Genomic DNA, 115,343 nt, shown 5'->3' on the forward strand with positions numbered 1-115,343 from the left:
CGAAGCCATGGGCTACCAGGTCACCCTCGCTCGCGCCAGCTAACGAGATCACCAACCAACTAAATCTTCGCGTCAGAGGAAGAAATCCGGCACGAGCCGATCCTCGGGCGCGCCGAGGCTGTAGTGCGCGAAATCGGTCACCCCGACGCGTCGGAGGGCGTCCTCGTCGACGAAGAACTGGCCCGTCGTGGTGCGCGGATCGCTCGTCAGGATCGCGTGCGCGGCGTCGGCCATGATCTCGGGGCTGCGAGTCGACCGTGCCATCTCATCGCCGCCCACGACGTTCCGGATCGCCGCCGTATCGATCGCGGTGCGCGGCCACAGCGAGTTGACGCCGATCCCGTCGGGGCGCAGCTCTTCGGCGAGGCCGAGCGTCACGAGGCTCATGCCGTACTTCGCCATCGTGTACGCGAGGTGCGCGCCCGCCCAGCGCGGATCGAGGTTGAGCGGCGGCGAGAGCGTGAGGATGTGGGCGCCTCGGCCGGCGCCCGCGGACTCGCGCAGGGCCGGGAGCGCGAGCTTGGAGAGGAGGAAGGTCCCGCGCGCGTTGATGTCCTGCATGAGGTCGTAGCGCTTCATGTCGATCGCATCCGTCGTGGAGAGGTCGATCGCCGAGGCGTTGTTGACGACGATGTCGATGCCTCCGAAGCGTTCGACGGCGGCACTCACCGCGCGCGCGACGTCGTCGTCGCTCCGGACGTCCCCCACGACGGGAAGCGCGTGGCCGCCGGCCGCCTCGATCTCGTCGGCCGCGTCGTAGATCGTGCCGGGGAGCTTGGGGTGGGGCTGGGCCGTCTTGGCAAGGAGGACGATGTTCGCGCCGTCGGCCGCCGCGCGCTTCGCGATCGCGAGGCCGATTCCGCGGCTCCCTCCGCTCATCACGAGGGTTCGGCCCGAGAGGCTGCGCGCCCCGGCATCATAGGAGGGCACGCCGTTGCCGGGAGTGATCGTCGTCATAGACTCAGTGTAGTCATTGTTACTCGTCAGTAACAAGAGTGCGCCGACGCCGGCTCGCAGGCAGAACGCGCCGAGAAATTGTAGGGTTCCTACACACGGAGCCCACGCATCGCTTACTAGACTGTGGAGACGGCTCCGCTCATTGTGCGGAACCTACATGTGGAAGAACCTACATGTGACCATATCGCCGATCGAGAGTTGGAGCACGTGACCCACGACCTGACCACGACCGCGGGCAAGATCGCGGACTTCCGCGATCGCCGGGCCGCCTCACTGCTCCCCTCAGGTCCGGAGGCGGTCGAGAAGCAGCACGCCCGCGGGAAGAACACGGCCCGGGAACGCATCGAGATGCTCCTCGACGAGGATTCGTTCGTCGAGTTCGACGCGCTTGCCGTGCACCGCTCCACCGCCTTCGGGATGGAGAAGAAGAAGCCGCTCGGCGACGGCGTCGCCTCGGGCTACGGCACGGTCGACGGTCGGCTCGTCGCCGTCTACAGCCAGGACTTCTCGGTCTACGGCGGCTCGCTCAGCCAGGTCAACGGCGAGAAGATCGTCAAGGTCCAGGAGTTCGCGCTCCGCAACGGCTGCCCGGTGGTGGGCATCAACGATGGCGGCGGCGCGCGCATCCAGGAGGGCGTCGCCTCGCTCGCGATGTTCGCGGACATCTTCCGCAACAACGTCGCCGCGTCCGGCGTCGTCCCCCAGATCTCGCTCATCATGGGCCCGTGCGCGGGCGGGGCCGCCTACTCCCCCGCGCTCACCGACTACGTCGTGATGGTGGACAAGACGAGCCACATGTTCATCACCGGCCCGGACGTCATCAAGACGGTCACGGGCGAGGAAGTGGACATGGAGACGCTCGGCGGGGCCCGCCAGCACAACGCGACCACAGGAACGGCGACGTACCTCGCGGCGGACGAGAAGGACGCGATCGAGTTCGTCCGCGAGCTCCTCGACTACCTCCCGTCCAACAACCTCGTCGAGGCGCCCGTGCTCGACGCGGACCCCGAACTCGAGGAGACCCCCGAGGACTTCGCGCTCGATGCCCTCGTCCCCGACTCGCCGACTCACGGCTACGACATGCGCCGCGTCATCGAGGCGATCGTAGACGAAGGCGCCTTCCTCGAGATGCAGTCGCTTTACGCGCCGAACGTCATCATCGGCTACGGCCGCATGGAGGGCCACACCGTCGGCATCGTCGCGAACCAGCCCATCCAGTTCGCGGGCACGCTCGACATCGCGGCGTCGGAGAAGGCCGCCCGCTTCGTGCGTCACTGCGACGCGTTCAACATCCCGATCATCACCCTCGTGGACGTCCCGGGCTTCCTGCCCGGCAAGGACCAGGAGTTCCAGGGCATCATCCGCCGCGGCGCGAAGCTCCTCTACGCGTACGCCGAGGCCACCGTGCCGAAGCTCACCGTCATCTGCCGCAAGGCCTACGGCGGCGCGTACATCGTCATGGGTTCGAAGAAGCTCGGCGCCGACCTCAACTTCGCGTGGCCCACGGCGCAGATCGGCGTCATGGGCGCGCAGGGCGCCGTGAACATCCTGTACCGCCGCGAGCTCGCGGGCGTCCAGGCGGACGGCGGCGACGTCGAGGCGAAGCGCGCCGAGCTCATCCGCCACTACGAGGAGGAGCTCCTCAACCCGTATCAGGCCGCGGAGCTCGGCTACATCGACGCCGTCATCGCGCCGTCCGAGACGCGCGTCCAGCTGCTCCGCGGGCTGCGCGCCCTGCGCGACAAGCACGCGTCGATGCCCGCCAAGAAGCACGGGAACATCCCGCTGTGAGTGACGCGACGCCTGCCGCCCCCGGGGCGGCGAACGACGACGGCGAGGTCCCCGCCGTCGAGCCCTCGCCGCTGTTCGCCGTCACCAAAGGAAACCCGACCCCCGAGGAACTCGCCGCGGTCACAGCCGTGCTCGCCGCCGTCGGTTCTTCTGAGGAGGCCGAGGAGGCCCCCGCGGCGCTGACCCGCCGCGAACGCATCCGCCGCGCCGCCCTGCGCCCGCGGAACATGATGAGCCAGCGGCGCGGCCGCTTCTAGGGCGCCTTCGCCTCCGGATGCCGGAGCTTCCCCGCGAACCTCCCCAGCTTTCACGCCAACCTCCCCAGCTTCCGACCGCGGACGACGGCGCGTGCCCCGCGATTCCGCGGTTCTCCGCGGCGTGACGGCTTTGAAGTTGGGGACGTCGGCGGAGGAGTTGGGGAGTTAGGGCGGATGACTGGAAAAGCCGGCTTGGCCGAAGTGTGCACGGGTTCTTTCACATGTCGGAGGGCCAAGCTAGGCTCTGGAACGTGACTCAGAACACCCAAGAGACCCAAACCACCGTGCGCCGAGCGCCCACCGCCGTCGACGCCGTCGCCGAAGCCTTCACGGACCGGCTCCTCGAACTCGACCCGTCGCTCGCGACCGAGCTCGGCTTCGCGGGCCACGAGACGGAGTACCCCGACTACACGCCCGCGGGCCGCGACGCGCGCCTCGCCCTCGCGCGTGCGACCCTCGCCGAGCTCGACGGCGTCGAGCCCGCCGACGAGATCGACGACGTCACGCTCGACGCGATGCGCGAGCGCCTCGGCCTCGAGGTCGAGGAGCACGAGAGCGGCTGGTCACTCGGGGAGCTCAACAACATCGACTCCCCCGCGCAGCACATCCGAGCCGTCTTCGACCTCATGCCGACGGACACGGCCGAGCACTGGGCGCACATCGCGGGCCGCGCTGCGAACGTGCCGGCCGCGATCGACGGCTATCTCACCTCACTGCGCGCCGCCGCCGCGGAGGGCCGAGTCGCCGCCGCACGGCAGGTGCGCGCCGTCGTCGGCCAGGCCCGCGGCTACGGGGCGGAGGGTACGGGCTTCTTCGCCCAGCTCGCCGCGAACGCGACGCTCGACGGCGGCGCTCCCCTGCCTGCCGACGTCGCCCGTTTCCTCGCGGACGGGTGCGCCGCGGCGTCGGGGGCCTACGCAAAGCTCGCCGGCTTCCTCGAGGACGAGCTTCTCCCGCAGGCGCCCGAGAAGGACGCCGTGGGGCGCGAGCGGTACGCGCTCGCCTCGCGCCGCTTCTTGGGCGCGGCCGTCGACCTCGAAGAGACGTACGCGTGGGGCGTCGGGGAACTCGACCGCATCATCACCGAGCAGGAGGCGGTCGCCGAGCAGATCAAGCCCGGCGCAACCATCGAGGAGGCCAAGAAGGCGCTCGACGCGGACCCGGCCCGTCAGCTCAAGGGCACCGACGCCCTCCGCGCGTGGATGCAGGGACTTTCGGACAAGGCGGTCGCGGACCTCGCCGGGACCCACTTCGAGATCGCCGAGCCCATGCTCAAGCTCGAGTGCATGATCGCCCCGACGCAGGACGGCGGGATCTACTACACGGCGCCGTCGGACGACTTCTCGCGGCCCGGCCGCATGTGGTGGTCCGTCCCGGCGGGCGAGGATTCCTTCACGACGTGGTCGGAGACGACGACCGTGTACCACGAGGGCGTCCCGGGCCACCACCTGCAATGCGCGACGGCGGTCTACCGCCGCGAGCTGCTCAACCGCTGGCGGCGCCTCATCTGCTGGGTCTCGGGGCACGGCGAGGGCTGGGCCCTCTACGCCGAGCGGCTCATGGACGAGCTCGGCTACCTCTCTGATCCGGGCGACCGCATGGGCATGCTCGACGCGCAGCGCATGCGCGCGGCACGCGTCGTGTTCGACATCGGCGTGCACCTCGAGCTCGAGGTCCCCGAACGCTGGGGCTCCGGAACGTGGACGCCGGAGAAGGGGTTCGACTTCCTCCGGAAGAACCTCGCGATCTCCGATGGCCAGCTCGACTTCGAGTTCCACCGCTACCTCGGCTGGCCGGGCCAGGCGCCGTCGTACAAGGTGGGGCAGCGGCTCTGGGAGCAGACCCGCGCCGAGCTTGCGGCGCGCGCCGAGGCCGAGGGGCGCGAGTTCGACCTCAAGGAATTCCACACGCGGGCCCTCAATCTTGGATCCGTGGGTCTGGACACGCTCCGGCGCGCCCTGCTCGCGTGAGAGAAGGCTCACTCCCCGTCGGGGAATAGCGGGGCACTTCCGCGGTCTGGCGCGGCATTCTCGAGGTTCGGGGGTGCCGCGCCCGGATCACGGACGAAGTGTGCCGTCATCCGACGAAACACTAGCTAGATGAGCCATGCCACGCGGATCTACGTTTCTCCGGTGAGCACATCAACCAGCACCCGCGCGCGTCGGCTTCCGGCGTGGGCCACGTCGTTCGGCACGCAGATCATCGCGGCGCTCGTCGTCGGCCTCATCCTCGGCCTCGTGGCCAAGTACACCGGCAGCACCTCCGCCAAGCCCAACGGCCTCGGCGCGACGCTCTCGACGATCGGCAGCAGCTATGTCGCCCTGCTGCAGACCGCCGTCGTCCCCCTCATCTTCACCGCGGTCGTGAGCTCGATCGCGAACCTCCGCCAGGTCTCCAACGCGGCCAAGCTCGCCTGGAACACGCTCCTGTGGTTCGCGATCACGGCGTTCATCGCTGTGCTGATCGGGATCGGACTCGGCGTGGGCTTCCAGCCAGGCGCCAACACCGGCATCACGCAGCAGGCCAAGTACACGGGCAAGACCGGCGACTGGTGGGCCTTCCTCACGGGCCTCTTCCCGCACAACTTCCTCGGACTGAGCGCGAGCTCGACCGTGGCCGACGGCGGTGCCGTCACCACGAGCGTGAGCTTCAACGTCCTCCAGATCCTCGTCCTCGCGATCGCCGTGGGCGTCGCGGTGCTCAAGGTGGGCGCCAAGGCCGACCCGTTCCTCACGTTCACGCGCTCGGCCCTCGAGGTCATCCAGAAGGTCCTGTGGTGGATCATCCGCGTGGCCCCGATCGGCAGCATCGGCCTCATCGGCAACGCGGTGGCCGTCTACGGGTGGGACACGATCGGCGCGCTCGGCAAGTTCGCGATCGCGATCTACGTGGGCCTCATCCTCGTGCTGTTCGTCGTGTACCCGATCCTCGTCAAGAGCCACGGCCTCTCGGTAAAGCAGTACTTCTCGGGCGTGTGGCCTGCCGTGCAGCTCGGCTTCGTCTCGCGCTCGTCGATCGGCACGCTGCCGCTCACGCAGCGCGTCGCCGAGCGCAACCTGGGGATCCCGCGAGGCTATGCGTCGTTCGCCGTGCCGCTCGGCGCGACGACGAAGATGGACGGCTGCGCGGCCATCTACCCTGCCGTTGCGGCGATCTTCGTGGCCCAGTTCTTCGGCATCAACCTGGACTTCAGCCAGTACCTGCTCATCGTGATCGTGTCCGTGCTCGGCTCCGCCGCGACCGCGGGGACCACGGGCGCCGTCGTCATGCTCACGCTCACGCTCTCGACCCTTGGCCTCCCGCTCGCCGGCGTCGGCCTCCTGCTTGCGATCGACCCGATCCTCGACATGGGCCGCACCGCCGTGAACGTCGCTGGACAGGCACTCGTTCCGACGATCGTCGCGAAGCGCCAGGGCATCCTCGACCTCGGGCTGTACAACGCGTCGCGGACCGGAAACGCGTTCGCCGACGAGGCCACAGCCACCGACGGCGAACTGGCCGCTGCCCACTGACAACCGGCGGCCACCTCTCACCCACGCGTGGCCACCTCCACCCAAGGCGTGGCCACCTCCACCCAACGCGTGGCCACCTCCCACCAACCCGTGGCCACATCCCACCAACCCGTGGCCACCTCCCACCAACCCGTGGCCTCCCGCATCGCGCGGCCCTTCGGGCCGTCCCTGCCACAAGCAGGAGACGGCCCGATTCGCTTTTCTCGACAACGCATCTGGCCGCGCGTACGGCGAGACATGGCCACGCGTTGGTGGGAGGTGGCCGGGTGTGAGGCGCGAGGTGGCCGGGGTCCGGAGGTGGGAGTCCCCCTCTCAAGTTTGCACACAGTGCAAACTTGCACTTAGTGTAAGAGCGTGATCTCACCTCTCGACGCACCGTCCCGACGCGAGCTCAACAAGGCCGCGACGCGACAGTCGATCATCCTCGCCGCCGTCGACCTCGCACGCGAACGAGGGCTCGGCAACTTCACGGCCGAGGACCTCGCCGAGGCGGCGGGCGTGTCCCGCCGGACCTTCTTCAACTACTTCTCCAGCGCAGACGAGGCCATCGCAGCCCCGACGTTCGGCTTCCTCGACGCCGCCCTCGACCGCTTCCGCGAGCGCCCCCCAGGCGAACCGCTCCTCGAATCCGCCATCAACGCCCTCGTCGGCCTCGCGGACCACGAGCTCATGGCTCCCATGGCCCAATCGTTCATCGTTGCCCACGGCCACGACCCCGTGACGCGGTTCCAGCTCCAGGCCTTCGACGAGTGCAGCGAGAAGATCGTCGCGGCCATCCGCAAGCGCGAAGGCGACTCCCTCGACGAGCTCTACGTCCAGGCCCTCGCCGGAAGCGTCATGGCCTGCGGGAAAGCCTCCCTCCAGGTCTGGTTCGCCGAACGCGGCGGCGACCTCTCGCCGTCGTCCATCGATCGCCTCCGCGAACTGCTCATGGCCTCCATCGCGCACCTCAAGTGCGGCTTCGCGGTGCCCTGACCGGCCCCGCGACGGCCCCTCCGCCGCTTCGTCCCTGTCCCCTTCCTCCCCCCTTCCTTCCCCGCCCCTTCCTCACCCACACCCCTACCTTGCCCACCCGCCCACCCATAGAAGGCACGCATGGCTACCCTCCTCTACCGCCTCGGCCGGTTTGCCTACGACCGACGCTGGCTCGTCCTGTCCCTGTGGATCGTCGCCCTCCTCGCAGTGGGCGGTTCCGCGGCCGCGTTCCACGGGACGCTCTCCAACACGTTCCAGATCCCCGGCACCGAGACGCAGCGCATGCTCGACAAGCTCAAAGCGGACCTCCCCTCCTCGGCGGGCGGCAGCGCGAGCCTCGTGTTCGAGTCACCCGACGCGGCGTTCACCGCGGCCCAGAAGCAGGGCATCAGCGACTCCCTCGCCCAGATCAAGGGCCTCGACGGGGTTCAGAACGTCACCGACCCGTTCACGACCCAGTCCCAGCTGGACGGCGCGGCGGCCCAGCTCGCGGACGGCCAGCAGCAGATCGCGGCCGCGGAAGCCCAGCTCGCCACGGGGCAGCAGCAGCTCGCGGCGTCGGCGCAGCAGCTCTCCGCGTCGAAATCCCAGCTCGACGCAGGCCAGGCGCAGCTCGATGCCCAGAAGCAGGCACTCGCGGCGCAGGGAATGCCCGAGGCCACCATTGCCCAGGCCACCGCGAGCGCCCAGGCCAAGCTCGACGCAGGGCGCGCCCAGCTAACCGCGGGGCAGGCGCAGTACGACGCCGGCAAGAAGAAGGCCGACGACGGCGCCGCGCAGCTCGCGCTGAAGAAGGCGGACCTTGCGCTCGCGGGGCGTCAGGCGCAGGCCTCGCAGGGGCTCCGCTTCGTCTCGACCGACGGCAAGGCCGCGATCGCGACGATCCAGTTCACGAAGTCCACGGACGCACTCCCGGCCGACCTCCGCCAGAAGGTCCAGGACCTCGCGGCCCACGTCCCGGGCGTCCAGTCGCACGCGAGCAAGGAACTCACGCAGGACATCTCGCAGCTCTTCGGCGCCTCCGAGGCCATCGGCGTGATCGTGGCGGCGATCGTGCTGCTCGTCATGCTCGGCACGTTCGTCGCGGCGGGCCTTCCGCTCCTCATGGCCCTTGCGGGCGTCGCGATCGGCGTGGGCGGCACGTTCGCCCTCACGGGCGCGATCCAGATGAGCTCGACGACGCCCATGCTCGGCCTCATGCTCGGCCTCGCCGTCGGCATCGACTACTCGCTCTTCATCGTCAACCGGCACCGGACCCAGCTGCTGCACGGGATGGATCCGCGGGAATCGGTCGCGCTCGCGATCGGCACGTCCGGGAACGCCGTTCTGTTCGCGGGGCTCACAGTCATCATCGCGCTCGCGGCGCTCGTGGTCCCGGGCCTGCCGTTCCTCGCGGTCATGGGACTCGCGGCGGCAGCCACGGTCGCGGTCTCCGTCCTCGTCGCGGTCACGCTCCTGCCCGCCATCCTCGGCTTCACGGGCCGGCGCATCATCTCGAGGCGCCGCTGGGCGAAGGCCGAGGCGCAGAACGCCCTCGCCGACCGCGGCGGGGAAAAGGCTCAGGACGAGGCGCGCGAGGACGTCGAAAAGGCCCAGCACGGCTGGGGCGGCTGGGTCACGCGGCATCCCGTCGTCGCGCTCGTCGCGTCGGTGGTCGTGCTCGGCGCTCTCGCCCTCCCGGCCGCACAGCTCCGGCTTGCGCTTCCCGACGGCGGGTCCGAGCCGGTCGAGTCGAGCGCATTCAAGGCCTACGACGCCACGGGGAAGTACTTCGGCCAGGGCATGACCGGCCCGATCGTTGCCGTCGGAGAGCTCCCGTCGGGCCTCGGCGCGAACGCCGCGAAGGCCAAGCAGTTCGACGTCGCGGACGAACTCCGCTCGGTCCCCGGAGTCACGGCCGCGGTGCCGGTCGCGCTCAGCGACGACCGCCGCACGGCCGTGTTCCAGATCATCCCGAAGGACGGCCCAGCGAGCGCGAGCACCGTCCAGGTGGTCCATGACCTCCGCTCCAAGGGCGCCCAGATCCAGAGCGACACGGGCGTGACAATCGGCCTCACGGGCCAGACGGCCGCGAACGTCGACGTCTCGTCGAAGCTCGCCGACGCCCTCCCGCCCTACCTCGCGATCGTCGTCGGCCTCTCGCTCGTGCTCCTGCTCCTCGTGTTCCGCTCCCTCCTCGTGCCGCTCCTGGCCACGGGCGGGTTCCTGCTCTCGCTCGGCGCGGCGTTCGGCTCGGTCGTCGCGGTGTACCAGTGGGGCTGGCTCGGCCCCGTCTTCGACGTCACGCACCCCGGCGCCGTGCTGAGCTTCCTGCCGATCCTGCTCATCGGGATCCTGTTCGGCCTCGCGATGGACTATCAGGTGTTCATCACGTCCGGCATTCGCGAGGCCTACGTCCACGGGCAAGAGGCGCACCTCGCGGTCAAGACCGGCTTCCGGCACGCGGCCCGCGTGGTCACGGCCGCAGCGATCATCATGGTGAGCGTGTTCGCGGGCTTCATCTTCAGCCACGTCACGATGATCCGGCCGCTCGGCTTCGCCCTCGCCCTCGGCGTGCTGCTCGACGCGTTCGTGGTCCGCATGACGCTCGTCCCCGCCGTGATGCGCCTCATCGGCAACGGCGCATGGTGGCTCCCGCGCTGGCTTTCGCGCGTGCTGCCGGACCTTGACATCGAGGGCGCGAAGCTCGAGCGGACGACGGCGGAAGCCGCCCGAGTGCCCGAGCCCGCCGCGGGCTAGCGGTCGGATCGAGCCATCGGGAACGAAGCCGTCACTTCCGGGCTCGGTTCGAAGCCGAGGCGCCAGGCCTGGAACCAGACGGCTTCGGACCCGCCGGGCACGCTGCCGGACCGTAGCGGCTCGGTGTAGAGGTGCCACCGGCGCCCGTCGTCGGCCGGAATCCCGGCAATCTTCTCGAAAGGCGTCCGTTCCCGGGGCTCGGTGGGCGGGTCCACGGTCCAAACCAGTGAGGATCCCACGGTCGGGCAGCTCGCGGTGAGCCCGTCGAGGGCTGCGATGACATGGGGCGGGGCTGTGGCGTGGGCACGACCGCCAGGGCGCCACCCCTCATTCAAGGCGTCCTCGTCCATGAGGCCAAGGTCCCCATACCGGCTCTGCCATGACTCGAGCGCGCCGCGGAGCCGGGCGAGTGCGGCGGCATGCGCAGGATCCCCCGCGAGGTTATGCGTCTCGTGCGGGTCAGCCTCGACGTCGTAGAGCTCCTCCGCGGGCTTGTTCGGCGCGAGCAAGGTGCGCTGGAGTGGGGTGAGGAGGCTTTTCGGCTCTCCGCGGCCAAGCTGCTCGGCCTCGCGGAACGCGAAGGTCCGCAGTTCCTCCCACGTCGTTAGCTGGTCCGGATAGTGATTGTGCTGCATCGCGGGGCGGTCGTGATGGAAATGACGGATATACCGATACCGGGCATCCCGGACCGTGCGCGACGTGTCCTCCGCCTCGCCTTGCCGGTCCCGGCCGCCGAACACGAACTCGTTCGGGCGTGCGGCCACGGAGCCGTCCGCCCGGAGGAAGGGCTCTCCGTGCATATGGGACGGCACGGGCAGTCCAACCGCGGCGAGCATGGTCGGGGCCAGGTCCATGGTGTGGACGAGGTCCCCGACGACGGTGCCCGGGGCGATGTGCCCGGGCCAGCGGACCACGAGGGGCTCCCGGAGCCCGGCCTCGTTCGCCCACCGTTTGGCCCGCGGCATCCCCCGCCCGTGATCGGACCAGAACACCACGATCGTGTCCCTGGCGAGGCCGTCGTCCTCCAGCTGGGCAAGGATCCCTCCGACCCAGTGGTCCATCTCCGTGACGAGGTCCGCGTACCGGGCGATCGCCCGCCGGAACACGGGAGTGTCGGGGTAATAGGGAGGCACGGGCGCAGCGGCCGGGTCGTGCCGCGCGTCCTCGGGCACGTGGGCGGTCGCCGCCGCGAACGCTTCGGCCTCAAGGTAGATTTGGGACTCGTGCGTGGCCATGCCATGGAACGCGATGAAGAACGGCTGGTCCGGGTCCGGACGGTTGCGCCAGTGCGCCGTGGGGCTGCACTCGTCGAAGACAGTGCGTGGCACCTCGACCTGGAAGTCGGTGAAGACGTTATTCGCCGTCCAATACCCCGCCGCCCGGAAATACTCCGGGAGCAGCCGAACCTCCGGCGGCGGCACGGCCTTCGTGCGCATGTGCATGGTCCCGATCGCCGTCGGGAAGCAGCCCGTCATGATCGCCGACCTCGCGGGAGCGCAGATGGGCGCCGCCGCGAAGGCCTTGTCGAACCGGGCGCCCTCCGCGGCGAGTCGATCGAGGTTCGGGGTCACGGCGTATTCCGCGCCCGGCCACACCCCCGCGTAGCACCCGAGATCCGGGTTGATGTCATGCGTGGAGATCCACAGGATATTCGGCTGCTTCACGGTTCCCTTCCTGCCTGACTTCGTCCGGATCTCTGGCTGGCTAACGCTGTCCGAGGGCTTCGCGGCGGCGGAGTTCGAGCGTCTCGGTCACCCGAGTCACGTCCCGCGGATAGACCTTGTACAGCCCCGTGAGCACGGCCGCGTTGACGAGCATGAGGACCACCATGACCCAGAGGAACACGGTCTGGATGCCCAGGCTCGTGGCGAGCGAGCCGGCACCGAGGGAGAAGAGCGCCCAGCCGATGGTCTCGAAGATGGTCAGGAAGATCGCAAATGCCTGGCCGCGAAGCTCAGGCAGGACGACGGCGGCCACGATCGAGCGGTTCACCGACGGGTTGAGGCCCTGCCCGAAGCCCATGAGGCCCCAGAAGATCGCGTAGATGCCGATGCCCTCGTAATGGAACTGCGTCCCGAAGAACGCCACGACGGCGAAGAACACCTGGGCGCCCTGGATGTAGGCAACGCGACCGCGGTGCGGGATCACGCGGTCGAGAAGGGTGAGGAACCACCCTCCGCCGACGGTCCCGGCGAAGTACGAGAGCCCGAAGGGGACGAGCACCGTGGCCGCGACAGCGTTCGTGAAATGACGCTCGGTCACGAGGAACTGGATGCCGAAGATCGAGATGAGCAGATGGCCCGAGAGGAGGCGGGACACCATCATGAGGGAGAACGAGGGCACCTTCATGATCGAGAGCACAGAGGAGAGCGTCACGCGGGAGAGGCTGCGCTTGGACTCAGACAGGTCGGCGAGCTGCTTCTCGGCCGCCCCGACGCCGGGATCCTTGTAGAGCGCGGCGACGACGAGGCCCGCCACGACGCAGATGCCGCCGATGGTCCACATGCCGTACCGCCAGCCGTCCGTGAGTCCCGTGAACAGGGCGATGAGCGGCCCCACGAACGAGCTGATGAGGCTGATGAAGCCGTAGAAGTAGCCGACCGCCTTGCCGCGGTTCGCGTCGTCGAACGAGTCCGTGAGGATCGCGTTCGAGATCGGCACGCCGCCGACCATGGCGGCGGACATGAGCGCATTGAAGATCAGGAGCTGAGTGAAGTCGTGGGCAAAGCCCGCGAGCGCGCCGAAGACACCGCCTACGAGTGTGATGAGGACGAGCGTGTTGCGTCGTCCGATGCGCCCGGCGAGCCACGTCCAGGCGGGTCCGGCGGGCACGGCGACGATCTTGCCGAGGGCCGCGAGCAGGCCGAGGTGCCCGCTGTTGAGCTTCAAAGCTTGTGCGATCGAGGGGAAGATCGTCGAGGTGAGGCCCGCCTCGGTGTTGTCGACGACGCTCACCCCCGTGAGGACTACAAGGTTCCTCCAGCGATGCGGCACACGGCTCGCTTGGACTTCTCCCTCGACGGGAGCGGACTTGGTCATCTGGGCTTCCATGGTCTTTTTCCTGACTGCTCTGACAGGTGGATGTGGGCGGCGGGGCGGGTGAGGAGAGTGAGGTGATCAGGCCAGGACTGGCGCGAGTTCCTCGGCGAGCTGGCGCAGGGTTTCCCGGGAGACCGGGAAGACCTTGGCCAGCTGGTAGATGGTGAACTGAGGCGAGATGGCGACCAGTTCGGTCGCGACGAGGTGCGGCAGGCGCCTTTCGAGAACGCTCCGGCACCGGGGATCCTGGAGGAGCTCGAGGATCGGAGTCCCGAGGGCGAGGCCATCGGCGTAGAAAGAGGCGAGAGGAGGCAGCGGTTCGAGGGCGGCGGCCGCCCGCTCTGCTTGGCGGCGCACGAGGAGATGGTCCTCGGCGGGCGGCGCATCGAAGGGGATCCCGAGCCGCTCGAACTGGCTCCGGGGCGCGTCCGAGGCGTGCATGAGCTCAGCGAGGAGCCGGAGCATGCGCAGCTCGACGACGTCGTCCGCGATGGGATGCTCTTGGCCCGAATCGGTCTCAAGGTCGAAGAGCAGCGTCCCATGCGCCCAAGGGTTCATGAGGGACTTCGTCTCCACCCTCATGGTGCGCAGGCCTTTCGTGAACGAGAACGGCTCGGCGGGTTCCCAGGCCGCGAGTTCCCCGACGGAGAACAGCGAGCGCATGTGCGTCGGCATGAGGGTGAAGTCCTCGAGCGGGGCGTTCGCGGCGTCCGCGGCGGCGCGCATGTAGACGTAGCGCCCGTCGGTGACGTTGACGTGCCCGCCGTGGATGCCGAAGAGCGCGGCATCGCGGACCTTGGTGTCGTCTTCGAGGACGACGGCGAGGTCTCGCCCTTGCATGTCCGGCGTCGGTTCGAGTCCGAAGTACCGCAGCATCGTCGGGGCGATGTCGATGGTCTGGGCGAGGGCCCCGCGGCGGGTGTCGCGGCCTGCAGTGCGGGGGTCCCACAGGAACATCGGCAGGTGGACGAGCTCGTTGAACCACGGCTGTACTGATTTGGCCCACCAGCCGTGCTCGCCGAGGAGGAAGCCGTGGTCGGTGTTGACGAGCAACAGCGTGTCGTCCCACAGCTCGTACTTGTCCATGGCGTCGAGGACTCGGCCGAGCGACTTGTCGCACATCGAGACGAGCGCCGCGTACTCGTAGCGCGCGTGCTCGACCTGGTCCTCGGGTTCGGTGACCTTCTGGTAGCCGGGCCAGTCAAACTCGGGCCCGTCGTAGCCGTGCGGGTACATGGCCTTGTACGCGTCGTGCGTGAAGAACGGCTCGTGCGGGTCGAAGAGCTCGATCTGGAGCATCCATTGGTCCGCGGCGTGGTTGGTATCGATGAATTGGATCCCGGCGTCGACAGTGCGCGTTTGGGAGTGCTCGGCCTCGGTGGGCATGTAGCTGCGGTTGATGAGGTCTTGGCGCTTCATGCCGGCGCGCCAATCGCCGCCGGCCGCACCGCCGTCGTCGTTATTTCTGGGGGCGACGACACCCTTCCACGGATCGCCTTCCTGCCCCCGGAAGAATTCCCACGTGGTGTACCGCGGGTGGTAGGTCGCCCCGCCGTCCTCCCAGTAGTGCGGGTGGTCGGAGGCGAGATGCGTGTGGACGCCGGCGCGCTTGAGCAGCTCGGGCATCGAGTCGTCGAACGGCTCGAGCGGGCCCCACGAACGGTGGAGGAAGTTGTAGCGGCCCGTGTGCATCTCGCGCCGGGCCGGCATGCACGGCATCGAGCCCGCATAGAAGTTCTCGAACGTGACGGCCCGCGACGCGAGGCGGGCGAAGTTGGGCGCGTCGACGATCGTGTTCGCGTAGGGGGCGAGCATGTGCCTGTTGAGGCTGTCGAACATGAGGATGATGGCCCTCATCGTGGTCCTTTCAGGGCGGGTCAGCGATCCTCGTCGGCGGAGACGAGATGCTGGGGCATAGCGGTCAGCGAGCGGGACGAGAGCTTCCCGTCGAGGATGTCCTTGCGGAGCTCGATCATCGCGGCGACATGGGCGTCGATCGCGGAGGCGCCCATGAAGTGGAGCCGGTCGCCGATGGATTCGGCGAGCTCCGGATCGAACGGGATGGTCGGCGACCAGTTCTCGCGCCGGTCCCGGTGCCGGTAGCGGGCGATCTCTTCCTGCCGGGTCTGGATCTCCACGTCGAGGAGGTGCAGCACCTGCTCGGCACTCATGAAGCCGGCGAAGCTCAGCCTCGCCCCGAGCTCGGGATCCTGAAAGCGCGACGGCGGCTGGTACGGTCCCGTGAGCCAGTCGATCAGGACGGTTGCGCCTTCCCCAGTGACGCGGTAGGTCTTCGCGTCTTGGGCACCGGGCCGGGGGTCGACGGTGTGGGCGACCCAACCCTGCTTCTCCATGGCGGTGAGGGATCGGTAGACCTGGCTCATCTGGGTGTTGGAGCGGAGGAAGCGGCCGTGCGTGTCGAGGTACTTCTTGAGGTCGTAGCCGGTGCTGGGGTGTGAGGCCAGCACGCCGAGGAGGATGTGTTCCAGCTTCATTGCCCCAAAGTCTCCTTCGTGAGGTACGTCACATTGAGCATGTCACAAGTAGAATGCTTCGTCAATGACACAAATGGAATGGTGGATCGGCGGACCCGGTGATAGATTCGAGAGGAGTGCGATGACGCTTGAAAGAGAACCATGGATCCCACCACAGATTCCGGCCACACCGCGAACTGCTGCACGCCCTCCCAGGACGCGTCGCCGTCGACGTCATGGGGACTTCCGCTCGTATCGAAGGCGACTGGTGCTGCGCACCTCGGACCCGTGCATGAGGACGTCGCCGTCCCCGCTGGCGCGTTCCGAATGGGGGACGCGTGCGGCGAGGGCTACCCGTCGGACGGGGAGACCCCGGTGCACGAGGTGCGCCTCGGCGGGTTTCGGATCGATGCCACCGCCGTGACCAACCGCATGTTCGCCGCGTTCATCGAAGCCACGGGATACCGTACCGAGGCCGAGGCCTACGGGACCTCGGCCGTGTTCCACCTGCTCGTCGAGGCGCCGGATGAGGACATTCTGGGGCGCGCCGCCGGCGTGCCGTGGTGGCTCAACGTCCGCGGTGCGGACTGGGCGCACCCGCGCGGGCCGCACTCGTCATGGAGCGACGTTCCGGACGATCCTGCCGTGCATGTGTCCTGGAACGACGCCCAAGCCTACTGCGGCTGGGCCGGACGCCGTCTGCCCACCGAGGCCGAATGGGAGTATGCCGCACGGGGTGGCCTAGAAGGCCGGCGCTACGCATGGGGCGACGAGCTCGTCCCCGACGGCGAGCACCGGGCCAACATCTGGCAGGGCACGTTCCCGGCCGTGAACACGCAGGACGACGGTTTCCTCGGAACCGCCCCCGTCAAGAGCTTCCCCGCAAACGGTTACGGGCTCTACGAGGTCGCCGGGAACGTGTGGGAATGGTGCTCGGACTGGTTCCTCCCGAAGTACTACCGCAACTCGCCCGCCGAGAACCCCCAGGGTCCCACGATCGGGCCCGGCCGGGTCATGCGCGGCGGCTCCTACTTGTGCCACGAGTCCTACTGCAATCGCTACCGCGTCGCGGCACGCTCGTCCAACACCCCCGATTCGTCGAGCGGCAACTGCGGGTTCCGTACGGTAGCGATCGAGGCTGGGACAGCTCTCCAGCGCGTGACCTAGCAGCGATAGGCTGGGCGGCGTGACCTCCACGCCGTCCAGCCTTCCGCCGTCGGGCCCCCTCGCCCCGCTGATCCTCGCCTCGAAGTCGCCCGCGCGCACCAAGATCCTCACGGAGGCCGGAATTCCGCATCGGATCCTCGTCTCCGCCGTGGACGAGGACGCCGTCGTCGAGCAGCACCCAGATGCGGGCCCCGCCGAGACCGCGCTCCTCCTGGCGCGTGCGAAGGCCGAGGCCGTGGCTTCCCTCCCCGAGGCCGACGGCGCGCTCGTGCTCGGCTGCGACTCCGTGTTCGAGTTCGGCGGCGAGGCGCTCGGGAAGCCGTACACGCCCGAGGTCGCGGCCGAGCGCCTCCGGGCCATGAGCGGCCGGGCCGGGATCCTGCACACGGGCCACTGGCTCGTCGACTGCCGCGACGGCGTCCTCTCGAGCTCGGGCGAGCTCGCCTCCGCGGGCGTCGAGTTCACCGAGATGTCCGACGGCGAAATCGCCGCCTACGTCGCGACCGGCGAACCGCTCCACTGCGCGGGCTCGTTCACGATCGACGGCCTCGGCGGAGCCTTCCTCGCCCGCGTCGACGGGGACCCGCACACCGTGGTCGGCCTCTCGGTCTCGACGCTGCGCACACTGTTGACTCGCACCGGCGTGCGATTCACTGATTTCTGGGCCGCCGCCGTCGTTCGCTGAGCAGGCGCGCGGAGCGGCCCGGCGCACGGGGGAACCGAGGCCTTTTGTAGGACCCCGACAAAGGATCCACCACTCCCCCGCCGAATCCGCCATCAATATGGGCGATTCCACCAAAGGGGCGCTAGGCTCTCCGCAGTACAGAACGGAGAAGCCTTGTCCCCCATCGCTGGAAGCAAGCCCCTGACGAAGGTCCTCATCGCCAACCGCGGCGAGATCGCAGTGCGCGTCATCCGCGCCGCCCGCGACGAGGGCATCGCGTCCGTTGCCGTCTACGCGGACCCGGACCGGGACGCACTGCACGTGCGCCTCGCCGATGAGGCGTTTGCGCTGGGCGGGACGACGGCGGCCGAGTCCTACCTCGTGATGGACAAGATCCTCGACGCCGCCCGCGCCGCGGGCGCCAACGCGATCCACCCCGGCTATGGCTTCCTCTCCGAGAATGCCGAGTTCGCGCAGCGCGTCATCGACGCGGGCCTGACATGGATCGGCCCGTCCCCCGAGTCGATCGCGGCGCTCGGCGACAAGGTCCGCGCACGCCACATCGCCGAGAAGGTCGGCGCCCCGCTCGTTCCCGGCACGAAGGATCCGGTCGGCTCCGCTGACGAGGTGCTCGCATTCGCGCGCGAGTTCGGCCTCCCGGTCGCGATCAAGGCCGCGTACGGAGGCGGCGGGCGCGGCATCAAGGTCGCGCGCACGCTCGACGAGATCCCCGAGCTCTACGAATCGGCGGTGCGCGAGGCGACTGCGGCGTTCGGCCGCGGCGAGTGCTTCATCGAGCGCTTCCTCGACTCCCCCCGCCACGTCGAGACGCAGTGCCTCGCGGACGCGCACGGCAACGTCGTCGTCGTCTCGACCCGCGACTGCTCGCTCCAGCGCCGCAACCAGAAGCTCGTCGAGGAGGCCCCGGCCCCGTTCCTCACGGACGAGCAGAACAAGCGCCTCTACGAGTCCTCCAAAGCCATCCTCAAGGAGGCCCACTACCTCGGCGCCGGCACGTGCGAGTTCCTCGTCGGCCAGGACGGGACCATCAGCTTCCTCGAGGTCAACACGCGCCTCCAGGTCGAGCACTGCGTCTCCGAGGAGGTCACGGGGATCGACCTCGTGCGCGAGCAGTTCCGCCTCGCGCGCGGCGAGGCGCTCGGCTACGAGGATCCCGAGGTGCACGGCCACTCGTTCGAGTTCCGCATCAACGGCGAGGATCCGGGCCGCAACTTCATGCCGGCCCCGGGAACGGTCGAGACGCTCAAGTACCCGACCGGTCCCGGCATCCGCGTCGATTCGGGCATCGAGGCCGGCGAGGTCATCAGCGGCAACTTCGACTCGATGCTCGCGAAGCTCATCGTGACCGGCGCGACGCGCCAACAGGCGCTCGAGCGCGCCCGCCGCGCCCTCGACGAGCTCGAGATCACGGGCATGCCGACAGTTGTCCCCTTCCACGCGACCGTCGTGCGAGACGCCGCGTTCGCGCCCGCGTCGGGGCCGTTCGAGGTGCACACCCGCTGGATCGAGACCGAGTTCGAGAACGACATCCCGGCATGGTCCGGGGTCGCCGGGGCAGCGGCCGACGACGCCGGCGAGCGGCAGAGCGTCGTCGTCGAGGTGGGCGGCAAGCGGCTTGAGGTGACGATCCCCGCGGGGCTCGGCGGCATCGCGAAGGCCGGCAAGTCGAAGGCGAAGAAGGCGCGCTCGGCCCGCGGCGGCGCGGCGGCGGCCACGGTGGGCGGCGACGCCCTCACGGCGCCCATGCAGGGCACCATCGTCAAGGTCGCCGTCGCGAACGGCGAGCAGGTCGAGGAAGGCGATCTCGTCGTCGTCCTCGAGGCCATGAAGATGGAGCAGCCGATCACGGCCCACCGCTCCGGCACCGTCCACGGGCTCACGGCAGAGCCCGGCCAGACGGTCACCGCGGGCGCCGTGATCGCGACGATCGAGGACTGACAACCCCGGCGCCTGGCGAGACCTGGCCACCCGTCACACGAGAGCTGGCCACCCGTTGGAGACGGGTGGCCAGCTCTCGTCCAATCTGCGGCCAGCTCTTGCCCCTCGGGCTAGGCCGCGATGTTGTCCTCGAACTCCCCGTCACGCGTCTCCCGCGTGAGGAGCAGTGCGACGAGTGTGAGCGCCGCCGCGACGGCGAGGTACACGCCGACCCACACGGTGCTGCCGCCCCCGGCCTTCCAGAGCGCCGTCGCGACGAAGGACGCCGGCGCGGCACCGATCACCGAGGAAAGGTTGTACGCAACCGCGGAGCCCGTATAGCGCACGTTGGCGGGGAACAGCTCGGGGAGGACGGCGGCCATCGGCCCGAACGTCGAGCCCATGAGCGTGAAGCCGAGGATGAGCCCCACCATGGCGGCCGCCTTGCCAGGGCCGAACATGAGGCCCCACGCGAGGCCCGCGACGAGGATCCCGGCCGTCACCCAGATGAGGAACCGGCGGCGCCCGAACTTCTCCGCGAGCGGGCCGGAGACGACCGTGAACACGGCGAAGAACACGACGCCGATGATCTGCATCCAGAGGAACTCCGGCTGCGGGATGCCGAGGCCGGGCGCGAAGTCGGCCGCGTTGAACGCCTTGCCCGCCTTCGCCGCGGCAGCCTTGGCCGCCTCGACGGTGGCCGGGGCGATGCCGTAGCTGAGCGTGAACGTGGTCGTCAGGTAGAAGAGGACGTAGGTCGCGAGCATGATGAACGTCCCGGCGACGACGGCGCGCCAGTGGTGCTTGAACGTCGCCGCGATCGGCACCTTGGCGATCTTCTCGGCCTTCACGACCTTCTGGAATGACGTGCTCTCCACGAGCTTGAGCCGCACGTAGAGCCCCACCGCGACCATGACGATGCTCGCGAGGAACGGGATGCGCCAGCCGAACTCGGCGAACTGCTGGGCCGTGAGGGACGCCTGGAGGACCACGAACAGGACATTCGCGAGGATGAACCCGATCGGCGCCCCGAGCTGCGGGAACGTGCCCCACACCGCGCGCCTGCCGGCGGGGGCGTTCTCGGTCGCGAGGAGCGCGGCGCCGGACCACTCTCCCCCGAGGGCGATGCCCTGCGCGAAGCGGAGGACGACGAGGAAGAGCGGGGCGAGGACGATCCACCCCGAGGTCGTGGCCGGCGGAAGGACGCCGACGAGGAACGTCGAGAGGCCCATCGTGAGCAGCGATGCGACGAGGGTGCCCTTGCGGCCGAGCTTGTCGCCGAAGTGGCCGAACAGGATCGATCCGATGGGCCGGGCGACGAACGCGACGCCGAAGACCGCGAACGAGCTCAGGAGCGCGTTGAGGTCGCTCGCGTTGGGGAAGAAGAGCTTCGGGAAGACGAGCACGGACGCCGTCGCGTAGGCGTAGAAGTCGAAGAACTCGATCGTCGTGCCGATGAGGCTCGAGAAGATCACTCGCCCGCGGGTGTTCGCCGTGGTCTGGGTTCCGGCCGACGGTGCGACCGCTGGTGTGGCCATTGCTGGACGTGCCTTTCGCGTGCTGGACACCCCGCTTGCGCGGGGTTCACGGGGTGGTTACCGCGCAATCCTAGGTGCGCCGTCCATTCTTTGGACACTCGGTCCACATTCCGAGACCGACCTCACGGCTCACCCGCGGCAGCCGTGAGAAGAGAGGTCGATGTCACGGCCTGTTTACAACCGACGACGCTGACCGAAACGAGCCGTTCTTAGCGTAGAAGGCAGATCCAATCCCCTCAGTTCCCCCAGCACCCGAGGAGAACCCATATGAGCACCGAACCCGAGATCGTCGCCTCCGCCACAGGGCAGACGACGGCGGCCCCCGCCTCACACCTGAGCCTCGACTTCCGCGCTGGCCGCTGGATCGAGCACTGGAACCCCGAAGACACGACCCAGTGGGAGCGCGAGGGCCGCGCGATCGCGCGCCGCAATCTCGCGTGGTCGATCTTCGCCGAGTTCCTCGGCTTCGTCGTGTGGCAGCTGTGGTCGATCGTCGTCGTCTCGCTCCCCGGCGCCGGCTTCAAGTTCGACACATCCCAGATCTTCTGGCTCATCTCGATGCCGAGCCTCGTCGGCGCGACCCTCCGCATCCCCTACACGTTCATGGTCTCCCGCTTCGGCGGCCGCAACTGGACCATCGTCTCCGCTCTTCTGCTCCTCATCCCGACGCTCGGCCTCGCGGCCTGCGTCGCGAACCCGTCCGCGCCGTTCTGGGTCATGCTCCTCGTGGCCGGCCTCTCCGGCTTCGGCGGCGGCAACTTCGCGAGCTCGATGGCCAACATCACGTTCTTCTACCCGGCCAAGGAAAAGGGCTGGGCGCTCGGCCTCAACGCCGCCGGCGGCAACCTCGGCGCGGCGGTCTCGCAGCTCGCGGTGCCGATCGCAGTGAGCCTCACGGCCGTCCTGCTGACCGGCGGCCACGGTGGGACGCTCGCCATGGCCGGCCTCATGTGGGTTCCGCTCATCCTCGTCGCGGCGTACGGCGCCTGGCGGAACATGCACAACCTCTCGAATGCGAAGGGCGATGTCGCGGGCTCCCTCGCGGCCCTCAAGGAACCGCACCTGTGGATCGTCGCATTCCTCTACATCGGCACGTTCGGCTCGTTCATCGGCTTCGGCGGCGTGTTCCCCAAGCTCATCAAGGACCTGTTCCCGGCCTACTCGACGTTCGCCGTCGGCGCCGCCGCCCTCTCGCTCGCCTTCCTCGGCCCGCTCGTCGGCTCGCTTGCCCGCCCGTACGGCGGCAAGCTCGCGGACCGCTTCGGCGGCGCCCGGATCACGGTCGCGTCGTTCGCGGTCATGGCGGTCGTGACGCTCGCCCTCATCGCGACGCTTCCGCTCAAGAACTTCTGGCTCTTCCTCTCTCTCTTCCTCGTGCTCTTCGCAGCGAGCGGCATCGGCAACGGCTCGACGTACCGCATGATCCCGGTGATCTTCGCCCGGGCGAGCCGTGCCGCAAAGGCCGGCGCGGCGCCGTCGTACACGGGCCGGCTCGCCTCGGCGGCGCTCGGCCTCATCTCGGCGATCGGCGCGTACGGAGGCTTCGCGATCCCCCAGCTCCTCGGCGCGTCGAGCACCGCGACGGGCTCGTACGTCCCCGCGTTCTACGGCTTCGTGGGAGCGTATGTCGTCATGCTGGTCGTCTCGTGGGTGTGCTACCTGCGCCGCGGGAGCGCTGTCGCCCAGACGGGAGCCTGACATGACGAACCCGGCGGAGGCCCAGCTGCGTCCTCCCGCCCAGCCCACAGCGACCCACTGCCCCTACTGCGCACTCCAGTGCGCGATGGACCTCACCCCAGCTGAGCCCACGGCGGACGCCCTGCCCGTCGAGGTCTCCGGCCGCGACTTCCCGACCAACCGCGGCGGACTGTGCCGCAAGGGCTGGACGGCGGCCGAGCTCCTGCGGCACCCCGAGCGGCTCGCCGAGCCGCTCGTGCGGGACGGCGAGGGCGCGCTGCGCCCCGCGAGCTGGGACGAGGCGCTGGGACGGGTTGCGGCGGAGATCCGCCGGGTTCAGGCCGAGCACGGGAAGGACGCCGTCGGGATCTTCGGCGGCGGCGGCCTCACGAACGAGAAGGCGTACCTGCTCGGCAAGTTCGCCCGCGTCGCCCTCGGAACGTCCCGTATCGACTACAACGGCCGGTTCTGTATGTCCTCGGCCGCCGCGGCGGGCAACCGGGCCTTCGGCATCGACCGAGGCCTCCCGTTCCCGCTCGCCGACCTCGACACGGCGGACACGATCCTCATGCTCGGCTCCAACGTCGCCGAGACGATGCCGCCCTTCGTCCAGCACCTCGCGGGGGCTCGGGCGGCGGGCGGCCTCGTCGTCGTCGACCCGCGCCGCTCGGCGACCGCCCAGCTCACGGACGACGGCGCCGGAACGCACCTTGCGCCGGCCCCGCACACGGACCTCGTCCTGCTCCTGGGCCTCGCGCACGTTGTGATCAACGATGGCCTCCTCGCCTCGAAGTACCTCTCCGAGCGGACCGAAGGCCTCGAAAGCGTCATCCGCTCGGTGGCGCCGTGGTGGCCCGAGCGCGTCCAGGCGACGACGGGTGTGCCGGCCGGCCTCATCCGTTCGACGGCGCGGCGCCTCGCCGATTCGGCCCGCACGGGCTCGTGCTACATCCTGACGGGCCGCGGCATCGAGCAGCACGCGGACGGCACCGACACCGTGACGGCTGCGATCAACCTCGCGCTCCTCCTCGGCCTGCCCGGCTCGCCGCGCGGCGGCTACGGCACGCTCACAGGCCAGGGCAACGGGCAGGGCGGGCGCGAGCACGGCCAGAAGGCCGATCAGCTCCCCGGCTACCGCAAGATCACCGACCCCGAGGCGCGCGCGCACATGGCCCGCGTGTGGGGCGTCGACGAGGCGAGCATCCCCGGCCCGGGGCTGCCCGCCGTCGAGCTTCTGCGCACCCTGGGAACGGACGACGGCGTGCGCGCGCTTCTCGTGCACGGCGCCAACGTCGTGGTGTCCGCGCCTGACGTCTCGGCGGTCCGCGACGGGCTGCGCCGCCTCGACCTCCTCGTCGTGTGCGACTTCTTCCTCTCCGAGACGGCCCGCGAGGCGGACGTCGTACTCCCGGTCCTCCAATGGGCCGAGGAGGAGGGCACGATGACGAACCTCGAGGGCCGCGTGCTGCGCCGCCGTCGTGCGCTCGAGGCTCCTGCGGGCGCGCGCTCCGAGCTGTGGATCATGAACCGCCTCGCGGAGCTGCTCGGCGCGCCCTCGTCCTTCCCGACCGAGCCCGAGGTGGTCTTCGAGGAGCTGCGGAGGGCATCGAAGGGCGGCCTTGCGGACTACTCGGGCGTCTCCTACGAACTGCTCGACGCGGGCGCCGAGGTGTACTGGCCGTACCCCGCGGGCTCGAAGGGGACGCCGCGCCTGTTCGCCAAGCGCTTCGCACACGACGACGGGCGGGCTCGGCTCGTGGGCGTGCGCGCCGCCACCCCCGCGTGGTCGCCGTCGCACCCTGCCCCCGAGGAGTTCCACCTCGCGACTGGCCGGCTCCTCGAGCACTATCAGTCGGGCGCGCAGACCCGCCGGGTCGCCGCCCTGAGCGCTGCCCAGCCCGAGCCGCGGCTCCAGCTCCACCCCGCCGCGGCCGCCCGCCTGCGGGTCGCCGAGAACGCGTGGGTGCGCGTCATGCGCCTCGGCGAAGGCTCGGCGCAGGGCGCGGCGCCGTCGTCCGGATCGCGCTCTGCCGCCCGCAGGCCCGAAGTCCTGTGCCGGGTCGAGCTCACGCTCGACATCCGCCCCGACACCGTGTTCCTCCCGTTCCACTTCCCGGGGCTCGCGGCCGCGAACCAGGTCACCGAGTCGCGCACCGACCCGATCTCGGGCATGCCCGAGTTCAAGACCACCCGCGTCCTCGTCCAGCCGGCGGAGTTCCCGCCCGCCGACGGGGCGAACGCCGATCTCGTCCACGCCGGCCCGTCCGAGGAGCGCCCTTGACCTTCGTCCATGACCCCGCGAGCCTCGTCTCGGGCAGCGCGCCCGAGCGCGTCGTCGTCGTCGGCTTCGGGCCCGTCGCCGCGCGCTTCGTCGACGAGCTGCGGCCCGCCGTCGTCGCGGGCGCCGTCCAGCTCACTGTCGTCGGCGAGGAGGAGCATGCCGCCTACAACCGCGTGCTCGTCGCGGACCTCGGCGTGGGGCGCACCTCGCTCGCGTCGATGCAGCTCGCGGACGCGGACGAGCTCGCGGCCGACGGCGTGCGCGCGATCCTCGGGGCCCACGTCCAGCGGATCGACCGGAGCAGGCGGAACGTCCACCTCGCGGACGGCACGGCGCTCCCCTACGACCGCCTCGTGATCGCGACCGGCGCCCGCGCGGCGATCCCCAACCTCACGGGGCTCAACCCAGACCCGCTGCACCCCGTGCTGCCCGCGGGTGTGACCGCCCTGCGCGATCTCGCCGACGCCGAGCGGCTCGCCGAGGCCGTGCGCGGCCGGAAGCGCGTCGTCGTGCTCGGCGGCGGCGTGCTCGGGCTGGAGGCCGCGCTCGCCGCCTCCGAGGAGGGGGCGAACGTCACGGTCGTGCACCACGGCGACAAGCCGCTCGGCCGGCAGATCGACGCGGCGGGAGGCGGGACGCTCTCGATGATCCTGCGGCAGCAGGGGCTGCGCCTCGTCCGCAACGCCCGTGCGACCGGCATCGCGACCGATTCCGACGGCGCCTTCCGCGCCCTGGTCCTCGACGACGGAACCGCGATCGAGGGCGACCTCCTCGTCCTCGCGTGCGGCGCCCGGCCCCGCAAGGAGCTCGCGGAGGGCGCCGGGCTCGCGGTCGGCAGCGGCGTCCTCGTGGACCACCGGCTCGGCGCGCTGCACACCGAGCACGTCTTCGCGATCGGCGACTGCGCCGAGGTGCGGTGCGCCGACCACTCGTGCGCCGCGTGCGAGCGCAGCTCGGGCCCAACCGGGCTCATCGCACCGGGCTGGCGGCAGGCCGACTGGCTCGCGGCGTCGTTCCGCGCACGCCTCCTCGGCGAGCCGGCTCCCGGGCCCCTGCCCGAGGAACGCCCCGGTGTCATCCTGCTCAAGGCCCGCGGCGTGAACCTCGCCCTCGCGGGAGGCGTGCAGGCCGATCCGTGGGACACGACGGCCTGGGAGGACGACGCCGCGGCCGGTCGCTCCCCGCTCGAGGTCTCGCTGTGGGCCGACGCCGCCCACGGTCGCTACGTCAAGATGTGCACGAGCGACGGCGTGCTCGAGGGCTTCGTCGCGCTCGGGATGCCGCGCGCGGCGGCCGAGCTCACGCTCCTGTTCGGGAGCGGAGCGGAGCTCCCCGCGGACCGCTCGGTGCTCCTGCGGCTCGACGGCCCCGAGGGCTCGCTCGGCGCTCCCGGCTCGGCACCGGGCCCGGAGTCGACGCTGTGCCGGTGCGCGGGCGTGAGCCGGGGCACCGTCCAGGAGTCGGTGGCGAGCGGCTGCTCGACCGTCGAGGAGGTCTCGAAGGCCACGCGCGCAGGAACCGGCTGCGGGGGATGCAAGGACAGCGTGCGCGAGCTCATCGAACAGCACTTCGCCGTCGTCGCCGCGTAGGGGCAGGGCGGCGGCGGCGAGGCCGGGTGCTCGAAAATACGTGCCTCGCTCGCGTAACTTTTCGGGCAGTGTGAGCGATGACATACAGGGAAGCCGGAACGGAACTGTCCACCGTGCCGGCTTTGCTCTGTCCCAGCAGCTGGGCCGGGCTGGAACCTTCCCCCAGTATGTTCCAGCCCGGCCAGGTCCCCTGCATCAGCTGCGACGCCAGATCGCAGTGCCCTCCTCGCAAGGAAGTCCGCTTGAGGAGAACTTCAGGGCGAGAAGGGGACTGCGCTCTGCCGCCTAACCCTCGGCCACGTCTTCGAGGGTCCCCACGGCCTCCGCGAGGCTCAAGCCCGGACTAGCTGCGATGAAGGGCAGGAGCAGCCGCTCCTCCTTCCCCGTGTGCATCGCGAGGACGCGGGCGATCACGAGGGCGAGCGCCGCGGCACGGACCCCGCCGTCGGCCCGGCGCAGCTCGTCGACCAGGCCCACAAGGGCCTGATGGTCCTGGAGAAGCCCCTCGACCAGCAGCCCGCCCTCGGCCGTGGCGTGGGCACCGCCGTAGAGCGGCCCCTCCTCGGCGACCAGATGCGGGATGAGCTCGTCCTCGCACCACGAGACCAGATTGCCCTTCTCGTCGTGGGCGGTGACGGTGTCGCCGGATTCGACGGCACCGAGAAGGGCCCCCGAAAGGGCCCGTACGCGTTCCAGCAGGCGGTCGTGACGGTGGCTGATGGCCGCCGCTGCCTCCCCGACCGTCGGGTGCGGACTTTTCATGGCGCCATCATGCGCCGGGGCCCGCGGCCCCTCAAGGCCTCGACGCGTGGAGACGCCTTCCGGCCGATGAGACGGCCTGAGTGCGCCTCACGAGCCACACACCGTCTTCTGCACGTCACATGTGGACGTGCAGCCGGCGTGCAGCCTCCGAGATCGAGCCCGAGAGCGAGGGGTACACGGCGTACGTCGCGGCGACGTCGTCGACGTGCAGGCTCTGCTCCACCGCGATGGCGAGGCCGAAGATGAGCTCCGACGCGTTCGAGCCCATGACGACGGCGCCGATCACCGTGCCCGTGCCCTTGCGCGCGATGATCTTGACGAAGCCGTCCGTCGTGTTGCGCATCTTGGCGCGCGCGTTGCTCTTGAGCCGCAGCGTGACGATGTCCCCCGCGACCTTGCCGCTCGTGACGTCCGACTCCGAGACGCCCACGGACGCGATCTCCGGGGACGTGAAGATGTTCGAGGCCACGTGGTTGAGGTTGAGCGGGAGAACGCGGTCGCCGAGGAAGTGGGCGACGGCGATCCGACCCTGCATCGCGGCGACCGACGCGAGCGCAAGGACGCCCGTGCAATCCCCCGCGGCGTAGACGTTGATCGCGGTCGTGCGGGAGACGCCGTCGACCTTGATGTGCCCGCTCTCGGACAGCGCGATGCCGGCCTCTTCGAGCCCGATGCCCTCGGTGTTCGGGATCGAGCCGACGCACACGAGGCAGTGCGAGCCCGTCACCTTGGTGCCGTCTCCGAGGACGACGGCGACGCCGTCGCCCGTGCGCTCGACGGCGGCCGCGCGGGAGCGGGAGAGGACATTGACGCCGCGGCGCGCGAAGACCTTCTCGAGCAGCTCGGCGCCGTCCTCGTCGGACCCGGGAAGGACGCGGTCGCGTGAGGACACGAGCGTGACCTTCGCGCCGAGCCCGTTGTAAGCAGACGCGAACTCGGCGCCCGTAACACCCGAGCCGACGACGATAAGGTGCTCGGGCAGCTCGTCGAGCGAGTAGATCTGGGTCCAGTTGAGGATGCGCTCGCCGTCGAACTTGGCGGTCGGGAGCTCGCGGGGGTGGGCGCCCACGGCGAGGATGACGGCGTCGGCCTCGATGGTCTCGACGCCCGAATCGGTCGTTGCCTCGATCGTGTGGCGGGCCGCGAGCCGCCCGGTGCCGTCGACGATGCGCACCCCGAGCTGCTCGAGGCCCGCGCGGATGTCCTGCGACTGCTGGCGCGCGAGGCCGAGGAGGCGCTCGTTGATCGAGCGGAGGTCCGCGTGCTTGATGAGCGCGCCGTCGGTGTGGCCCAGGTGGATGCCGAGTGCGGCCGCCTCTTCGACGCGCGTCATGAGGTCCGAGGAAGCGATGAGGGTCTTGGAGGGCACCACATCGGTGAGGACGGCCGAGCCACCGAGCCCGGCCCGCTCGACGATCGTCACGCGCGCCCCGAGGGATGCCGCGACGGACGCGGCCTCGTAGCCGCCCGGCCCGCCGCCGAGGATCGCGATATGGGGCACGCTGAAATCGGGGTTCATCGTCACGGACACCCATTCTGCCCCGGCGGGTGCCCACGCCACCACTGCGTGCACCACAGGCCCCGGTGATCTGCGGCACGGACGGGTGCGAGGTGTGCCACCTCGGGGTCCCGATTGATAGGTTCTACCTTGTGACGACTTCCGAGGTGACGACTTCCGATCCCTTCGTGCTCGCCCAAGCGGCCGCCGACTACATCGCGCAGGCCACGGGCGTGGCGTCGCACGATATCGCCCTTGTCCTCGGCTCGGGCTGGGGTGCCGCGGCGGATCTCATCGGCGAGGTCACGGCAACGCTATCCGCGAACGAGGTGCCCGGCTTCTCCTCCCCCGCGGTCGAGGGGCACGTCGGCACGATCCGCTCGGTCCTCACGCGCGAGGGCAAGCGTGCGCTCGTGCTCGGGGCGCGGACGCATTATTACGAGGGGAAGGGCGTGCGTGCAGTCGTGCACGGCGTCCGCACGGCCGCGGCGGCGGGCTGCCGCGTCCTCGTGCTAACGAACGGCTGCGGGGGCCTCAACCCGGCGTGGGCGCCGGGCACGCCCGTGCTCATCAGCGACCACATCAACCTGACGGCCACGTCCCCCCTCGAGGGCCCGACGTTCGTGGACCTCACGGACCTCTACTCGAGCCGCCTGCGCGGCCTGGCCCGCGAGGTCGATCCGACGCTCGACGAGGGCGTGTACGCCCAGTTCACGGGCCCGCACTACGAGACGCCCGCCGAGGTGCAGTACGCGAAGCGGATCGGCGCGGACCTTGTCGGCATGTCGACCGCGCTCGAGGCCATCGCGGCGCGCCACGCCGGGCTCGAGGTGTTCGGCATCTCGCTTGTGACGAACCTCGCCGCGGGGATCAGCCCCACGCCGCTGAGCCACGAAGAGGTCATCGAGGCCGGCCGCGCGGCGGGCCCGCGCATCTCGCGCCTCCTCGCCGACGTCATCGCGAAGATCTGAGGTCCGGGCACACCATGAGCTCACTTCCAGAAGGCTTCGAGGGCCTCAGCGCGACCGCACGGGCCTGGGCGGATGCCGATCCGGATCCGGAGACGGCCGAGCAGCTCCGCAGCCTCCTCGCCCAGGCGGGCGAGGGCCATGCCGCGGCCCTCCAGGAACTCGCCGACGCGTTCGGCGGAACCCTCCAGTTCGGCACCGCGGGGCTGCGTGCCGCGCTGGGCCCGGGGCCGAACCGCATGAACCGCGTCGTCGTGCGCCGCGCGGCAGCGGGGCTCGCGGCCTTCCTCGCGCAGCGCGTCGGCGTGCCCGCGCAGGGCGCAGGCAAGCCCGACGACGGCGCCCCTGCGCACGCTCGCGGGCCCCGCGCCGTCGTCGGCTTCGATGCGCGCAAGAACTCGGACGTCTTCGCGCTAGAGACGGCCGCGATCTTCACGGCAGCGGGCATCGAGACCTTCCTCATGCCGGCTCCGCTCCCGACGCCGGTGCTCGCCTACGCGCTGAGGGCGCTCGGCTGCGATGCGGGCGTCATGGTGACGGCAAGCCACAACCCGCCGCAGGACAACGGCTACAAGGTGTACCTCGGCGGTCGGGCGGTCGACGACGACGGTCGGGGCGCGCAGATCGTCTCGCCGGTCGACGGCGAGATCGCCGCGCTCATCGACGCCGTCGGACCCATTGCGGGCGTCCCGCTCGCCGAGTCTGGGTGGACCGTGCTCTCGCCGAGCGTCGCCGCGGACTACCGCTCCGCCGTCGTCGGCCTCGCGCGCCCTGACCTCTTCCCTGCCCGCGACCTCCGAATCGTGCTGACGCCGCTGCACGGGGTGGGCGGGTCGACGGCCCTCGACGTCCTCCGCGAGGCGGGCTTCGGGAATGTCACGCTCGTGACCGCGCAGGCGGAGCCCGACCCCGAGTTCCCGACCGTTGCGTTCCCGAACCCCGAGGAGCCCGGCGCGCTCGACCTCGCGCTCGAGGCCGCCCGGGACATCGGAGCGGACGTCGTCCTCGCGAACGACCCCGACGCGGACCGCTGCGCCGTCGCCGCCCCCGATCCCGAGACCGGCGAGTGGCGGATGCTGCGCGGCGACGAGGTCGGCGCGCTGCTCGGCGCGCACATCGTGCGGCGGCTCGAGGAAACCGCCTCCGGTGACAGCCGCGGCGTCTTCGCGAACTCGATCGTCTCGTCGAGGCTCCTCGGGGAGATCGCGCAGGCCGCGGGGATCGGCCACCGCGAGACGCTCACGGGGTTCAAGTGGATCTCGCGCGTGCCCGGCCTCGTGTACGGCTACGAGGAGGCGCTCGGCTACTGCGTCGCGCCGAACCTCGTCAAGGACAAGGACGGCATCTCGGCCGGCCTCCTCGTCGCCGAGCTCGCTGCGGATGCGAAGGCGCACGGGGAGAGCCTCTTCGACCGCCTCGACGCGCTGCACGTCCGTCATGGCGTGCACCTCACGGACCAGCTGAGCGTGCGGGTCGCGGACCTCGGGCTGCTCGACGCGATGATGGTGCGCCTCCGGCAGGATCCGCCTGCGGGCTTCGCCGACTCCCCCGTCGAAACCGCCGTGGACCTCTCACTCGGATCGGACGACCTTCCGCCCACCGAGGGCCTCCTATGGATCACGCGGGACGAGACGCGCGTCATCGTCCGCCCGAGCGGCACCGAGCCGAAGCTCAAGTGCTACCTCGAGGTGATCCGGCCGGTGGACTCGTCCGCCGAGCTCGCCGCGGAACGGCAGGCGGCGCGCCAGACGATGGACGCCGCCCTTGAGGACGTGCGCGAGGCGCTCGGCTTGTAGGGGCCTCCCTTGGAGGCGCTGGGTCCCTACGAGCGGTGTGCCTGGGCGTCGAGCCTGCCCATGATGCGCGTGAGGTCGGCGAGGTCGCGGGCGCTCAGCACGTCGCCGAACGTCCCCTGCAGGAAATCGTGGTGGCTCTGCCGCGCCTCGCGGACGAGGGTTCGGCCGCGGGCGGTGATGCTCGCGAACGCCGAGCGGGCGTCGTCGGGATCGGGCTGGCGTTCGATGAGGCCCGAGGCCTCCATGCGGTCGAGCAGCTTCGAGAGTCCCGAGGGCGAGAGGAAGACGGCACCGGCGAGGTCTGTGAGGCCGAGCCGACCTCCGGCGAGGTCGAGATGCATGAGCACGTCGTAGCGCGCCATCGTAAGGCCGCTGTCGCGGCGCATCTCCGTCTCGACCCGATCCCACAGGCGCGAATGGGTGCGCACGAGCGCAAGCCAGGCCGGCATCCAACGGCCAGTTTCTTCGAGAGGCATAGACCCATTCTAGATCCATATACTTGACATGCCAAATATATGCGATCTACTATTTGACATACCAAATAAATCCCCTCTCACCCAGGAGGCCACAATGCTCACAGCCAGCATGGTCGTCGCCACGATCCCGGTCACTGATCTGGACGCCGCGAAGCGCTTCTACGGGGAGACGCTCGGCCTGGCCCAGCTCTGGGAGAACCCCGCCTCAGTCCGCTTCCGCTGCGGCGAGCACAGCGAACTCTCCGTCTTCAAGCGGCCTGGCACCGAGACCATCCACACGCTCGCGCATTTCGAGGTCAGCGACATCGAGAGCACCGTCGCGGACCTCGAGGCCAAGGGCGTCGCCTTCCTCGACTACACCGAGGGCCCGCTCACCACGACGGGCCACATCGCACAGCTCGGCCCCGCGAGGGGTGCCTGGTTCACCGATCCCGACGGCAACACGCTCGGCCTCCGTCAGGGCTGATCGATCCGCGAAATCCGCAGCCCGGCAGACTCCGCCGAGACACGCAGCTGACTAGGCCGGATAGAGCCGCGTGCGGAGCCCCGCCCGATCGACCCCGAGGCGCGCGAGCAGCGCGGCGGCGGGATCCGCGGCTGGGGCCTCGGCGAGCGCCAGGAGGACATGCCGCGACGTGATCGTCCGGCTTCGCTCCGCGGCGGCGAGCCGCACGGTCCGCGTCAGGACGGCTTTGGCCCCCGACGTGAGCGGGAGGCGGCCCGGTCGCGAACGCGGCGAGACGAGCGGCTCCGGCCCCGGGTCCACCCCGACCGCCGCGAGGGCCTCGCGATCGAGGGTCTCCTCCGCCCGGCGCGCCGCCGCGAGGTCGACGCCGACGATGGCGGCACTCGCCGGATCGTGCAGGATCCCCAGGAGCAGGTGATCGGTCCCGACGCGGCGGTCTCCCCGCAGGGCCGCCTCCTTGACGCCTTCCGTGACGGTGTTTCGCGCCGCTTCGCTGAATCGCTCGAACATGTCAGCCGCCCTTCCCCGGATTTCCGTACTTGGCATGGACGGACTGCCGCGACACCCCGAGGGCGTCTCCGATCTGCTCCCACGTCCAGCCGCGCTCGCGCGCGAGCGCAACGTAGCGGGCCTCGGTGAGCTCGGCCTGCCGGTGCAGCGCACCCACGGCCCGCAGCCCAAGGGCGGGATCGTCGGAGCGGAGGCCTGCCGAGACGTCGTGTCCATCCATGCTGTCAGTTTAGATTGACGCCTGAATGGCGTCAACCCAGATTGACAACACGGCCGATCGGCTGGAGGGAAAGCCGTTTCTCCGTGCGAAAGCCGCTCCTCCGTGCGATATATCCCACGGAGAAGCGGCTAAGGGCAGCACATGCGAAGCTTGGAGCGGCTCAGGCCGCGATCTGGACGATCCCGTCCACGACGCGGGCCGGGTACGCGGCAAGCGGGGTGCCCTCGCCGTCGAGCCGCTCCCCGGTGCGCAGGTCGTAGACCTGCTTGTGGAGCGGCGAGGCGATGGTCGGGCGGTCGCCGCGCGAACCGACGATTCCGCGGGCCATGACGTGAGCCTCGGTCGCGGGGTCGCGCTGGTCCACGGCGTAGACCTCGCCGGAGGGAAGCCGGAAGAGCGCGATCTGGTGGCCGTCGAGAAGGGCCGCCTCGCCCCAGTTGGGCTCGAGGTCGCTCAGGTTGCACACGCTGCGCCACGTCGGCAGGACTCTCTCCGCCGATGCTTCGAGGGCGTCGAGGTCATTCAGCGCGGAGAATCCGACTGGTGAGGGAGCTGTGATCGTCATGTGTCAACGCTACGGAGGGGCGCGTTTCGCACGGGTTGTAGCCGTGTCACGCGAAAGTAAAACCGGCCTCACGGAGCACGAAACACTCCCGTGACTGCGAAGTTAATCGGTCGTTACACCCGGGCAACTGAGGTGAAATCGCAGATTCCTAGGCTGGAATAAATCCCCGCCGCCACGCTCGGCGTCCCTTCGACGGAAGGCCTCACCCCGTGAGCACCCCCAGCACCAGCGAGCCTCGCCCAGCGCACGGCACCCGGCGCGTCGTCGTCGTCGGCGGCGGCCCGGCCGCGCACCGCTTCGTCGACGCGATGGCAGCGCGCGGCCTCGACGGCACCGAAGTCCTTGTCCTCTCGGAGGAGGCGCATCTCCCCTACGACCGCGTCTCGCTCGGCAAGGCCCTCACGGGCGACGCCGACCTCACCCTCGGCGACGAGGCGTTCTGGGGAACCGCCGGCGTGACCCTGCTGAGCGGTGCGAAGGCCGTGCGCCTCGACCCGCGCGAGCGCGTCGTCTACACGGAGGACGGCGGGTCGCACGCCTACGACGAGCTCGTCCTCGCGACGGGCTCGGACGCCGCGCAGCTCCCCTTCCCCGGAGCCGGGGCGGCCCACGTCTACCGCACGCTCGACGACGTGTGGCTCCTCCGCCACGAGATCGCGCGCCTCGCGGACGAGCTGGGCCGCCGGCCCAAGGTCGTCGTGATCGGCGGCGGCCTCCTCGGGATCGAGGCCGCGGCGGGCGCACAGGAGCTCGGCGGGGACGCCGCCGTCGTCAACCGCAGCCGCTGGCTGATGAACGCGCAGCTCGACGAGGGTGCGGGCCAGGCGCTCGGCCGCCTCATCGCGGCGAAGGGCTTCGAGGTGCACACGGGGGTTGCCCCGGCCGAGGTACTCACCGGGGTCGGGGGGACCGTCACCGGGGTGCGCATGGCCGACGAGCGCGTACTGCCCGCGGACCTTGTGGTCGCCGCGGTCGGCATCACGCCACGCGACGAGCTGCTCCGCCTCGCGAACGACGACGCCGCAGCCGCCGGGCTCGAGGCGCCGTTCGCGCTGGGCCGCCGCGGCGGCGTCGTCATCGACGCGGGCTGCGCGACGGGCGTCGACGGCGTGTGGGCGATCGGCGAGGTTGCGAACTTCGACGGCGAGTGCGTGGGCCTCGTGGCCCCGGCGAACACCATGGCCGAGATCGTCGCGGACCGGCTCCACGGCGGCGAGGCCACGTTCCCGGGCTTCGACACGGCGACGAAGCTCAAGCTCTCGGGCGTCGACGTCGCGAGCTTCGGCGACGCGTTCGCGCAGGAGCCGGGCGCGCTCGAGATCGTGTACGCGGACCCGGCCCGGGGCGTCTACCAGAAGATCGTCACGACCGACGACGCGCGGACCCTCCTCGGCGGCATCTTCGTGGGCGACGCCGCGCCGTACCAGAGCCTGCGCCCGCTCCTCGGCCGCGAGCTCCCGGCCGAGCCGGGCGCATTCCTCTCCGCCGCGGGCGGAGGCGAGGCCCCGGAGACCGAGCTCCCGGACGACGCGATCCTATGCTCGTGCAACAACGTCTCGGCGGGCGGGATCCGCGATGCGATCGGCGGCTGCGGGACGTGCGAAGGTTCCGAGCCCGTGCGCGAGCTCCCGGCCCTCAAGGCGTGCACGCGCGCCGGAACGCAGTGCGGCTCGTGCGTGCCGATGCTCAAGAAGCTCCTCGAGAAGGAGCTCACGAAGGCGGGCGTGACCGTCTCGAAGGCCCTGTGCGAGCACATCGAGCTCTCCCGCCAGGAGCTCTTCGACGCGATCCGGGTCCTCCAGCTGACCTCCTTCGAGGACATCATGGCCCGCTACGGCAAGGGCGCGGGCTGCGACATCTGCAAGCCCACGATCGCTTCGATCCTCGCGTCCCAGCACAACGCGTACGTGCTCGACGCCGGCCGCGGCGCGCTCCAGGACACGAACGACCGCGCGCTCGCGAACATGCAGAAGGACGGCACGTACTCGGTCGTCCCGCGCATCCCGGGCGGGGAGATCACGCCGCACAAGCTCGCGGTCATCGCCGCGGTCGCGAAGAAGTACGGGCTGTACACGAAGATCACGGGCGGCCAGCGCATCGACCTGTTCGGCGCGCGGCTCGAGCAGCTCCCCGAGATCTGGGGCGAGCTCATCGAGGCTGGCATGGAGTCCGGCCAGGCGTACGGCAAGAGCCTCCGGACGGTGAAGAGCTGCGTCGGGTCCACCTGGTGCCGCTACGGCGTGCTCGACTCCGTGGGCATGGCCATCAAGCTCGAGCTGCGCTATCGCGGCCTGCGCAGCCCGCACAAGCTCAAGCTCGGCGTCTCGGGCTGCGCTCGCGAGTGCGCGGAGGCCCGCGGCAAGGACGTCGGCGTCATCGCGACCTCGGACGGCTGGAACCTCTACGTGGGCGGCAACGGCGGCGCGAACCCCGCGCACGCACAGCTCCTCGCGGGCGGGCTGGACGACGAGACGCTCGTGAAGTACATCGACCGCTACTTCATGTACTACATCCGCACGGCGGACCGCCTCCAGCGCACGGCGCACTGGCAGGCGGACCTCGACGGCGGCCTCGAGCACGTGCGCCAGGTTGTCGTCGACGACTCGCTCGGCATCGCCGCGGAGCTCGAGGCGGCCATGGACCGGCACGTCGAGTCCTACGAAGACGAGTGGGCCGCGACGCTCAAGGACCCCGAGCGCCTGCGCCGCTTCCGCTCGTTCGTGAACGCGCCCGACGCCGTCGACGACTCGATCGTCCACGTCGCCGAGCGCGAGCAGATCCGCCCCGCCACCGCCTCCGAAAGAGTCTCTCTCGGCACCACCATCCCCCTCCGCGGCGCGCTCCCCACTCATTCAGAGGAGGCCTGACATGCAGCTCGAGATCAGCCTCGAGGGAACCCCCGTCGTCCTGCTCGGCGAGGCGGACGCCTCCCGCCAGGCGGTCCTGCGCTACCGCCGCGCGGGGGCCACCCTCGCCCACTTCGACTCCCCCGCCGCGTTCATGGCCGCCGTCGCGCTGCCCGCGCGCCCCGGGCTCGTCGCCGTCGTCGGCTCGCCGCAGTCCCCTGGGAAGGCTGCGCACGACGGCGAGTGGGCACCTGTGCTCGACCACTACCGCAGCGCCGGGGTGCCGGTCGTGCGAGAGCCCGCAGCCGGGCCGCGCGGGCACGTCACCCTCGTCGGTGGCGGGCCCGGCTCGCGCGGGCTCCTCACCGTCGACGCGGTCGAGGCGCTGCGCGACGCCGATGTCGTCCTGTTCGACCGGCTCGCGCCGTGGCGCGAGCTCGAGCAGCTCACGACGGCGCAGCTCGTCGACGTCGGCAAGCTCCCCGGGCACCACAAGGTTCCGCAGGACAAGATCAACGCGCTGCTCGTGGAATACGCCAAGGGCGGGCAGGGCGGCGGGGGCGGGAAGGGCGGCGGGGGCGGGCTTAATAACGGCGCTAACGTCGTTCGACTCAAGGGCGGCGACCCGTTCGTGTTCGGCCGCGGGGGCGAGGAGGCGCTCGCGTGCGCCGAAGCCGGCATCCCTGTGCGCATCGTCTCGGGCATCTCGAGCTCGATCTCCGTCCCCGCAGCCGCGGGCATCCCGGTGACCCACCGCGAGGTGAGCCACTGCTTCACCGTGATCTCGGGCCACGCGCCGCTCTCGGCGGCCGAGCACGAGCACCTCGCAGGGCTCGGCGCCGCTGGTGGAACGCTCGTCGTGCTCATGGGCGTGGCGAACCTCCCCCATCTCGCGTCGGGCCTGCGCCGCGCCGGCCTCCCGCTCGAGACGCCGCTCGCCGTCGTCGAACGCGGCTACCAGGCGGGCCAGCGCACCACCGTGACCGAGCTCGGCCGCGCAGAGGCGGACACTGCGACGTGCGGCAACCCGGCCGTGATCGTGATCGGCGACGTCGTCCGGCTCGCCGGGCTCGCGAGCGGCGCGGCGGGGCGCAGCGAGCTACGGGACCTCGCCGCCTCGTTGCTCGATGCGTGACGGCGGCCGGAAGGACAACGAAGGAAGTGAGGCTCTCATGAACGGAGCAGCGGCGGTCATGGACACCCGTGAAGCTCCCACACCCGGGGAGCTCGAGACGGTCCTCAAGGGGTTCCGGGTCGGCGTCACGTCGCACCGGCGCGCCGAGGATCTCATCGAGGCCCTCGAACGTCGCGGGGCCGAGGTGCTGCACGCGCCCGTGCTCACGATCGCGCCCGTGGGGCAGGATCTGGGCGTCATCGAGGACACGCAGCGCACGATCACGGCACGTCCGGACATCTGCATCGTCACGACGGCGTATGGGATGCGCCGGTGGCTCGAAGTGGCAGACGCGGCCGGCCTCGGGGAAGACCTCGTCGACGTCCTCGGCGCCGCCGCCCTGTATGTGCGCGGGCCCAAGGCCCGAGGTGCCGTGCGGGCGGCCGGGCTCGCCGACGTCGGCATCTCGAACGACGAGACGACGGCGACCCTCGTCGACCTCGTGCTGCGCGACGCGGGTGGGCGGCTCGACGGGAAGCGCGTGGTCATCCAACTCCACGGCTACACGGACGCGTCGCAGCTCGAGCGGCTGCGCGCCGCCGGCGCGGAGCTCATCACGGTCACGCCGTACCGCTGGGTGCGCCCCGACGGCGAGGACCGTCTCGAGGCGCTCATCGCCGCAGTGTGCGCGGGAGACCTCGACGTCGTGACGTTCACGAGTGCCCCCGCCGTGGACGCCCTGTTCAGCGCGGCCCACGAACTCGGCATGCACGCCCAGCTCGTCGCAGCCTTCCGGCAGCGTGTCGCGACCGCCGCCGTCGGGCCCGTCACGGCCGCCCCGCTGGAGGCCGCGGGACTGCGGCCCTGGGTTCCCGACCGGTTCCGCATGGGAGCGCTCATCAAGCTTGTGACGGACAACCTCTCGCGCCGCCAGACGCGGCGGCTTGAGACCCCCGCGGGGCCGGTCGAGCTGCGCGGCCGCACGATGACCGTCGCAGGAGAGGAGCTCACGCTCGCGCCGGCGGCCATGCTCCTCTTCCGTGCGCTCTTCGACGCGGGAGGTGCTGTGGTGCCCCGCGACGCGCTCGCGCGGCTGCTCTCGCAGACCGGATCGAGCCATGCGCTCGACATGGCGGTGAACCGGCTGCGCAGCGGGCTTCCTGCCCCGGACCTGATTCAGACCGTCGTGAAGCGCGGATACCGCCTGCGGGTCGAGCGCAGCAGGGTCTGAAGCAGAGTCTCCTAGCGCGCCGCCGGGTCGCGGCATCATCGCATGAGTGGCATGGCGGCACGGCGGAGTGTGCCACGATGGGGTCAACCGATCGAAAGGACCCCGCCGTGTCTCCCGAGTCTGCGTCTTCTGGGCCTGCGTCTTCTGGGCCTGCGGCCCTTAGCCCCGCCGACATCGCCGGCTTCATCGACCACACGCTGCTCAAGCCCACGGCGAGCGAGGCGGAGATCCTCACGCTGTGCAGCGAGGCCGTCGAATACGGCTTCAAATCGGTGTGCGTCAATCCGCGCTGGGTCAAGACGGCCGCGAAGGCACTGCGCGGCAGCAAGGTCCTCACGTGCTCGGTCGCCGCGTTCCCGCTCGGCGCGACGCCGACCGACGTCAAGGTCTACGAGGCGCGCGGGGCCACGCTCGACGGCGCGGACGAGGTCGACATGGTCATCGACATCGCGGCGGCCCAGGCCCTCGACCGCGGCGCCCTCGTCGACGACATCCAGGCCGTCGCAGAGGCCGTCCACGGGAGCTCCTCGATCCTCAAGGTCATCATCGAGGCTGCGCTCCTCACCGACGAGCAGAAGGTGCTCGCGTGCGAGGCGGCCGCCGAGGCGGGCGCGGATTTCGTCAAGACGTCGACGGGCTTCAACGGCGGCGGGGCCACCGCCGAGGACGTCGCGCTCATGCGCCGCACCGTGGGGCCGCACATCGGCGTCAAGGCGTCCGGCGGGGTGCGCACCCTCGAAGACGCGCGGGCTATGATTGCTGCGGGTGCCAACCGGATCGGCGCAAGCTCCGGCGTGGCCATTGTCACCGGCGGCTCCGGCTCCGGAACGTACTAGCACGGCAAGGGAGACAGCATGGCCGAGAACGCCACCAACCAGCCGGTCGAGAGGGAGAACCCGCTCGCCGGCAGCATCATCATCTTCGTGGTCCTGATGGCGCTGTTCATCGTGGGCCTCGTGCTCGTCTCTTTCCTCGACCTCACGACGACGTGGCCCATGGCCGCTCTCATCGTGGGCTTCGCCGCGGCGTTCTTCATCCCGATGACGTTCCTCGGGCGCTCGGACTCGGGCAGCGAGCACCGCAACTAGTCCTCTCACGCAGCACAGCGCACCTTCCGGGGCGCGATCGGAGCACCTCCGCATCGCCCTTCCGAAGGTGCGCTGTTGCGTTAACAACCGTCTCGTGAGCCTCAGCTCTAGCGCGGAGCCTCCGCGGACCGGATTATTAAGCCACCGCCCGTATTGAGTAAATCCAAACGCTGGACAATTGTGTCCCGCGATGCGACCATGTCGTTGTCATCGCGCGGGCACGCCGGCCTGAACGGCCCGCTGCGTCAATCATGGTCGAGAGGAACGCCATGGTCGGGCTGGCACCTTCATCACTCCGTTCAAGCCGGCACGAGACCGTGGACGCGGTCGTCGTCGGATCGGGATTCGGGGCCTCCGTGGCGGCCCTTCGCCTTGCGGAAGCCGGCCACTCGGTGGTCCTCATGGAGCGGGGCCGCCGCTACGGCCCGGGGGACTTCGCGCGCTCCCCCGCACAGATGGGGCTCAACTTCTGGGACCCCGACCGGCAGCTCTACGGACTCTTCGACGCGTGGACCTTCCGCGGGCTCGAAGGCCTCGTCTCGGCGGGCCTCGGCGGCGGCTCCCTCATCTACGCGAATGTCCTCCTCCGCAAGGACGAGAAATGGTTCGTCCGGGAGTCCCCCGTGCCGGGCGGTGGCTACGAGAACTGGCCGTTCACGCGGGCCGAGCTCGACCCCTACTACGACCGGGCCGAGCAGATGCTCGCGCCGGTCCGCTACCCGTACCAGAACACCCCCAAGACCGCGGCGATGGAGGCCTGCGCGACAACGCTCGGTCTCGACATCCAGCGGCCGCCGATCGCCGTCACGTTCTCGCCAACCCCGGGCGGCGCACCGCGCACCAACGCCCCGCTCCCGCCCGCGCCGTACGGGAGCGTTCACGGCCCCGACGCCGTCCGCACCACGTGCACCCTGTGCGGCGAATGCGACCTCGGCTGCAACGCGGGCGCCAAGAACACCCTCGACCACACGTACCTCTCGGCGGCCCAGCATGCGGGGGCCGATCTGCGGACCCTCCACGACGTCCGCGGCATCCGCCCCGTCGCGGGAGGCTACGAGGTGCGGTACGTCGTGCACGATCCCGAGGGCGCCGGCGGGCTCCTCCTCGAACGGATCATCCGCTGCCGCCGCCTCGTGCTCGGCGCCGGGACGTTCGGCACGAACTTCCTCCTGCTCCGCAACCGCGGCTCGCTCCCCGGGCTCAGCCCGATGCTCGGCACGCGCTTCAGCGGCAACGGCGACCTCCTCACTTTCGTCCTCGACGCGAAGACCCCGGGCAGCGACGGCGAGAAGCCGCACGTCCGCACGCTGTTGGGGAGCAGCGGACCCGTGATCACCACGGCGATCCGCGTCCCGGACACGGTCGACGGCGGGACCGGCCGCGGCTACTACGTCGAGGACGCGGGCTACCCCGCCTTCATCAACTGGCTCATCGAGACGGCACAGTTCAGCAGTGCCGCCGAGCGGACCGCGAAGGTCGCGTTCCAGCTCCTCAAGGACCGCCTCTTCGAGGCCCGCCGCTCCAACATCTCCTACGACCTCGCCGCCGCCCTCGGCGACGGACACCTCTCGGCCAGTTCGCTTCCGCTGCTCGGCATGGGGCGGGACGTGCCCGACGGCGTCATGGGCCTTGCCGACGGGAAGCTCGCCGTGGACTGGACCGTCGCGACGTCCGAGCAGTACTTCGCGCGCGTCCGCGGAACGATGGAGGACATCGCGGGGCAGCTCGACGGACGCTTCGTCGACAACCCCCTGTGGTGGGCCAAGCGCGTCATCACGGTCCACCCCATCGGCGGCGCCCCGGCCGGGGAGAACGCCTCGTCCGGCGTGTGCGATTCCTACGGCGAGGTCTTCGGCTACCCGGGCCTCTACGTCATGGACGCGGCCGCGATGCCGGGGCCCGTCGGGGCGAATCCGTCGCTCACGATCGCGGCCTTCGCCGAGCGGGCGTGCGAGCGCCTGCTTACGTCGGCGTCGTCGTCTGCTTCGCCGTCTGCCCACGCGGGTGCCGGCGCAGACGCGGCCCAGGCGCCGTCGTCGTCCGCCTCGCCGCCTGCCCGCCCGGGCGCCGCGGGAGGCACGGACGGCGCGGCCGCCTCGGGCCAGCCGGCCCCGCTCGGGCCGAGGTCCCTCGCGCCGGACGCGACGAAGGGCCTCGGCGCCCGCCGCGAGCGCCCTGGAACACCCCTCGACGGCGCCGCGCACGAACGGCGCGAGCCCGCCGGTGCGGCAGCGCCCGCGGGGGCGACGTCCGTGGCCTTCACCGAGCAGATGCACGGCTGGTTCAGCCCCGAGGCCAAGGACCCGGACGCGGGCAGGAGCCTCGGGCGGGAGCAGGGCCGAACGGTCATGTTCGAGCTCACGATCACCGCGCCAGACATCGAGAGGTTCGTCGCGGACCCGGCCCACCCGGCCGTCGCGACGGGGTACGTCGTGGCGGACCAGTATGGCGGGCGCCTCCCCGTCGAGCGCGGCTGGTTCAACCTGTTCGTCGACGACGGCTCGTTCGGCGGGCGGCCCGCGCGGCGGATGCTGTACCGGCTGTGGATCCGCGACCCGGGCGGGACGAAGCTCACGTTCACGGGCCACAAGCTCGTCCGCGACGACGGCGCGCTCAACCTGTGGCGGGACACGAGCGTCCTGTACGCGACGTTCCTCCGAGGGCACGTGCCCCCTCCCGCGGACACCGCGCCCGGCGCGGAGGCAGCTCCCGGCGAGACGCACGACGTCGTCGGCGCGGGCATCCTGCACATCAGGCCCGCGGACTTCGCGAAGCAGCTCACGACGTTCCGCACGACCGGCCCTGCGGGAGCCGAAGCGCTCGCGACGTTCGGCCGCTTCTTCCTCGGCCAGCTCTGGACCGTGTACGGCCCGGGGGCCCGCCGCTCCCCGTCGGCGCCCGCCTGATCCGGCCGCCCGAGCCAGCTCCCCCCGAAAGGCAGACCCATGAAACTCAAGGAGCTCGCGGCGCATTCCGCCGAGCTCGGCTTCACCCCCCAGCAGGCGGTGCGCTGGCTCGCCCCCGTCTCGCTCAGCAGGACGGCGCTCAAGGTCGCCGCCGCGACGCTCTTCGCCGCGTTCGGCGACAAGCGCGAACTCGAAGGCGCCCTCCCCGGCCCACCCCTCCTGCTCGACCGGCTCCCCCTCCCGGGCAGGCCGGCCCAGCCGATCGACGGCGAGCCCGGCGTCGGGCTTCCTCAGACGGAAGACGAGACTGCCCCGGCCCCACGGATCGTGCGGCGCGAGGGCGAGGACCTGTGGCTCGACTTCGCCGCGGACCTCGGCGACGGATTCGACGCGACGTATTCGATCGCGCTCCTCCTCGCCCAGGACGCACTCGACGTCGACGGCACGCAGCTGCCGCGCGGCGCCGTCCTCGTCCTCGGGGGCGACGAGGTCTACCCCGTCGCGTCGGCCAAGGGGTACGAGGACCGGACAGTCGGACCCTACAGCGCGGCGTTCCCCTTCTCCCCGCACCGCGTGCTCGCGGACTCGTGCCCACCCGCGTCGGTCATGATCGCCCTCCCGGGAAACCACGACTGGTACGACGGCCTCACGTCGTTCCTGCGCGTCTTCACGCGCCAGCACAGCATCGGCGGGTGGCGGACCATCCAGTCGCGCAGCTACTTCGGGCTCCGCCTCACGGGCGGCCGCGGGCACCCCGGCTGGTGGCTCGTGGGCCTCGACAGCCAGCTCGGCCAATACATCGATGAGCCCCAGCTCGAGTACTTCTACAACAACGTCACGACGAAGCTTCAGCCCGGGGACGCGATCATCCTGTGCCTCGCGTCCCCCTATTGGGTCCATGCGACGACGCCTACCGCGGACGAGTTCCGGCAGATCGACTTCTTCGAGCAGGACTACCTGCGGCGGCGCTTCAACCCCGAGACCGGCCTGTTCGAGGAGACCGGGGCGTCCGTGCGCCTCTGGCTGAGCGGCGACCACCACCACTATTCGCGCTTCGAGTCCGCCGGTTCTGCGGAAGCCGGCCATGGCGGGCCCGAACCTGGCGAGCCCGAGCAGCTCGTGACGTGCGGGCTCGGCGGCGCCTACCTCGCCGAGACGACGTGGGTGCCGCGAGAGCTCGCCCTGCCCGCGCCGATCACGGCCCCCGTCTCGGCATCGGTGCTGCCCTCGGGCGGGCGCGGGGCCCGCGACGGGGACACGCGACGCTTCGTCCGCACCTCCGCGCTGTACCCGGACGACGACGAGTGCCCCAGGCTCGTGCGCCGGCTCGCCAATCCGTTCTCGCGCTTCTGGCTTCCCATCCGGAATCCGGGGTTCGGGCCCCTGCTCGGGCTGTGGCACGCGGTCGCGTTCCTCATCCTGTGGGCCGTCGCGAGCGGGCTGCGGGGCGAATCGCTCCTCGGGAACCTCGAGGGTATGGCGCACGACGGCGTACCCGCCACCGCGATCGTGGGCGTCGGCATCCCGCTCGCGGCGCTCGGAATCCTCGCGATCGTCACGGGCGCGCTCGATCGCGGCCGCGGAGCCGTCCTGACCTGTGCGCGCTGCGTCCTCTTCCAGATCGCGGCCCTCGGCCTGAGCGCGACGATCGTCCTGCTCGTCACGGGCCTCGCGGGGCTCCCCGGCCCCGTCGCGGGGCCGCTCGCGCTCGTCATCGTGTTCCTCGGCGGCTGGACGTTCGGGAGCGAGGGATTCGCGCTCTTCATCATCGGGACAAAGGGCCCGAGCGGCGTCGCGTCGTGGGCGATGTCCGGCCAGGCGGTCGAAGACCACAAGGGATTCCTCCGCATCCGGCTCGCGCCCGACGGCACGGCCACCGTCTACCCGCTCGTCGCCGACACCGTGTGCCACGAATGGGACCTCGAGCCCGACGGCGCGGGGGCACGTCCCGTGCCGAGCGGCGGGCTCCCCCGCCTCCGCCTCCTCGAGGACCCCATCACCGTTGCCCGCGAAGCTACACAGGAACCCCGAGCCGCGAGGGAAGGAGCGAAGCCATGGGCATCACCCGCGCAGACCACGAGACGAGCGTCATCCCGTTCCGATCACGAGACGACCGCCCCCTCAGCCTCGTCCATGTGACGTCCCCGGCCACACCGTCGAAAGGGCCGGTCCTGCTCGTCCACGGCGCTGGCGTCCGTGCCGAGCTGTTCCGGCCGCCGGTCGCGACGACCCTCGTCGACGTGCTCCTCGAGGACGGCTGGGACGTGTGGATGCTCAACTGGCGGGCGTCCATCGATCTCGCACCAGTGGCCTGGACGCTCGCCGATGCCGCCGTGTATGACCACCCGGCCGCCGTCGACCGCGTCCTCGCCGAAACCGGCGCCGAGACGCTCAAGGCGGTCATCCACTGCCAGGGGTCCACGTCGTTCGCGATGTCGGCCGCGGCGGGCCTGCTCCCGCGCGTCGACACGATCGTTTCGAACGCCGTCTCGCTCCACCCCGTCGTGCCCGCATTCTCGCGATTCAAGATCGAGCGGCTCGCGCCGCTCGTGCAGCGCTTCAGCCCATTCCTCTCGCCAGCATGGGGAAATCGCTCCGAAGGGTATTTCAGCCGGGCCGTGCGCGCGATCGTCAAGGCGAGCCACCACGAATGCGACAACACCGTGTGCAAGCTTGTGAGCTTCACGTATGGGAGCGGGCGGCCCGCGCTCTGGCGGCACGAGAATCTCGACGAGACGACGCATTCGTGGATCAAAGGCGAATTCGCCGAGGTGCCGCTCAGCTTCTTCACCGAAATGGGCCGCTGCATCAGGGCGGGCCGCCTCGTGACCGTCGGGAACCACCCCGAACTCCCCGACGACTTCGGTGCCCAGGCGCCACGCACCGACGCGCGCTTCGCGCTCCTCGCAGGCCTCGAGAACCTGTGCTTCCTCCCCGAAAGCCAAGAACGCACGTACGAATTCCTCTCGCGGCATCGCCCCGGCCGGGACACGCTGCACCTCATCCCCGGCTACGGGCACCTCGATGTCTTCTTCGGATCCAACGCCTGGCAGGACACCTTTCCGATCATCGTCAAGGAGTTGAACTCATGAATTCCCTCGCACGGTTCCTCGCCCCGCTCCTCAGGCTCACGCCGTCGACCCTTCCCGAACGGCAGAAGGAGCTCCGAGGCCAATACGCCTCCGGGGACGGCATCGAATTCGTCTTGCCCGTGAATTCGCATCACTCCCCCGTCCTCATGGCCGCGTTCCCCATCAACGCGAAGGCGGCCGCGGCCCTCCTGCCCGGGAAGGAGCTCCATCCCCTCACCCTCGGGGGAAAGGGCGTCCTCATGGTCACGATCGTCAACTACGAATCCACGGACATCGGGAAATACATCGAATACTCGCTCGCGATCGCCGTCACGCACGGGCTCAAGCCGCGCCCGCCCCTCTTGCCGTTCGTCTTCCAGAAGAGCATGGGCATGGGACAGTTCGTCGTCGATCTCCCGGTGAGCACGGAGATCTCCGTCAAGGGAGGAAAAGGCATCTGGGGCATGCCCAAGCACCAGGCCAACCTCGATTTCGTGATCGATGAGAGGACCGTCTCAGCCCAATACGATCTCGACGGAAAGCTCGCCTGCTACGTCGAGATCGAGAAGCCCGAGCCCACGGGGCTCCCGCTCAAGATGGCGGCCTCCAACTATTGCGCGTTCCGCGGGATGCTGTGGAAGTCGGACATCTATTTCGAGGCCGTCGCCGATGTCGCGCTCGGACGCCAGGCCGAGGGACGGATCGTGTTCGGCGACTCGCCGCGCGTCGCCCCGTTCAAGACGCTCGGCGTCGGGAGCCGCCCGCTCTTCACAGCGTGGCTCCCCCAGACCCACGGCGTGCTCGACGACCATTTCGAGGCCTGGTTCCTCACGGCCGAAAGCCACGAGGCCCTCGCATCGCTCGACGGCGGCGAGACTCTTGAGAGCGTCGTGGGCCTCGGCAAGAGCCAGAAATGGCTCGCGCCGCCCGACCGCTCGCTGACCGCCGGAGACCGGGCCGCGGCTGAAGGGCGGGCGTCGTGAACTGGGTCCTGCTGTTCGTCGAGCTCTACTTCCTGTTCGGGGCAACGATGTACGTCGGCACCATGTGGGTGCTCAAGTGGTTCCTCTACCCCACGTGGCGCTCGCTCGACCGCAGCAACGTGGACATGCACTTCGGCGTTCCGACCAAGCGCGCCACGGCGTTCTTCACCGTCGTCGTCCCCATCATGTTCCTGGCCGGCGGCGCCATGATCTGGGCCGAATGGGGCACGACGCGCATCATTCCGGCGATCGTCTGCGAGGCGGGCATCATCGCGCTCACGATCGTGGGGCAGGGCCTCATCATCCCCATCAACATCAAGATCCGCGGCGGCGACTTCGCGGACGACAACGAGCTCCGCAGCCTCCTCATCCGGTGGATGATGCTCAACGACATCCGCTTCTACGTCTCGACGCTCACGTGGCTGTCCATGGTGTGGATCCTCGTGGCCCGGGGCCACCTCCTGGGGTCGTTCGCATGAGCACGGCGGATCTCCCGCGCACCGTGCCAGGCCGGAACGGCCGCGGACTCCTCGCGTGGGCCTCGGCTGACCCGCTGCGCGCGGTCCTCGCGGCGATCGCCGTCGTCACCATCGTCTCCGGTGCGGCGCAGATCCCGCTCGGCGACGTCGTCCTGCGTCTCCTCGGCGTCGCCCCTGGACTCGTCGAGCGGCAGCTCTTCGGGACCATCGGGATGTTCATGATCATCGTCGGCGGGCTCCTCCTGCACACGCTCGCGACGTCGACCGCCAACCGCCCCGTGCTCCTGTGGTGCGGCCTGCAGAAGGTCGGCGCGGCAGCCGCCGTCGGCATCGGCGTCGCCACCGCGGCGTTCGCCCCGCTCGCCCTCGGCGTCGCCTCCTTCGACTTCGTCACGGGGATCCTGTGCCTCGTCTACCTGAGGAAGCTCCCGCGCGCGGGGAGGCTCCCCTCATGAAGCGCTCGCTCGTGCTCGCGGGAGGCGGGATGCGGGTCGCGTGGCAGGCCGGCGTCGTCCGCGCGCTCTCCGAGGAAGGCATCGCATTCGACCACATCGACGGATCGTCCGGGGGAATCCTCGCCACGGGGATGCTCCTCTCGGGGATCTCCCCCGAGGAGATGTGCGCCCGCTGGTCGAGTCTGGACGTGAGGGATTTCAGCTCGGCGCTTCCCCTCGGCGACTATCTCAAGGGGCCCGGGGCCCTCCCCGCCCTCGGCGACGCGGACGGGATCCTGCGGAAGGTGTTCCCGGCGCTCGGGATCGACGCTGACCAAATCCGGCGCCGCGCCGCGCTCCCCGGCGCCATCGAGGGAACGTTCAACGTCGCCGAATTCACCCGCAAGGTTGCCCACGCGATCGACGCCCGGCACATCGACGCCGAGCTCATGGCAGCCGGCATGTCCCTCCCGCTCTTCGTCACGCCGCTCGAGCGAGACGGCCAGGTCTGGACCGACGCCGTCTGGATGCGCGACGCCAACGTCCGCGAGGCGCTCCGGCGCGGTGCGGACGAGGTATGGCTCGTGTGGTGCATCGGAAACTCCCCGTACTGGGGCGACGGGCCGTTCGAGCAGTACGTGCACATGATCGAGATGTGCGCGATGGGCGCCCTGCTCGCCGACTTCGACGAGGCCGCCTCGTCGGGCCGCGAGTTCGTGCTCCACGTCATCCGGCCCGAGCATCCGCTTCCCCTCGACCCCGAGTTCTACCTCGGCCGCATCGACGCGGATGCCCTCATCGGCATGGGGTATCGGGACGCGCGAGCCTACCTCGACGCGTTGCGGCCCGGCGGCGTCCCGCACGACGAGTCCTGCACCGCGATGGTCGATCGGGTTCCCGGCGTCCGATTCAACGAGTCCCTCCACGGCACTGCGGGCGGGCATGAGCTCACGGTCCGGGTCACCCTCGTGGTGCCCACGCGCGACGGCACGCAGGCGCCCGAGGTCACGGGGTACGTCGACTTCGCGCCGTTCGGCTCCCGCGTGTTCCTCGCCGACGGGGCCGTCGAGGCCGACGGCGGGCGTGTGTCCTACCGTGGGCGCGTTCGCGTGGACGGCCCGTGGGAGGAGTTCCGGCTCACGCGGACGTTCGACGACGGCGCGCTCGACGGGTGGCACGACGCGCGGCATGCGCGGCTGGAGGTCGGCGGGCGCGTCGCGGTCGACGTCTCGATGGGCCTCGGCGACGTCGCAGCGCTCCTCGGCTCGGTCGAGCCCGTCGGGGTGCACGGGATCGCAGACCGCGCGGCCGCCGTCGCGGGCTTCGCGGCGCGCGGGCTGCGCGAGCTGTTCGGCGCGGCCCCCTGACCCAACCCCTGGCCACCTCTCGGTGACGCGAGGCCACCTCTCACCGCCCCCTGGCCACGTCTCGGCGTCGTCTGGCCACCTCCCACCAACCCCTGGCCACCTCTCGGCGTCGCGAGGCCCCTTTAGCTTGCCTGTGGATAACTTCGACGGCGAATCTGAAAACCGTGCAAGCATGGCCCATGTCCATCGCACCAGATTCCGCCCATTCTCTGTTGTCACGACCCTTCACCGCCGCGGAGGCCAGCGAAGTAGGCCTGGACTATCGAGACCTACTTCGGGAAGACGTCCGGCACCTGAGCCGAGAACTCTATGGACCCGGAGGCGAGGTGCCTTCAGTGGCCGACCGGCTGCGGATTCACCTGGCCGTTGCGCCGAACGCATGGGGTTCACATAGGACCGCCGCCGCAATCCATGGGCTCTGGCTGCCAGAAGGCTCATCCGATCATTCGCGCCTGCATATCAGCAGGTCGGCAGAAGGCCAACGTGTTCGTCGAAAGGGGGTCGTTGGTCATCGCACGCGTATCTTCCCCGATGAGATTCAAGAGCTTGACGGCGGGCTGCGGGTCACCACTCCCGCCCGAACCTGGCTTGATCTCGGCCTCGAACTCGGTCCCGTCGCGCTCGTAATCCTCGGTGACCAGCTCATTCGACAACCGAGAATCGCCTTCGAAGGACGGTCTACCCCTTACGCGAGCAGAACGACCCTCACCGAGATGCTCAAAGCGCACCCAAATATGGGCGGTGTCGCGAAGTGCCGGGAAGCCCTCGCGGATATGAGAGTTGGAGCAGATTCAGTGCCCGAAACTCTCCTTCGCTTGAGCCTATTGGCGCACCACCTTCCCGAACCAGAGCTCCAAATTCGACTTAACCCATCGGATCCGTATTCGCCAAGTGGCGATCTTGGGTATCGGAATATACGAGTTGTCATTCAGTACGACGGCGCACATCACCTTACCGAAGAACAGCGACTCCGCGATGCACGCCGGGACGGTGCCTTCCGCGCGGCGGGCTGGACTGTCATCATCGTGACGGCGGCCGACGCCCGAGACGACTTTGCGAGGGTGAGATCGGAGCTGCGTGTCGCCATGGCGAAGCGTGCAGCCTGACTTCCGGGTCCGCGCCTGGATTGTCGCAGCGGCGAGAGATGGCCACGCGTGGGCGAGACGTGGCCGGGCGTGGGCGAGACGTGGCCAGGCGTGGGCGAGACGTGGCCACGGGTTGGGGTGGGTCAGTCGGTGAAGAGCGCCGTGACCACCTGATCGGACCAGTCGAGGATTTCCTTGTCCGCGAGATCGCGCCCGCCCACGGGCGCGCTCTTCGGCTTCGGGATGAGCACGGCGTTGAGCGCCGGCTTGTACTGCGCCCCCTTGTACACGCGCGTGAGCCGCATCTGCTTCGACTCCGGCAGGTCCGCGGGGGCGAACCGCACCATGTTCCCCTGGAGCGCGACGTCGGTAAGCCCCGCCGCGCGGGCCCGGACCCGGAAGCGGGCGACGGCGGCGAGGTTCTCCACGGGTGCGGGTGGCTCGCCGTAGCGGTCGGTGAGCTCGTCCATGACCTCGGCGATGGCGCCGTCGTCGTTCGCCGCCGCGAGCTTGCGGTAGGCCTCGAGCCGGAGCCGCTCCCCGGGAACGTAGTCGTGCGGGAGGTGGGCGTTGACCGGAAGTTCGATCTTCATGTCGGCGGCCTTCTCCTCGGCCTCGCCGCGGAAGTCCGCGACGGCCTCGCCGACGAGCCGGATGTAGAGGTCGAAGCCCACGCCCGCGATGTGGCCGGACTGCTCGCCGCCGAGCAGATTGCCCGCGCCGCGGATCTCGAGGTCCTTCATCGCGAGCTGGAGGCCCGCGCCGAGCTCGTTGTGCGCCGCGACGGCCTTGAGCCGCTCGAGCGCGACCTCCCCGAGGGGCTTCTCCGACGGGTACAGGAAGTATGCGTACGCGCGCTCGCGGCCACGGCCCACGCGCCCGCGAAGCTGGTGCAGCTGCGAGAGGCCGTAGGAATCCGCGCGGTCCACGATGAGCGTGTTCGCGTTCGAGATGTCGAGGCCGGTCTCGATGATCGTCGTGCACACGAGGACGTCGAAACGCTTCTCCCAGAAGTCGATGATGATCTGCTCGAGGCGGTGCTCCGACATCTGTCCGTGCGCGACCTCGACGCGGGCCTCGGGCACGAGCTCGCGGATCGACGCGGCCATCTTGTCAATCGAGGAGACGCGATTGTGCACGAAGAACACCTGCCCCTCGCGCATGAGCTCGCGGCGGATCGCGGCCGAGACCTGCTTGTCCGTGTAGGGGCCCACATACGTCAGGACGGGGTGCCGCTCCTCGGGCGGCGTCGCGAGCGTCGAGGTCTCGCGGATCCCGGTGAGGGACATCTCAAGTGTCCGCGGGATGGGCGTCGCAGACATCGCGAGGACGTCCACGTTGGTGCGCATCTTCTTGAGCGCCTCCTTGTGCTCGACGCCGAAGCGCTGCTCCTCGTCCACGATGACGAGGCCGAGGTCTTTGAACTCGACCTCCTTCGAGAGAAGCCGGTGCGTCCCGATGACCACGTCGACCGCGCCGCTCTTGAGCCCGTCCACGGCGTCCTTCGCCTCAGAGCCGGTCTGGAATCGGCTCAGGGCCTGCACTCGCACGGGGAAGCCCGAGAAGCGCTCCGAGAACGTCTCGAAATGCTGCTGCGCGAGCAACGTCGTGGGCACGAGGACCGCGACCTGCTTGCCGTCCTGGACGGCCTTGAACGCCGCCCGGACGGCGATTTCGGTCTTGCCGTAGCCGACGTCGCCCGAGACCAGCCGGTCCATGGGCACCTCACGCTCCATGTCCGCCTTGACCTCGTTGATGGTCGTGAGCTGGTCTGGCGTCTCGACATACGGGAACGCCTCCTCGAGCTCGCGCTGCCACGGCGTGTCCGGACCGAACGCGTGCCCGCGGGACGCCATGCGGGCCGAGTACAGCCGGATGAGCTCCCCCGCGATCTCCTTGACGGCCTTCTTGGCCTTCGACTTCGTCGCGGCCCAGTCCGCGCCGCCCATCTTCGAGAGCGACGGCGTGTCCCCGCCCACGTAGCGCGTCACCTGGTCGAGCTGGTCGGTGGGCACGAAGAGCCGGTCGCCCGGCGCGCCGCGCTTCGAGGACGCGTACTCGAGGACGAGGTACTCGCGCGTCGCAGCCCCCGAGCCGCTGCTTCCAGCCACTTTCCGCTGCACGAGCTCCACGAACTTCCCGATCCCATGCTGCTCGTGGACGACGAAGTCCCCTGCATGGAGCTGGAGGGGGTCGACGGCGTTGCGGCGGCGCGAGGGCATCTTCCGCATGTCGCGGGTCCCCGAGGCGCTCGCGCGGCCGAGCAGATCCGCCTCCGTGAGGAGGCCGAGCTTGAGGCCATCGAGCACAAAGCCCTTGCCCGCCGTCGCCGTCGTGATCTCGATGATGCCCGGCTCGGGAGCGCCCTCGAGGCCCTCGAGCCGCGTGCACGGGATGTCGGCGTCGTGGAACAGCTCGGCGAGGCGCTGGGCCGGGCCCGGCCCGTCCGTCGCGACGACGATGCGCCACTGGTCCGCGACCCGCGAGCCGATGAACTGCATCATCTCGGCGACGTCGCCGTGGTAGCCGCGCGGCTCGCGCGCCGCGATCGAGAGCGTGTCGATGTCGAGGACGGTCTCCTCGTCGACGCCGAGGGACGTGACCGACCACCACGAGATGGACCGGCCGAGCGCCGCCTCCCGCGTGTCCGCGAGCGACGCGAAGCTCGCATCCTCGAGGCGGCCCGCGTGCGCGGCCGCGTCGCCGCCGGACGCCCCGGCGACGCTCAGATCCAGCGGTGCGGCCCCGCCGTCGGACGCCGTCGCCCACGCGGCGGCCAGGAATTCGTCGTTCGTCGCGGCGAGGTCGTGGGCGCGGGTGCGCACCTTCTCGGGCTCCATGACGAGCGCGACCGACCCCTCGGGGAGCTCGTCCACGAACGGCACCATGGCGTCGACGAGGAGCGGCGCGAGGGACTCCATGCCCTCGACCGCAATGCCGCCCGCGATCTTCTCGAGCATGTCCTCTGCCGCGGGGAGCGAGCCCTTGAGCCGCGCGGCGCGGCTCATGACCGATGGCGTGATGAGCAGCTCGCGGCACGGCGGGGCGAAGAGCGACGACGGGTGGTGCACGTGCGGGCCAGTGAGCGAGCGCTGGTCGGCGACGGCGAACCAGCGCAGCTGCTCGACCTCGTCACCGAAGAACTCGACGCGCACGGGGTGGTCTTCCGTGGGCGGGAAGACGTCGATGATGCCGCCCCGCACCGCGAACTCGCCGCGGTGGGTCACCATGTCGACGCGCGCGTAGGCCGCCGCAGCGAGCGAGCGCACCACCTCGTCGAACGGGCGCTCTTGGCCGACGGCGAGCGAGACGGGCTCGAGGTCGCCGAGGCCCGCGACGAGCGGCTGCAGCACCGCACGGATCGGGGCGACGACGACGCGCAGCGGCTGCGCGCCGTCGTGCGCTGGAAGCTCGGGGTGCGCAAGGCGACGAAGGACGGCGAGGCGGCGCCCCACGGTGTCCGAGCGCGGCGACAGGCGCTCGTGCGGGAGGGTCTCCCAGCTCGGGAAGAGCGCCACGGAATCCGATGGGAGATACGCGCCGAGCGCCGCGACGAGGTCTTCGGCCTCGCGGCCCGTCGCCGTCACGGCGAGGACCACCGCGCCGTCGTCCGGGACGCATTCGAGGATCTCGGCGACGATGACCGGGCGCATGCCCGCCGGCGCCGCGACCTGGAGGTCCTGGCTGCGCCGTGCAGCGGGCTTGGACGCATAGTCGCGGAGCCTCGCGACGGTGGGGTCTTCGGCCACGGCACGGCGGAGCCCCTCGAGCGATGCGGGTCGTAGCACGTCGACAGACACGTGATTCCTCCAGGCCAACGCAGACGTCAGGGCAGCACAGAAACCCGGAAGCTCGTGGGAGTCCGGGGATGCACCTAGCCTATCGCGAAGGCGCCAGCGCGTCCCGGCCGGTAGCATGAGCCGAGATGAACCCGCTCGCCCCCGCTGCCCTCCGGCCCGGTGCCGTGTGGCTTGCGGGCGCGACGTACCTTGCGTTCGTCGCCGTCGTCGTCTTCTGGCCGACTCCCGTGGACCGGCCCGCCTCGGGCACCATCTCGCAGGCCTTCGCGTGGCTCCATGCCCACCACGTTCCGGCCTGGATCGGCTACGCGCTCCTCGAATGGCTCGCGAACGTCGCCTTCTTCGTCCCGGTCGGGGCCATCGGCGTCCTCCTGCTCCGGAACGCTGTCAAGCCCCTCGCGGCAGCCGTGCTCGCCGCGGCCGGGACGGGGTGCGTCCTCTCGACGGGCATCGAGCTCACACAATGGCTCGCGCTCCCGGAGCGCACGGCCTCGGCGATGGACGTGCTCGCCAATACAGCCGGGGCCCTTGCGGGCGCCGGCGGGGCGGCCGCGGTGTCGTCATGGACGGCCAAGCGCCTCCGCCGGACCTCTAGGATGGTGGGTGCCACCCTCCCCGCCAGGCCAGATTGGAAGGACTCCATGGCGCTCGAAGCAAACACCACCCTCAACTACCCCGTCGACCAGGTCGCCGCCGTCTTCGCCGACGAGGCGTTCCAGCGCCACGTGAGCGAGCTCGTGGGCGGAAAGCTCGAATCCTTCACGGTCGACGGCGATGTCGCCGGCGCATTCAGGGCCACGGTGATCCGCCAGGTCCCCACGGGCCGCCTCCCCGAGATCGCGAAGAAGTTCGTGGGCGAGTACCTCAACGTCACACAGGTCGAGACGTGGACCGCGCCCGACGCGGACGGCTCGCGTCAGGCGGACATCACGGTCAAGGTCGCGGGCGCCCCCGTGGACGTCGCGGCGGTCCAGCGGCTCGCGGCCGACGGCGGGACCACCCGCATCGAGCTCACGGGCACCGTCTCGAGCTCGGTCCCGTTCCTCGGCGGCAAGATCGCCGAGGCCGCCGAGCCCATGGTCGGCAAGGCCCTCAACCTCGAGGCCACGCAGGCGGCCGCGTGGCTCGCGGGCGAGATCGCCTGATGCAGCTTCCCGCTGGCCTCTCCTGGCTGCTCGTCGTGGCCGGGGTCTGGAGCATCGTCGTGTGGCCGCAGTTCCTGCGGCGTGTCATGAAAGACCCCCGGGCTCGAGATGACTCCGGCCGCGCGACGCGTTTCCTCATGGTGCACATCTACCTCGTGGCGATCTCGGTGACGCTCGGCGTCGCGGTCGCGGTCGTCGGGGTACGGACGCTCGTCGCGGGCTAGCTCCATCGACTGCTCTGTAACTGTCGTTCTGGACGTTCAGAACGACAGTTACGGAGCAGTCGATTTTTCGGGCACTAGAATTGATGGCGAGGTGTGCCGGGAAGCCTGGTCGGCGTCATTCGATAGACCCCCCAGACAGCAGGAGCCGCATGCCCAGCCCCGAGCACTCACCCACCCCACCTGGAAGCTCCGCCCGCCGGTTCCTGAGCCTCGCGCGCGGCAGCTACCCCGAGTACCGGCGCATCGCCGAGATCCTGCGGCGCGAGACCGTCGGCGGAGCCTTGCTCCTCGCGGCGACCGTGGTGGCGCTCGCGTGGGCTAACTCGCCGTGGTCGTCCGGGTATTTCGCGCTGCGAGAGCTGCGGCTCGGCTACGCGCCCTGGCACCTCGACCTCACGCTCGGCGCATGGGCGGCGGACGGCCTCCTCGCGATCTTCTTCTTCGTGGCTGGCCTCGAGCTCAAGCGTGAATTCGTTGCGGGCGACCTCCGGAGACCGGCGACGGCGATCGTTCCCGTCGTCGCCGCGTGCGGGGGCGTCGCGATGCCCGCGATCCTCTTCGCGCTCCTCAATCTCGGGGCGGGCGGCGCCGCGCTGCGCGGCTGGGCCGTGCCGACGGCGACGGACATCGCGTTCGCCCTCGCCGTCCTCGCGGTCATCAGCACCCACTTGCCCGCGGCCCTTCGGACGTTCCTCCTCACACTCGCGGTGGTGGACGACCTGCTCGCGATCGGAATCATCGCGATCTTCTACACCGACGGCCTCGATTTCGCGGCCCTCGGGGTCGCCGTCGTCCCGCTCGCGGCCTTCGCGTGGCTCGTCCAGCGGCGCGTCCGCGCGTGGTATTTGCTCGTGCCGCTCGCCGTCGCGACGTGGGCGCTCGTTCACGCGTCCGGGATCCACCCGACCGTGGCTGGCGTGCTGCTCGGCTTCGCTGTGCCGGTTCGGCCCCAGGCCGGTGCGAGATCCGAGGAGGCTCCCGGCCTCGCCGAACGCTTCGAGCACCGATTCAGGCCGCTGTCCGCGGGCGTCGCAGTTCCCGTCTTTGCCTTCTTCTCGGCTGGCGTCGCCGTCGGCGGGCTCGACGGGCTGGGGAGCGCGCTCGCCGACAGCGTCGCGGTCGGAATCGTTGTGGGGCTCGTGCTCGGGAAGGCGATCGGGGTCTTCGGCGCCACGTGGCTCGTGACCAAGACCCGGCACGCCGATCTCGATCCGGACGTCGCATGGATCGACGTGTTCGGCCTCGCGCTGCTTGGGGGCGTCGGCTTCACGGTCTCGCTCCTCGTTGCGGAGCTCGGCTTCGGGGCCGGGTCGCCCCACGACGAGCACGCAACCGTCGCCGTCCTCGCGGGCTCCCTGACCGCGGCGGTGCTCGCCGCCGTCGTCCTTCGCGCTCGGAATCGGCACTATCGGCGCGTCGACGCGGCAGAGAATGTCGACCAGGACGGCGACGGCGTGCCGGACGCGTTCACGCCCTGAGCGCAGGGACCTCGATGCCCGGGCGTGCCGCCGCCCCGGCCGAGGCAGGGGCGGCAGTCTCCCAGATCAGTTGTCGCTAGACGTGGCGCCCGCGACGTCGGTTCCGGATGCCCGGGCCGAACGCGCCGAGGAGGAGCAGGGCGCCGGAGGCGAAGAAGAGGTTCGAGACGGTGAAGTCCGGAGCCTGGACGCCCGCGGCCGTCTGGGCGCGGAGGCTGACAAGGCCCTCGCCGCCCGCGGCTTGCTGGACCTGCACCTGCTGGGCCGCGGTCGTCGATGCGGCCGCGGCGCCGGCAGCGGACGACGGCGCCGGATCCGCGGCGCTCGGGGAATCCGTCGACGACGGGGCACCTGCGCCGGGCAGTACCGCAGGTGCCGCCGCCGTCGGGGACTTCCCGGGGTCCGACGACGGGGACGACGGATCGGGAAGTTGGGCGGCCTCGGTGGGCGCCGCAGAGCTGGCCGCAGGGCTCGACGGCGGGTCGGATGGCGCGTTGGACGGGGGGGCCGGATCACTCGGGACCGGCACGCTGGCAGGGTCGCTCGGCGCGGGAGCCGACGACGGCGGCGCACTCGGCGCAGGGTCGCTCGGCGCCGAGTCACTGGGAGCGGGCACGCTGGCCGGCGCACTCGACGTCGGGTTCGTGACGGGAGTCGCGGTCGGGCTCGGCGATGGGCTCCCCTGCGGCGCAGCGCAGCCGTTCGCATAGAGCGCCTGACCCGCGGCGTCCCAGTTCTGGCCCGGCACGTCGATGACGGTGCCGTTCTTCTCGGTGTACGTGAAGGGAGGGTAGACGTCGTTCGAGTACAGCGTGCGCGAGCTCGCGACAGATTCCTTCGAGGGCGTGATGAGCACGTAGGTGTGGGCGGCGGAGCCCGTGAGGTGGCAGACCGGGATGGAGTTGGCATCGGCGGCGCCCGGGGCGGCAAACGCAGGGCTGGTCGCGATTCCGGCGCCCATGAGGGCCACGGCACCGGCCACAAACAGGCCGCTCGCATATTTCGTGGAGAGCAGGGACATCGGCTTCATGCTGCTCGCCTCCTTTCAGACTCGGGTACCGGAGCCAAAGCCCCCGGCAAAGCAAAATGTCACGTGCACTGACCGCAACGGAAAGTCAGCAGAACAATCTGGGCGTCCGGATTCCCGTAATTGCACGAGAAGGCGACGACGAGGCAGGGGTCATTCGGGAAGGCGAATTCCTGTGTTTTGTCGACGACCTTCCGGCTGTCGAGCGAGCAGGAAATCACGCGCCCGTTGGCGTCGGCGAGAGACGCTGGCTGGCCGATGGCCCAGCCCGGATAGCTGAGGCGGTTGAACGGGAACGTCGCGTCGGTGCACAGCCTCACGCCGGCGTGGCACGTGTGGGCCGCCAGCACAACGGGGCGGACAGCCCCGCCCTGGCCGGTCCCCTTGAGCCAGTGCGCCACCGGATCGAAGTTGTTCGCGTCGAGGACGGGATCGACGAGCTGGCCTGCGCTCCAGTCCGCGGGAACGACGTCGACCGAGAGTCCCGCGGCTGGCCAGGAGAACTTCGTGGGTGGCATCGCGGCAGCAAGCGTCGGCGAAGACGTCGGCGTGCGCGACGGCTCGGGCGTCGACGACGAGCGTCCGCCGAAGGCGGTCGAAGCCGAGGGCCCAGACGCCGTCGTCGGAACGGGCGTGGAGGTAGGGGATGCCGAGGGCTCCGGGACCGAGACGGCCAGCTGCTGTGCCACCTCGGCCCGGAGCTGCTCGTGCGCATCCAACCCCAGCTGATGCGCGACGGCAGTCGCCGCGAGCGCGGCAGCGAAGCCGAAGGTCAGCATTCTGATTGCCGTCCGACTCCTCCGCTGCTCGGCTGCCCGCTGCATGATGCACCCCGACTCCCATTCCCGAGACGCCGCGGGCGAATTTCCCGCCCGCGGACATTTCCGGGCCCGAGAATTCCCAGCAATCCCCGTGGCCCGGACAATTCGGCTGAATACCGAACTTCACATATCCAGTACAGCCGCCGGCAAGACGCAGGTCATCAGTAGTCGGTACTTGGCTTATGCGGCGCCTGCCGAACGCCACCTCTGGGGAGTACGCGGAATCGACGGAGCGAATACGCGGGTGGACTACTTGTGGCCTTGCGGAGCGCCCCAGCAGTACGTGGGTGGCTCGGGTACGCAGACACCCGCCGAGGGGCTCAGTTGACTACTTGCACGCGCCGCGGAGCCGTACTCGGGCGTCATCAGGGCCAACGACTGCCATCACCCGAATCCCCGTGGCGGAGGACCCGTTTCGGATGGCTCTCCTTGTCCACCGCGACGGCAGATCCGACCGTAGGAGCAGGGGCAACCGCGTCGTCTACGGCGCCGGGGATGGAGGGGTGCGTGCGATGAAGCTTCTGTACATTACGGAGGACATGCCCAATCGCGATCCCGTGTTCGGCGACGGGAGCTCGATGATTCCCTTCGAGATCCTGCGAAACCTGCCGGACGATGTGGCAGTCACCCTCCTCACCTATGCCGGGCCTGTGGGACTTCCGGACGAATTGCGAGACCGCTGCGAGGCGGTCCACGTCGTGGCGCCGCGCCCACGCAGCCGGGCGATGGCGAGGTCGGTCTTGGGCCTCAACGGGCTGGGGATGCACGAGCGCGACACCGCAGAGGCGGTCTCCGCCTCCGCGGAACTGTCCGCGCAGAACGATGCCACCCTCATCCACGGTCCCCACGTGCTGTTCCTCGCCCGCCACCTTTCCGGTCCGCTGGTACTGCAGACCGTGGACCCATGGTCGATCAGGACAGGGATGGACAGAGCCCTGGCCCCGAGGATCTTGAGGGCGGCCTACCGTCTTCGGGAATTCCAAGCGCTACGCGCCGAAGGCCGCCTTCCCGCCCGCGCGCGCCTCCTCACCGTGGGGGCGCAGGACGCGCTTGATTGGTCCGAGCGCCTGGGGCGCCGTGTGAGGAGCATCCCCAATGGGGCGGAGCACGCCGTCCGCCCGGCCTCGAGGCCGGGGCCGCCCGTGGTCTGCTTTGTCGGCAGCCTCAACTACGGTCCGAACATTGACAGCGTCAAAGTCTTGATCGGCAAGATCGCCCCGATGGTCTGGGAACAGGTTCCCGAAGCGAAGTTCGTCGTCGCCGGCCGTCAACCCGATTCCGGAATACTCGACCTGTCAGGACCCCTTGTGGAGGTCTTGGCGAACGTTCCCTCTGTCGTGGAGGTATTCCACGGCGCCGACGTGGCGGTGTTCCCGGACGAACATGGAGTGGGGATCAGGAACTCTGTGCGCGAGGCGCTCGCCGCGGGCACCCCGGTGGTGGCGACGCCGGTGGCCGCCCGCGAGCAGGAACCGCACCCGATGCTGTTCGTCGCTGAAGACCCGGATGAGCTCGTTGCCCTCGTCGTGGATCGGCTGACGGCATCACGGACGGAATCAGGGAGGAACACAGCGAGTCCATACGACGCGGAGCGCGGAACCGCCGCAGTCCGCACGTGGAAGGACGCAGCCAGGGAGTACATGGAAGAGCTCCGGACGGCGATCGGCGACAACGACCTCGGCGTGCAGCACCCCATACCTCCGCGATCGGGAGCCTCGGCACGATGACCTACGCTCCTGAGGATCTGGCCCGGGCCGGCGCCCGGGGAGTCATGTGGCAGGGATTCGCCTTCGCGGCAGGGAAGATGGTCGTCCTCGTCACGATCGTCGTGCTGGCGCGCATTCTGTCTCCCCATGAATACGGCTTGGTGGCGCTGGCAACAGTGCTGATGGCGTACGTGGAAACCATCGCGGACGCCGGAATGGCCCAAGCCTTGGTCTACCTGCCGCGCACAGGCGAGGTGGCCCGGTCCGCGCTCTTGATCTCGCTCATGGTCGGGGTGTCCTTGGCATCTGGGGCCTTCCTTGCGGCGCCCTTGATCGCAGCCCTCTACAACGTCCCCGAGGTCGCTCCGCTGATGCGGGTCCTGGCAATCTCACTGCTGGCCACGTCGTCGGCCGCTGTCCCGGAGGCGCTGCTTCGCCGAGACCTCCTTTTCCGACGGTTGACGGCGGCCCCCATGATTCGCGCGGCCGTGACCGGCGCGGTGTCTCTGTCCTTGGCTTTCGCCGGCGTCGGCGCGTGGTCGCTCGCGATCGGAACGTCGGCAGGCTCCGCGGCCTACGCGGTCTCATGCTGGCTGCTGCTCCCCGGGCAGCGGCCGTGGCAGATGTGGCGCGTTCGCAAGGACGCTTTGCGCGCCAACCTCAATTTCGGGGCGCCTGTTGCCGGAAGCACCCTGCTGGCCCGGCTGATTTTCGATGTCGACTACCTCATCATCGGCCTGTTGCTCGGCACTCAGGCGCTGGGTTTCTACACTTTGGCCTTCCGCTTGCCCGAGATGGTCATCATCAACGTCTTCTTTGTGCTCTCGACCGTGATGTTCCCGCTCTACACCCAGGTACGCGGCGACCGCGAACTGCTCCGCAGCGGCTACCTGAAGAGCGTGCGGCTCCAAGCCCTGTATGGGGTCACAGCCGGCGTGGGACTCGCGGTTGTGGCGCCCGTGCTCGTGCCGGTGCTTTTCGGCCCGCAGTGGAAGGACGCCGTCGTGCCGCTGGTATTCCTGGCCCTGTATGCGGCGGCACGCTCCTTGGGCGCTGGGGCCAACGACATCTACAAGGCCCTCGGAAGGCCGGGGCTCTCCATCGGCATCTCGCTCGTGCGACTCGTCCTTCTGGTTCCGTGCCTGCTGTTCGCCACGCAGTGGGGCATCATCGGCGTCGCCTGTGCGCAGATGATTGTCGCCGTGGTGTTCGCCTGCGGGATGCAGATGGCGGCGGCCCACGTCATCCAGCTGCGGGCACGCCAACTGCTGCGCGCCGTCGTGCCCGGCCTGGTCTGCGGCGCTGCTGCGGCGCTGGCCGGGCTGGGCACGTTGGCCCTTCCGCTTTTGGGCGGGGTGACGACGACCATCCTCACCGTCGCCGCGGGCGTCGCCGTGGCCTACGGCGTCCTTCGGTGGGGCTTCCCAGGCCTGCACGACGAGCTCCTCCAGTTGGCTCGCCGGCGCTGACCGGTGGCAGTCTCCGAGGACCGGAGGCTACCTCCGAAGACCAGCGCCTACCTCGGAAACCCCTGCCGCGGGGACATGGTCTCGACGGCGTGCCGCCACAGCCAATAGTCCCTGTCAGCGAGAACGGCGGCGCGGGTTTCGGCCATGCCTTGCTCCGTCGCGGTCTGGCCTTCGAGCCGGAAGGCCAAGGTGGCCGCGGACCGAGCCCACGTGGCGAGGACGAGGAGCGGAAGCAACGCGGGATCTACCCCTCGCCGCTGCAGGTGCCTGCGCACCGGCTCACGAGCCCATCCCTCGGGTCCGAACGCCTTGTCGAACGCCGCCATTTGGTCGGCGCGCTCGAAAGCCCGTTCGCTCGATTCGCTCAGGTACTGCAGGTAGAACACCAAGTCGTGTCCCGGCAGCCCGTCCGTGCGCGACCGCTCCCAGTCGACCGCCTGCAGCCGGCCATTAGGCCTCACGATGAGGTTTGGGTGGCTGAGGTCACCGTGCTCGACCACGGCGGGCAGCGGCACGGATCGCATTGGCTCGAGCAGCTCGTGCGTACGTTCGACCAGTCCGGTCATCGCAGAATCCTGCGGCAGCAGCGACGCAAGGCCGCTGAGCGACCGACCGACAGTCCGTTCGTACCAGCCGACATTGACGGCCGCCGCGGCAGTGCATGGCAGGGCTGCAACGAACTCCGTGCCTGCGTGAACCGCGCTTGCCAAGTCTGCGACCACGCGTTGTGGGTCCAAGGGAGACCCGATCACGGCGGTCTCCAGGAGGACCGTGTGATCACCGACGTCGAACGCCTTGATCACTTCGGGAACCCCCTGCTCCCGGCCGATGCCGAGGGCGTTGAGCTGACCGATGACGCTGGCTTCGTGCCGAACGCTGTAATTGTCGCCTGGCTGGCGCGGAATCTTGACCACAAGGCTCGGTTCCCGGGCGCCGATGGCGAAGACGAGGCCGACAACGTGCCTCGACGTGACGAAGCGGGGCGTCACGAGCACGGTGTCCCACGTGCGGCCGACGCCGTACCTGAAGAGCCTCAACTCGTCATAGTGGTCCCGAAGGAGGCGGTCAATGAAGGCCATGGCCACTCTCCCGAAGTGGACGCCGTCCCGTCACGGTGCCTTCCGGGATGGCAGCGTCGAATACACGCAACGACAGCGCGATCCGGGCGGCGACCGCCTTGGCAAGCCCGTAGCGGACGCCGCGGTGCAGCGCGAGCGTGTCCTTGATAGCCCTCGACGACGACGTGGGGACCATGCGTGCCGCCCGGTCCAGGGTGGGCGCATGCCAGTAGACGGACACATCCCGGAAACCGCTCCGCGCGAGCTCGCGCTTCCAGCCTGCGAGAGTACGCGGCCCCGAGCCGCGGCTCCACAGCGACCGTTTCGCGCTGATGCATATCCAGCCTCCAGGCCGTACCGCTCCCGCCGCAGCTTCGAAGAGCCCTCGGTCAGGATCCGCAAGCAGCACGAGGTCGAACAGCTTGTCTTTGCTTGCCCCCCCACCTGGCCGCACCGGTGCCGCGTGGGGATCCAACAGGCGCAACGCCGACTTCATGCTCCGGCCGACGTTGCCGCCGTACCCCACGCTCCGGGGCTGGAGGTCTGGCAGAAGGAACCGCCAGTCGAGGAGTCTCCACAGGTGCAGCGGCAGGACCTCGTCGTCGACCGACGCAGGCTCGTCCGCCGGAGGGGCCATGGGCGAGATGCTGTGCCAGACGATTTCCGTCGCGAGGGCCGCAACCTGTCCCTGAGGCTGGTCGGCGTCAAGGATTCGGGCCATGGGCAGCCGGTCGGCCAACTGAAGGTAACCCTGCCTCCAACCCTCCAGGATCTCTGCCGAATGTTCTCCCTTTCTCGCAAACATGACCTCGCCCGGGACGTCGAGCACCAAGAGGACATCCGGCGCCGGTCCCACCCGCAGGGCAAGGGCATTCGAGAGTCTCCCCGCGAGGCTGCGGTCAGGCGTTCCGGGCAGCAGGGCATCGTACGCGACCCGATCCAAGAGCACCAAGCGGCCGAGGAGCCCGTGACATCGGGCGGCGAGACCGCCGCGAAAGATCCGGAACACCTTCTTGCCGGTTCGTCCGCCTGGAATCCGGCGCAGCAGAACGTCCCAGCGTCCAGCTCCCCACATGCCCATATAGACGTATCTGCTGGGGAGGGGAACCCCTTCGCTGAGCGTACGGAGCAACGTCGTCTTGCCGGCCCCGTCGGGGGCCATGACGCCCACCGTCACCCCTCGGCCTTGGATCCTCGCACCGGACAGTCGCAGCAGTCGGTTGGTGAGGCCACGCACACGAGTGCTCATGGGCCGTCTCGCTGTCAACGCCTTCTTCATCCGGGCTGCGAAGGCCGCGGATTCGTCCCAGTTTCCCTCAAGGACCAAATCCAACAGAGCAGGCGCTGTACCGCAGCCCATGCAGGTGTCGACAAATGCCGCAATGTCGTCGTCAACGGACGCTATGGCACCCGCGATGCCCGCGACGTCACGCCGGTCAGGAGCCACCTTTCCCTTGTCCAGGAAGAGGTGAAGCAGCTGCAGCCAGGCTTGGTCTGCGGTCGCGGGCAGCCACAAGGGACCAATCTGGATTCGGCGGCTGAGGCAGCCGGAGGCCAGCGACGTCCGCCACTGCTGGAACGGTCCGAAGGAGACCTCCGAGACGATGTCCAGCTTGACCCATTCGTGATCGGCGTACGTGAAGTAGAACCGATGGCTTCCATGCCCGGCGGCCTGCACGCGGCGGAACCCGATGCCGCTCATCAGGCCATCTAATTCGGGCAGAAGCTCGCCGGCTACGAGAATATCGATGTCGCCAGACGGATGGAGAAGGTCGTTCTCTCCCCGCAACAGCATCCAGGCACGGCCCGACTTCTCCAGCGCGCGGAAGGCCTGCGCCACGCCGCGATGCAATGCAAAGGGTTCATCGCCCTCGTCGTAGGGCGGAGTCCCGCCGCTATTCAAGGGGTCCATGGCCTATCCTGCCTTTTTTGGGGTCTAGGGTGCGTACGCATACTGCACCACCCAGTCGATTTCCAGATGGCCGGCGGTACCGGGCGCCGGAGCCGACGTGCCCGGGCCGACTGAGGTCTCCGCCTGGAGAGTCCATCGCATCGGTGTGATGGGCACTGCGGAGGGGAGATCAGTCTCGTCCACGAGCTCGCCGTCCCAGAACCACCTGACGCGAGCGGGAGTCCACTCGGTCGTTGCGATGTGCCATTGCTTCATGTCGCTGGGCGCGAACGTGCGAACAAGTGGATCGAACATCATCCGGAACTCGTCCTGCGAGCCCCGGATCGCTGAGGCCCCGTAGGGCATTCCATCCAGTCCTCCCTCCGGCCAATCAACCTCGCCGTCGGCCCAGTCGTCGCTTACCGGCCAGAGCATGAAGGCAATCTTGTAGCCCGGCAGGGAGTCGGATCTAAATTTTATCGAATATCGGCCGTAGGTTTGTCCGCCATAACCAAAAGGAACGACCGATGCCACGCTCGGCGCACCATGGTCAGTATGCAGAAAGTAGTCGAGCTTGCCATCTGCCACCGAGAGAACTGAATCGGGCGCATAGATTCCCCTGCCCGAGGAATCCTCGAAATCGGAATAGCCACGCATGGCGGGACCGTAGACCTCCCCGACGAGACCCAGCCCCGCGGGCTTGTCGAAGCCCTGCGCACCTGTCTGCTTCCAACCCGGCAGGTCGCCGACGGGCATGGCCTGGCCGATCGCGGCCTGTGCGTGCAAGATCCTTGTCAGATGTGAGAACATGGTCGATCCGATCATGAGGGTGAACACCGCTGCGATTGAGAACATCAGAGTCCTCCGCGAGGCCGGACGCCTAACTCGACTTGGCTCCCGAACCCGCAACCTTGTAGATACGGACGGAGCCATTGCTGAAAACCTCTTGCGCGTCGGATCCACTCGCGAGCACCTTCTCAAGCTTTGGCAGCAGCCTGGCCTCGGTTATATTGCTTTCAACGGCCCAGCGCTCCAGATCGTCGGAGATGATGATGTAGTTGTTCTTCGCCCCACGGAGATGATTGGCATATTTCTGCAGACCGGCGACGGTAATATCCCCGTTCGACGCAGTGAGGTAGTCGAGCAATGAGGTCACGCCGCCCCACCTGACATAGTGGGGGTAGTTCGGCCCGATCAGAAGGGGGAAGAAGTGTTTGGTATCAAAGACGGTATCGTTGGGCCCCACGTGCGCGTCGAGCCATTGGCTGGCGGCGACGTCGTCCTGGGAAACGCGGTTCTGGGCCTCGGGCTGGAAATTCACCACGGTGAACAGCATGGCCATGACCACGAGCGTCGCGCTCGCACCGAGCACCATTCTTCGTGACCGTACGGGACCGGACCAGAACAGCCAGCCAACGCCGATGGCGAGCCACGGCAGCGCAAACAAGTAGACGCGGAAGCGCGCCTCCCCTCCGTAGGACTGCGCTAGCAATGCCAGCGCCGGGGCAAAGGCCAGCCAGGCCACCGCCACGGTAGTGCGAACCTCGCCTCCGAGCAGTCGCCGCACAAATCCTGCGAGCGCAAGGACGCCGGTGAGGAGGGTGAGTACGACAGCCCCGCGCGCCAAGGTGGTGCCGCTGAACACCCACGCGCCCTGCGCGATGGTGTTTGTGTCCGGAGGCTTGTAGCCGGTATTGGCAAAGATGTTGAAACCGCTGAAGAGCCCGTACTTGCCTCGAATGAAGTCGACGTTTGGAATCAGGTAGGCGATTGCCTCGAGCAGCAGCACCGGCCCCAGCCATTTCGGCTTCAGGTAGCCCAGCATGAACAATGGGCTCAGCGCGAAGACCGCAATATACGGCGTGAGCTGATGGCTGACGACGATCACGGCCTGAAAGAGGATCAAGCCCGCGACAGCCGCGCCCTGCAGGGCAGACGGCGCCTGTTCCCATTTCTGCACGAGCGTCGCGAGGGGCCGATTCTTAAGCCTTTTCACAATCCGCAGGCTTCGGAGCCTTCCTTCGAACGAGACCATCCATTTGACCGGAACGCCCCTCAGGAAGGTGAGCGCAAGGAGGCACATGCTCAAATACAGCGAGTAGGACAAGGCCTGCGGCGCGTAGTAGTTCTGGTTCACCCAGTCGCTCACCGTGAAGACGATTGCCGCCGTCCAGTAAACTCGTGCGCGATTCGAGATCGTCCGCGCGATGGCCAGTACCAGCACGGCGTCAACGAGGGCAAACGCGGTCTCCGCCCACGCGGCATAGTCGAGCGCGTTCCGATAGCCCATGACCTCGCCGAGAAAGGCACTCAAGGAAAAGAACCCCGGCCAGCGGTTGTAGATGTCGATCGAGGGATCCACGGAGCCATTTGCTGTAATGAAATTGGTGACCGCGATGTGCTTGTAGGTCCAGGGGTACCGTGGAACAGCTGCCAGCAGGGTCGCGGAGGCATAGAGCATCACGACGAGTGAAGTCAACGACACGCTCATGAACAGGGCCGAGAACATCTTGGGCGCCGCGACCCCCCACACGCAGAGTCCCACGACGAGCCCCACAGCGACGTACCACATGACGGGGAACTTCGTCAGCAGCCCGAAGTCGTCCAATCGTCCGCGGCCCGTGGAGGCCAGGCCAACGCCCCACATGACCGCAGCCACGCCCAGTGTCAGCCAAGGAAGAAGCCCGTTGGGCCGTGGACGGGCGCCGTTCTCCCTCTCCGCGACGGCACGATGGCGTGAACCCGAGTTGGCGTCCGCCGGAAAGATCACGATAACGGCCGAGGCGGCCAGCACCAGGACGGCGGCCGCCGGGCGTGGCTGCCAAAACCTGGTCCACACCATGGTCACAGCCACGACCGTGTAGACCACTGTGCTCACTGCCACCGTCCACACCACGCGTGCGGCAGGGTCGAACGAGGGCCGCAACCGAGACATGGCGGCCCAGCCCGGCACGGCAAGGCAGACGACAAGCTTGAACTGGGCGAACGGGACTCCACCGATGTCCAACAGGATGAGGACGGCGGTCGCCAGACCGCATGCGGCCAGGCCTAGTTCGAGATACCGGATTTTCCACCACGCATTCGCGCGGGCTACCGGTGCAGAAACCTCGTCCTGAAGCGGTAATGCCATGCCGATTCAACCTCCCCGATAGGTATGAATGAGAGTTCGGCACTCCTCGGAGTGTTGGGACTGCTCATGATGTCCTGCCCGGTCTGTCCCCAGCGTTCGAGCAGATAGTTGACCGGCCCCAGGGCAATGGAGAGCCGTTCGAGCAGCAGCACCTTGGCGAGCTGCCTCGCCCACGGGGCCGGCAGCGCGCTTTCCTGTCCGCCCGACCGGCGGGATCCACGGGCGTCTCGCACGAAGTTCCACAGCACGCGCGGAATCCGGGCCGCGGCGATTCTCGCGGTGTGCGGGTTCAGGAGGATCTTGGTCAGCCACGCCCCCAGCCCTGTGCCGTAGCTGCGTGCCTGGACCTGCAGGTCCTTCAACCCGTCGCGGTGACGGTGCCAGACGATGGCTGAAGGCTGAACCACGAGGGTGTAGCCATCGAGAAGGACGCGAGTGAACATGTCGATGTCCTCGCCGCCTCCGGTCCGTGTCCCCACGCCCAAAGCTGTGTCGAAGCCGCCCATGCTGATTGCCACATCGCGCCGGAGGGCAAAATTCGCTCCCGTTCCGAAGGCCCCCGGACAGAAAGGGAATTTCGGCAGGTCGGAGGGAGGATTCGCGAGCGAATAGACCCTGGGCGCAACAGTACTCGACCAGTTGACGCGGCCTTCGAAGAATCCCTGGGTGGGAGACCGCAATTCACCCGCCGGCACCAGACCTGTCACGCATGCGGCAGTCGGCAGCCGGTGAAATCCGGCCGCGATCTCCTTGAGCCACGCGCCGTCGACGATCACATCGTCATCCGTGAAGGCCACAATTTCCCCGCGCGCGTGACGCAGTCCGGCGTTGCGGGCATGCGACAGGCCCGGAACAGGTTCCGAGATCAGCGTCACGCGCGAGTCCTGAAATTCCTTGCGCACCATCTCCCTGGTCTCAGTGGTCCTTGCGGCGTTGTCCACTACCAAGACATCGAAGTTGGGATAATCGAGCTGGAGAATCGCGCTCAGGGAGGACCGAAGGTGCGCTGCCCTGTCCCTCGTGCAGACGACCACCGTTATCGATGGCGCCACCGCGGCAGTTCGAGTCGAGTTCACCGCTGGCAAGACTGCCGCGGCTTCTTCGAGGGCACGGCAGCTGACAATCCCGCCAGGAGCGTCGACCTCCACGAAGCCTCGAACACTCGATCCCTCTCGCACCAGCAACCGTGCCCGGTCATAGCCCACAGAATTCTGCAACGTGAGATGCGTGTAGTGGGCAAGGGGCCGAAGGTCGACGGCGCCGACCCACCGGGCTCCTGGCCACTCTGGTGGGCTGATGCTCTCCATAGCCGGTGCCAGCGCAAGGGCGCCGGCGTATTCGGCCGCGGGGGCACGGTCACTAGTGCGTTCGCTCATTGAGCTTCCCTCCACTGAGCTCGCAGAGGTGGAGCCGAAAGTCCCGCATCGGCGTGCGCGATCTGGCGTCCCCTGACATAGCCGGCCGCTGTGAACGCAAGAACGGCAACGACGGCTCCCGCCCGGCCGAGTCCTTCACGCCGGCCTTTCAGCACCCAGTCGCCGAGACCAGAGAAAACGGCTCGTGGCAGCACGCGCCTCACATACCGGCGTTCCGGGCCCAGCGCCCTCTTGTGACCCACGAGCTGACTCACTTGGGCCTTTGAAATCCCTTCGGACCACGAGCGGGCCACCATGTACTTGAGCGTTCCCCTGGTCGCGGGCACGAAATGACGGACCACGGCAGCGGGCTCATAGACGACGCGTGATCCAGGAGCGCCCACGGTCGACCGAATGCAGATCTCGGTCTCTTCACAGCCAAGGGGCACCGAGCCCTTCCGGCCCAGCGCAACGTTGAAGCCGCCGACCTGGAGGAGGACGTCACGCCGAAATGACATGTTGGCACCAATGACATTCCGCACCTCTGACGCGATCCTGGGCAGTCCGCGGTGGGTGCAGCCGACGATCCAGTCCAGCTCTTCCCCGAAGTAGCCAGGTCGGCCGGCTTCCCACACGGGCTCCACGCGACCGCCGACCGCCAAGACATCAGGGTCGTCATAAAAGGCGGTGAGGTGTTCAAGCCAATCGGGCGCCGCTTCGGCGTCGTCGTCAAGAAAGGCTACGATCTCCGAGCGCGCCAATCCCACTCCGGTATTCCGGGCCCCAGAAAGCCCCCGGGGACCTGAGTTCTCCACAATAGTTGCGTCCCGCACAGCGGCGATGAGCCGCTTGTACAAGTCGGGATTGTGGTCGACCACCACCACGATCTGCTGGGCGGAGTACGTCTGCTCCTGGACGGAGCCAATCACTTTGATCAACAGATCCCAGCGATCCATCGTGTAGGAACAGATGACGACGGAAACCGTAGGAGGTTCAGCAACGCCGGGCATTCTAGATTCCTTCCGCCAGCGAGAGCACGCTCTTCGGATCGGTGGGTGTCCGGGGGAAATGGACATCCGGATAGGTGTACTTGACGTGGCGAAGGGATTCGGGGCGGGCGCCGGCTGTCGGAGCCTCCCAGGTGGTGCATTCCCGAGCGAGCGTGTGCAGGACTCGCCAGCCGTCGCGGAAGGTCCGCAAATTCGAAGCGCCAGAAATGCGTCCGAGCTCGATACTGGGCACCTCTGCGATGCGGAGGCCTGCCCTGGCCGCGCGGACGATCAATTCGGTTTCAATTTCGAATCCGTCCGATTCCAGTTCAAGGACCGGCACGCACTCCCTGCGCAGCGCAATGTAGCCGTAGCAGAGATCGGAATAATGGCTGTGCAGAACGGTGTTGGCCAATTGCGTAAGCGTCCGGTTGCCCAGGCTCCGCAGCCACGTGATATCTTCCGAGCCGCCGCCCGTGACATACCGTGAACCTTTGACGAAGTCATAGTCGTGCTGGAGCGGAGCGATGAACCACCCGATCTCGCGCGGGTCCATGCTTCCGTCCGCGTCGAGCATGACGATGATGTCGCCTGTAGCTGCAGCGAAGCCCGACCGAACCGCAATGCCCTTGCCCTTTCGGGGCTCGGCAACCACGACGACGTCCACACGGAGAGACCGGGCGACGTCGACCGTCAGGTCCGTGGAACGCCCGTCCACGATGATGACTTCATCCACGTACGAAGGCATGCGATGCAGCACCCACGGGAGGTTCATGGCCTCGTTGAGGGTGGGAATCACGACGCTCACCGATGCCGCGGGCGAAGACATTTCCTGCTGAGAGAGGGAATATGGAACTTGGTTGGCAATGGACACAAGCCTCACCACTTCATGACAAGCAGGCTTCCCAGATAACCCGCTAAAGCTGCGGATATGTGAAGAGCGGCGCCAGAGACAAATCTCTGACTCCACCCCTGCAATTGAGCGTAAGTTCCGGTACAGGGAGTGTCACGAGTAGCCCATACCCGTTGTCCCCGCACTGTGCTGGAGCCAGTACTCCCGAGGTCCCCAAGCCGGTACTCGCCGATCCGCCGCCTTGCTACTCGGAGCGGCTGCGGGGTTACGCAAGGATGCGCTGAGACGTTCCCGCCCATTGCGCTGGCGACGGCGTGCGCCTATCCTCTTTGGTGGCTGGGTGACTTTTGGCATGGCTGTGTGTCGAAAAGTTAGCGGGCATGTGATGAATAGAGTCTCACGCTGGACCAGCCAGTTCATCGTCATCTGCCTCGTCGCGTGGAGCGGCGTGCTCGGCCTGTCCGGGATTGCCCAGGCTGCGACCACCTACGGCATACCCAGCTTCACGTACTCCGGCGTCAGCAATCCCCCGACGTCGGACAAGCCCCAGAGCAAGCTGTGGTGGAACGACGGCTCGTGGTGGGCGGACCTGTGGGCCTCCGGGAGCGGCTGGCACATCTACCGCCTCGACCGGGGCACCGAGACCTGGGTGGACACCGGCGTGCTGAACGACCCTCGCGGCTCCACCCTCGCGGATGTCCTCTGGGACGGCAGCCACCTGTACATCGCCTCCCACGTGGTGACCGTCTCGACCAACGAGGCGCCCGTTGCCGCTGTTCCAGGAGACCCGGCGTTGCTGTACCGCTACAGCTACTCGAACGGCACCTACACCTTGGATAGCGGCTTCCCCGCCGCGATCAGCAACAACAGCAGCGAGTCGATGACCATCGACGAGGACTCCACGGGCGCGATCTGGGCCACGTGGACCCAGGTGTCCGGAAACTCGACCAGCGGCTTCACCAACACCGTCTACGCGAACTACTCGGCACCCGGCGGCGCCGGCTGGGCCACCCCGTTCGTGCTTCCCGTGTCCAACCCGAACCCCTCCCCCGATGACATCTCCGGAATCGTCGCCTTCGGGAAGAACAAGCTGGGCGTGATGTGGAGCGACCAGCTCGCGGGAACGGTCTGGTGGGCATGGCGCACCGACGGGACCAATCCGACCGCGTCCTCGTCGTGGAACTTCCAGCCCGCGCTCAAGGGCCAGAATCAGGCCCTGGCCGATGACCACCTGAACCTCAAGCAGCTGCAGGCAGACAGCGCCGGGCGGGTGTTCGCCGCAGTCAAGACCAGCCTCAACGACACCTCGAGCGATCCCACCCTGCCGCAATTGCTGCTGCTCGTGTTCAGGCCCGGCACGGGCGCTTTCACGAGTTCGGTGATTTCCACGACGGGCGACTGCGTGACCCGCCCGCAGATCGTCCTGGACACGACGAACAACCTCGTCCACGAGTTCCAGACCGCACCGTCGACGTCGGTGACCGGCTGCCCGTTCTCGGGCGTGGCCGGGAGCATCTACGAGAAGACTGCGTCGATGGACAACCCGGTCTTCGGCTCCGGGCGCGGAACGCCCGTCATCCAGGATGGGTCCTCGGCCAACATGAACAACGTCACCACGACCAAGCAGAGCGTGAACAGCAGCACCGGCATTGTCGCTCTGGCCAGCGACAACGTCGCCAAGCGCTACTGGTTCTCCGACCGGCCACTCGGCCCTGCTCCGGCCGCGCCCGTGGCGTCCTTCGCGGCCAGCCCCACGTCGGGTGTTGCTCCCCTGAACGTCAGCTTCACCGACACCTCCACGGGCTCGCCGACGTCGTGGGCCTGGGCCTTCGGCGACGGCGGCACGTCCACCGCGCAGAATCCCACCCATTCGTACGCCGCCGCAGGGACGTACACCGCGAAACTGACCGCCTCGAACGCCGGCGGGTCGTCCTCCGCCACGACGACCATCACCGTCACCACGGCCCCGCCCCCGGCCGCGCCCGTGGCGTCCTTCACGGCCAGCCCCACGTCAGGCGTCGCGCCGCTGAGCGTCGGGTTCACGGACACGTCAAGCGGCTCGCCGACGTCGTGGGCCTGGGCCTTCGGCGACGGCGGCACGTCCACCGCGCAGAACCCCACCCACTCGTACGCCGCCGCAGGGACGTACACCGCGAAACTGACCGCCAGCAACGCCGGCGGCTCAAGCTCCGCCACGACGACCATCACCGTCAACACGGCCCCGCCCGCGAATGGGATCAGCGTCGTCGGCTCCACCACCACCTACTCGGCGACCGCCGTCGGAGCGGTGTCCATCACCACACCCTCCGGGACGGCGGCCGGAGACGTCCTGGTCGCAGCGATCACAGTAGACCTGAACTCTTCCATGGCTTCGGTTCCGGCTGGCTGGACCGCCATTGTCAACGGCCTCGGCGTCAACAGCTCCTCGACATCGGGCGCCCGAATCTACAGCTATTACCACGTGATGGGGTCCTCCGAACCGTCGAGCTATTCGTGGACGCTGGGCACCGCCGTCAAGTGGGGCGCCGGCCTCACCGCGTACCGCGGCGTCAACAACACGACTCCCCTCGACACGGGAGTCGTGACCGCCGTCGACACCACTTACACCGCCACGACCATCACTCTCCCGAGCATCACCACGGCCACCAACGGGGCGATGCTCATCGGCGGAGTCGGCCTCGACGCCGCAACGCCGGGCATCTCCCCGCCCAGCGGATGGACGCAGCTCTGGCAGGCGGCCGGGGGCCAAATCTCCGAGCTCGCCGACGTGGTGCAGGCGAATGCAGGCGCGAGCGGAACCGCCACGTGGACCCTGAGCACCGCGCGCGGGCTCGGCGCGTGGCGCACTGCCCTCAAACCGGCAGGCTGAGCACCTGCAGGCAGAACGAGCCGGGCTTCCCAGAAGCGGAGGCCCGGCTTTCTATGCCCCGACCACAGCGCTTAGGTGTACCTAGTGCCCGCGCGGTGGTGCGGAGAAAACCATTCGGGTACCGGGTACTCGTGCGGTCCGGAGCGGCGTTGTGTTCACTGGACTGAATTGGGGGCCTGCGCCTCGGCGCGGTCTCGGGGTCGAGATGGAACAGGAGACCGGTGATGATCCTCAGACGTTCCTCGCGCTGGCTGTGCAAGGTCCTCGTCCTGTCGATGACCGTCGCCACTAGCCTTCTGGGTCAGCCGGGCGCTGCGGTAGCAGACACCACCTATGGCTCTGCGAGCATCACCTATTCCGGCGTCAGCAATCCCCCGACGTCGGACAAGCCCCAGAGCAAGCTGTGGTGGAACGACGGCTCGTGGTGGGCGGACCTGTGGGCCTCCGGGAGCGGCTGGCACATCTACCGCCTCGACCGGGGCACCGAGACCTGGGTGGACACCGGCGTGCTGAACGACCCTCGCGGCTCCACCCTCGCGGATGCCCTCTGGGACGGCAGCCACCTGTACATCGCCTCCCACGTGGTGACCGTCTCCACCAACGAGGCGCCCGTGGCGTCCGTTCCGGGGCAGCCGGCGTTGCTGTACCGCTACAGCTACTCGAACGGCACCTACACCTTGGACGGCGGCTTCCCCGCCGCGATCAGCAACAACAGCAGCGAGTCGATGACCATCGACGAGGACTCCACGGGCGCGATCTGGGCCACGTGGACCCAGGTGTCCGGAAACTCGACCAGCGGCTTCACCAACACCGTCTACGCGAACTACTCGGGCCCGGGCGGCACCGGCTGGGCCACCCCATTCGTGCTTCCCGTGTCCAACCCGAACCCCTCCCCCGATGACATCTCCGGAATCGTCGCCTTCGGGAAGAACAAGCTGGGCGTGATGTGGAGCGACCAGCTCGCGGGAACGGTCTGGTGGGCCTGGCGCACCGACGGGACCAATCCGACCGCGTCCTCGTCGTGGAACTTCCAGCCCGCGCTCAAGGGCCAGGGCCAGGCCCTGGCCGATGACCACCTGAACCTCAAGCAGCTGCAGGCAGACAGCGCCGGGCGGGTGTTCGCCGCAGTCAAGACGAGCCTCAACGACACCTCAACCGACCCCACCCTGCCGCAGCTCATCCTGCTGGCCTTCAAGCCCGGCACCGGGTCATTCACCCAGGCCACGATCTCGACGACGGGCGACTGCGTGACCCGCCCGCAGATCGTCCTGGACACCACGAACAACCTCGTCCACGCCTTCCAGACCGCACCGCCGACCTCGGTGGCCGGCTGCGCGTACTCGGGCGTGGCCGGGAGCATCTACGAGAAGACCGCGTCCATGGACAACCCGGTCTTCGGCTCCGGCCGAGGAACGCCCGTCATCCAGGAACCCTCCAACTCGAGCCTGAACGACGTGACGACGACGAAGCAGAGCGTGACCAGCGCCACCGGCATCGTGGTGATGGCCAGCGATGACGTGGCCAAGCAATACTGGTTCTCCGACCGGCCGATTGTCCCCGCGCCCGTCGCGTCCTTAATGGCCAGCCCCAGTTCGGGGACCGCGCCGCTCAACGTCGGCTTCACCGACACCTCCACGAACTCTCCGACCTCGTGGGCCTGGGACTTCGGCGACGGAAGCACCTCGACCTTGCAGAACCCCAACCACACCTACACCACCGGCGGGACCTTCACCGCGAAGCTGACCGCCAGCAACGCCGGCGGGTCGTCCTCCGCCACCACGACCATCACCGTGAAGGGGATCAGCGTCGTCGGCTCCGCCCCTTCCTACGCGGGCACTGCCGCCAGCACCGTGGCCCTCACCGCCCCGTCTGGCACGTCGGCAGGGGACGTCCTCGTCGCCTCGATCACCACGGACCTGAACCCGTCCGTGACGTCAGTTCCGGCCGGCTGGACCCCGATCGTCAACGGTCTGAGCATCAACGCCTCTGCGACGTCCGGAGCACGGGTCTTCGCCTACTACCACGTCGCCGGCGCCTCAGAACCATCGAGCTATTTGTGGACCCTGAGCGCCGCGGTGAAGTGGGGCGCCGGCGTCACTGCGTACCGCGGAGTCAACAACACGACACCGCTTGACACCGGCGTTGCCACTGCGGTGGACGGCACCTACAGCGCCACGAGCATCACCCTTCCGAGCATCACGACGGTCAGCAGTGGCGCGCTCCTGATTGGTGGAGTCGGCCTCGACTCCGTAGTGCCGGGAATCTCCCCGCCGAACGGATGGACCCAGTGCTGGCAGGTGGCCGGAGGCCAAATCGGCGAACTCGCCGACCTCACGCAGGCGACCGCAGGCGCAAGCGGAACCGCCACGTGGACACTGTCCACCGCCCGCGCGGTCGGCGCTTGGCGTACCGCACTGAAGCCGGCAGGCTGAGCTGCCCACGGGCCGCCCTGACACCGACAGAGGCCGGGCTCCACCACAGCGGGGAGCCCGGCCTCTGTGCCTGTCAGGACCAGACATCGGTGATCGGCTGGGTTTCCGCGGCGTGGCCGAGGGGCTCGAGCCCGTAGGCCGCCTCGATGGTCCTCAGCACGCGGTAATGGTCGATGTGCTCGCTGTATCTGCCCGGCTTGACGTGTGCCCCTGCAAAGATGGTGGGGATCTTGTTGCCGGAATGGTCGTCGTCCTCATCCCACGTGACGATGAGCAGGCTGTTGTGCGTCGTTGCCCATTGCGCGTAGGCATCGAGGTTGTCGCGCAGCCACGTGTCGCCGGTATGCACCGAGCCGTTGTGCATGTCGTTGGCCAAGTTCGGCACGACAATCGACACAGTCGGGAGCGTGCTGTAATCCGTCGGAAAAGCTGTGAACGGCAAGTTGGCGGACGCCGGGACAGACGGGAAGTTCGTCCAGGGCGCGTGCTTCCGGGCGTAGTCCCCGGCCGTGCAGCCGAGGAACCCCACGCTTGGGAGGCTTTCCGAATAGCCCGCGAACGTCTGCCCTGCGGCGGCGAGCTGCGCCCCGAGGTTGCCCGCCACGTAAGTGTGGGGACAAGAGTCGTCGGTGAGGCCTTGCGTGGATCCGGAAAACAGGGCCGCGTAGTTCGGTTCGCTGGGGTGTGCCACCGCCGCGGAATCGGTGAAAAACGCGTTCTGGCTGGCCAGCGAGTTGATGTACGGCGCCGCGGCGTTGCCGATGACGTTGCCGGTTGAGTGGTTTTCCTCGACGACGATCACCACGTGGCTGGGCCGCGGCACCGATCCCGAAGCGTGCGAACTGGGATCGGCCGACGCTTGTGAGCCGGTGCTGCTGGCCGACGGCGTTGGCGGTGCCGAGCTCGTGGCAGTGGCGTTCCCGCCGCTCCCGCACGAGGCCAGCAGCCCTGCGACCACCCCTGCCACCAGCACCGCCGCGGCACCCCGCACCCGTGTCATGCCATCCACCTTCGCCGCGCATTCTGAGAAACCTCTGGAAAGATGCTCCCAAAGCACAGCTAGCCTGCCCAGAGATCGAGGCATGCCGAAGATCACAGCATGGTCACAGTTGAGTAACAGAGCAGCTTAAGAGTGTGATCTAGATCACATTTTAGACCCCCCAGCACCGCATTCTACGTCCCGTGGGGGACCCCGACCTTGCGACCGCGCCCCGGCCGCCCAACCCGCAGAATCCCCGCGTTGACGCGGTTGGACCGCGCCATGTTTCGGCCAGCCTAAGTCCCAAAAGTGAACAAACGCACGTTGTCAACTCGTGTGACGAGATCGCACGCGGCTTGATAGGGTCACCAAGCATGTCCCGTAAGACGTTCGAGACGGGCTGATCCAGCCGGGATTCCGGTGTCGATCAGAAGGCATAGGGGGGAGGTTGCCCACGTTTGGGCGACCGCCGAACCCCCTCGCCGTCTGCCCTGTACCGACACTGAAAGGTCTCCCCCAGAGGTGCCCCGCCCTCGTATGTGGCCGGCACTCGAAAAATCACCGTTGACATCGACCTGCACAGCTTGCCGAGCCTCGGCGAGGTGATGGCGCACGCCCTCGTGCGGGAACAACACCGAACAATCACCAACAGAACATGGCATGCAGTTCGCCGGGACCGCACGCCTTCACACGTTACACGCACCTAAACCCGTAACCGGCACGCGACACGCTTGGAGCATTACGAAATGATCACGAAACGCAAACTCATGCTGCCCGCCCTCCTCGCCGTAGGGGCTGTCGCCCTCACGGCAGGCGTCCAGGCCAGCCAGTCCGCATCGAACAGTTTCGAGACCGCCAGCAATTCCAAGAAATGCCTGCACTCAAATTGCAGCACCGCCGCTGCGGCGACCCCGACGAGCACGGCGAGCGCTACCCCGACCTCCACGTCGACGCCCACGCCCACGGCCACGCAGTCGCTCTTGCCGGTCCCCACGTCGACGGCCACGTCGTCACCGTCCCCCACGTCGTCGAGCGCGACGCCGACAGCGACCACGTCACCCACCGGCGCGACGCTCGCGCTCACCGGCACCCCCCAGCCGAACGGTGTGGCCGGCAACTGGACGATGGCGTTCGACGACGAGTTCAGCGGCTCCGCGCTGGACACGAACAAGTGGGCACCGGACTGGTTCGGCCCGACCGGAAAAATGAACAACGTCACCAGCAACCCCGCAAACGTCAGCGTTTCCAATGGTGAGCTCGTCTTGAACCTGGCGTCCTCGACTGACGGCGCCCTTGTGAGCACCAACCCGGGCGGCGGTGCCAAGACGGGCTTCCAGTTCACCTATGGCTACGCCGAGGCACGGATCTACTTCCCGGGCTCGGGCTCCACCGTCTACAACTGGCCAGCGTTCTGGACCGACGGTCAAAGCTGGCCGACCAACGGTGAGATCGACATTGCCGAAGGCCTCGGCACCATGACGACGAACTACCACTCGAGCTCCGGGGCCAGCAACTCCGGCACCATCGCGGGCACGTGGGCCGGCGGCTACCACACCTACGGTGTCAACCGGCAGCCGGGCCACAACGACATCTATTTCGACGGCAAGCTCGTCCGCTCGTACAGCACCAACGACGGCGGCGCCCCGCACTACCTGATCCTCAACGTCGGCGACAGCAACACGCACGTGTATGGCGCCGGTTCCCAGGTCAGGGTCGACTACGTGAGGGTCTGGCAGTAAGTCAGCTTCCCCGTATCACGTCGACGACGAGCCTCTGCTGCTCCGGCGTGATGTGCGGGAACATGGGCAGCGAGAGCACCTGGATGGCGGCTTCCTCGGCAACGGGGAAGTCGCCCTCTCGGTAGTCGAGATAAGAGAACGCGTTCGTGAGGTGAACAGGCGTCGGGTAGTGGATGCCGGTGGCGATTCCCGCCGCGCCGAGCGCACTCTGCACCCGGTCGCGCTCCTCGGCGCGGACGACATACAGGTGCCACACGTCCTCATTGCCGGGCTGGCTGCGCGGTGCACGGACTCCGGGGACCCCCTCGAGAAGCTCCCCGTAGAGCCGTGCCGCCGCGCGCCGTCGTGCGTTCCACTCCGCGAGCCGGGCCAGCTTGGCGCGCAGGACGATGGCCTGGACCGCGTCGAGGCGCGAGTTGAAGCCGACGACTTCGTGCACGTACTTGACCGCGCTTCCGTGCGCGGCGAGCAGACGCACCATGTCGGCCAGGATCGGGTCGTTCGTCGTGACAGCCCCGGCGTCCCCGGCGGCGCTGAGGTTCTCCCCGGGATAGAAGCTCGTCGCCGCGATGTGCCCGAGTGAGCCCGCGTGCCGCCCGTAGCGGCGCGCGCCCTGGGCCTGGGCGGCGTCCTCGACGAGCGCGAGGCCGCGGCGCGCGGCGAGGGGGACGAGGGCCTCGATGGGCGCCGTCTGTCCATAAAGGTGGACCGGGACGATGGCCTGAGTCCTAGGCCCCACCGCCCGGCCCACCAGGTCCGTGTCGATCAGAAGGGTCTCCGGGTCGACGTCCACGAGCACGGGGCGCGCCCCCGCGCGCACGACCGCCTCCGCCGTCGCGACAAAGGTGTTGGCGGGCAGGATCACCTCGCCGCCGGGTCCAACCCCGACGGCGCGCAGGGCGAGCTCGAGTGCGTCCGTCCCGTTGCCCACGCCGACGCAGGCCCGGGCCCCGACGAATTCCGCGTACTCGTCCTCGAACGCGGTCACGTGAGGCCCGCCGATGAACGTGCCCGTGTCGAGGGCGCGCACGACCTCGGGTACGACGTCGGCGCTCACCTCGCGCTGCTGGGCGGCGAGGTCCACGAACGGAACCCTGTGCACTCTTCCTGCCTGCGCCTCCGTGGTCACGGTTCCACCCCTCGCATCGGCCCCGCCGCTGAACCAGACATGGGCCGGGCGGGGACTCCGACCCATGTCTGCCCTTCAGGCACGTCCGAGACGACGGCCGCACCCATTCCGACCACGGCGCGTGCCCCCACGCGGGTGCGCTGCCGAATGCTGCTGTTCATGCCGAGGTAGGCCCCGCGGCCGACGACGACGGAGCCTCCGAGCGAGGCCCCCGCGCCGAAGGTCACGTAGTCGTCGACGAAGTCGCCGTGCGTGAGCGTCACCCCGGGCATGACGACGACGTGCCGGCCCAGCGTGACGGCCGCGGTCATGACGACGTTCGCGAGCAGGATGCTCCCTTCGCCCACGCTGCACCCTTCGGGGACGATCGCGCTCGGATGCACGATCGTCGCGTAGCGGCCCGGAGGGAGCCCGAGCGCGGCGAGGCGCCGCACGATCTCCGCCCGGATGACGCCGCTCCCAACGCACACCACAAGCCGAGCGTTCGGGTGCTTGCGAACCTCCGCGAGGGGGCCCAGGACGTGTGCGCCGTCGAGGAGGCTGCCTCCACGGATCGGGTCGTCGTCGAGGATTCCGAGGAGGTCGTATTCGTCACCGGCGCGCACGAGCGCCATGACCTCACGGGCCAGGCCGCTCGCGGCGACGATGAGGAGCTCGGTCACGTCGGGATTCCCCCTCGCGCCTCTTCGGTCTGCTGGCCGCACCCATGAACCCGCGTCCGGCGGATGGCATCGCAGACGCGGAGGACGCCGCTTTCCCCGAGCTCGTGATCCAGTGGGAAGGTGAGGGTGCGCGCCGAGAGGCGTTCCGTGGCGGGGAGCGGGACGCGGAGTGGGCAGTCGGCGAAGTCCGGCTCGCGATGAGCCGCCCTGACACCCGTGCCCACAGGGATTCCCTCGGCGGCGAGCGCGCCCCGGAGTTCGTCGCGGCTGAGAGGGAATTCGTCGCCGATCTCAGCCCAGAACGACTGGTAGTTCGATTCCCCCTCGCGCGGATCCTCGACAAGCCGAAGCCCGGGGACGCCCTCAAGCGCCTCGCGGTACACCGTGGCGAGCGCGCGACGCCGGGCGACCATGGCCGGGAGCCGACGAAGCTGGACGAGCCCGATGGCGGCCTGGATGTCCGTCATCCGAAAGGTGAAGCCGAGGTCTGAGTGCTGCCGCAGGCGCCGCGCCTGCTGCGCCGAAGCGAGGCAATCGGTCGTGAGCAGGCCGCCCTCGCCCGTCCTGAGGGCCCTGCGCGGAAGGAACGACCACGCCGTCACATCCGCGCCCACTCCCACGGGATGCCCGCGGTAGCGTGAGCCGACGGCGAACGAGGCGTCCTCAACGAGTGCGATCCCGTGGTCCTCGCACAGCTCGGCAATGGGGCCGATATCGACGGGCAGCCCGCCATGATCGGCGACGACGACGGCTCTCGTGCGCGGACCGAGGACCGCAGCGATCGTGCTGGCCGTGACGTTCCCGGTCTGCGGGTCGACGTCGGCGAACACGGGGTCGGCGCCGACGTGCCGCGGCGCATGGGCCGTCGTTGCGAAGGAGAGCGACGGCACGACGACCTCGTCCCCCGGCCGAACCCCAGCGACGAGCAAGGCGAGATGAAGCGCCGTCATGCAGTTCGACGCCGCCACACCGTTCGTCACGCCCTGAGCCGCGGCGAACGCGGCTTCGAACGCCGCGACCCGCGGCCCCGGCGGGAGCCACCCGGCCGCCATGAGATCCGGATCGGAGCCCTCAAAGCCGCCCCAGAGGTCTCCGACGCTGAGCCGGTCATCCAGACGATCTGCCTCCGCGGTCATGACGCCGCCACCACCCGGGCGGCCGCGATCTCTTCGCGAAGGGGACTCCACCATGCGACGAGCCGGCGAAGGCCCTCGTCGAGCGGCATCTCGGCACGGAAGCCCAGGTCCTTGGCCGCCGCGCCGGTGTCCCCGAGGCGGCGCGTGACGGCGTTCGCCTCGCGCTCGGGGCCGAACTCGACGGAAAGGCTCGAATCCATGGCCGCGAGGAGCGCGACAGCGAGGGCTAGGAGGCTCGTCTCCGTGCCGCTCGCGACGTTGTAGATGCCCTCGCGGACGGCGGACTCAGCGGCGTAGATGTTGGCCCTCGCGGCGTCCGCCGTATAGACGAAGTCCATCGTCTGCTCGCCGTTTCCATAGACGAGCGGCGGCCGTCCGTCCGCGATACGTTCCATCCAGCGGACGAGGACCTCGGTGTAGAGCCCATGCACGTCCATGCGGGGCCCATACACGTTGAAGTAGCGAAGCGCCACGTAGTCCAGCCCGTACAGTGCGCGGAAGCTTCGGGCGAGGCCCTCGTTGAAGCTCTTCGCCACCCCGTAGAGCGTGTCGTTGTTGTGGTGGTGGTGGGACTCGCGGGTCGGAAATTCGTCGGCGGCACCGTACACCGAAGCGCTCGAGGCGAGGACGACCTTGTCGACGGCATGCTGGCTCGCAGCCTCAAGCACCGAGAAGGTGCCGTCGACGAGGACTTCGAGGGCCAGGCGCGGTTCTTCGGCGCACTGGGTCACGCGGATCGCCGCCTCATGGAACACGAGGTCCTTGCCGATCGTCACATCGTGGACGAGGTCCCGGTCACGCAGGTCGCCCTCGATGAGGCGCACGCGCCCCGTCGCGAGGGCGTGATCGAGGTTCGCGAGCCTGCCTCGCGTCAGGTTGTCGAGCACGTCGACGTGGTCAACGCCCGCATCGAGCAGCTGGTCGACGATCGTCGAGCCGATCGTCCCCGCCCCGCCCGTCACGAGCACGCACGCTCCCGCCAATACCGTCATGCCCCTGCCTCCTGCCTGACTGAACCGGATTGCCTGGCTGACCCGGGGACGGCATTCGTGCCAGCATCGATCGGCGCCTGGGCACCGTCCCTCTGGAGGCTCCGCCCCGCAGCCTCGAGCACCCTGAGGACCCTGAGCGCCGACGATGCGCTCGACGTCGACGGCCTGCCCGACCTGATCGACCCGGCGAACTCGCCGACCATCTGCCCCAAGGCCTCCCGCTCGGGCAGCGCGGGTGACCACCTATCCCCCGAGCCGTCCCCTCGCTCCAGAGCGCTGCGCGACCTGCGGCCTCCGTGCATCGGCAGCTGGCCGCCGCAGTCATAGACGCTGAGCGGCTGCCGCGGGCTGAGGTCGTCCCACACGAGCGTCCGCCGTGTCCCGCCCACGACCATCTGACGGATCTTGGGGGGGCTCAGCCAGTTGACGTGGATGTGGGCCATCGCTCCATCGGGCAGATCAAAGGAGAGGTGGCCCACGCAATCGCGCCCCGTTCCGAGGGGATCGGCGCCGTGCGCCGAGACCGCGTCCGGGGTCAGCCCGTCGGGCAGGACGAAGTCGAGGATCGAGAGGTCATGCGGGGCGAGGTCCCAGAACACGTCGACGTCCGGCTGGACGAGTCCGGGATTGATCCGCACCGAATCCACGTACAGGATGTCTCCGAGCTCCCCGCCGAGAAGGAGCTCGCGCATCTTCTGCACAACCGGGGTGAAGCAATACGTATGGTCGACCATGAGCACGAGGCCACCCTCCTGGGCGGCCCGCACCATGTCCGCGCCCTTGTCCCAGCGGTCCGCGAGCGGCTTCTCGACAAGCACGTGCTTGCCGGCCCCAAGCGCCGTGAGGGCCACGCCGTAGTGGGTCCTCGCGGGCGTCGCGATGGCAACGGCATCGACGTCGACCGTGTCGAGCGCCTCGTCGAGCGAGCCGAAGGCCTTCGCCCCGCAGAGCCCCGCCAGCGCCGCCGCGCGGTCGAGGTCGAGGTCGCACACCGCAATGAGGTCCCACTCGTCGGAGCGATAGAAGGTCCGTGCGAGGTGGGAACCCCAATAGCCCGCCCCGACGACAGCAACACCGAGCGAAGCCCCGGACATCCCGCTCCCGGGGCCCTGGCCCCGGAACGGGATGAGCGAATGCGGATCGGTCATGTCCTCTCCTCTCGGCGGTTGTGGCACTGTCTGCGACGGGGTCTGCGACACGGTCCTCTTTCCGGATCAGGAGGCCCCCACGTGGGCGATCACGGCGCGTAGCGTGCGCCACAGGATCATGAGGTCCCCCATGATCGACCAGTTCTCCACGTAGTAGAGGTCGAGGCGGACCGAGTCGTCCCAGTCGAGGCCCGAACGCCCGCTGATCTGCCACAGTCCCGTGACGCCCGGCTTGATGAGCATCCGGCGGCGCGTGTAGCGTTCGTACGCGCCAACCTCGCGTCCGAGCGGCGGGCGCGGCCCCACGAGGCTCATCTCGCCCTTGAGGACGTTCATCAGCTGGGGCAGCTCATCGAGCGAGTACTTCCGCATCCAGCGCCCGCAGCGCGTCACGCGGGGGTCGTCATTGACCTTGAAGAGCACCCCCGCGCCTTCGTTCTCCGCCTCGAGCACGTCGAGCTTCGTCTCGGCCTCCTCGACCATCGAGCGGAACTTGAGCATCGCGAACGGCCGCCCATCCTTGCCGATGCGCTCCTGCCGGAACAGGACCGGTCCCGGGGAGTCGAAACGCACGATGAGCGCGAGGACCGCGAGCACAGGGGCGAGGACCACAAGGGCCGCGGTGCCGAGTACGAGGTCCATGACGCGCTTCACGACATGCTTCGCGCCGGTGTAGTGCGGGAGGTCGACCTCCATGAGCGGAAGTCCCTGGACGGGCCGCCAGTGGATGCGTGGCCCCGCCACGTTCGTGAGAGAGGAGGCGAGGACGAGCTCGGCGTCGTGCTGCTCGAGGTTCCAGCCGAGCTCGCGCACGTACTTGTTGCCGCCCGGGACGGGCCCGGCGATGATGACGGCGGCAGCCTTCTTGAGCGCGACCGTGCGGACGACGTCGTCCGTCGAGCTCAGCACGGGAAGCCGGTTGCCGTCGACCGCGAGCGACTGGCCGCGCCGCCCGCCCGGGAGGATTGCGCCGAGCACGTTGTAGGGGGCGCCCTCGCTTGCGGCGATGCGCCGCACCACGTAGCGCACGTCCTCGGGCTCCCCGACGACGACGGCGGGGGTCAGGTAGAGCCCGATGTGCCGCTGCCGGTTGAGCCAGCGGCGGCTCCCCCAGCGGAGCGCGAGGAGCCCGACGAGCCCGCAGCCGAAGACGAAGACGACGACGCGCGCCGGCAGCAGGCCGGCCGCGCCGTGCTCGGGGAGCGAATCACCGAGGAGGAGCGCCGCGATGGCGAGGACGGCGAAGAACTGGAACGACGCGGCGACGACCCGCCGATACTCCTCGGCGCCGATCCCGAGGACCGAGGCCTCCCTGGTGCCGTACAGGCCGAGCACGAAGGGCCACAGGCCGACGACGACGGCGAGCGCTCCGGCGGTCAGGGGCCGTGCGTCGCCGAAGACGACGCCCACGCTGGCCGCGGCGAGGATGACCGCAGTGTCGGCGCCCCAGAGGTAGGCGGCGTAGCGCTTGGGCCACGCCTGTGCCTTGGCCGAGCGGGCGATGCGCGCCGCGGGGCCTCCGAACCCGATGGCGGATGCGAGCCGCGGCCGCCATGACGCGATCGAGTGCGTTATCTGCTGCTGCGTCCCCACAGACATGACAGCTCCTCGGTTTTCCCCAATTGGGACCCGCGTTGTTGCCGATCCCTCACGCCAACCAGTACAGACCTCCCGGAACGGCAAATCACCAGTAGTCGGTACCCGAGCTTTCCGGGCCTCTACGGGGGTGAACCCTTGGCGAGTACGCAGGAGGGGTACCGAGTACCACGCGTACACTGCGCAGTCGGCTGCGGCAGGGTACGCGCAATACTCGTCGGGGCGGTGTCTTCCCTCGTCAGGGGCGGGTTGCGGTGCGCGTGGCCGCTCGGGGCCAGGTCACTCGCTGACGGCGTCCCGGAGCTCGTCGCGGCTCCGGATTCCGAGCTTCGCGTAGCTGCGGTGGAGGTGGCCTTCGACCGTGCGCACGGAGAGGTGGAGCTGGTCCGCGATCTGGCGGTCGCTCAGGCCGTCGACGGCGAGGTCCACGACGTCCTGCTCGCGGGGGCTGAGCCGAAGAGAGGAGAGGATTGCCTCTTCCTTCTCGCCGGCGTCGCCAGATCCGGGTAGCCCCTCGCAGGTGCGCGCGAGGGCGCCCGCGTGCCGAGCCGCCGCCCGATCGCCGTCCGCGTCGAAGCAGCCGGCGGCCCGCGCGTAAGCGGCCCTCGCCCGGCGGTACATCCCGAGATCGTGGAACAGCCCTCCCGCCGTGAGGTACCCCTCGGCGTCTTCCCTGGCCTCTGCCCTGGCCCACGCGCCCCACGCGCGCGCCCACGGCCCTTCCGCCGCGGCCGCGAGTTCCGCCCCCCGACCGTCGGTGTCCGTGGCCCCGAGCTCGAATCCGAGGATGCGTGCCACGAGTTCCCAGCCGGGGCGCCCCGCGGCGCGGTTCTCCTCCGCGATCGCCTCGAGGCGCGCGAGGCCCGTGCCCGGCTCGAGGAGTTCGAGGGCGCCCACGCGGTGCATCGCCGCGAGGCCCCGCAGGTCGGCGCTCCCGAGCCCCGCCGTCGCTTCGGCCCGCGCGAGATATTGCCGGGCGGCCGTGGCATTGCCTGCCGCCGCGGCGGCCCGGGCGGCCACGGCCGAGGCGAGGCCGAGTAGCTGAAGCGGGTCCGCGAGCTCGAGGTTCTCGACGACGTCGCGCAGAATGGACTCGGCCTCGGCTTCGCGGCCCTGCCGCACGAGGGCGATTGCCCGCGCGCAATAGAGGCTCGGCCCGAAGACGACGATCGACCGCAAGTGGGTGTCCGGGTACGCCGCGACGGCGCCGTCCACGCCCGCCCAGTCCCCGGAGAAGAGGGCGGCGACAAGATAGCGCACGAGAGCGCGCTCCTCGAACGGGAAATGCTCGTCGTCGAGGTCCGAGTCGGAGAGCGCGAGCCCGGCAGCGCGGGCCGAAGCCTCGAAATGCCCGGCAGCCCACTGGACGGCGGAGTCGAGCACGAGCCAAAGGCCCCGCTCGATCGCGGGGGCCGCGATCGCCTGCGGGAGCTTCCCGTCGTGGTCGAGGGCCGAGCCGACGGCGGCGAAATCGCCGCGCTCGGCGGCGGCGAGGGCACGGATGAGCCGTGCCCGCCGGAGGACTGCCTCGCGCGCGCCCGGCCCGAACGGGACGCCGCCGGACCCCGTGCGGCGGTCGACGCCGTCGGCCGCCTTCTCGAGGTCCGCGACGTCGCCCTCGACCTGCTCGAGCTCGCCGAGGGCGAGCCGCGCGGTGAACTTCACGAGGGTCCCCACGAGGACGTCCTGCACGTCGGACGGCACCGCGGGGCCCGAGGAGAGGACGGCGAGCGCAGCCGGCGGATCGCCGAGGTTGAGATGGGCGCGGGCAACGACGCCGCGGGCAAGCGAGCGTTCCGCCGCGCGGTCCACGAGCGACGCGGCGCGGAGCCCGAGCTCGTTGCGGAAGCTGCGCACCGCCGCGGCCGCGCCCCGGACGAGTTCCGCGGCGGGCAGGGACGCGCCCGTGTCGAGCGCGAGCTCGAGGAGGCGCAGCTCGTTGGCCGGCTGCCGGAGCTCGTCGCCGCCGAGCGCGAGCGCGCGGCGGTAGAGGTGGAGCCTCCGCGTCGCCGTCGTCATACGCCGCACGGCGTCCGCCTCGAGCGCATGCCGGATGCGAATTCCGTCGGGGCCCTCGATAAACCACCCGAGATCGGTCAGCCTGTCGAGGATCTCGCGGTCGGCGAGCACGCGCGCGGCGGATCGCGGAAGGGGTTCGGTGAGCGCGACGAGGATGAGCAGGTCCCGCTCGGCCGGGTCCAGAGCCTCCATGCTGCTGCGCACGGGCTCGGCGAGCGCGTTGCCGCTGCTCGCGAACGCGCCGGTGAGGAGCCAGATGCCGCGTCTGCGCACAAGCGTCCCGGCAGCGACGGATTCGTCGATGAGCGAGAGGAGGTGCAGCGGATTGCCTCCGCTGAGGCGGTGCAGGACTCCGGCCGCCGTGACCGAGAGGGTTCCCCCGAGGTGCTCCTGGGCGGCGGCCTGGCTCTCGGCAAGGCTCAGGGGCGCGAGCTCGACGCGCTCGGCCATCCCGTCGTGCCACATGTCGAGGAAGTCCCGCGGGAGCCCGCCGCGTGTTGTCGCCGCGGCGAGGAGCCGGACCCACGACGACGCGACCGCTTCCGCGATGAGGCCCGCCGAGCCGTCGTCGAGATCCTGCGCGTCGTCGACGACGAGGACAACCGGCCGCTCTGCCTCGCCCGAGCGGCGGTGCAGCTCGGCCCACAAGGCGCGGAGGACGCCGATCCGGTCTTGGACTTCCTCCGGCGCGAGCTTCGGGAGGCATTCGATGAGAGCGGCGTACATGACGGATCGCAGGCTCCGGCCCGTGCTGATCTCGAGCACCTCGACGTCGTTCCCCAGCGAGCGCACGACGGCGTCGAGGACGTGGGTCTTGCCCGAGCCCCCCTTGCCCACGACGAGGACGGCGCCCGCCCCCTCCCTGCGCAGCGCCTCCGTCGCGGCGGCCGCGATGTCCCGCCGCGTCGTCTCGACGACGGATTTGATCCCGGCCTTCTCCGCCAACGTCGCCCCCAAACTCCCCAGCATTGTCAGACCAGCCCGTCGAGCCCGCTGCGCGAAGAGACCCCGAGTTTCATGAACACCTGATACAGGTGGCCCTCGACCGTCCGCACCGAGACGCCCACGGCGTCCGCGATGTCGCGGTTCGAGGCGCCCGAGGCCGCCATCACCGCGATCTGGCGCTCGCGCTCGGTGAGCACGGGCGCCGGGACCTGCGGGACGAGCGGGAGCGTCGGAAGGATGCGCGTGAGCCGGTCGAGCCGCGTCTGGGCCCGGCCCGCGGCGGCGGATTCGCCGCGGTCGCGCGCGAAGTCGAGGGCGAGGGCCGCGCAGCGGGCTTCGACGGCATCGAGCTCCATCTCGTACGCGAACTCGGCGGCGTCGAGCAGCGCCTCCGCGTCCTTGCGCCGGGAGGCCGCCGCGACCGCGGCCATGAGATGCGCGAGCGGGCCCTGGCGTCGATGCCCGAGCCGCTCGATCCACAGGAACTCGCGCTCGGTGCCGGGGATGCTCGCGCCGAACACCCTGATGCCGGCGGAGGACATGCGGCCCGCGGCCTCGTCGTCCTCCGCCCGGCCGAGGAGCAGCTCGGCCCCGCCCGGCTCGCCGAGCCAGCGGCGCGCCATGCCCTCGCAGAACTCGGCGATGAACTCGAAGAGCCACGGCGCGAGGGCATCGCACCCGGCCGCGTGCTCGAGGAACCTCGCGGCCTCTCCCGAGTCGCCGACCTGCGCGTACGCGAAGGCCGTCGTCGCGTACGCGGCGCGGAGCGCGTTGAGCGCGGGGAACTCCTCGAGCTGGGCGACGGCGTTGAGCGCGGGCTCGAGCGCGGACGTGCCCCGGCCCGCCATGACGTACGCCATCGCGAGGAACAGCTCGGCGATCCCTCCGCGCAGGCTCAGCCGCCGCCCGCCGCGGTCCACATAGGTCTCGAAGAGGTCGACGCACCGCTTCCAGTCACCGTTGGCGATCCACACGGCGAACGCCGCGGTGAGGTAGGCGTCGTCGTCCGGGTGCTGCGGCGGCGCGAAGCCGAGAGCGCCGAAGCCGTAGGCGGACATGAGGGCTGCGGCGTCCGCCTCCCGCCCGCACGCGGCCCACCCCTGGGCGAGCAGGAGCGAGGCCTCGCGCCGGAACTCCTCGCTCGAGCCCGTGCGGCGGGTGGCCGTCTCGAGGGCATCGAGCACGGCCGCGAAATCGCCGCGGAACACGTGCATGCGGTACTCGGCGAGGTCGAGGACCTCGGCCGCGCCGCGGAGCTCGGAGGCGTCGGATCCCTCGCGGAACGCGAGAGCGTCCCACGCGACGTGGAGGGGGTCGCGGGCGTCTCCGCGCTCGGGGAGCCACGCGAGGAGCTCGGACTTGGCGGCCGCGTGCCGGGCCAGGTCCGCGGGCCCGAGCTCGTCGAGCCACTGGCCCGGCACGGAGTCGAGCACGTCGAGAGCCTCGTCGCGCCGTTCGAGGAGCGAGAGCGCGCCCGCGCGCTGGAAGGCGGCCTCGATCGCGGTGTGCCCGCCGAGCTCGCCCGCGCGGTCAAGGAGGTCGAGGGCCCGGCGAGGCTCGAAGAGGGCGATCGCGGCGCGGGCTGCGTGCACCACGAGGTCCGCGTTCGCGGGCCCGCCGACGCCAAGCGTCCACTCGACGTAGGAGACAAGGTCCTCGCGGTCGAGCCCAGCTTCCTCGGCCGCTCCCCCGAGGGACGTGAGGGACGCGAGCTCGCGGTGCCGGTCGGGCCCGAGCCGTTCGCGCACGAGCTCGGCCATGCGCGGCTCGCGCAGGTACGCGCACCGGTGCTCGCTTGCGTCGACGGCGATGAGGGCGCGGTCCTCCATGTCCACGAGCACCTCGGAACCGAAAAGCCCGGCGAGTCCCGCAATCGGGACCCGCCGGGCCACGGCGAGATGCTCGATGACCTCGCGGACGTCCTGCGGCTCGCGGGCCCACCGGGCCCGGATGATCTCGTCGGTGCCGCTCCCCTGCTCCGGCTCGACCGCGCCGTCGAGCGTCCATACCCCGCCCCGGCGGTGAAGGTTGCCCGTCGCCCGCTCGCGGCGCACGATGCCCTGCACGGCGGTCGGGTTCCCGCCGCACGCGTGGTGCAGCTCGCCCACGGCCGAGGACGCGACGCGCCCCTCGACGAGCGCCGAGACGAGGAGCCGGGTCTCGGGAACGCCGATCCCGCGGAGCGGGACCTCCGCGAGGCGGCCGCGCCGCACGAGCCGGAGGAAGTCGGCCGGAAGGTCTGTGGCCCGTTGGGCGACGGCGAGGAGCTTGGCGGTGCCGCTCAGGAGCAGATGGAGCAGCACGCCGATGCTGCCCTCGTCGAGGGTCCCCGAGAATTCGACGACGAGCACGGCCGGGTGCCCGCCGGAGTCCTCGCGCAGCATGCGCTCGACGGCGAGCATGAGGCCCGTGGGCGACGACGACGCGCCCTTGGGCAGGCGCGCGAGGAGCGCCCCGAGGCACGCGTAGTCCGACGTCGGCCCCGTGGTCGAGGTGCGGAGGCGCAGCGGATAGATCTGCGAGGCGAGCGAGTTCAGGACGGCGCTTGCAAGAAACGACTTCCCAACGCCCGGAGGGCCGGTGACGACGGTCCCGAGGGAGTGCGGATCCGTGAGGGCACGGACCGCCGCATCGAGTTCGCCCTGGCGCACAAGCATCGCCCACCGGAGGCGATCTGCCTGGCGTTCGGCTGATTCTTGCGACGGCTTGATAGCCCGCCGCGGCAGCGCCGAGACGGCAGAATCCCTCAGCATGTCATGCCTCCCCCCGGTGGCGGCTGCGACACACCGCCCGAGTTCAGGCATAGCGTACGCCGTAGATGGTCCTCCGCAACAGGGAACCGCAAGTCCTCCTGGCAGGACCACCCGTCGGGAGGACTTCTCAGCGGGGAAGGCCCTGGGTCAGACTCCGGCCTGACGTGCCGCGTCCTCTGCCGCGACCCACGCGATCATCGCGCACTTGACCCGCGCGACATACCGCGATACGCCTTCGAACGCCGCGGCGTCGCCGAGGATATCGGGATCGCCCGAGACCTTCCCGCGCGAGCGCACCATGTCGCGGAACGCATCGACGACCTCGTGGAACTCGTCCGCCGTCGCGCCCTCCGCGAGGTCGTGCAGGACGGACGCCGAGGCCATCGAGATCGAGCAGCCGTGCCCTTCCCACCGGAGGCTCGCGATCGCCCCGTCCCGGGCCTCGACCCGCACAGTGACCTCGTCCCCGCACACGGGGTTGAGCTGATGGGACTCGCCGTGCGCCGCGCCCTCCACGTCCGGGGGCTCGCTCTGCCCGCCGCCGAAGCCGCTCCCGTGCCGTTCCTTCGAGTGTTCGAGGATGACCTGCTGGTAGAGGGAGTCGAGGCTCATCGGGGGCTCCTTGCGCTCGCGCCAAAGGCGGTGGCGCCAAAATACGGGCGGACCTCGGCAAGACCGGCGAGGAACGCGTCCACGTCCCCCTCAGTCGTGTAGAGATACGCGCTCGCCCGCGTCGACGCCGTGAGGCCGAGGCGGCGGTGGAGCGGCTGGGCGCAGTGGTGGCCCACGCGCACGGCGATGCCGAGGCTGTCGAGGTACTGGCCGACGTCGTGCGCGTGAACGCCCTCGACGTCGAACGCCGCGAGCCCGAAGCGCCTGTGGCCATACCACTCCTCGCCGGGCGCCGGGCCGAGGAGCCGCACGCCGTCGATCGCGGCGATGCCCTCGGCCAGCCGGGCGCCGAGCTCGGCCTCTCGCGCGGCGATCCGCGCCATCCCGGTCTCCCGCAGGTAGTCGACGGCTGCGGACAGCGCAACCGTCTGGGAGACCCGCTGGGTGCCGGCCTCGAAGCGCTGCGGCGAAGGCATGTACTCGGCGCGCTCCATCGTCACCCTCGTGATCATCGAGCCGCCCACGAGGAACGGCGGAAGCGCGTCGAGCAGCTCGGCCCGGCCGTAGAGGGCGCCGACGCCGGTCGGCGCGAGCATCTTGTGCCCGGAGAAGGCGGCGAAGTCCACGTCGAGGGCCTTGACGTCGATGGGCATGTGGGGCGCGGACTGGCACGCGTCGAGGACCGTGAGCGCGCCGACGCGTCGGGCGAGGCCCACGAGCTCTCCGACGGGGCTCACCGCACCGAGCACGTTCGAGGCATGCGAGAACGCGAGGACCCGCGTGCGGGACCCCACGATCCGGGCCGCCCCCGCGAGGTCGAGCCGGCCTTCGTCGTCGACCGGGATGTAGCGCAGCGCCGCTCCCGTGCGGAAGGCGAGCTCCTGCCACGGGATGAGGTTGGCGTGGTGCTCGAGCTCGGTCACGACGATCTCGTCGCCCGCGCCGAGGGCGAAGCGTCGCAGCTCGCTTCCGCCGCGGCCCCGCTCGGCCCAAAGGCTCGCATTCGAGAGCGCGTACGCGACGAGGTTGAGGGCCTCCGTCGCGTTCGACGTCCACACGAGCTCCTCCGGCTCGGCGCCGACGAAGGCGGCCACGTTCGCCCGCGCATCCTCGTAGGCGTCGGTCGCGCGCACGGCGAGATCGTGGGCACCACGGTGCACAGCAGCATTCCGCGTCTCATAGAAGTCCTGCTCGGCCTCGAGCACACTGCGGGGCTTCTGGGACGTCGCACCCGAGTCGAGGTAGACGAGCGGGTGGCCGTTGACTTCCTGCCCCAGGGCCGGGAAGTCGTGGCGGATACGCTCGGCCTCGGTGTCGTCGAGTTCTGCGCCCGCGGGCGAGTGGAGGGTTGCCGGAATGCTGACGAGGGCCACGGTGGCGGCTCCTTCTCACAGTCTGGGGAATTACGTAACGGCTTTATGCCGGAATACATTCTCCCACGAGCGTGAACCATCTGGGCTATCGACCTCGGGCACCAAAAAGAGCCGGCGACGGCTGGGGGAGGAACCTTGGTCTCGGGGAGGTTCCGTCGTCGCCGGCTCGGTCCTTGGGAGGCCATCCCCGGGGCCTGTGCCGGATGCCGGTCCTGAGGTCCGGCTACGCGATTAACGTTCCCACGTCAGAGGGCTCAGGACATGAGTGGAGAGTACGTGATTGGCGAAAAGCTGCCGCCGCCCGCTACTTGCTCCGCGGCGCGGTGTACTCATTCTCGGGAGCGAGTCCGACGGCCGAGGAAAGCTGTTCCCTGCTGCCCACCCCGAGCTTCGAATAGGCGCGGTAGAGATGGCCCTCGACCGTGCGGACGGAGACCGTGAGCCGGTCCGCTATGTCGCGGTCGCTCAGGCCGCTGATGGCGAGCGCGACGATCTGGCGCTCGCGGCGCGTGAGCTCGCCCGCGGACGCCGAGGGCTGCGGCTGCGCCTCGGTCTCCCCAAGCTCCGCCTCGCACGCGCGCTGCCCCTCCCACGCGGCCCGCGCCTCGTTGCGCGACGGTGTGTTCTCGAGCTGCGCGAACGCCTCCGCGTAGCATTCGCGCGCGAGCCGCGGGTAGAGCGCACTCCGGAGCGCATCCGCCGCCGAGCGCAGGGAGTCCGCGCTGCCCTCCGCGAACGCCGCCCCGAGGAGGACAGCGGCCTCGGCCCACTCCCCCTCCATGGGCCACGCGACACTGAGGAGCTCGTCGAGGCGGTCCCGCTGCCCCGCCTCGAACCACAGGAAGAGCGCCTGGAGGCACACATCGCGGCGAGTCCCGCGTGTCGCGGCGTCGACGACCTTCTCGAACCGCGCGAGCGAATGGTCGTCCGGCTCGATCGCGCACGCCGCGGCCGCCTCGAAGAGCTCCGCGATGGGCCGGACGATCGACGCCGAGACCCGTTCCCGGTTCCGCGAGTCCTCGAGGAAGTCGGCCGCCTGGCCCCAGTCCCCGAGTTTCGCGGCCGCGTACGCCGCGGCCGCCGCGCACAGCCGGAACACGTGCTGGGCGTCGCTCACGCGGAGCTCCTCGAGCGTCGGCTCGAGGATCGCGAGCGCCGGCCCGAAACGGCCCTGCCGCAGGAGCGCGAGGCCCCGCGCGCACTGGAGCGTCGCCGTGAGCTGGAACGACGCCTCCTGGAGCGGAGGCGCGGCGAACCGCACGGGAATCGACTCGACAGCGTCCCATTGCCCCGCGGACACGCCGGCGTACACATAGCGGACCGCCACGAATTCGGAGAGGCACCCCGTGAACTCGATCGGGGCGAGCAGCTCGATCGCGCGGGACGCCGCCGTCATGCTCTCGAGCAGGAGCCCACGGCACGCGAGCACTTCGGCCTCGAGCGCCGCGGCGACTCCGCGCTCCACCGCGGAACGCTCGGTCGCCTCCGCGCCCCGCCACGACGCGAGCCCCACCTCGAGGCCCCCGTAGTCGCCGGCCAGGGAAAGGTACACGAGGCGCAGGAGGTCCCACGGGCCGCCGCCCTCGGACGCGAGCCGGCGGATGTCGCGCGCAATCTCGTCATGCGGATGGCCGAGCGTGTCGCGGCTGTAGAGCCACAGGAGGCCCGAGACGAGGATCCCCTCCGCGTCGAGCTCGCGCGAGGGCTCGAGGAACCCCACGGCGTCGGCGTGATGGTTCCTGCTGTAGGCCACGAGGCCGCGGACGAGCCGCACATCGGCGGCGTGCTCCGGCGAGCGGACCTCGTCCGCGGCGCGGAGCGCGAGCGAGTTCTCGCCGAGCCGGGCCGCGAGCTGGGCCGCCCTGAGGTAGGTCCTGTCGTCGAGCACGAGCCCGCAGCCTAGCGCCCACGAGACGGCGCACAGGAGGCCGTCCGCCGTCGCGAGCTGGCGGGCGCGGTGCTCCGTGGCGAGCTGCTGGAGCCACAGGGAGCGGCTCAGCGGGATGAGCTGGTAGATGGCCTCCCCATACACGACGTGCCGCAGTCGGAGTGAGCCGTCCGCGCCCGTGGGCGGCAGCACGAGCCGCTTCGCGACGAGGCTGCGCACTACGTCGGTCCCGAACTGGCCCTCGACAAGGCCGAGCGCCGCCGGCTGCGCGACCGCGACGAGCATGAGCGCCTCGCGCTCCTCGGACGAGAGCCGCTGGAGCTGGTCCCGCACGAGGCCTACAAGGCCGTCCCCGTGCCGCTCGGGCTCCGTGGCGAGCACCCACGTGCCCCGGCGCTCGACGAGGGCCCCCGCCCGCCGGTCCTCGTCCATGAGGCAGCGGAGGAGCATGGGGTTGCCCTGCGAGTCGCGCCAGAGCCGCCGCGCCGTCGAGGGCAGCACGCGGCTGCCGAGGGCCGCTTCGAGGAAGCTCGTCGCCTCGGCCTCCGAGAACGGCTCGAGGTCGAGCCGCTCCGCGCCCCCGTCGATCCACAGCTGCATGAGCGGGGGCGGAAGCAGGGCACCGTCTGGGGACGTCACGAGGGCCTGCGCCCACCCCGCGCCGACGAGCTCCGCGATGACCTCGGCGCTCAGGGCATCGATCGAATGGGCGTCGTCGATCACGAGGATGAGGCGGCTCTCGCTCTCGTCCCTGAGCTCCTCGACGCGCCGCCAGAACGCCCTCAGGACGGCGATCCGCGATCCGGCCTGCTGGGTCGGCAGGCCTCCCAGGAACGGGGCGAGCACGCCGTAGGGCACGCGCTGGAGGGACGGGCTCCCGTGGATCTCGAACGTCTCGGCATAGTCCGCGAGCTCCTCGCGGACCGCGGCGACGAGCGCGGACTTCCCCACGCCGGTCTCCCCGAGGAGCAGGACGGCGGGGACGCGGTCGCGCAGCATGGCCGCGCAGCGGGCCGTCTCGCGCTCGCGCCCGATGAGGAGCGAACCCTCCGGCCCGCGGCCCATCACAGGAGCCCGCCGAGCTCGGCGCGGGACGTGATCCCGAGCTTCGAGAACACCTGATACAGATGGCCTTCGACCGTGCGCACTGAGAGCCCCATCTCCTCGGCGATCGTGCGGTTCGACTCACCGCGCGCCGCAAGGACCGCGACCTCGCGTTCCCTCGCGGTGAGCAGCGGACCGAGGCTTTGAGGCACCACCGGGAGCACCTCGACGAGGCCCGTGAGCCTGTCGAGGCGCGCCTGCAGGATGCGCGCGGAGCGGACGTCGCCCGTGTCCCGCGCGATGTCGAGGCCGACGGCGGTGCAGCGCGACTCGAGCGTGTCCAGCTCGAGCCCCGCCGAGAGGTCGGAGGCGGCGATGAGATCGGGGAGGCTGCGCAGGCGCGTCCCGCGGGCGAGCCGCCGGCCGAGCTCGGCGAGCGCGCCCTGACGGTGCGCGCACACCTCCTCGAGGAGCGCGAGCTCCTCGGGCCCCGCGTCAACTGTCGCGCCCACGAGCTTGATGCCGGCCATCGTCCACCGGCCGGAACGGATGTCCTCCCGCGCGGCCTCGACGAGGCGCGCCGCCGCGCCGCGCTCGCCGATCCAGCGGCGCGCCATGTCGGCGCAGAACTCCATCGAGGCATTCACCGAGTAGCTGCAAGGCCACACCCAGCCTTCGACCCTGTCGAGGTAGTTGCGCGCGGCCGCGGCGTCACCCTGCTGGGCGAACGCGAACGCCGTCGCGGCGTAGGCGCAGCCGAGGTAGGGGCGGGCGCGGCCCTGCTCGAGCTGGGCAATCGCCGCGAGGAGCAGGGAGAGCGCCTCGGAGCCGCGGCCCGCGTAGACGAGGGCGACTCCGGCCGCGAGCTCATATTGCGCACCCTCGATGCGCAGTCCCGGAACGGTCGTGTGCCCCACCGAGCGGACGAGCGCGAGGCACTGGCGCCAGTGGCCGTTGTAGAGGAGGACGTCGAACGCCCGGTTCCCGAACTCGTGGCGCACGCGCGGGGTCCCCGCGGGGCCGGCGAGCTCGCTCGAGACCCGGTGGAGCGTCGCAAGGGCCTCGTCCTCGCGGCCGACCATCACCTGGGCCTGCATGAGGACGCACGCGGCCCGCAGGCGGAGCTCGTCGTCCCAGCCTGGGGCGCCGGCCGCCGCGAGCTCGAGACGTTCGAGGATCGGCGCGAAGTCGCCTCTCGCCGCCGCGTCCTCGAACTCGACGAGCTCGAGGATCGCCATCGCGCGGCGCACGTCGTCGTCGTCCACGTCGGTCAGGCCCGAGGTCACGAGGAGGCGCGTGCGCGATTCGACGATGAGCGCCGGCACTTCGGCGCCGCGCCCCGGCGTCGAACGCTTGACCGCGGCGAGCGACTCGACGAACGCGGCGAAATCGACGGGCGGAAGCGCGGAAAGCTCCTCCTCGGAGACCTGCTCGAGGAACGCGTGCGCCTGGATCGGGAGGCCGAGCGCGAGGTGCGCGTTGGCGCGGAGCCGCTGCACGGTGGCCCACAGCCCGCGCACGCGCGGGAGGCCTTCTAGGCAGTCGAGGGCGAAGCGGGGGTCGTAGAGCTTGAGCGCCGCGCCGGCCGCCGCGATCGCGTGGCTGGCCGGGAGCACGGTCTGGCATTCGCGCGTCCACGCGGCGTAGCCAAGGAGCTCGACGACGCCGAGGGACGCGAGCGGCGGCTCGTCCGGGCCGATCACGAGCGCGCGCAGCTCGCGCCGCCGAGGGACGCTGAGCCAGCCCCGCACGACCTCGGCCATGACGGGGTCTGCGAGCGCGACGGAGTGCCTGTCGGCGTCCTCGACCTGGATGAGGCCCGATTCGTCCATCGCGGCGACCGTCGAGACGCCGAAGACGGCCGTGAGCCGCTCGAGCGGGAGCCTGCGGGCGCACGCGAGCGCCTCGATGCCCGTCTGCACCTCGGTGGGCTCGCGCTCCACTCGCGCGCGGACGACGTCGTCGATCTCGCGGCTGCGAGTCGACTCGGCGTCGTCCGCGAGGGTCCAGACGCCGTCGGTCGAGCGGAGCTGCTCGGAGACGAGGAAGTCGCCCACGATGCGGTAGAGGATCTCGGGATTGCCGTGCGCCATGGCGTGGAGCATCTGGGCGACGGTCCTCGGCACGATGCCTCCGAGGACCTCTTGGAGCACCTCCTCGGTCTTCTCCGAGGGCACGAGATCGAGCTGGATCTCGCGGATGCGCTGCTCGGTGAGCATCCAGTGGAAGTCTTCCGGGAGGTCGCTCGTGCGGTCGGCGACGACGATGACCTTCGCCGTGCCGGTCATCATGAGGTTGACAAGGGTCGCCGTGCTGAGCTCGTCGAGCCCGCCGGGCGTTTCGAGGGCGATGACCGCCTGCCGGCCGGCCGCGTCCTCCCGCAGGGTCTCCATGATCCCGCGCATCGTCGCGCTCGGGCTCTCGAGGTCCTCGTCGGGGAGCCGGGCCAGGAGGGGGGCGAGCGCGCCGTACGGCGTCTCCGTGCCCACCATCGTGCTGCGCAGGGTCTGGGCATAGATGTCGGGGGCGAGCGAGCGGACGAGCGCGGTCTGGAACGCGCCCTTGCCGATGTCCCGCTCCCCCGTGATGGCGATGCCGTAGCTGCGCGAATCCCGGAGGGCGTCCTGCGCGGCGCGGAGCTCGTCGGTGCGGACGCTCCGCGCCCACTGGACGCGGTCAGCAGCGAAGGACCGCGCACCGTTCTGACGACGCTCGGACACACCGCTGGTCCACCGCATTGCCCCTCCCCATTGGCCTCCCGCGTATGCAGTGCCCACAAGATACCCCCTATTCCCAACACTCCGGCAGGGTCTGTCGCCAAATCCGTTCCCGAAGAAGCGGATTCGCCACATCCGAGGGGCGATATGGGCCCCTTTTGTGACAACTCGTGACCCGCAGGGGGCAGTCAGGCAGGGGCGGTCATGCCTTGGCGGGATGGTGCTTCTGCTGGGCGTTCAGGAGGCCCTCGCGCACGAGGATCTCGACGGCGTCCGCGGCCTCCGACAGCACGAACGGGAGGTCTTTGCGCTCGGCCGACGAGAAGTCGCGGAGCACGTGGTCGGCGGCGTCCATGCGCCCGGGCGGGCGGCCGACGCCAACGCGCACGCGGTAGTAGTCCTTCGTGCCGAGCGCCTTCGTGATGTCCCGGAGGCCGTTGTGCCCGCCTTCTCCCCCGCCGAGCTTGAGCCGCACGGCGTCGAACGGGACATCGAGCTCGTCGTGGACGACGACGACGTGGTCCGGCCCGATCCCGAAGAACTTCGCGGCGCCGGAGACCGGCCCGCCGGATTCGTTCATGTACGTGGTCGGCTTCGCGAGGACGACGCGCGGGCCGCCGATCCCGAGGCGCCCCTCGAGCACCATCGCGCGCGATCGGTGCGACGAGAAGGAGCCGCCGATCCGGCCCGCGAGCTCGTCGAGGACCATGTGGCCCACGTTGTGCCGGTTCCCGCTGTACTTGGGGCCGGGGTTGCCGAGGCCGACGATGAGCCAGGTCTCTGCCATCGGGATCGATGCTCCTTAGGGAAGGGGTCGGTTGCGGACGTGGGCAGGCCGCAACGCCGAAGGCGGCCCGTCCCACGGGGGACGGGCCGCCTGAGGTTCTGCCAGAAGGCTACTGCCTGCCTACTCGGCCGCGGCCTCGGCGGCAGGCGCGGCGGCCTCGGCCTCGGGCTCCTCGGCGACGGCGACGGCCTCGGAGATGTTGACGACGATCGTCTCGGCCTCGGTCACGAGCGCGACGTTCTTCGGGAGCACGACGTCGGACGCGTGAACGTGCTGGCCAGCCTCGCGGCCCTCGATGCTCACCTCGAGCGCGGACGGGAGGTGGGTCGCCTCGGCCTCGACCGTGAGGGTCACGGCCTCCTGGTTGACGACCGTGGCCGGAGCGGCCTCGCCCGTGACGTGCACGGGAACGTCCACCTGGACCTTCTCGCCGCGACGGACCGTGAGCAGGTCGATGTGCTCGATGATCTGGCGGACCGGGTCACGCTGGATGTCCTTGACGAGCGCGAGGTGCTCCTCGCCCTCGATGTCGATCGTGAGGAGGGCGTTCGCGACGCGCACCGCAATGGTCGTGTCGTGGCCCGGGAGGTTGACGTGCAGCGGCTCGGCACCGTGGCCGTAGATGACTGCGGGGATCTTGCCGGCGGCGCGGGCGCGGCGCGCGTAGCCCTTGCCGAACTCGGTGCGCTTCTGGGCGGCGAGCTTCTCGCTCATGGTTGCTCCTTCGATGGGTCGGGACTTGGCGCGAGGACGGCGTCGATGATCCGAGACGTCCTGCAAGCGCCGCGAGGCACCATCGGGAGAATCAGACCCAGTCGATCACGGCTCTGCGCAGCCCAGTTTCATCACTTGAGCAGTTCAGGCCCTCGCCAAGGTTCGCCGACTATCGTACCAGACGGCAGCAGTCCCCTTATCGCTCGCGAAGATACCTTGAGGGGGACTTCACGAACGGTAAGGGGACTGCACGAGGCCGCGAAGGCAAGAGTGTGCCGCTAGCTGCGGCCGTCGAAAAGGCTCGTGACGGAGCCGTCGTCGAAGACCTCGTGGATCGCGCGCGCGATGAGCGGGGCGATCGAGAGGACCGTGAGCTGCTCGAAGCGCTTGTCCGTGGCGATCGGGAGCGTGTTGGTCACGACGACCTCGCGCGCCCCCGACTCCGACAGCCGGCGCGGCGCGGGGTCGGAGAACACCGCGTGCGTCGCCGCGATGATCACGGAGCGCGCGCCCGCGTTCTTGAGCACCTGGACGGCGCCCGCGATCGTGCCTCCCGTGTCGATCATGTCGTCGATGAGCACGCAATCGCGGCCCTCGATCTGGCCGACGACCTGCTTCGAGACCGCCTGGTTCGGCACGGTCACGTCGCGCGTCTTGTGGACGAACGCGAGCGGCGCGCCGCCGAGGCGCTCGGCCCACTGCTCGGCCACGCGCACGCGGCCCGTGTCCGGGGAGACGACGGTGACCTTGTTGAGATCCACGCGCGTGCGCACGTAGTCGGCGAGGAGCGGGATGGCCATAAGGTGATCGACAGGCCCGTCGAAGAAGCCCTGGATCTGCGCCGTGTGCAGGTCCACGCTCATGAGGCGGTGGGCGCCGGCGGTCTTGTAGAGATCGGCCATGAGGCGGGCCGAGATGGGCTCGCGGCCGCGGTGCTTCTTGTCCTGGCGCGCGTACGGGTAGAAGGGCGAGACGACCGTGATCCGCTTCGCGCTCGCGCGCTTGAGCGAGTCGATCATGATGAGCTGCTCCATGATCCACTCGTTGATCGGGGCCGGATGAGCCTGGATCACGAACGCGTCGGCGCCGCGGACGCTGTCCTCGAACCGCACGTAGGTCTCGCCGTTCGCGAAGTCGTAGGCCGACGTCGGGAGGAGCTCGGTACCGAGCTCCTTGGCGATCTCCTGCGCGAGCTCGGGATGGGCCCGGCCTGACGCAACGACGAGGCGCTTCTCGCCGTGGGCCGTGATCTCGGTCATCTACTTGCCTTCTTCTGTTGAGGGGGTGCTGGCTTGGGGGGAAAGCTTCTCGCGCGCCGCGGCTGCTGCGATGGCCGACGGCGATCCCGGCCGCTTCGCCTCCGTCCAGCCTTCGGCGTTGCGCTGCGGGGCGATGCTCAGCGCGAGAGCGCCCGCGGGAACGTCCTTGCGCACGACGGCGCCCGCGCCCGTGTAGGCGCCGTCGCCGACGGTGACGGGGGCCACGAAGACCGTGTTCGACGACGTGCGCACGTGGGCGCCGATGACCGTGCGGTGCTTGTTGACGCCGTCGTAGTTCGCCGTGATGTTGCCGCAGCCGATGTTCGTGCCCTCGCCGACCTCCGCGTCGCCGACGTAGCCGAGGTGCGAAAGCTTCGCGCCGCGCCCGATCTGGGCGTTCTTCGTCTCGTAGAACGCGCCGATCTTGCCTTCCGCCCCGAGGACGGTGCCCGCACGCAGGTACGTGAACGGGCCGACGCTCGCGCCCGGGCCGATCTCGGCCTTCGTACCCTCGGTGCGGCGCACGTGCGCACCCTCGCGGACCACGACGTCGGTGAGCGTCGTGTCCGGGCCGATCACGGCGTCGCGCTCAATCACGGTTGCCCCGTGGAGCTGGGTGTTGGGCTTGACCGTGACGTCCTCGGCGAGGCGCACGGTGCCGTCGATCCACGTCGTCGCGGGGTCCACGACCGTGACGCCCGCGCGCATCCACGCCTCGACGATGCGGCGGTTGAGCTCAGCGGCGAGCGCCTGGAGCTGCACGCGGTCGTTCGCGCCCTCGACCTGCCAGCGGTCCTCGGTCACGAGGGCGGCCACGCGCCCGCCGGCCTCGCGCGCGAGCGCGAGGACGTCGGTGAGGTACTTCTCGCCCTGGGCGTTGTCCGTCGTGACGCGGCGCAGCGCGTCGGAGAGGACCCGCGCGTCGAACGCGTAGATGCCGGAGTTGACCTCCCGGACCTCGCGCTCGTCGTCGTCGGCGTCCTTGTGCTCGCGGATCGCGGCGACCGCCCCGGTCTCGTCGCGCAGGATGCGCCCGTAGCCGTGGGCGTCCTCGAGCACGGCCGTGAGGACGGTGACGGCGTTGCCCTCAGCCTCGTGGCGGGCCACGAGCTCGCGCAGGAGGTCGGTGCTCAGGAGCGGCACGTCGCCGTACGTCACCACGACGGTTCCCTCGACGGCGGACTCTGCCGCGAGCGCGTCGAGGGCCACCTCGACGGCACGGCCCGTGCCGGGAATCTCGTCCTGGTCGACGATGAGCGCGGTGGGATCGAGCGAGGCGATGTGCGCGGCGACGCGGTCGCGCTCGTGGCGCACGACGACGGCGAGCCGCTGCGGATCGAGGCCACGCGCCGCGGCGAGCGCGTGGGCGACCATCGAGCGCCCGCCGAGCTCGTGGAGGATCTTGGGGGTGCGGGACTTCATGCGCGTCCCGGCGCCTGCCGCGAGGACGACGACGGCGGCGGGCCCGGCGGGCGCGCCGTCTGCCTGCGGAGCCTCCGGGCGAAGTGCCGACGTACGCTGTCCGGGGTTCTCCGCATTCACTGTCGCTGGCTCTCCTGGTCGTCGCGTCCGTGGCGCGCTGGAGGCGTTCCCGCACGCCCGGCCATTCTATCCACGTGGCCCGACCGACGCCGTCGGCTGGCTGCGCGGGTCCCCTCCCGGCGTTCCGCCCCTAGGATTCGAACCTAGACTGCACGGCTCCAAAGGCCGGCGTGCTGCCATTACACCAGGGCGGACCGTGCCGGGCGCACGCGCGGGCTACTCCCGGCGCAGCGCGGCACAATCCTCCATTCTGCCATGCCCGGAACGGTCCGGCGGCCGGGGGCCGGGCCGCCGCCTAGGATGGTCCGGTGAGCCAACCGAGCATCGATCGCGCCGCCCCGAGGACCCGCATGGCGGGGCCCGAGCGGCGTCGGCAGCTCATCGACATCGGGCGGCAGCTCTTCGCAGCCAAGGGGGTCGACGCCGCGACCATCGAGGAGATCGCCTCGACCGCCGGGGTGACCAAGCCCGTCATCTACGAGCACTTCGGCTCGAAGGAGGGCCTGTACCGGATCGTCGTCGAGGAGGAGTCCGAGCTGCTGGTCCGCGCGATCACGGGCTCGCTCCCGGACGACGCGAAGCCGCGCGTCCTCGTCGAGCGCGCCGCAATGGCCCTCCTGACCTACGTTGAGGAGCGCAGCGACGGCTTCCGCATCCTCGTGCGGGATGCGCCCCCGGGGCAGGGGGCGGGGGCCCTCTCGTCGATCCTTTCGCGCATCACGGCCCGCGTCGAGCACATCCTCGCGGACGAGTTCGCCGCGCGGGGCTTCAGCGCGGGCGACGGCGCGATGTACGCGCAGATGCTCGTCGGCATGGTCGCGATGACCGGCCAGTGGTGGCTCGACGCCCGCAGCCCGGACAAGCAGACGGTCGCGGCCCACCTCGTCAACCTTGCGTGGAACGGCCTCACGGGGCTTCAGAAGGAGCCTCGCCTCGTGGACGGCCCGGAGCCGTCGTGAGGCGCGGCCAGCCAAAGGCAGGCGTGGAGCGCGACGGCCTGCGCCGTCCTGCGCTCAGTTCTCGGCCTGTGGGCCCGGCTCGCTCGGGTGGGAGACCCCGTAGGCGCGCTCCTCGCGCCGCTCGACGCGGCCCTTCCGGACGCGCCATACGATGAACGCGATCGCGGCGACCACGAGGACGACCGCCGCGATGTCCCGCCCCGCCGCCTTCGCGACGACCTCGTAGGAGGCCCCCGCAAGATACCCGAGCAGGGTGAAGCCCGCGCCCCACACGAGCCCGCCGAGGGCGTTGAACGCGACGAACCGCCGGTAGGGCATGAGCGACGCACCCGCGAGGGCCGGCATCATCGCGCGGAAGAACGCGACGAACCGGCCGAGGAAGACGGCCCACCCGCCGCGCCTGCGCAGGAACGCCTGGGCGTCCTCGAGCTTCTTGCGGTGCCGGTCGAAGATCCGGAATCCGAGGAGCCGGGATCCGAGGTGCTTGCCGATCTCGTAGCCGACCGTGTCTCCGATGATCGCGGCGACGACGACGATGGGCACCATGAGCCAGATGAACGGGCCGTCGGCATGGCCTTGGCTCGCCATGACGCCTCCGAGGACGGCGGCCGTCTCCCCGGGGATCACGAAGCCGACGAAGATGGCGTCCTCGGCGAAGACGAACACGAAGACGAGAACGTACGCAAGGAGTGGCGGCACGCTCAGGATCGCGTCGACGATTGCGCTCATCCAGCCGATGCTAGCCGCGCTGTCTGGGTGCTTCCAGAGAGCTGCTGGGAATGCTCCGCACGAGAGCCGTGAACTCCCATGGCCTCAGCTGGAGGCCGCGGGCGTCCGGGTAGTTGGCGATGATCCGCTCGGCGTCGGCCCACGCGGGGTCGACGTCGGCCTGCACCTCGCGGCCCGTGAAGTTGCCGAGCACGAGCAGCTCGGTTCCCTCGTGGCTGCGGGTGAAGGCGTAGACGGACTCGTCGTCGGGCAGGAGCATCGTGAAGTCGCCGTGGGCGATGACGGGCAGCTCGTGGCGGAGCTGGATGAGGCGCCGGTAGAACGCGAAGACCGAGTCGTCGCGCGCGAGCTGTTCGGCGGCGTTGATCTCGGTGTAGTTCGGGTTGACGCCGATCCACGGGGTGCCCGACGTGAAGCCCGCGTTGGGACCCGCGTCCCATTGCACGGGCGTGCGGGCGTTGTCCCGGTTGAGCGGGGCGATCGAGGCGAGGACGACGGCGGGGTCCTCGCCGAACGCGACGGTCGCCTCGCGGTAGTGGTTCAGGACCTCGATATCGCGGTAGTCGTCGATGCCGGCGAAGGGCATGTTCGTCATGCCGAGTTCCTCTCCCTGATAGACGTACGGCGTGCCGCGGTGCAGGTGGAGCACGCCTGCGAGCATGGTGGCCGAGAGCCCTCGGTACTCGGGGCTCTCGTCGCCGAAGCGCGAGACGACGCGGGGCTGGTCGTGGTTGTTCCAGTAGAGGCTGTTCCAGCCGCGCTCGGCCAGGCCGGCCTGCCACCGTCCGAGGGACGCCTTGAGCTCGGTCAGCCGGAGCTTCGCGGGCTGCCATTTCGTGCCGCCGTGGTCGAGGTGCATGTGCTCGAACTGGAACACCATGTCCACCTCGGCCCGCGCGGGGTCGGTGAACGCCACGGCCTCCTCGACCGTGACGCCGGGCATCTCCCCCACTGTGAGGAACGCGCCCTCGCGGGCCGCGAAGACTTCGCGGTGCATCTCCTGGAGGAACTCGTGGATGCGGGGCCCGCACGTGAAGTGCGGCCTCCCGTTCCCGAAGACGCGGCCCTCGGCCACGGCGCCGTCGGGGAGCGCCGTGTCCTTCGAGATGAGGTTGATGACGTCCATGCGGAACCCGTCCACGCCGCGGTCGAGCCACCAGTTCATCATCGAGTACACGGCCTCGCGGACCTCGGGGTTCTCCCAGTTGAGGTCGGGCTGCTTCGTCGAGAACAGGTGGAGGTAGTACTCCCCGGTGGTCTCGTCGTATTTCCACGTCGAGCCGGAGAAGAACGACTCCCAGTTCGTTGGCTCCGCTCCGGGCGTCCCGGGCTCGAAGCCGGGGCGCGCGGGGCGCCACCAGTACCAGTCGCGCTTGGGCGAATCCTTCGAGGCGCGGGACTCGGCGAACCACGGATGCTCGTCCGAGGTGTGGTTGACCACGAGGTCCATGACGAGCTTCATGCCGCGCGCGTGCAAGCCGGCGATGAGCTCGTCGAGGTCTTCGAGCGTCCCGAACGCGGGGTCGATGTCCCGATAGTCGCTGATGTCGTAGCCGTTGTCGTCGTGCGGCGAGCGATACACGGGCGAGAGCCAGACGACGTCGACGCCGAGGTGCCCGAGGTAGTCGAGCTTGCCGATGACGCCGCGGAGGTCGCCCACGCCGTCGCCGTTCGAATCCGCGAAGCTGCGGGGATACACCTGGTAGACGACGGCGCTGTGGAACCAGTCGTCCGCGGCGGCGCGCTCCGAGGGGCGGGTGGATGAACGCAGGGACGGGACAGTCAAGAGGACACCTCGCACACGTCGGGACGGGAAGCTTGGCGTCGGAGCCGTAGGGGCGCCGACGCTCAACGTTGTCGCTGGGATTAATTTTGTGCTTGACGCACAGATATCGTCAAGCCCACACTGTGAGCATGCCAGCCAACGCAGTGGAGGACCGCGCAGCGATGTTCGAGGTCCCGGCCCTCAAGGACCCTCACCGGTCCGGCCTGTTCTCCCTCGTGCTGCGCCATGCCCCGATCTCCCGGGGCGATCTGGCCCAACGGGCCTCGCTCGACCAGTCGACCGTCACGCGCACGCTGCGGCCGCTCATCGAGAACGGCTACCTCAAGGAGACCCCGACCGCACCCCATGGCCGGGGACGCCCCCAGCGCATCATCGAGGTCGTGCCCGATCGGCACTGCGCCGTGGGCGTCAAGATCGGGCCACGGCTCATCACGGCCGTCGTGACCGATCTGGGCGCGAACGTCGTCGCCCGGGCCGAGGAAACGGAAACGTCTCTCGATCCGCACAAGGTCCTCACCGCGGCGAGCGGCCTCGTGGCCCGCCTGCTCGACGCCCATCCCGGCTCGCGGGAGAAGGCGCTCGGGGTCGGGATCGGCGTGGGCGGCCACGTGGATCCCGAGGCAGGCGTCTGCCGCTACTCCCCGATCCTCGGGTGGCACGACGTCGAGGTGGTCGGGCCCGTCGCCGAGGCCGTAGGGCTCCCCGTCACCGTCCACAACGACGTCAACGCGCTGGCCGTCGCCGAGCAGCTGTTCGGAAACGGCCGGAGTGCGCGCAACTTCGCCGTCGCGACCATCGGCCCGGGCATCGGCCTCGGGCTCGTGGTCGAGGGCGTGCCGTACGGAGGCACGCGGGGCCTGGCCGGCGAACTCGGCCACATCCCGCTCGTCCCCGACGGTCCCGTCTGCAGGTGCGGCCGCCGTGGCTGCCTCGAGGCGCTCGCGGGAGACGCGGCGATCGCGGCGGCGGCCGGGGTCGACGACGTCGGCGCTGCCCTCGACGCGGCCCGCACCGGGAGCGGTGCCCAGGCCGAGCGGGCGCGTCGGGCGTTCGCCGAGGCCGGGGCCTGGGTGGGGCGTGGCCTCGCGATCGTCGCGAACCTCACGGCTCCCGAGCTCATCGTCCTCACCGGCGAAGGGGCCGCAGCCTACGACCTCCTCGGCGATTCCCTCGCCGCAGCCTTCGAGGAGCATGTGCTCGAGGGCAGGGACTTCCTCCCGCGGCTCAAGGTCGATGCGAGCGACGCCGACATCTGGGCCCGGGGCGCGGCATGCCTCGCGATCCAGCAGGCGCTCCGCTGACCCCCGCTTCTCCTCACCGACAGCACCCCCGACAGAAGAAGACGATCATGGCCCCTGCCCTCGCGCTTGCCGAAGCGACCGACCTCCACCGCGTCGCGTTCCACGCAGCACAGTTCAAGAACGTCATCGCGGATCAGCTCGACACCGCCGAGACGGCCGGGGCCCTGCCCGCATGGTCGTTCCCGGCGGCGGGCCCAGGAGCCGATTCGGCCATGGCCCGCGCCGTCAGCCTCCTCACGCTCGCCCTCCCGGGCGCGATCCGCTGGCGCACGGAGGCGCCCTGCGCCGGGGCCGACGTCGGACCCAGCCGCGCGGACCACGGCCGCAGCGCCGGGGCACTCGGCATCTGTCCCTCCGCGCTCGCGTGGCGCACGGAGCTGCAGACGTTTCCCCAGCTCCAATGGGAAGAATCCACCAACCCGTGCGTCCTGCACTTCAGCCGACCGCACGGCTGGCACTCGGTGACCAACTTCGGGCCCGGGCCGGCCCTCCTGCCGAAGGGCATCGTCGTCGTCACGAGCCGCCCGACGCCCGACGGCGTCCTCGGCCCCGCGACCACCGCGTGGCTCCTCCGCTGGGTCGGCTAAGCTCGCCCGCTGGGGACGAGCGGGCGATGGCAACGAAGGCGACGGCAAAGAAGAGGACAGGAGGGCAGGGCGCCCTCCTGTCCCAGTGTTAGCTGCTCAGTGCAGGACAGTTATGACCACGAACCCGAACCGCCGCCGGTTCCAAGAACCGTGGATATTCCTCCGGACTGGAAACTGCCGAGAAAATTGCCATTTCCGTCGAAGAAGTTGATGTTGAGGTAGACCGGCGTCGCGTTGAACTGGAACGATCTGGTCTGCGTGTACAGGGCCTGCAGGTCGTTCGTATAGACGTCGCCGAAAAGGGCGCCTCCCCCGGGCGAGCTGATTCCGCCTGCATTCCCATTGAACGACTTGCCGCCGTTGACATTGACTTGGAACTTCAGGTAGAAGATCAGGCTCGCCACATTGCCGTTGGCTCCGTAGCTTGCTGCCCCGGCAAGGAGGGACGATACCGCCGCGTCGATCTTGTCCTGATCCAAACGCCCCTCGACCGACGACGCAAAATCGTTCGCGACCGTCTGGACATCAATGACCTGCTCACTCATGACGTACCCCTATCTGCGGCCGACGCCGCTACGCCACGGACCTTCCGGGCCCGTGATTGAGTCCGTCCAATTCGGATCAACTGTGGATATGACAGCATGTGAAATGGACATGCACATCCCATATTAGACATGTCAAATCTGTCAAGACCCGGCGTCGGCTTCTTCACGTCACACCCGAGGCGGAGCCTCAGTCACGGAAGAGGGCCGCGAGGCGGGGCCAGGCCGACGTCCGGCAGAGGACGGGGATCCTGTGGTCGCTCACATCGAGGTCGTGCCAGGCCGATCCCGCGAGAGCCTCGTGGCTCCACACATCGACCCATTCGCCGGCCGGAAGGTACGTGGACCACCGGGTGGCTCCGGGCTCGGTGACGGGGTTGACCAGGAGCGCGTCGCCGAGCAGATACTGCCGCGGAGCCTCCCAGACGGCCGGGTCGTCGGGGTAGTCGAAGAACAGCGGGCGCATGAGCGGCCGGTCGCTCGCGATCGCCTCGCGGGCGGCGTCCGCGAGGTACGGGACGAGGCGTTCGCGGAGCCGGGCGTAGCGGCGGAACGTGTCGACGACCTCCGGGTCGCCGTTCGTGGCCGCAACGTGCCACGGGGTCCGGTCACGCAGCGGGAGCTGGTGGTGATTGAACTCGGAGTGGTACTGCATGATCGGCATGAACGTCGCGGCCGCGGCCGAGCGCAGGTACAGCTCGGCGTCGGGAACGGGCCCGGAGAACCCCGCGAGGTCCCAGCCCCAATACACGATCCCGCACGCCGCGGCCGTGAGCCCGGCGGTGATGGACGCGCGGAACGCCTCCCACGTGGAATCCTCGTCCCCGGCCCAGAAGGCACCGTGGGGCTGCGACCCGGCGAAGCCCGAGCGGCTGAACGTGACCGGCGCCTTGCCCTCGGAGCGGAGGAGGTCGCCGAACGCGCGCGCGTAGTGGACGGGGTAGAGGTTGTTGCCCTCGTCGCCCCTCCGCCCGTCGCCGTAGCGCAGGTCGTGCCCCCACGCGTGCTCCCCGCCGTCGGTCTTGAACCCGTCGATGTCGAGGTCGCGAACCAGGTAGCGCCGTCGTTCGGTCCAGTAGTCGCGCCCGGCCTGCGTCGAGAGGTCCGGCATGAGGGACTTGGGGAACCACCAGCCCCGGTTGAGGTACGGGGTCCCGTCGGATTCGCGCACGACGTTCCCGGAGGCCACGAGCGCGGCGCCGTCCGCGAGCACCTGCTCGTGCAGGCCGTCCTCGCTGAGCGCGGTCTTGAGCAGGGGAATCTGCCAGAGGATCACCTTGATGCCGCGCTCGTGGAGCGCGGCGACCATCGCCTTCGGGTCGGGCCACGCGCCGTCGTCCGGGAAGTCGAGGTCCGCGGCGGCGAACGGCGCCCCGTCGCCATGGACGCGGTATGCCGCGTCCCGCCAGAGCATGATCCCCTCCTCGTCGCTCCACGCCTCGATGACGACGACGCCGACGGGGATGTCGAGATCGGCGTGGGTCTTCATGCGGCTCAGCACGAGCTCCTGGGTGTTCCACTCGTTGCCGCTCGCCCACAGCCGGAAGACCCAGTCGGGCAGCTCGGTCGCGCGCCCCACCTCGTCGAGGAACTGGTGGAGCACGTCGGTCGGGGTCCCGTCGTAGAGGACGACGTCGAGCGACTCGTCCTCGGTGCCGCCCAGATCCACCTCGACGACGAGGCGGTCGGGGTGCGACGCGCCGACGTCGTACCACGCGCGGCGGGACGAGCGCAGGTGGAACCCCCACGCGCTCCCGTCGGCGCCGACGACGTGGGCGAACGGCATCGGCAGGTAGGTGCGGCCGTGCTGGCCCTGGGACTTGTACTGCTCGAACACGACCGTGTCGAGGCGGCGCCCAGCCTGGTCGAGGGCGTCGTAGCGCTCGCCGAATCCGACCACGTGGTCGCCCTCGGCCAAGCGCAGCGCGAACCGGACCCGGTGGGTGCCGGTACCGCTCACGAGCCACTCGACGCTGCCGTCGACGAGGCGCGCGTCGAGGCCCGAGAGCCTGCCGCCCGTGGCCTGCCATCGCGCCGGGGCGAGGTCGAACCACTCGGTCTCTTCCTGCCGGCCGTCGAGGGCGCTGGCGGTGAACCGGTAGCGGTAGGCCGTGTCGGCGCTCAGCGGCCCGGTCGTCGCGGACCAGCCGCCGTCGCCGCCCACGGACGCAGCCTGGGCCTCGGCAAGGTGGCCTTCGCCGCCTGCGAGCGCCGCGGCGTCGGCCGCCGAATGCTGCGCCCGGTCGAGCCGGAAGGACGTGACGGTCGGCAGGCCGTCACCGCGGGCCTCGAGCAGGCACTCGACGGCGTTGACATCCGGGTCCGCGCTGACGCCGAGCGTGACGGCCTGCCCGTCGACGGGCAGGACAGGCACGCGCTGGTCGGTCGAGACGGCATACGGGTGCTCGATGCCGTAGGGGCGGTGGGTGAGCAGGGTGGTCATGAGAAGTCCTGGGGTCGAGAGTCGAGGAGGCCGAGCTCGTCGGCGAGGATGAGGTACATGCCGTGCGACCACAGGAGCGGCGCCGCGACCGGCCCCCACCGGTCGAGCCACTCCTGGCGGTGCTCGGGGTGGAGCAGGTCGTCGGCGACCTGCTCCGGGAGTTCGTCGTGGGAGTCGGCGTGGGCGGCGATCCAGCGCAGGTGCCGCCACGCGGAGGCGGTGTCGCCGGCCGCGGCGTGGTTCCAGCCGAGCAGCGCCGAGAGCAGCGGCCATTGGCCGCCCCCGTAGAAGACGTCCGCGCGGAAGCGGTGCACTCCGCCGTCGACGTCGAGATCCCGCTGGACGGCGGCAAGGGTCGCGGATGCGACGGGCGAGCCGACCGGGACGAGGCCGAACGGCACGATGCAGGCCGGCAGGGACCCGTCGACGGCGTCGGCGCCGAGCCACTTCGCAAGGTGGCCGTCGACCGTGCCCTCGGCGGCGACGAGCGAGCGGATGCCGGCGACGGCGCGGCGGGCCGCGTCCGCGCGGTCGGGGTCGAGGTGCCCCGAGTCGGCGGCGGCGGCCAGGCCGCCGGCAATGGCGCCCAGCGTGGAGACGTGCCGGTGCTCCACGTGTTCCTCCCACCAGTCGTAGCAGGGGCGGTCCCAGAACGCGCAGAGGTAGTCCACCGCGGTCTCGATCGCGGGCAGCCACGCGTGGAGGGGGCGGCGATGCCTGCGAGCGTGGGCGAGGACGGCCCACAGCCACATGCCGTAGCCGTCCGTCTGGAAGTCCCACCAAGGGTCCTGGCCCGCGTCGCCTGCATAGGTGAACCGCGTGGGCAGCATCTCCTTGACCGTGGGCGGCTCGGCGGTTCCGGCGCGGCGGACGAGGTCGCGGACGGCGTCGGCCCGCGAGGCGAGCACCCTCGCGCACCAGTCGTGGAAGGCGTCCGCGGAGGCGACGTCGCCGTACCGCGAGATCCCCTCGGCGGTGAAGGCGCCGTCGCGGAACCACGCGTATCCCGCGTAGGCGGAGAAGGACGTGCAGGCGGGGTACGCTCCCCCAGGCTGCTGGGCCGCGGTGATGACGGCGTGGCTGCGGGCGGCCAGCCGTCTGAGCCGGGCCACTTCTGTGTCGGTCAGATCGTCGGGTGGGGCGGATAGGGGCACGGTCGTCATGACGGGGCAGGCTCCAGGTCAGGTCGAGGGCCGGCCGGCTCGGCAGTCCGGGCCGGCCGGCCCTCGAACGGCGGGTGCTACTTCAGGAGGGCGGTGACCGCGGCCGCGGCGGCCTTCACGGCGTCTTCGGCGGTCTTCCGGCCGGCGGCGGCCTCCGTGAGCTCCTTCGTGACGGCGTCCTGCATCTCCTGCTGGCGCTCGACGACGGGCGGCAGGACGGTCGCGTTGAGCGAGTCGAAGACGGCCTGGCGGTTGGCCGGCTTGCCGGCGGTGAGGTAGCTCGAGAGCTTGCTCGTGTCGGCGACCGGGGGCAGCTCCCACGAGCTCTTGAGGCGAGTCGTCACCATGTCATCCGAGGAGCTGAGGAAGGCGAGCCACTTCTGGGCGGCAGCCTGGTTCTTGCTCGCGCTGTTGACGGCGACGCCGTTCGCGAACATCGCGGACGCCTTGGTCGTGTTGCCGGGCTCGACGACGACGTCCCAGCCGAACGGCACGTCCTTGAGGGCGCTGAACATCCAGATCCCGGAGTGCCACATGGCGAGCTTGCCGGACTTGAAGAGGTTCGAGTCGAAGTCGGGGGTCCCGGCGCCGTCCTTGTCCGTCGGCATCGTCTTGCCCGCCTTGTCGATGAGCCACTTGGCGGCGGCGATCCCGGCCGGCGAGTTGAACGCGGCGCTCTTGCCGTCATCCGAGAGGAACTTGCCGCCAGCCTGCGCCACGGCCTTGTAGTACTCGTAGTAGCTCACGGGCTGGTAGTCGCCCCACGCCTTGGCCCCGGCGTCGGTCAGCTTGGCCGCGGCAGCCTGCTCGTCCGCCCACGTCCACGACGCGGTGGGCGCGGCGACGCCGGCCTTGTCGAACATCGCCTTGTTGTAGAAGAGGACGACGTCGGAGAACGACTCGGGCAGGCCGTACTGCTTGCCGTCGCTCGAGAAGGCCTTGAGGAGGGACTCCTTGTAGGCTCCCGAGTCGACGCCGGAGAGGGGGGCGAGCGAGCCGTTCTTCGCGTAGCTCACGAAGTTCTGGTAGTCCAGCTCGAAGGCGTCGGCTGCGGTGCCGCCGGCGACGGCGGTCTGCAGCTTCGTGAAGTACGAGTCGTACGGCACGGTCTCGACCTGCACCTTGATGTCCTTGTTCTGGGCCTCGAACGCGCTCACGAGGGCCGAGAGGTCGGCTTCGTGGCCGCCGTTGGCGGAGAAGTCCATGAAGCGGACGGTCACGGGGCCGCTGTCGGCGTTGGACGTCTTAGTCGCCGAGCCCTGGGAGCATGCGCCGAGCGCGAGCGTCGCGGCGAGGGCGAGTGCGGACAGCGATGTCGCGCGGGTGATTCTCATGGGGTTTCCTTTCGAGGGTCCGAGCCGATGGGGCGCCGGGGATGGTGGGTTTGCTGCGGAAGGGGGGCTATTTGATGCCGGTCTGGGCGATGCCGGCAATGATGTGGCGTTGGGCGAACAGGTAGATGAGGGCGATCGGGACGATCGAGACGACCGAGCCTGCCATGACGACGTCCCACTGGGTGAGGTGCTCGCCGTGCAGGGTGTCCAGGCCCAGCGGAAGCGTCATGAGCTCCGGGGAGCGGATGACGACGAGGGGCCAGAGGAAGCTGTTCCAGCTCCCCATGAACGCGAAGACGGCGACGGTCGCGAGCCCGGGCCGGATGAGCGGCAGGATGACGGTCGAGAAGATCCGCAGGTGGCTCGCGCCGTCCAACGTCGCGGCCTCGTCAAGCTCTCGCGGCACGGCCTCGATCGCCTGCTTGAGGAGGAAGACGCCGAAGGCGGACGCGAGGGAAGGGGCGAGCAGCGCGAAGTACGTGTCCTGGAGGCTGAACGTCTTCATCTCGATGAACAGCGGCACCACGAGCACCTGGAGGGGCACCATGAGGGTCGCGAGGTAGAGGCCGAAGACGAGGCCCTTGAGGCGGAAGCCCAACCGGGCGAACGCGTAGGCCGCCATCGATCCGGTGAGGAGCTGCGCGAGGGTGGACGCGACGGCGATGACGAGCGAGTTCGCGACGATCTGCGCCATCGGCAGAGTCTTGAACAGCATCTCGTACGCCGCGAGGGTCGGGTCCTTGACGAACAGCGTG

General features: G+C 69.7%; 86 protein-coding genes, 1 tRNA gene and 1 pseudogene (1 of these 88 running past the window's edge). 39 read left to right on the plus strand and 49 right to left on the minus strand.

Going from position 1 to position 115,343, the window contains the following annotated elements; translation table 11 throughout:
• Positions 1-72 precede the first annotated feature (72 nt).
• The gene (locus tag SPF06_RS18010) at positions 73-957 is read right to left on the minus strand and encodes an SDR family oxidoreductase (RefSeq protein WP_323280518.1); all 885 of its coding nucleotides are present in this window, start codon (positions 955-957) and stop codon (positions 73-75) included.
• 207 nt (positions 958-1,164) lie between these two features.
• Between SPF06_RS18010 and SPF06_RS18015 the strand changes: the two genes are divergently transcribed.
• The 6 genes from SPF06_RS18015 (at position 1,165) to SPF06_RS18040 (ending at position 10,231) form a co-directional block, all read left to right on the plus strand.
• Positions 1,165-2,748: an acyl-CoA carboxylase subunit beta gene (locus tag SPF06_RS18015; protein WP_323280519.1), complete on the plus strand. Its 1,584-nt coding sequence runs from the start codon at positions 1,165-1,167 to the stop codon at positions 2,746-2,748.
• Complete coding sequence (locus SPF06_RS18020; RefSeq protein ID WP_323280520.1) at positions 2,745-3,005, plus strand: acyl-CoA carboxylase epsilon subunit; 261 nt, start codon at positions 2,745-2,747, stop codon at positions 3,003-3,005. Before SPF06_RS18015 ends, SPF06_RS18020 begins: the two co-directional genes overlap by 4 nt.
• 251 nt (positions 3,006-3,256) lie before the next feature.
• Positions 3,257-4,975: a DUF885 domain-containing protein gene (locus SPF06_RS18025; RefSeq protein ID WP_323280521.1), complete on the plus strand. Its 1,719-nt coding sequence runs from the start codon at positions 3,257-3,259 to the stop codon at positions 4,973-4,975.
• A gap of 162 nt (positions 4,976-5,137) precedes the next feature.
• On the plus strand, positions 5,138-6,517 hold the full coding sequence (locus SPF06_RS18030; protein WP_323280522.1) for a dicarboxylate/amino acid:cation symporter: 1,380 nt from the start codon (positions 5,138-5,140) through the stop codon (positions 6,515-6,517).
• A gap of 354 nt (positions 6,518-6,871) precedes the next feature.
• Positions 6,872-7,492 carry a TetR/AcrR family transcriptional regulator gene (locus SPF06_RS18035; RefSeq protein ID WP_323280523.1) on the plus strand — a complete coding sequence of 207 codons (621 nt, stop codon included), beginning with the start codon at positions 6,872-6,874 and terminating at the stop codon, positions 7,490-7,492.
• Positions 7,493-7,612: 120 nt separating this feature from the next.
• Positions 7,613-10,231, plus strand: a complete 2,619-nt coding sequence (locus SPF06_RS18040; RefSeq protein ID WP_323280524.1) for an MMPL family transporter — start codon at positions 7,613-7,615, stop codon at positions 10,229-10,231.
• Here SPF06_RS18040 and SPF06_RS18045 read toward each other — a convergent pair.
• The 4 genes from SPF06_RS18045 to SPF06_RS18060 all read right to left on the minus strand — a co-directional run bounded on the left by SPF06_RS18045 (position 10,228) and on the right by SPF06_RS18060 (position 15,765).
• The gene (locus SPF06_RS18045; RefSeq protein ID WP_323280525.1) at positions 10,228-11,895 is read right to left on the minus strand and encodes a sulfatase family protein; all 1,668 of its coding nucleotides are present in this window, start codon (positions 11,893-11,895) and stop codon (positions 10,228-10,230) included. The two genes, SPF06_RS18040 and SPF06_RS18045, sit on opposite strands and share 4 nt — an antisense overlap.
• 40 nt (positions 11,896-11,935) lie before the next feature.
• Positions 11,936-13,270: an MFS transporter gene (locus SPF06_RS18050; RefSeq protein ID WP_323280526.1), complete on the minus strand. Its 1,335-nt coding sequence runs from the start codon at positions 13,268-13,270 to the stop codon at positions 11,936-11,938.
• 78 nt (positions 13,271-13,348) lie between these two features.
• On the minus strand, positions 13,349-15,127 hold the full coding sequence (locus tag SPF06_RS18055) for a sulfatase (RefSeq protein ID WP_323280527.1): 1,779 nt from the start codon (positions 15,125-15,127) through the stop codon (positions 13,349-13,351).
• 20 nt (positions 15,128-15,147) lie between these two features.
• Positions 15,148-15,765: a PadR family transcriptional regulator gene (locus SPF06_RS18060; RefSeq protein WP_323280528.1), complete on the minus strand. Its 618-nt coding sequence runs from the start codon at positions 15,763-15,765 to the stop codon at positions 15,148-15,150.
• A gap of 141 nt (positions 15,766-15,906) precedes the next feature.
• On the opposite strand from SPF06_RS18060, the gene SPF06_RS18065 reads away from it, so the two are divergent.
• The 3 genes from SPF06_RS18065 (at position 15,907) to SPF06_RS18075 (ending at position 19,534) form a co-directional block, all read left to right on the plus strand.
• Positions 15,907-16,911 (plus strand): formylglycine-generating enzyme family protein, encoded by a 1,005-nt coding sequence (locus SPF06_RS18065; protein ID WP_323280529.1) that lies wholly within the window; start codon positions 15,907-15,909, stop codon positions 16,909-16,911.
• A 19-nt stretch (positions 16,912-16,930) separates the two neighbouring features.
• Positions 16,931-17,596, plus strand: coding sequence for a Maf family protein (locus SPF06_RS18070; protein ID WP_323280530.1), 666 nt, complete (start codon positions 16,931-16,933; stop codon positions 17,594-17,596).
• Positions 17,597-17,749: 153 nt separating this feature from the next.
• Positions 17,750-19,534: an acetyl/propionyl/methylcrotonyl-CoA carboxylase subunit alpha gene (locus SPF06_RS18075; RefSeq protein ID WP_323280531.1), complete on the plus strand. Its 1,785-nt coding sequence runs from the start codon at positions 17,750-17,752 to the stop codon at positions 19,532-19,534.
• Between the two features lie 110 nt (positions 19,535-19,644).
• Here the strand turns inward: SPF06_RS18075 and SPF06_RS18080 are convergent, their stop codons facing one another.
• Entirely contained in the window at positions 19,645-21,051 is a 1,407-nt protein-coding gene (locus tag SPF06_RS18080; RefSeq protein WP_323280532.1) for an MFS transporter, read from the minus strand.
• Between the two features lie 267 nt (positions 21,052-21,318).
• On the opposite strand from SPF06_RS18080, the gene SPF06_RS18085 reads away from it, so the two are divergent.
• Genes SPF06_RS18085 through SPF06_RS18095 form a run of 3 tightly spaced genes read left to right on the plus strand, consistent with a single transcriptional unit; the run spans position 21,319 to position 26,598 of the window.
• Positions 21,319-22,749, plus strand: a complete 1,431-nt coding sequence (locus SPF06_RS18085) for an MFS transporter (RefSeq protein ID WP_323280533.1) — start codon at positions 21,319-21,321, stop codon at positions 22,747-22,749.
• 1 nt (position 22,750) lies between these two features.
• A complete protein-coding gene (locus SPF06_RS18090; protein WP_323280534.1) occupies positions 22,751-25,009 on the plus strand; it encodes a molybdopterin oxidoreductase family protein in 2,259 nt (752 codons plus the stop codon).
• The gene (locus tag SPF06_RS18095; protein ID WP_323280535.1) at positions 25,006-26,598 is read left to right on the plus strand and encodes an FAD-dependent oxidoreductase; all 1,593 of its coding nucleotides are present in this window, start codon (positions 25,006-25,008) and stop codon (positions 26,596-26,598) included. Before SPF06_RS18090 ends, SPF06_RS18095 begins: the two co-directional genes overlap by 4 nt.
• Positions 26,599-26,883: 285 nt before the next feature.
• Here SPF06_RS18095 and SPF06_RS18100 read toward each other — a convergent pair whose 3' ends face one another.
• Positions 26,884-27,360 carry a hemerythrin domain-containing protein gene (locus tag SPF06_RS18100; protein ID WP_323280536.1) on the minus strand — a complete coding sequence of 159 codons (477 nt, stop codon included), beginning with the start codon at positions 27,358-27,360 and terminating at the stop codon, positions 26,884-26,886.
• 115 nt (positions 27,361-27,475) lie between these two features.
• Positions 27,476-28,885: an NAD(P)H-quinone dehydrogenase gene (locus SPF06_RS18105; RefSeq protein WP_323280537.1), complete on the minus strand. Its 1,410-nt coding sequence runs from the start codon at positions 28,883-28,885 to the stop codon at positions 27,476-27,478.
• A 125-nt stretch (positions 28,886-29,010) separates the two neighbouring features.
• Between SPF06_RS18105 and SPF06_RS18110 the strand changes: the two genes are divergently transcribed.
• Together SPF06_RS18110 and SPF06_RS18115 are read left to right on the plus strand one after the other, a co-directional pair.
• The gene (locus SPF06_RS18110; protein ID WP_323280538.1) at positions 29,011-29,829 is read left to right on the plus strand and encodes a purine-nucleoside phosphorylase; all 819 of its coding nucleotides are present in this window, start codon (positions 29,011-29,013) and stop codon (positions 29,827-29,829) included.
• Positions 29,830-29,843: 14 nt separating this feature from the next.
• Positions 29,844-31,622, plus strand: a complete 1,779-nt coding sequence (locus tag SPF06_RS18115; protein ID WP_323280539.1) for a phospho-sugar mutase — start codon at positions 29,844-29,846, stop codon at positions 31,620-31,622.
• 26 nt (positions 31,623-31,648) lie between these two features.
• Here SPF06_RS18115 and SPF06_RS18120 read toward each other — a convergent pair whose 3' ends face one another.
• Entirely contained in the window at positions 31,649-32,098 is a 450-nt protein-coding gene (locus SPF06_RS18120; RefSeq protein WP_323280540.1) for a MarR family winged helix-turn-helix transcriptional regulator, read from the minus strand.
• Between the two features lie 94 nt (positions 32,099-32,192).
• On the opposite strand from SPF06_RS18120, the gene SPF06_RS18125 reads away from it, so the two are divergent.
• The gene (locus SPF06_RS18125) at positions 32,193-32,564 is read left to right on the plus strand and encodes a VOC family protein (RefSeq protein ID WP_323280541.1); all 372 of its coding nucleotides are present in this window, start codon (positions 32,193-32,195) and stop codon (positions 32,562-32,564) included.
• A 51-nt stretch (positions 32,565-32,615) separates the two neighbouring features.
• On the opposite strand, the gene SPF06_RS18130 is transcribed toward SPF06_RS18125, so the two are convergent.
• From SPF06_RS18130 to nirD, 3 genes are all read right to left on the minus strand, one after another.
• On the minus strand, positions 32,616-33,074 hold the full coding sequence (locus tag SPF06_RS18130; RefSeq protein ID WP_323280542.1) for a Clp protease N-terminal domain-containing protein: 459 nt from the start codon (positions 33,072-33,074) through the stop codon (positions 32,616-32,618).
• Between the two features lies 1 nt (position 33,075).
• Positions 33,076-33,294: a helix-turn-helix domain-containing protein gene (locus SPF06_RS18135; RefSeq protein ID WP_323280543.1), complete on the minus strand. Its 219-nt coding sequence runs from the start codon at positions 33,292-33,294 to the stop codon at positions 33,076-33,078.
• 160 nt (positions 33,295-33,454) lie between these two features.
• Entirely contained in the window at positions 33,455-33,859 is a 405-nt protein-coding gene (gene nirD / locus SPF06_RS18140; protein WP_323280544.1) for a nitrite reductase small subunit NirD, read from the minus strand.
• 308 nt (positions 33,860-34,167) lie between these two features.
• On the opposite strand from nirD, the gene nirB reads away from it, so the two are divergent.
• From nirB to SPF06_RS18200, 12 genes are all read left to right on the plus strand, one after another.
• The gene (gene nirB / locus SPF06_RS18145; protein WP_428985799.1) at positions 34,168-36,726 is read left to right on the plus strand and encodes a nitrite reductase large subunit NirB; all 2,559 of its coding nucleotides are present in this window, start codon (positions 34,168-34,170) and stop codon (positions 36,724-36,726) included.
• 1 nt (position 36,727) lies between these two features.
• Positions 36,728-37,840 carry a uroporphyrinogen-III C-methyltransferase gene (gene cobA / locus SPF06_RS18150; protein WP_323280546.1) on the plus strand — a complete coding sequence of 371 codons (1,113 nt, stop codon included), beginning with the start codon at positions 36,728-36,730 and terminating at the stop codon, positions 37,838-37,840.
• Between the two features lie 37 nt (positions 37,841-37,877).
• Positions 37,878-39,050: a uroporphyrinogen-III synthase gene (locus SPF06_RS18155; RefSeq protein WP_323280547.1), complete on the plus strand. Its 1,173-nt coding sequence runs from the start codon at positions 37,878-37,880 to the stop codon at positions 39,048-39,050.
• 107 nt (positions 39,051-39,157) lie between these two features.
• Positions 39,158-39,886, plus strand: coding sequence for a deoxyribose-phosphate aldolase (gene deoC / locus SPF06_RS18160; RefSeq protein WP_323280548.1), 729 nt, complete (start codon positions 39,158-39,160; stop codon positions 39,884-39,886).
• Positions 39,887-39,904: 18 nt separating this feature from the next.
• Positions 39,905-40,138, plus strand: coding sequence for a hypothetical protein (locus SPF06_RS18165; RefSeq protein ID WP_323280549.1), 234 nt, complete (start codon positions 39,905-39,907; stop codon positions 40,136-40,138).
• 251 nt (positions 40,139-40,389) lie between these two features.
• Positions 40,390-43,044 carry a GMC oxidoreductase gene (locus SPF06_RS18170; RefSeq protein ID WP_323280550.1) on the plus strand — a complete coding sequence of 885 codons (2,655 nt, stop codon included), beginning with the start codon at positions 40,390-40,392 and terminating at the stop codon, positions 43,042-43,044.
• A gap of 39 nt (positions 43,045-43,083) precedes the next feature.
• Positions 43,084-45,183 carry a hypothetical protein gene (locus tag SPF06_RS18175; protein WP_323280551.1) on the plus strand — a complete coding sequence of 700 codons (2,100 nt, stop codon included), beginning with the start codon at positions 43,084-43,086 and terminating at the stop codon, positions 45,181-45,183.
• The gene (locus SPF06_RS18180) at positions 45,099-46,136 is read left to right on the plus strand and encodes an alpha/beta hydrolase (protein WP_323280552.1); all 1,038 of its coding nucleotides are present in this window, start codon (positions 45,099-45,101) and stop codon (positions 46,134-46,136) included. Before SPF06_RS18175 ends, SPF06_RS18180 begins: the two co-directional genes overlap by 85 nt.
• Positions 46,133-47,098: an acetoacetate decarboxylase family protein gene (locus SPF06_RS18185; RefSeq protein WP_323280553.1), complete on the plus strand. Its 966-nt coding sequence runs from the start codon at positions 46,133-46,135 to the stop codon at positions 47,096-47,098. The genes SPF06_RS18180 and SPF06_RS18185 overlap by 4 nt, the downstream gene beginning before the upstream one ends.
• The gene (locus tag SPF06_RS18190; protein WP_323280554.1) at positions 47,095-47,577 is read left to right on the plus strand and encodes a hypothetical protein; all 483 of its coding nucleotides are present in this window, start codon (positions 47,095-47,097) and stop codon (positions 47,575-47,577) included. The genes SPF06_RS18185 and SPF06_RS18190 overlap by 4 nt, the downstream gene beginning before the upstream one ends.
• Entirely contained in the window at positions 47,574-48,032 is a 459-nt protein-coding gene (locus SPF06_RS18195; RefSeq protein WP_323280555.1) for a hypothetical protein, read from the plus strand. Before SPF06_RS18190 ends, SPF06_RS18195 begins: the two co-directional genes overlap by 4 nt.
• Entirely contained in the window at positions 48,029-49,378 is a 1,350-nt protein-coding gene (locus SPF06_RS18200) for a patatin-like phospholipase family protein (protein ID WP_323280556.1), read from the plus strand. The genes SPF06_RS18195 and SPF06_RS18200 overlap by 4 nt, the downstream gene beginning before the upstream one ends.
• Before the next feature lie 434 nt (positions 49,379-49,812).
• On the opposite strand, the gene SPF06_RS18205 is transcribed toward SPF06_RS18200, so the two are convergent.
• A complete protein-coding gene (locus SPF06_RS18205; protein WP_323280557.1) occupies positions 49,813-50,031 on the minus strand; it encodes a hypothetical protein in 219 nt (72 codons plus the stop codon).
• A 575-nt stretch (positions 50,032-50,606) separates the two neighbouring features.
• Entirely contained in the window at positions 50,607-54,263 is a 3,657-nt protein-coding gene (gene mfd, locus SPF06_RS18210; RefSeq protein WP_323280558.1) for a transcription-repair coupling factor, read from the minus strand.
• A gap of 125 nt (positions 54,264-54,388) precedes the next feature.
• Here mfd and SPF06_RS18215 point away from each other — a divergent pair.
• From SPF06_RS18215 to nhaA, 4 genes and pseudogenes are all read left to right on the plus strand, one after another.
• Positions 54,389-54,799, plus strand: a pseudogene (locus SPF06_RS18215) (VanZ family protein); the annotation flags it as partial.
• Between the two features lie 105 nt (positions 54,800-54,904).
• On the plus strand, positions 54,905-55,408 hold the full coding sequence (locus SPF06_RS18220; RefSeq protein WP_323280615.1) for a DUF2505 domain-containing protein: 504 nt from the start codon (positions 54,905-54,907) through the stop codon (positions 55,406-55,408).
• Positions 55,408-55,632 (plus strand): SCO4848 family membrane protein, encoded by a 225-nt coding sequence (locus SPF06_RS18225; protein ID WP_323280559.1) that lies wholly within the window; start codon positions 55,408-55,410, stop codon positions 55,630-55,632. Before SPF06_RS18220 ends, SPF06_RS18225 begins: the two co-directional genes overlap by 1 nt.
• Before the next feature lie 149 nt (positions 55,633-55,781).
• The gene (gene nhaA, locus SPF06_RS18230; protein WP_323280560.1) at positions 55,782-57,110 is read left to right on the plus strand and encodes a Na+/H+ antiporter NhaA; all 1,329 of its coding nucleotides are present in this window, start codon (positions 55,782-55,784) and stop codon (positions 57,108-57,110) included.
• A 76-nt stretch (positions 57,111-57,186) separates the two neighbouring features.
• Here nhaA and SPF06_RS18235 read toward each other — a convergent pair whose 3' ends face one another.
• Together SPF06_RS18235 and SPF06_RS18240 are read right to left on the minus strand one after the other, a co-directional pair.
• Positions 57,187-58,140 (minus strand): hypothetical protein, encoded by a 954-nt coding sequence (locus SPF06_RS18235; protein WP_323280561.1) that lies wholly within the window; start codon positions 58,138-58,140, stop codon positions 57,187-57,189.
• Positions 58,141-58,199: 59 nt separating this feature from the next.
• On the minus strand, positions 58,200-58,916 hold the full coding sequence (locus SPF06_RS18240; RefSeq protein WP_323280562.1) for a sortase family protein: 717 nt from the start codon (positions 58,914-58,916) through the stop codon (positions 58,200-58,202).
• A 440-nt stretch (positions 58,917-59,356) separates the two neighbouring features.
• Here SPF06_RS18240 and SPF06_RS18245 point away from each other — a divergent pair, with 440 nt between their 5' ends.
• Both SPF06_RS18245 and SPF06_RS18250 read left to right on the plus strand, forming a co-directional pair.
• Complete coding sequence (locus SPF06_RS18245; RefSeq protein WP_323280563.1) at positions 59,357-60,685, plus strand: glycosyltransferase; 1,329 nt, start codon at positions 59,357-59,359, stop codon at positions 60,683-60,685.
• A 44-nt stretch (positions 60,686-60,729) separates the two neighbouring features.
• On the plus strand, positions 60,730-62,133 hold the full coding sequence (locus SPF06_RS18250) for a lipopolysaccharide biosynthesis protein (RefSeq protein ID WP_323280616.1): 1,404 nt from the start codon (positions 60,730-60,732) through the stop codon (positions 62,131-62,133).
• A gap of 47 nt (positions 62,134-62,180) precedes the next feature.
• Here SPF06_RS18250 and SPF06_RS18255 read toward each other — a convergent pair whose 3' ends face one another.
• The 7 genes from SPF06_RS18255 to SPF06_RS18285 form a co-directional block, all read right to left on the minus strand.
• A complete protein-coding gene (locus SPF06_RS18255) occupies positions 62,181-63,212 on the minus strand; it encodes an aminoglycoside phosphotransferase family protein (RefSeq protein WP_323280564.1) in 1,032 nt (343 codons plus the stop codon).
• A complete protein-coding gene (locus SPF06_RS18260) occupies positions 63,199-65,031 on the minus strand; it encodes a dTMP kinase (RefSeq protein WP_323280565.1) in 1,833 nt (610 codons plus the stop codon). The genes SPF06_RS18255 and SPF06_RS18260 overlap by 14 nt, the downstream gene beginning before the upstream one ends.
• Before the next feature lie 96 nt (positions 65,032-65,127).
• Entirely contained in the window at positions 65,128-65,937 is an 810-nt protein-coding gene (locus SPF06_RS18265) for a glycoside hydrolase family 16 protein (protein ID WP_323280566.1), read from the minus strand.
• A gap of 25 nt (positions 65,938-65,962) precedes the next feature.
• Positions 65,963-68,212 carry a hypothetical protein gene (locus tag SPF06_RS18270; RefSeq protein ID WP_323280567.1) on the minus strand — a complete coding sequence of 750 codons (2,250 nt, stop codon included), beginning with the start codon at positions 68,210-68,212 and terminating at the stop codon, positions 65,963-65,965.
• Positions 68,173-69,588 (minus strand): glycosyltransferase family 2 protein, encoded by a 1,416-nt coding sequence (locus SPF06_RS18275; RefSeq protein ID WP_323280568.1) that lies wholly within the window; start codon positions 69,586-69,588, stop codon positions 68,173-68,175. The genes SPF06_RS18270 and SPF06_RS18275 overlap by 40 nt, the downstream gene beginning before the upstream one ends.
• Positions 69,585-70,577, minus strand: a complete 993-nt coding sequence (locus SPF06_RS18280) for a glycosyltransferase family 2 protein (RefSeq protein WP_323280569.1) — start codon at positions 70,575-70,577, stop codon at positions 69,585-69,587. The genes SPF06_RS18275 and SPF06_RS18280 overlap by 4 nt, the downstream gene beginning before the upstream one ends.
• 1 nt (position 70,578) lies before the next feature.
• Complete coding sequence (locus tag SPF06_RS18285; protein WP_323280570.1) at positions 70,579-71,430, minus strand: glycosyltransferase family 2 protein; 852 nt, start codon at positions 71,428-71,430, stop codon at positions 70,579-70,581.
• Positions 71,431-71,794: 364 nt separating this feature from the next.
• On the opposite strand from SPF06_RS18285, the gene SPF06_RS18290 reads away from it, so the two are divergent.
• Together SPF06_RS18290 and SPF06_RS18295 are read left to right on the plus strand one after the other, a co-directional pair.
• Positions 71,795-74,278: a PKD domain-containing protein gene (locus SPF06_RS18290; RefSeq protein ID WP_323280571.1), complete on the plus strand. Its 2,484-nt coding sequence runs from the start codon at positions 71,795-71,797 to the stop codon at positions 74,276-74,278.
• 224 nt (positions 74,279-74,502) lie between these two features.
• Entirely contained in the window at positions 74,503-76,710 is a 2,208-nt protein-coding gene (locus SPF06_RS18295) for a PKD domain-containing protein (RefSeq protein ID WP_323280572.1), read from the plus strand.
• A 73-nt stretch (positions 76,711-76,783) separates the two neighbouring features.
• On the opposite strand, the gene SPF06_RS18300 is transcribed toward SPF06_RS18295, so the two are convergent.
• Complete coding sequence (locus tag SPF06_RS18300; protein ID WP_323280573.1) at positions 76,784-77,710, minus strand: alkaline phosphatase family protein; 927 nt, start codon at positions 77,708-77,710, stop codon at positions 76,784-76,786.
• A 718-nt stretch (positions 77,711-78,428) separates the two neighbouring features.
• Positions 78,429-78,938 carry a hypothetical protein gene (locus tag SPF06_RS18305; RefSeq protein ID WP_323280619.1) on the minus strand — a complete coding sequence of 170 codons (510 nt, stop codon included), beginning with the start codon at positions 78,936-78,938 and terminating at the stop codon, positions 78,429-78,431.
• On the opposite strand from SPF06_RS18305, the gene SPF06_RS18310 reads away from it, so the two are divergent.
• Positions 78,895-79,428, plus strand: coding sequence for a glycoside hydrolase family 16 protein (locus SPF06_RS18310; RefSeq protein WP_323280574.1), 534 nt, complete (start codon positions 78,895-78,897; stop codon positions 79,426-79,428). The two genes, SPF06_RS18305 and SPF06_RS18310, sit on opposite strands and share 44 nt — an antisense overlap.
• Before the next feature lies 1 nt (position 79,429).
• Here the strand turns inward: SPF06_RS18310 and SPF06_RS18315 are convergent, their stop codons facing one another.
• From SPF06_RS18315 to SPF06_RS18395, 17 genes are all read right to left on the minus strand, one after another.
• Positions 79,430-80,557: a DegT/DnrJ/EryC1/StrS family aminotransferase gene (locus SPF06_RS18315; RefSeq protein WP_323280575.1), complete on the minus strand. Its 1,128-nt coding sequence runs from the start codon at positions 80,555-80,557 to the stop codon at positions 79,430-79,432.
• Positions 80,554-81,219, minus strand: a complete 666-nt coding sequence (locus SPF06_RS18320) for an acetyltransferase (RefSeq protein WP_323280576.1) — start codon at positions 81,217-81,219, stop codon at positions 80,554-80,556. The genes SPF06_RS18315 and SPF06_RS18320 overlap by 4 nt, the downstream gene beginning before the upstream one ends.
• A complete protein-coding gene (locus tag SPF06_RS18325; RefSeq protein WP_323280577.1) occupies positions 81,216-82,355 on the minus strand; it encodes a DegT/DnrJ/EryC1/StrS family aminotransferase in 1,140 nt (379 codons plus the stop codon). Before SPF06_RS18325 ends, SPF06_RS18320 begins: the two co-directional genes overlap by 4 nt.
• Positions 82,352-83,347 (minus strand): NAD-dependent epimerase/dehydratase family protein, encoded by a 996-nt coding sequence (locus tag SPF06_RS18330; protein ID WP_323280578.1) that lies wholly within the window; start codon positions 83,345-83,347, stop codon positions 82,352-82,354. The genes SPF06_RS18325 and SPF06_RS18330 overlap by 4 nt, the downstream gene beginning before the upstream one ends.
• On the minus strand, positions 83,344-84,495 hold the full coding sequence (locus tag SPF06_RS18335; protein ID WP_428985798.1) for a Gfo/Idh/MocA family protein: 1,152 nt from the start codon (positions 84,493-84,495) through the stop codon (positions 83,344-83,346). The genes SPF06_RS18330 and SPF06_RS18335 overlap by 4 nt, the downstream gene beginning before the upstream one ends.
• A 66-nt stretch (positions 84,496-84,561) precedes the next feature.
• Positions 84,562-86,094, minus strand: a complete 1,533-nt coding sequence (locus SPF06_RS18340; RefSeq protein WP_323280579.1) for a sugar transferase — start codon at positions 86,092-86,094, stop codon at positions 84,562-84,564.
• 276 nt (positions 86,095-86,370) lie between these two features.
• Positions 86,371-89,067 carry a helix-turn-helix transcriptional regulator gene (locus tag SPF06_RS18345; RefSeq protein WP_323280580.1) on the minus strand — a complete coding sequence of 899 codons (2,697 nt, stop codon included), beginning with the start codon at positions 89,065-89,067 and terminating at the stop codon, positions 86,371-86,373.
• Between the two features lie 14 nt (positions 89,068-89,081).
• On the minus strand, positions 89,082-91,808 hold the full coding sequence (locus tag SPF06_RS18350; RefSeq protein ID WP_323280581.1) for a helix-turn-helix transcriptional regulator: 2,727 nt from the start codon (positions 91,806-91,808) through the stop codon (positions 89,082-89,084).
• A 147-nt stretch (positions 91,809-91,955) separates the two neighbouring features.
• Complete coding sequence (gene sufU, locus SPF06_RS18355) at positions 91,956-92,420, minus strand: Fe-S cluster assembly sulfur transfer protein SufU (protein WP_323280582.1); 465 nt, start codon at positions 92,418-92,420, stop codon at positions 91,956-91,958.
• Complete coding sequence (locus SPF06_RS18360; protein ID WP_323280583.1) at positions 92,417-93,793, minus strand: SufS family cysteine desulfurase; 1,377 nt, start codon at positions 93,791-93,793, stop codon at positions 92,417-92,419. The genes sufU and SPF06_RS18360 overlap by 4 nt, the downstream gene beginning before the upstream one ends.
• A gap of 304 nt (positions 93,794-94,097) precedes the next feature.
• On the minus strand, positions 94,098-96,746 hold the full coding sequence (locus tag SPF06_RS18365; protein WP_323280584.1) for a LuxR C-terminal-related transcriptional regulator: 2,649 nt from the start codon (positions 96,744-96,746) through the stop codon (positions 94,098-94,100).
• On the minus strand, positions 96,746-99,463 hold the full coding sequence (locus SPF06_RS18370) for a helix-turn-helix transcriptional regulator (protein WP_323280585.1): 2,718 nt from the start codon (positions 99,461-99,463) through the stop codon (positions 96,746-96,748). Before SPF06_RS18370 ends, SPF06_RS18365 begins: the two co-directional genes overlap by 1 nt.
• 181 nt (positions 99,464-99,644) lie before the next feature.
• Entirely contained in the window at positions 99,645-100,229 is a 585-nt protein-coding gene (pth, locus tag SPF06_RS18375; RefSeq protein ID WP_323280586.1) for an aminoacyl-tRNA hydrolase, read from the minus strand.
• 120 nt (positions 100,230-100,349) lie between these two features.
• A complete protein-coding gene (locus SPF06_RS18380; protein WP_323280587.1) occupies positions 100,350-100,943 on the minus strand; it encodes a 50S ribosomal protein L25/general stress protein Ctc in 594 nt (197 codons plus the stop codon).
• A 278-nt stretch (positions 100,944-101,221) separates the two neighbouring features.
• A complete protein-coding gene (locus tag SPF06_RS18385; RefSeq protein WP_323280588.1) occupies positions 101,222-102,202 on the minus strand; it encodes a ribose-phosphate diphosphokinase in 981 nt (326 codons plus the stop codon).
• Complete coding sequence (gene glmU / locus SPF06_RS18390; RefSeq protein WP_323280589.1) at positions 102,203-103,744, minus strand: bifunctional UDP-N-acetylglucosamine diphosphorylase/glucosamine-1-phosphate N-acetyltransferase GlmU; 1,542 nt, start codon at positions 103,742-103,744, stop codon at positions 102,203-102,205. It abuts the gene before it with no gap.
• A 122-nt stretch (positions 103,745-103,866) separates the two neighbouring features.
• Positions 103,867-103,938 (minus strand) — tRNA-Gln (locus SPF06_RS18395).
• A 156-nt stretch (positions 103,939-104,094) separates the two neighbouring features.
• On the opposite strand from SPF06_RS18395, the gene SPF06_RS18400 reads away from it, so the two are divergent.
• Positions 104,095-104,703: a TetR/AcrR family transcriptional regulator gene (locus SPF06_RS18400; protein ID WP_323280618.1), complete on the plus strand. Its 609-nt coding sequence runs from the start codon at positions 104,095-104,097 to the stop codon at positions 104,701-104,703.
• A gap of 54 nt (positions 104,704-104,757) precedes the next feature.
• On the opposite strand, the gene SPF06_RS18405 is transcribed toward SPF06_RS18400, so the two are convergent.
• Together SPF06_RS18405 and SPF06_RS18410 are read right to left on the minus strand one after the other, a co-directional pair.
• Positions 104,758-105,432 carry a DedA family protein gene (locus tag SPF06_RS18405; protein WP_323280590.1) on the minus strand — a complete coding sequence of 225 codons (675 nt, stop codon included), beginning with the start codon at positions 105,430-105,432 and terminating at the stop codon, positions 104,758-104,760.
• A 10-nt stretch (positions 105,433-105,442) separates the two neighbouring features.
• Positions 105,443-107,218 (minus strand): glycoside hydrolase family 13 protein, encoded by a 1,776-nt coding sequence (locus tag SPF06_RS18410; RefSeq protein ID WP_323280591.1) that lies wholly within the window; start codon positions 107,216-107,218, stop codon positions 105,443-105,445.
• Between the two features lie 128 nt (positions 107,219-107,346).
• Here SPF06_RS18410 and SPF06_RS18415 point away from each other — a divergent pair, with 128 nt between their 5' ends.
• Positions 107,347-108,519: an ROK family transcriptional regulator gene (locus SPF06_RS18415; protein ID WP_323280592.1), complete on the plus strand. Its 1,173-nt coding sequence runs from the start codon at positions 107,347-107,349 to the stop codon at positions 108,517-108,519.
• Between the two features lie 47 nt (positions 108,520-108,566).
• Positions 108,567-109,106, plus strand: coding sequence for a hypothetical protein (locus tag SPF06_RS18420; RefSeq protein ID WP_323280593.1), 540 nt, complete (start codon positions 108,567-108,569; stop codon positions 109,104-109,106).
• Between the two features lie 110 nt (positions 109,107-109,216).
• Here SPF06_RS18420 and SPF06_RS18425 read toward each other — a convergent pair whose 3' ends face one another.
• From SPF06_RS18425 to SPF06_RS18445, 5 genes are all read right to left on the minus strand, one after another.
• The gene (locus tag SPF06_RS18425) at positions 109,217-109,651 is read right to left on the minus strand and encodes a VapA/VapB family virulence-associated protein (RefSeq protein ID WP_323280595.1); all 435 of its coding nucleotides are present in this window, start codon (positions 109,649-109,651) and stop codon (positions 109,217-109,219) included.
• Positions 109,652-109,838: 187 nt separating this feature from the next.
• Positions 109,839-112,091, minus strand: a complete 2,253-nt coding sequence (locus tag SPF06_RS18430; RefSeq protein ID WP_323280596.1) for a glycoside hydrolase family 31 protein — start codon at positions 112,089-112,091, stop codon at positions 109,839-109,841.
• Positions 112,088-113,254 carry a glycoside hydrolase family 15 protein gene (locus SPF06_RS18435; RefSeq protein WP_323280598.1) on the minus strand — a complete coding sequence of 389 codons (1,167 nt, stop codon included), beginning with the start codon at positions 113,252-113,254 and terminating at the stop codon, positions 112,088-112,090. Before SPF06_RS18435 ends, SPF06_RS18430 begins: the two co-directional genes overlap by 4 nt.
• Positions 113,255-113,331: 77 nt before the next feature.
• Entirely contained in the window at positions 113,332-114,588 is a 1,257-nt protein-coding gene (locus SPF06_RS18440; protein WP_323280599.1) for an ABC transporter substrate-binding protein, read from the minus strand.
• 67 nt (positions 114,589-114,655) lie between these two features.
• A protein-coding gene (locus SPF06_RS18445) for a carbohydrate ABC transporter permease (RefSeq protein WP_323280600.1) crosses the window boundary here: on the minus strand, positions 114,656-115,343 show its 3' portion. 137 nt of this gene lie beyond the right edge of the window; only the last 688 of its 825 coding nucleotides appear in the window; its start codon lies beyond the right edge, outside the window; the stop codon is at positions 114,656-114,658.

The organism is Sinomonas terricola (genome assembly GCF_034931225.1).
Taxonomy (GTDB): Bacteria; Actinomycetota; Actinomycetes; order Actinomycetales; family Micrococcaceae; genus Sinomonas; species Sinomonas terricola.

What these genes read in the sequence shown, in the direction of transcription:
- SPF06_RS18010 (WP_323280518.1), bottom strand. Translation starts at nt 957, where the DNA reads ATGACGACGATCACTCCCGGCAACGGCGTGCCCTCCTATGATGCCGGG.
- SPF06_RS18040 (WP_323280524.1), top strand. Translation starts at nt 7,613, where the DNA reads ATGGCTACCCTCCTCTACCGCCTCGGCCGGTTTGCCTACGACCGACGC.
- SPF06_RS18050 (WP_323280526.1), bottom strand. Translation starts at nt 13,270, where the DNA reads ATGACCAAGTCCGCTCCCGTCGAGGGAGAAGTCCAAGCGAGCCGTGTG.
- SPF06_RS18055 (WP_323280527.1), bottom strand. Translation starts at nt 15,127, where the DNA reads ATGAGGGCCATCATCCTCATGTTCGACAGCCTCAACAGGCACATGCTC.
- SPF06_RS18060 (WP_323280528.1), bottom strand. Translation starts at nt 15,765, where the DNA reads ATGAAGCTGGAACACATCCTCCTCGGCGTGCTGGCCTCACACCCCAGC.
- SPF06_RS18065 (WP_323280529.1), top strand. Translation starts at nt 15,907, where the DNA reads ATGGATCCCACCACAGATTCCGGCCACACCGCGAACTGCTGCACGCCC.
- SPF06_RS18080 (WP_323280532.1), bottom strand. Translation starts at nt 21,051, where the DNA reads ATGGCCACACCAGCGGTCGCACCGTCGGCCGGAACCCAGACCACGGCG.
- SPF06_RS18085 (WP_323280533.1), top strand. Translation starts at nt 21,319, where the DNA reads ATGAGCACCGAACCCGAGATCGTCGCCTCCGCCACAGGGCAGACGACG.
- SPF06_RS18090 (WP_323280534.1), top strand. Translation starts at nt 22,751, where the DNA reads ATGACGAACCCGGCGGAGGCCCAGCTGCGTCCTCCCGCCCAGCCCACA.
- SPF06_RS18100 (WP_323280536.1), bottom strand. Translation starts at nt 27,360, where the DNA reads ATGAAAAGTCCGCACCCGACGGTCGGGGAGGCAGCGGCGGCCATCAGC.
- SPF06_RS18115 (WP_323280539.1), top strand. Translation starts at nt 29,844, where the DNA reads ATGAGCTCACTTCCAGAAGGCTTCGAGGGCCTCAGCGCGACCGCACGG.
- SPF06_RS18120 (WP_323280540.1), bottom strand. Translation starts at nt 32,098, where the DNA reads ATGCCTCTCGAAGAAACTGGCCGTTGGATGCCGGCCTGGCTTGCGCTC.
- SPF06_RS18125 (WP_323280541.1), top strand. Translation starts at nt 32,193, where the DNA reads ATGCTCACAGCCAGCATGGTCGTCGCCACGATCCCGGTCACTGATCTG.
- SPF06_RS18130 (WP_323280542.1), bottom strand. Translation starts at nt 33,074, where the DNA reads ATGTTCGAGCGATTCAGCGAAGCGGCGCGAAACACCGTCACGGAAGGC.
- SPF06_RS18135 (WP_323280543.1), bottom strand. Translation starts at nt 33,294, where the DNA reads ATGGATGGACACGACGTCTCGGCAGGCCTCCGCTCCGACGATCCCGCC.
- nirD (WP_323280544.1), bottom strand. Translation starts at nt 33,859, where the DNA reads ATGACGATCACAGCTCCCTCACCAGTCGGATTCTCCGCGCTGAATGAC.
- nirB (WP_428985799.1), top strand. Translation starts at nt 34,168, where the DNA reads ATGGCAGCGCGCGGCCTCGACGGCACCGAAGTCCTTGTCCTCTCGGAG.
- cobA (WP_323280546.1), top strand. Translation starts at nt 36,728, where the DNA reads ATGCAGCTCGAGATCAGCCTCGAGGGAACCCCCGTCGTCCTGCTCGGC.
- SPF06_RS18155 (WP_323280547.1), top strand. Translation starts at nt 37,878, where the DNA reads ATGAACGGAGCAGCGGCGGTCATGGACACCCGTGAAGCTCCCACACCC.
- SPF06_RS18165 (WP_323280549.1), top strand. Translation starts at nt 39,905, where the DNA reads ATGGCCGAGAACGCCACCAACCAGCCGGTCGAGAGGGAGAACCCGCTC.
- SPF06_RS18170 (WP_323280550.1), top strand. Translation starts at nt 40,390, where the DNA reads ATGGTCGAGAGGAACGCCATGGTCGGGCTGGCACCTTCATCACTCCGT.
- SPF06_RS18175 (WP_323280551.1), top strand. Translation starts at nt 43,084, where the DNA reads ATGAAACTCAAGGAGCTCGCGGCGCATTCCGCCGAGCTCGGCTTCACC.
- SPF06_RS18180 (WP_323280552.1), top strand. Translation starts at nt 45,099, where the DNA reads ATGGGCATCACCCGCGCAGACCACGAGACGAGCGTCATCCCGTTCCGA.
- SPF06_RS18185 (WP_323280553.1), top strand. Translation starts at nt 46,133, where the DNA reads ATGAATTCCCTCGCACGGTTCCTCGCCCCGCTCCTCAGGCTCACGCCG.
- SPF06_RS18195 (WP_323280555.1), top strand. Translation starts at nt 47,574, where the DNA reads ATGAGCACGGCGGATCTCCCGCGCACCGTGCCAGGCCGGAACGGCCGC.
- SPF06_RS18200 (WP_323280556.1), top strand. Translation starts at nt 48,029, where the DNA reads ATGAAGCGCTCGCTCGTGCTCGCGGGAGGCGGGATGCGGGTCGCGTGG.
- SPF06_RS18220 (WP_323280615.1), top strand. Translation starts at nt 54,905, where the DNA reads ATGGCGCTCGAAGCAAACACCACCCTCAACTACCCCGTCGACCAGGTC.
- SPF06_RS18225 (WP_323280559.1), top strand. Translation starts at nt 55,408, where the DNA reads ATGCAGCTTCCCGCTGGCCTCTCCTGGCTGCTCGTCGTGGCCGGGGTC.
- nhaA (WP_323280560.1), top strand. Translation starts at nt 55,782, where the DNA reads ATGCCCAGCCCCGAGCACTCACCCACCCCACCTGGAAGCTCCGCCCGC.
- SPF06_RS18235 (WP_323280561.1), bottom strand. Translation starts at nt 58,140, where the DNA reads ATGAAGCCGATGTCCCTGCTCTCCACGAAATATGCGAGCGGCCTGTTT.
- SPF06_RS18240 (WP_323280562.1), bottom strand. Translation starts at nt 58,916, where the DNA reads ATGCTGACCTTCGGCTTCGCTGCCGCGCTCGCGGCGACTGCCGTCGCG.
- SPF06_RS18250 (WP_323280616.1), top strand. Translation starts at nt 60,730, where the DNA reads ATGTGGCAGGGATTCGCCTTCGCGGCAGGGAAGATGGTCGTCCTCGTC.
- SPF06_RS18255 (WP_323280564.1), bottom strand. Translation starts at nt 63,212, where the DNA reads ATGGCCTTCATTGACCGCCTCCTTCGGGACCACTATGACGAGTTGAGG.
- SPF06_RS18265 (WP_323280566.1), bottom strand. Translation starts at nt 65,937, where the DNA reads ATGTTCTCAATCGCAGCGGTGTTCACCCTCATGATCGGATCGACCATG.
- SPF06_RS18270 (WP_323280567.1), bottom strand. Translation starts at nt 68,212, where the DNA reads ATGGCATTACCGCTTCAGGACGAGGTTTCTGCACCGGTAGCCCGCGCG.
- SPF06_RS18275 (WP_323280568.1), bottom strand. Translation starts at nt 69,588, where the DNA reads ATGAGCGAACGCACTAGTGACCGTGCCCCCGCGGCCGAATACGCCGGC.
- SPF06_RS18280 (WP_323280569.1), bottom strand. Translation starts at nt 70,577, where the DNA reads ATGCCCGGCGTTGCTGAACCTCCTACGGTTTCCGTCGTCATCTGTTCC.
- SPF06_RS18290 (WP_323280571.1), top strand. Translation starts at nt 71,795, where the DNA reads ATGAATAGAGTCTCACGCTGGACCAGCCAGTTCATCGTCATCTGCCTC.
- SPF06_RS18295 (WP_323280572.1), top strand. Translation starts at nt 74,503, where the DNA reads ATGATCCTCAGACGTTCCTCGCGCTGGCTGTGCAAGGTCCTCGTCCTG.
- SPF06_RS18300 (WP_323280573.1), bottom strand. Translation starts at nt 77,710, where the DNA reads ATGACACGGGTGCGGGGTGCCGCGGCGGTGCTGGTGGCAGGGGTGGTC.
- SPF06_RS18310 (WP_323280574.1), top strand. Translation starts at nt 78,895, where the DNA reads ATGAACAACGTCACCAGCAACCCCGCAAACGTCAGCGTTTCCAATGGT.
- SPF06_RS18325 (WP_323280577.1), bottom strand. Translation starts at nt 82,355, where the DNA reads ATGACCGCGGAGGCAGATCGTCTGGATGACCGGCTCAGCGTCGGAGAC.
- SPF06_RS18330 (WP_323280578.1), bottom strand. Translation starts at nt 83,347, where the DNA reads ATGACGGTATTGGCGGGAGCGTGCGTGCTCGTGACGGGCGGGGCGGGG.
- SPF06_RS18335 (WP_428985798.1), bottom strand. Translation starts at nt 84,495, where the DNA reads ATGACCGATCCGCATTCGCTCATCCCGTTCCGGGGCCAGGGCCCCGGG.
- SPF06_RS18340 (WP_323280579.1), bottom strand. Translation starts at nt 86,094, where the DNA reads ATGTCTGTGGGGACGCAGCAGCAGATAACGCACTCGATCGCGTCATGG.
- SPF06_RS18350 (WP_323280581.1), bottom strand. Translation starts at nt 91,808, where the DNA reads ATGCTGAGGGATTCTGCCGTCTCGGCGCTGCCGCGGCGGGCTATCAAG.
- sufU (WP_323280582.1), bottom strand. Translation starts at nt 92,420, where the DNA reads ATGAGCCTCGACTCCCTCTACCAGCAGGTCATCCTCGAACACTCGAAG.
- SPF06_RS18365 (WP_323280584.1), bottom strand. Translation starts at nt 96,746, where the DNA reads ATGGGCCGCGGGCCGGAGGGTTCGCTCCTCATCGGGCGCGAGCGCGAG.
- SPF06_RS18370 (WP_323280585.1), bottom strand. Translation starts at nt 99,463, where the DNA reads ATGCGGTGGACCAGCGGTGTGTCCGAGCGTCGTCAGAACGGTGCGCGG.
- pth (WP_323280586.1), bottom strand. Translation starts at nt 100,229, where the DNA reads ATGGCAGAGACCTGGCTCATCGTCGGCCTCGGCAACCCCGGCCCCAAG.
- SPF06_RS18380 (WP_323280587.1), bottom strand. Translation starts at nt 100,943, where the DNA reads ATGAGCGAGAAGCTCGCCGCCCAGAAGCGCACCGAGTTCGGCAAGGGC.
- SPF06_RS18385 (WP_323280588.1), bottom strand. Translation starts at nt 102,202, where the DNA reads ATGACCGAGATCACGGCCCACGGCGAGAAGCGCCTCGTCGTTGCGTCA.
- SPF06_RS18400 (WP_323280618.1), top strand. Translation starts at nt 104,095, where the DNA reads ATGGCGGGGCCCGAGCGGCGTCGGCAGCTCATCGACATCGGGCGGCAG.
- SPF06_RS18405 (WP_323280590.1), bottom strand. Translation starts at nt 105,432, where the DNA reads ATGAGCGCAATCGTCGACGCGATCCTGAGCGTGCCGCCACTCCTTGCG.
- SPF06_RS18415 (WP_323280592.1), top strand. Translation starts at nt 107,347, where the DNA reads ATGCCAGCCAACGCAGTGGAGGACCGCGCAGCGATGTTCGAGGTCCCG.
- SPF06_RS18420 (WP_323280593.1), top strand. Translation starts at nt 108,567, where the DNA reads ATGGCCCCTGCCCTCGCGCTTGCCGAAGCGACCGACCTCCACCGCGTC.
- SPF06_RS18425 (WP_323280595.1), bottom strand. Translation starts at nt 109,651, where the DNA reads ATGAGTGAGCAGGTCATTGATGTCCAGACGGTCGCGAACGATTTTGCG.
- SPF06_RS18430 (WP_323280596.1), bottom strand. Translation starts at nt 112,091, where the DNA reads ATGACCACCCTGCTCACCCACCGCCCCTACGGCATCGAGCACCCGTAT.
- SPF06_RS18435 (WP_323280598.1), bottom strand. Translation starts at nt 113,254, where the DNA reads ATGACGACCGTGCCCCTATCCGCCCCACCCGACGATCTGACCGACACA.
- SPF06_RS18440 (WP_323280599.1), bottom strand. Translation starts at nt 114,588, where the DNA reads ATGAGAATCACCCGCGCGACATCGCTGTCCGCACTCGCCCTCGCCGCG.